Genomic DNA, 108,376 nt, shown 5'->3' with positions numbered 1-108,376 from the left:
CGAGGTCGAACAGGCCCGCCCGCAGGCCGTCGTCGAGGTCGTGGGAATCGTAGGCGATGTCGTCGGCCAGCGCGGCGGCCTGCGCCTCCGGCCCGGCGAAGCGGGCGAGGTCGAGGGGGTTAAGCGCGTCGTATTCGAGGATCGCGGCCGGGATGCCGGCGGCGCGGTAGCGGGGCGTCGGCCGCCCGTCCGCCGCGAGCAGCGGCCCGTTGTGCTTGACGAGGCCCTCCAGGGTCTCCCAGGCGAGGTTGAGGCCGTCGAAGCCGGCGTAGCGCCGCTCCAGCCGGGTGACGATGCGCAGGGCCTGCGCGTTGTGGTCGAAGCCGCCGAAGCCCGCCATGCAGGCGTCGAGGGCGTCCTCGCCGGTGTGGCCGAAGCAGGTGTGGCCGAGGTCGTGGGAGAGGGCCAGCGCCTCCGCGAGGTCCTCGTCGAGGCCGAGCGCCCGGGCGAGCGCCCGGGCGATCTGGCTCACCTCCAGGGTGTGGGTGAGCCGCGTGCGGTAATGGTCGCCCTCGTGGTGCACGAAGACCTGGGTCTTGTGCTTGAGGCGCCGGAAGGCGGTGGAGTGGATGATGCGGTCGCGGTCCCGCTGGAAGTCGCTGCGGGTCGGCGAGGCGGCCTCGGGGATCAGCCGGCCGCGGGTCGCGGCCGGGTCCGTCGCGTAGGGCGCGCGCCAGCGCTCACCGGTCTGCCGCACGCCGCGCTCCGCCTGAGGCCATGATGTCCCCGCTGTCCCGAACGCCCACGGCCCGGGAGTCCCCCCGCGCCGCGTTGCGGTGGCGGGCGTCTCTCCATATCTTGTGGGCCGGACGGCCGCTGGCAATCGCCCGCGCGACCGAACCCTGCGCTGCCCCCGGGTTTCGAGAGATGGCCGATATCACCCTGACGCCCCGCGCCGCCAAGCGCATCAACGAGATCACCGGCGCCGAGCCGCCCGGCACGTCGCTGCGCGTCAGCGTCAACGGCGGCGGCTGCTCGGGCTTCTCCTACGCCTTCGACATCGTCCGCTCGCGCGAGACGCACGACGTCGCGGTCGAGCGGGACGGCGCCACCGTCCTGATCGACCCCATCTCGCTGGAGTACATGGCGGGCTCGACCATCGACTTCGTCAACGACCTGATCGGGCAATCCTTCAAGATCGAGAACCCGCAGGCCACCGCCTCCTGCGGCTGCGGAACCTCCTTCTCGCTCTGAGGACCCGCGCCCGCCGGCTCCCCGCCGCCTCGGGACGGCGGGATGCGCCGGGGCCGATCGTTGCCGCCGCACGACAGCCGCGTGGCGACGCGTCGCGCGGGCGCGCGCCGCGATTGCCAGGGTCGGCGAAAACCGGCACGGATGCTGTGCCGCGTTCGAACACCGTTCCTGTCAGCCTCCCTGCCCGCCCCACCCACCTGCCAGCCCTGCGATCCGGACCCGACGATGACCCATCCTGAGGGCCACGCCCGCCGCGCCGCGGCGCTCGCCTCCGTCTGCGCGCTCGCCCTCCTGGCCGGCTCCGGCCTCGCACCGGGCTGGGGCCCCGGTTCGGCTCTGATTACGCCGGCGCGGGCCCAGGAGGCCGCCTTCGCGGTCCAGGACGTGACGCTCGCCGACGTCGCGCTGCCGCTGGGCGCCACGCTCCTGCGGGCGCCGCGCCTCACGGTGAGCGGCACGCGCCTCTCGAAGGACGACCTGCTGGCGATCCTGCGGCCGGACGCGCCCGAGCCCTGGGCGACCCGGCTCGCCCGCCTTGACGCCGCCAGCCTGACGATCCCGGAGCTGCGCTCCGAGCATGCCGGCGCCGGGCCCGCCCGGCAGGTGGTGGTCTACCGGGACGTCACCGCCCGCGACGTGCGGGCGGGCCGGATCGCGGAGCTTACCGCCAGCGGCGCCGCGATCACCGTGACGGGGGGCCGCGAGAACGGCTCGGGCACCTACGGGGCCGTCCACGCCACCGGCCTCGACCTGACGGCGCTCGCCCGCCTCTACGGCGTGGCGGGGGACGGCAAGGGCCCGGTGCAGCAGGTCTATTCGGGCGTCTCGGTCGCCGACGTGGTCTACACCGACGACGGCGGCACCACCGTGAAGCTCGCCCGGCTGGAGGGCCGCGACCTCGGCGGCCGCCAGGTCCCCGGCGGCTGGAGCGGCGCCCTCGAGGCCGCGACGCGGGGCGCCCCCGAGGACGCGGCGCCCGCCGAGCGCACGCGGGCGGCCGGTGCCGCCGCCGACCTGATCGAGGCCGCCGCGCTCGGCAGCCTGGAGGCGACCGGCCTCAGCGTCAGCGAGACCCGCGGCAAGGCGCCCGTGCTGTTCGAGGCGGCCCGCATGGCCTACGCGGGCGCCGGCCCCGAGGCGTCGGTCAGCCTCGACGGCCTCGCCTTCGCGCAGGGCGGCCTGCGCGTGCAGGCCGGCCGCGCCGCCCTCTCCGGCTTCTCCCTGGCCCCGACCGTGGCGACGCTCCGCCGCCTCGCCGCGCCGGACGCCAAGCCCGCCGAGGACGACCTCCGCCGCCTCGCCCCCGCGATGGGCACGCTGACCCTCAAGGACATCGGCATCGACCTGCCCCGCGAGGAGGCCGCGGCGCCCGGCCTCCCCCTCCGGGAGGCGCGGCCGGCACCGCGCGGCCGCGAGAGCGCCCGCGACCCCCTGTCGGCGGCGATCGCCGGCCCCCCGAAGGAGGCCGGCAGACCGGAGCCCGGCAAGCCTGATTCCGGCAAGGCTGATTCCGGCAAGCCCGACACCGGCAAGCCCGACACCGGCAAGGCCGAGGCGCCGAAGCCCGTGCATGTCGGCCTGCGCGAGGCGGCCTTCACCTTCGGGGCGCCGCAGGACGGGGTGCCGAGCGCCGGGCGCTTCGCCCTCACGGGCCTCAGCCTGCCGGCCGCGACGGTGGCTACCCTGCCGGGCCTCGGCGCCCTGTCGGCGTTCGGCTACCGCGACCTCGACCTCGACCTCGTGGCCGACACGGCCTGGGACGAGGCCCGCCGCGAGCTGAGCGTCCGCGAGATCTCGCTCGCCGGCCGCGACATGGGCACGGTGCGGCTCACCGGCACCCTCGGGGGCATCGGCCCGGAGCTGTTCGACCCGGACGGCGCCACCGCCGGCCTCGCCATGCTCTCGGCCACCGCCAAGGCCCTCGACCTGACCATCGAGAACAGCGGCCTGTTCGAGCGCTTCATCGACGCGCAGTCCAAGGTGCTCAGCTTGAAGCCCGACGAGCTGCGGCGGGAATACGTCACCGCGAGCGTGCTCGGCGTGCCGGTGATCCTCGGCAACTCCCCGGCCGCCCGGGCGATCGGCGCCGCGATGGGCAAGTTCGTGACGAAGCCCGGCCGCCTCACGGTCACCGCCAAGGCCAAGGATGCGGGCGGCTTCGGCTTCGCGGAGTTCGGCACCGCCGGCTCGCCGGCCGCCGTGCTCGACCGCCTCGACGTCGACGCCCGGGCGGAGTGACGGGGCTGCCGACCAGTACAACCAAGAGTTGAACACTGGCTTCGAGGCCCTTTGTCGGGCCGAGCAACCCCCGGCGATCGGTTTAACCTGACTTTGAGGGTTGCCGGATAGCTTTCGCGCAACTGCAGCGGGTCGAAGCCGGATGCCTGCCGCAGGGCGGGGGCCGGTGTGCGCGTTCGGGGATCAGGGTCAGGTCAGGGGCGGCGGGTCCTCTCCGCGTTCGCCCGCGCCGAGGGCGGGGCCGCCGCCGTCGAGTTCGCGCTGACGGCCGTCCCGTTCCTGGGCTTCGTCTTCGTGATCCTCCAGGTCGCCCTCTACCATTTCGCGCAGCAGGCCCTCGACCACGCCACCCGCAGCGCCTCCCGCCTCGTGATGACCGGCGCCGCGCAGGCGCAGGCGCTCAGCGCCGACCAGTTCCGCACCACCATGCTGTGCCCGAACCTCCGGATGCCGCTCGCCTGCAGCAGCATCACGGTGAGCGTCACCACGGTGGCGCGGGCGGGCGAGGGGCTCAGCGCCGCGAAGATCTACCCGTTCATCCAGCAGGGGGTGCCGGCCCTCGCGGCCGTCAACCTCGACCCCCAGAAGACCAGCTACTGCCTGGGCGGCCCCGGCGACATCCTGTTCATCGACGTCGCCTACAGCTTCATGAACGTCGGCGGCTTCCTCCAGCGGGCCCTCGGCGGGGCCGCGGCGGGCGCGATGGTCCTGCGCTCCACGAACCTCATCACCAACGAGCCGTTCTCGATCGCCACCGGCAGCGCGCAGGCGGGCTGCTGACCATGCGCCGGACGATCCAGGCGGACACTGCCGGACACTCTGCTGGACTCTCTGCCGGACGGCTCATCGGACGGGTCCGCCGCCTGGTGGCCTGCCGCGCCGGACTCTCGGGCGTCGAGTTCGCCATCCTGGCGCCGATCCTGGTCGTGATCCTGCTCGGCTCCGTCGATGCCAGCCGGGCCGTCACGGCGGCCAACCGGGCGAGCTTCGTCGCGGATTCGATCGCGGAGCTCGTCTCGCAGGCCCAGACCAAGGACGCGGTGCCGCTGACCGAGGCGGCAATCGACGGCTTCCTGCGCAGCGCGCCGCTGATCGACCCCGACATCCTGGCCTACGGGCGCCAGATCGGCAGCACCGACCTGCCGGCGCTCGCCAACGTCACGCTCTCCAGCGTCGCCTTCACCAGGACGCAGCCGACCTGCACCGTGAGCTGCACCTACGCGGCCGCCACGATCTTCAGCCGGGCGCTGTCGGGCAGTCTGCGCCCCTGCGGCGTGCTGCTGCCGGCGCCCGACGGCGCCGCCACCACGGCGCTGACCCTGCCGGCCTCGGCCTTCGGGCCGGTCTCCCTCGTCGTCGTCGACGTCGAGGTCTTCTTCAAGCCGCTCTTCCCCATCGCCTTCCCGTTCCCGAACCGGTTCCGCCGCTCCGCCTACTTCCGGCCGCGGCAGGTCACGCAGGTGAAGGCCCCCACCAACTGCCCCGGCTTCTAGAGCGAGGCGCCCCCGCGATGCCGACCCCCTCCTTCCTCCCCCTCAGAGCCGCGCGGGCCCGCGGCGGCAACGTCTCGCTGGTGTTCGCGGTGCTCGCGGTCCCGCTCCTCGGCGGCGTCGGGCTCGCGGTCGATTTCGGGACCCTGCTCAACGCCCGCACGGCCTGCCAGACGGCGGCGGACGCCGCCGCGCTCTACGCCAGCGGCGTCGCCAAGAACCTCGTGCAGCAGTCGGACGGCAGCGACGCGGCGGTGGCGGCGGCCTTCACGGAGGCGAAGAGCCGGGCCGAGGCCCTGTTCCGGGCCCACGTCGCGCGCACCGGCACCACGGCGGTGAGCGGCACCGTGACGCTCGCCAAGAGGGGCCAGACGATCCTCGCGGCCGCGGCCTTCGACGTCTCGACCCGGACCGCGATCGGCGGCCTGTTCGGGGTCTCGACCCTGCGCTCGATCGGCACCGCGAAGTCCTCGGCCTCGATGCCGCTCTACACCGACCTCTACATGGCCCTCGACGTATCGCAGTCGATGGGCCTCGCCTCCACGGATGCGGGCGCCAAGCAGCTCTTCGGCCGGATCCTCCAGATGGAGAAGGACGCGGGCAACAAGTCCGCCAAGGGCTGCGTGTTCGGCTGCCACGTGCCCCAGAACGGCAGCGCGCTCGCGCAGAGCTACCAGGCGGTCGCCAAGGCGGCCTCGATCCAGCTGCGCATCGACGTGCTGCAGAGCGCGGTGTCGAAGACGGTCACCACGGCCCAGGCCGACGCCGCCAACCTCGGCACCAGCAACTACCGCATCGGGCTCTACGCGATGGGGCTGGCCTCGGCGAACGCCACCACCTCCGGCCTCACGGAGCTCGCCGCGCTGACCTCGAACTGGGTCACCCTGCAGAACGCCGCGAGGGCCATCGACCTCGGCCCGAACAACGGCGGGGGCACCGGCGACAGCTTCTTCACGGAGCCGCTGAACGCCCTCAGGGGCAAGATCCCGGCGAGCGGCGACGGCAGCAGCCAGGCGGCCTCGAAGGCCTTCCTGTTCATCGTCACCGACGGCCTGCGCGACGTGAAGGGCGCCTGCACCTCGGGCCACTGCACGGCGGCCTTCGACCCCGGGGTGTGCGACGCCTACAAGCGGTCGAACATCACGGTCGGGGTGATCTACACCACCTTCCTGCCGATCCTCGCCAACCCCACCAACGGCTCGGCGGCGCTGGACGACAATTACAAGGCGCTCGTCCAGCCCTACGCCGCGCAGATCGCCCCGAACCTCCAGGCCTGCGCCTCGCCGGGCTGGTACGCGGAGGCCTCGGACGGGCCCGCCATCGACGCGGCGCTCGCCAAGATGTTCGCGCAGACGAGCCTCCAGGCGCAGCTCACGAACTGAGGCCGGCCCCGCGGGCTCCCTCAGTCGGCGATCACGCCCGGGTAGCGCGCGGCGAGGTCCCGGCGGGTCGCCTCCGCGAAGGCGCGGTCCCGCTCCGGCCGGGGCCGGGCGAGGCGCTCGGTGCCGATCAGGCGGGCGGGGCGGGGCGAGACCAGGAGCAGGCGGTCGGCGATCGCGAGGGCCTCGGCGATGTTGTGGGTGACCATCAGCACGCTCATGCCGAGGCGATCCACCGTATCGACCACGAGGCCGCGCAGCGAGGCGGCCGCCGCGTCGTCGAGGGACACGAAGGGCTCGTCGAGGACGAGGAGGCGCGGATCGAGGGCGAGCGCCCGGGCGAGCGCCACCCGGCGCTGCATGCCGAGGGACAGCGCCCCGGGGAAGCGCCCGCGCCAGGGCGCGAGGCCGAGATGCGCGAAGAGCGCGTCGAGGTCGCGCCCGCGCCGCCCGCGGGGGAGCGCGAGCCGCACGTTCTGCTCGACGCTGCGCCAGGGCAGCAGCCGCGGCTCCTGGAAGACCATGCCGAGCCGCGCATCCGCCGCGCCCGGATCCGGCTCGACCGTGCCGTCGTAGTCCCGGTCGAGGCCGAGCAGGATGCGCAGCGTCGTGGTCTTGCCCGCCCCGGAGGGGCCGATCAGGCAGACGATCTCGCCCTGCGGGATCGTGAAGGCGAGGTCGCGCACCGCCTCCACGGGCTCGCCGCCGCCGGTCCGGTAGACCTTGCGGCGGATCGCGGCGCTGAGCACCGGGGCGGCCGACGGGCCGCCGTCCCCCTCAGCGCCAGCGCCGGACATGCGCCTCGAGCCGCTGCAGGATGAGGATGTCGATGGCGATCATCACGCTCATGAAGACCACGCTGTAGCCGATGATGGCCGCCACGTTGGTGCTCTGGACGAAGTAGAAGTTGATCGCGAAGCCGACGCCGTTCGGGCGGCCGAGCAGCTCGATCACCAGCACGATCTTCCAGGCGAGCGAGAGCCCGGAGCGGGCGGCCGCCACCACGAAGGGCTGCAGCTGTGGCACCAGCACGTGGGCCACCCAGGTGCGCCGGTCGAACCGGTAGGTCCGGGCCATTTCCTCCAGGCCCGGATCGAGGCCGCGGGCGCCCTCGCGCACGATCACGGCGACGTTCGGCAGCTTGTTGAGGACGACCGCCAGCACCGCCGCCGCCTCGTTCAGCCCGACCCAGATGTAGGCCAGCACCGTGATGACGAGGGCCGGCGTGTTGAGGAGCACGAGGAGCGGCGTGTCGAGGGCGAGGTTCAGGGACTTCAGCCGCCCGAGCGCCACCCCGAGCAGCACGCCGAGGAGCATCGCGAGGACGAAGGAGACGGCCACCCGCAGCAGGGTGACGCCGACGTTGCGCCACAGCTCGCCCGTGGCCGATTCCCGCCAGATGAAGTCGGCCACCGCGAGGGGTGCCGGCAGCAGCCGGGCGTCGGCGAACTGGGCCGCCGCCTGCCAGGCCCCCAGCAGGACCAGCACCGAGACAAGACGGGTCAGCAGGCCCATCTAGCGGCGCCCGTCCCGGCGCTGGGTCGGCTCGGCCATGGACGCGTCAGCCGTTCTTCGCGCCGTCGAAGTAGAGGCCCGCCGGCAGGCCGGGGCCGGCGCCGACCAGGCGCTCGCCGCCGAGGCGGGAGAGCACGGCGTAGAGCCGCTCGCCGTCGCTGCGCTCCGTGGCGATGGACCGGCGCGGGATGCCGGCCAGGAACTCGCGCTTCAGCGCCTCGAAGGTCGGCTCGTCCTCGGCGGTCATCAGCGGGCGCACCACGTCCCAGGCCGTGGGGTCGCTCGCCAGCATGTCCTTGGCGGCCCGGGACGCGCGGACGAAGCCCGCCACCGCCTCCGGCTTCGCATCGACGGTGCGGCCCTCGAACAGGTAGCCGATCAGCGCCACCGAGCCCGTCGCCCCGAAGGCCCGCATGATGTCGTCGGCCCCGATGACCCGCCGGAAGCCCTTGGCCTCCAGGCGGGCGCAGTAGGTCCAGTAGAGGAGGGCGGCATCGAGCTCGCCCTGCTCCAGCTTCAGGGCCAGCAGGGGCGGCGCGCCGTAGGCGATCTCGGCCTTGGTCTCGAGGTCGACCCCCGCCGCGTCCCGGGCCTGGGTCTTGAGGAGCAGCCAGTTCTTGTCGAGGGGGCCGCCCGCCACGCCGATGCGCTTGCCGGCGAGGTCGGCGAGACCCTTCACGGGGCTCCCCCCCGGCACCATCAGGGCGCCCTCGGTGGTCGAGTAGGGGATGAAGCGCACCGCCCGGCCCTCGTTGCCGAGGCGCGCGGCCCAGAGCAGGTCGCCCACGATGGTGTCGACCTGGCCGCCCATGAAGGCGATGCGGGCGGCGTCGTTGCCCGCGAGCTTCACGACGTCGAGGGTGAAGCCGTTGGCGGCATCGAGCCCGCGGGCCTTGATGACGGCCGCCTCCCAGGCGGCGGTGCCGAAGGGCAGGCTGCCGAGGCGCACCGTCTCGCCCGCCGCGCGGGCCCGGCGCGGGCCGAGGGAGGCCGTGAGGGGCAGAAGCGCCGCCGTCGCGAGCAATCCGCGCCGTGACAGCATGGTGGCTCCTCCCTGTGCGTTCTCGGCCGGTCCCGGACGTGCGGGCGGCAGCGTTGCGGTTGTCCATAGGATGTCGCGCCGCGCCCGTCCATGGGCGCGAAGCTCATGCTTTATGCCGAGGGGCCGCCCTCCGGTTCCCGCCTGCGTCCCTTGGGCATACCGCCGCGCCGGCCCGTCCTCGCCCTGCCCTTGCTCCGCCCTTGCTCCGCCCTTGCACCCCGGCCCACGGCGTCGCAGTCTCCGGCCGGATCACGGCACCACGGGAGGACGCGATGGCCGAGCGGCGCGAAGGGGCACTGGACGACGAGACGATCGCGGCGCGGCTCGCCGCCGAGCTGCCCGGCTGGCGCTACGAGGACGGCTGGATCCGCCGCACCTACAAGACCGCGGGCTGGAAGAGCACGCTGATGGTGATCAACACCGTGGGCCACCTCGCCGAGGCCGCCTGGCACCACCCCGATCTCACGGCCTCCTACGCCTGGGTGGAGGTGCGCCTGATGAACCACGCCGCCAAGGGCATCACCGACAAGGACTTCGCCCTCGCCCGGAAGATCGAGGAGGTGGTCTCCTGGCAGCCCGGCCTGGAGGGGGCCGGCCTCGAGGGCACGCCGACCGATCCGCGCTTCGCCTACATCAAGTACGAGAAGTAGGCGGCCCGCGCCCGTCTCACTGCGGGTCCTTCACCCGCCTCATTGCGAGTCCTTGACCCGCCTCATTGCGGGTCCTTGACCCGCCTGCACTCCGTCTTGAGGTAGGTGGTCTTGCCCACCTCCTCGCGGAGGTCCGTGCGGGCGATGATCTCCTGCCAGCCGCTGGCGCAGCCGAGCTCGTTGGCGACCCGCACCTTGCGCACCTCGACGGCCTTGTCGTCGGTGCAGCCCTCCGTCGGAATGCCGTTCGCGCAGACCAGCACGACGGCGATGAAGTGGTTCATGAAGGTTCCTCCCGGTCGCGCGGCTCGTTCGATGTCCGCTCGATCGCTTTCGCGAGGCCGGACATCGGCTTCGCTCAAGCGCCCCGTCAGGGGCCGCCGAATGCGCCCCGGCGTCAAGCGGGCCGCCCCACCTCTACGACGAGACCGGCGTCGAAGTTTCGGCCCTCGACCGGGTTCGCCACCCAGCGGCATCGGCCGAGCGCGAGGTCGTGCCCGGCGTGGAAGTGGCCCGACACCCAGAGGTCCGGGCGCGCGGGGTCGGCGAGGTCCTCCAGCACCGTGCTGGCGTAGAAGGCCGGCACCCACCAGGGCACGCCGGGCGCCTCCCGGAAGGCGTCCGCCGCCTGCGGGCCCGCCGGATGGTGCGTCACCGCGACGGTCGGGCCGTCATGGGGGGCGGCCAGCGCCGCGAGGAGGAGCCGCCGCTCCTCCGCGTGGGCCGCCATCGCATCCGCCGGCTGCCAGGCCGTCCCGTCCCCCTTGCGGATCGAGCCCCGGTACTCGCGCGAGCCCGTCACCGGGTCGGTCATGCGCGCCGCCGCGTAGGCGACGGGGTCGTCCGGCCGGTCCGGCGTGCCGGGCCGCAGCCAACGGCCCGCGAGGGACCAGTCGCTCCACAGCGTCGTGCCGACGAAGCGCACGCCGTCGATGACCGTGGCGGCGCCCCGCTGCAGCAGGTGGATGCGCGGGCCCCCGCGGTTGACCGCCGCGACCTCGGCTTCCAGCGCCGCGAGCAGCTCCGGCGCAGTGCGGGGATCGCCGGTCGGCGCGTAGTGCTCGTGGTTGCCCGGCACCAGCACGACCGGGCGCCCGTCCGCCAGCGCGAGGAGGGCCGAGACGCCGAGGTCCGGCCGGCCCTCGTGCAGATCTCCGGCGCAGACCAGCACGTCGAAGGCTGCCACGGGCCGGGGGATCAGGTCGAGGCGGCGGCGCTCGAGGTGCAGGTCGGAGATCGGGAAGAGGCGCATCGGAACCTATCGGAACGGCGTTTCGGCGCCGGGGGCGTCCGCTTGCCTCGCTGCCTGGCTGGCCGCCCGCGCCGCCCGCCGCTCCGCCGCGGCGGCCCGCAGGATGTCCCCGGCCGAATCCGCGTTGAGGATCGCGATGCCGGCGGCGGCCGCGAGGTCCGGCCAGGGCGAGGGATGCAGCGCCGTGACGAGGCCCGCCGCGATGATCGCGAGGTTGGCGTAGGCGTCGTTGCGGGCGGAGAGGTAGGCCGCCCGCGTCAGGCTGCCGGCCCCGTGGCGGTGGCGCGCCAGCATCAGCGCGCAGGTGAGGTTGACGGCGAGCGCCCCGAGCCCGGTCAGCGTCAGAGGAAGCGGGGCCGGCGGCGTCAGGTCCGAGACCTTCTCGTAGGCCGCGTAGGCGGTGGCGAGCGCCGGCACCATCAGGATGCCGGCCATCAGGGTGCCGAGGCGGGCACGGTTCGCGAGGCTCCAGCCCAGGCCCGCGAAGATCAGCAGGTTGATCGCCGCGTCCTCTAGGAAGTCGAGGCTGTCGGCGATGAGCGCCACCGAGCCGATCGCCAGCGCCACCGCGATCTCGATGCCGAAATAGCCGAGGTTGAGCGCGGCCACGCGGGCGACGACGGGGCGCAGGCCGGGCCCGGGGGCGGGGCGCGAGAGGACAGGTCGGGAGGGGGCAGGATCGGTCACGCGTCCGTCACGCCGCGGCCAGAGGGGCGGGGGCCGCCTCATCGCCCAGGCTCATCGCCCAAGCTCATCGCCCAAGCGGGCGCCGCTGTCGAGCCCGCAGAAAATCACGGCCCGGTGCTCTGGATTTGGGCGCCCGCCTATGCGAGGCGGAGCAGGATGCGGGGTCAGGCCGCGCCATGACGAACCCAGCACGACAGGATCCCCGCACAAGGATTGCCGTACGTTCGCGGCGATCTGGTGCGGGAATGATTGAATTTTGAATACGGGGAGATCGCCGATGTTGCCCGAGCTGCGCGTCCTCTACTTCGAGGATCTTGAGGTCGGCCTGTCCGAGACCCTCACCAAGGTCATCGCCTCCTCGGACGTGGTAGGCTTCGCCGAGATCACCGGCGACCGCAACCCGATCCACCTGTCCGAGCACTTCGCGGCCCGTACCCCCTTCGGCACCCGCATCGCCCACGGCCTCTACACGGCCGGGCTGATCTCCGCGGTCCTCGGCACGCGCCTTCCCGGGCCGGGTGCGGTCTACATCAGCCAGACCCTGAACTTCCGCGCGCCGGTGCGGATCGGCGACACCGTCGACGTCACCGTCACGGTGGCCGAACTCGTGCCGGAGCGCCGCCGGGCCCGCCTCACCTGCACCTGCTCGGTGGCCGGCGAGGTGGTGCTCGACGGCGAGGCCCTCGTGAAGGTGCCCCGGAAGGAGGAGGCGGACCCCCTCGCCATGCGCATGGGCGGCCGCGCGGGGAGCTGAGGCTGGCCTCAGGGCTTCCGGGCGACCACCACCACGCCCGCGAAGTCCGGATCCGGCGCGGAGGGCAGCAGCGTGACGGAGGCGGCGCCCTGGCCGAACAGGCCGCCCGCGATCCGGTCGAGGGCGTAGAGGTTCATCTGCATGCCGCCGTCATGCAGCGGGCGCCCGCGGAGCGCGTTCCAGGCCGTCTGGACGTAGGGGACCCGGTCGCGGATCCGCCGGACGAGGCGCCAGGCCCGCGTCCGGCTGCAGGAGACGGGTACCTCCAGGGCGAGCACGCCGCCGGGAGCCAGCCGCTCGTAGATGCCCGCGATCGCCGCGAGGCCCCGCGCCACGGGCACGTGCTGGAGCACGATCAGGCTAAGGGCGAAGTCCAGGGTCGGGGGGACGCCTGCGAGGCTGTCCGCGGTCGCGACGTTGCCGCGGCCCGCCGCGTTCCGGGCGAGCTCGGCCAGCATCCCGGGCGAGACGTCGACGCAGGTGGTCCGCGCGAACCGGTCGGCGAGCGGCAGCGAGAGGCGGCCGACGCCTGCCCCGAAATCGAGGGCGTGGCCCCGGCGCACGGGCCCGACCGCGGCCTCGACCCGGGCCAGCACCGCGGCCACCTGCGCCTCGCCGGAGGCGAAGAAGGCCTCGCGGTTCTCCGCGATGCTGCCGCGGCGGTAGCGCTCCAGGGTCAGCACGCCGTAATAGGGGTCCTGTTCGCCGTAGCGCTGCCAGATCCTGTCCGACGACATCCCTTGAGCTCCCCCACACCCGTGCCGCCAGCGATACCAGCCGCTCCTCAACAAACCTTGAGCCCGCAACGATCGGGCTGAGGCGGATGCTCCACGCCCCCATCCCCATCGAGGATCCGGCCGACCCGCGGCTCGCCGCCTACGCGGCGATGCGGGAGCGCGACCTCGTCGGCCGGGCCGGCCGCTTCATCGTGGAGGGCGAGGTCACGCTCAGGACGATGCTCTCGGAGCGCGCCCGCTTCCGAACGGAATCGATCCTGCTGTCGCCCGGGCGCCTTGCGGCCCTGCAGCCTCTCCTCGACGCGTGTCCGAACCTGCCGCCCGTCTACTGCGCGGGCAAGCCGGTGATGAGCGCGGTGGCGGGCTTCCCGATCCACCGGGGCGTGCTGGCGGTCGGCCTGCGCGGCCCCGACCCGGAGGTCGCCGCCCTGCTGCCGCCCGCCCCCGCGCCAGCCCTGGTGGTCGGCCTCGCGGGGCTGACGAACCACGACAACGTCGGCGCGCTGTTTCGCAACGCCGCGGCCTTCGGGGCCGACGCGGTGCTGCTCGATGCCGCGACCTGCGACCCGCTCTACCGCAAGGCGATCCGCGTCTCGGCCGGGGCCGCGCTGATCACCCCGTTCGGGCGCCTGCCCAAGGGTCCGGCGGGGACGGATGCGGACTGGCTCGCGCTCGCCGCCGCCCACGACCTGACCCCGCTGGCGCTGAGCCCCCGCGGCGGGACCGACCTCGCCGACCTGCCGGTCCCGGACCGGGCGCTCCTCATCCTCGGCACGGAGGGGCCGGGGCTGCCGGAGGCCCTGATGGGGGGCGCCCGCACGGTGCGCATCCCGATGGCGCCGGGCTTCGATTCGCTCAACGTCGCCACGGCGGGCGCGCTCGCGCTGCACAGGCTCGCGCGCCTCGGGCGCGGGCCGGTCTGCACGGCGGAGACTGCGTAGCTCCGCGGCACCGCAACCCAAGCGCGACAATCGGTGGCAATTGCCCTGGGCGTCCCGCGGCCTAGCTTGACCGCAGGCCGCCGAACGGGTTCCCAATGCGGGTTCCCAGTGGCGGAAACGGGCGGCCCGCCCGCGCGGCCGGGACGGTATTCGGGAGTCGAGAGCGTTGCTTCAGTCGCGTGATGGCTTGAGGACCCTGTCCGGTCAACGGGTCGTCGTCGTCGGGGCCGGCCCCGGCGGGCTCGCGACCGCCCTCCTCCTGGCCCGGGCCGGCCTCCACGTCACGGTGTTCGAGAAGGACCAGAGCGTCGGCGGCCGCACCAAGACCGTGACGGCGCCGGGCGGCTACCGGTTCGACATCGGCCCGACCTTCTTCCTCTATCCGCAGATCCTGGCCGACATCTTCACGGCCTGCGGGGAGCGCCTGGAGGACCACGTCCGCCTGGAGCGCCTCGATCCGCAGTACCACCTCGTCTTCGAGGGCCGCGACGCCGCGGGGCGGGACGGCATCTCCGGCGAGATCCGCGCCACCGCCGACCTCGACCGCCTGGAGGCCGAGGTCGCCCGCATCGCGCCGGACGACGCCCGCAACGTCCGGCGCTTCTTCGCGGACAACCGGACCAAGCTGAAGTACTTCAAGCCGGTGCTGGAGCAGGCCTTCCACCGCTTCCGCAGCATGGCCTCCCCGGCGATGCTCACCGCCCTGCCCTACCTGCATCCCGGCCGCAGCGTGGACGGCGACCTCAAGCGCTACTTCGCCGACCCGCGGGTGCGCCTCGCCTTCGCGTTCCAGACCAAGTACCTCGGCATGTCGCCGTTCCGCTGCCCGAGCCTGTTCACGATCCTCTCGTTCCTCGAGTACGAGCACGGCGTCTACCACCCGGTCGGCGGCTGCGGCGCGGTCTCGGAGGCGATGGCGGGGCTCGCCCGCCGCATGGGCGTCGACATCCGGCTCGGCCAGTCCGTCGACGAGGTCACCTTCGCGGGCAAGCACGCGAACGGCGTGGTGGCGGGCGGCGAGCACCTCGCGGCGGACGCGGTCGTCATCAACGGCGACTTCGCCAAGGCGATCCAGGAGCTGGTGCCGGAGGCGCGGCGCCCGCGCTGGCGCGATGCCAAGATCGCCAAGGCCCGGCTCTCCTGCTCGACCTTCATGCTCTACCTCGGCATCGAGGGGGCGATGCCCCCGAGCCTCGGGCACCACACCATCCTGCTCGCCGAGAACTACGAGGAGAACATCCGCGAGATTACCGAGGGCACGCTGCCCATGCGGCCGTCCCTCTACGTGCAGCACGCGGGCTTCACCGACGGCGGCATGGCGCCCCCGGGGCACACGGCCCTCTACGTCCTCGTGCCGGTGCCGAACCTGAAGGCCGGGATCGACTGGGCGGCGACCCGGGCGAGCTACCGGGCTCTCGTCCTGGAGCGCCTGAAGCGCCTGGGGCTCGACGACATCGAGGGCCGCATCCGCTACGAGCGCATCGTCGATCCGAGCCAGTGGCGCGACGACTTCACGGTGCACGAGGGCGCGACCTTCAACCTCGCCCACGACCTGATGCAGATGCTCTGGTTCCGGCCCCACAACCGCTTCGGCCCCGGCCTCTACCTCGTCGGCGGGGGGACCCATCCGGGTTCCGGCCTGCCGGTGATCTACGAGGGCGCGCGCATCACCGCCCGGCTCGTCCTCGAGGAGCTCGCCGGGGTCCGGGTGCCGGCCGACGCCGCGGGCCTGCCCGAGACGGCGCCGCTGGCCGCCGGGGGCGAGGCCACTTGAGAACCGCCCGTATCGTGAGAGCCGCCCGCATCGGGGCCGTCCTCGCCCTGATCGCCGGGCCCGCGCGGGCCGCGACGCTGGAGGTGACGGTGGACGGCGCCGAGGCCGACGGCGGCCCCGTGCTGGTCGCCCTGTGCCAGGGCAGCCTCTCGGAGGCCGCCTGCCGGGACGGGCGGGACGCGCCGCCGGCGGGCGGGCGCCAGACCTTCGTGTTCCGGGGCGTGGCGCCGGGCACCTACGCGGTGGCGGCCTTCCAGGACCGGAACGGCAACGGCCGCCTCGACCGCACCGGCCTCGGCCTGCCGGTGGAGCCCTACGGGTTCTCGGGCGATGCCGGCCGTCAGGGACGCCCGGACTTCGCCCGCGCGGCCTTCACCCTCACCGAGCCGGGTGCCGCCATCCGCCTGCGCCTCGCCCGCGCCCTGCCGCGGCGCTGACCCCAGGATGGCCGGGGCCCCCGAACCGCACCTCGTCCGGGTCGAGGCGGCGGTCCTCGAGCTCGGCGGCCGCCGCATCCTCGACGGCGTCGACCTCGCGCTGCGCGCCGGCGAGACCCTGGCGCTCCTCGGCCCGAACGGGGCCGGCAAGACGTCGCTGATGCGCCTCGTCGCGGGCCGGCTCGCCCCGGGGGCGGGCCGCGTCCGCGTGGCGGGCGAGGATCCCCACCGGGTCCGCGCCGCCCGCCGCGCCATCGGCTGGGTGCCCCAGGAGATCGCGCTCTATCCCCGGCTCACGGTGGCGGAGAACCTCGGCGTCTTCGCCCAGCTCGCGGGGCTGCCGCGGCGGGCCCGGCGGGGCGCCGTCGCGGAGGCGATGGAGCGTGCCGGCGTCGCCGACGTCGCCGGCCGCGTGGTGGGCCAGCTCTCCGGCGGCTACCAGCGCCGGGCCAACATCGCCGCGAGCCTGATGGGCGCGCCGCGGCTCGTGCTCCTCGACGAGCCGACGCAGGGCGTCGATCTCGCGGCGCGCACCGCCATCCAGGCGGTGCTGGCGCGGCTGCACGCGGAGGGCACCGCGATCCTCATCGCCACCCACGATTTCGCCGAGGCGGAGCGCCTCGCCGACCGGGTCGTCGTCATGGCTCAGGGACGCATCGTGCTCGAAGGCTCCCTCGCCGCGCTCCTCGCCCGGATCCGGACCGGGCCGCCCGAGCACGAGGTGGCGCTGGGCCTCGCCCCCGACGCCGGCGGCGAGGCGGCGCTCCGCCGCATGGGCTTCTCGCCCGTCGACACCGGCCTGACCTGGCGGGCCGCCGAGCGCGGCGCCCAGGGGCTCGACGGCGCGGCGCTGCTCGGGGCCCTGCGGGCGCAGGGGGTGCCGGCCCGCGAGGTGCGGGTGCGGGCGCCGGGCCTCGAGGCGCTCTACCTCGACGCCCTCGCGCCCCGCCCGGTCGCCGCGCCGGCCCTGCGCACGGCGGGCGCCCGATGATCGGCGCGGCCTTCCGGGTAATGCTCCTCAGCCTCGTGCGCGACCGCGCGGCGCTGGTGATGGCCTTCGTGCTGCCGACCGTGATCTTCTCGATCTTCGCTGCGATCTTCTCGGGCGCCATCGGCGACCGCATCCGCATCCACCTCGGCCTCGCCGACCTCGCCCGGACGGCGAGCACGGAGCGCCTGATGCAGGCCCTCGAGACCGACCCGTCGCTGCGCGTCACGGTGCTGCGGGCGGAGAGGCTGCCGGACGTCGTGGCGGCCGTGCGCCGCGGCGAGGTCGACGTCGCCCTGGTGCTGCGGGGCGATCTCGCGGCGCCGCCCACCGGCGCGGCGGCCGGCCAGCCCGTGGCGCTGGTGGAGAGCCCCGCCAAGGCGCTCGCCAGCCCGATCGCTCTCGGCCAGCTGCAGCGGGTGCTCAACGAGGCCCTGCCCGACGTGGTGCTCTCCCGCATCGTCGCCGACGTGGAGCGCACGGGCAAGATCGGCGCGGACGAGCGCGCCTTCCTGGACGCGGCCTTCGCCGAGCAGCGGGCCAAGAAGGAGCCGTTCAGCTTCGCGGCCCTGGTGGAGCGCGTCAGCACCGCCGCGGGGGCGGCCAACGAGCGCGTCGCCTACTACGCGGGCGCGATCACCGCGGTGTTCCTGCTGTTCGCGGCCATGCAGGGGGCGCTCTCCCTCGTGGACGAGCGCCAGTCCGGCCTCGCCGACCGGCTGACGGCCGGGCCCGGCGGGCTTTCCGTGATCGTCCTCGGCAAGTTCGTGTTCCTGACCCTGCAGGGCTTCGTCCAGGCCGGCCTGATCTTCGGCGCCGCGGCCCTCCTCTACGGCGTCGCGATCGGCCCGCACTGGCTCGCCTGGGCGCTCACCTCCGGCCTCGTCGCCGCCATGGCGGCGGGCCTGGCGCTCGCCGCCTGCGCGGCCTCCGCGACCCGCCAGCAGGCCCACCTCGCCGCGACCTTCGGGGTGCTGCTCCTCTCGGCGGTGGGCGGCAGCATGGTGCCCCGCTTCCTGATGCCGCCCTGGCTGCAGCAGGCGGGCTGGCTCACCCCGAACGCCTGGGCGATCGAGGCCTACCAGGGCGCGCTCGGCGACGGCCTCGCCGCCGCCCTCCCGGCCTGGGGGGTGCTGGCCGCGACGGCCGGCGCGAGTCTCGCCCTGGCGCTGGCGCTCGTGGCGCGGCGGGCGACGTGAGGGCCCGTCTGGCCACATCGATCGACGGGGCTACCGCCCCCTGGATCCCCGGCGCGACCTTATCCTGAGGCGGCCGCACAGCGGCCCTCGAAGGAGCCCTCCAGTGCTCGCGCGACCCCTGGAGGGCTCCGTCGAGGCCCCTCTTCGGGGGCACCTCAGGATGAGGTCGCGGGCGGGATCGACCCATCGAACGGGCTCTGAAAGGGCAGAAGCGTCGAATTTCCGTTGATTTGTGCTCTCCACATCCTCATCATCGCGCCCGAAGCGGATCGGCGTGATGCTCTACAGGTTGGAAGTCGAGAATTTCTGGTCGATCCGCGACACGCAGGTCGTCGACCTGACCGTCCGCGCGGGAGCCGACGACCGGGATGGGCGGCTGGCGCCGATCTGGCGCGGCGCGGACGCGCGGGCCCCGAAGGTGACGGCCTTCTTCGGCGCCAATGCGTCCGGCAAGTCGAACCTCCTCAAGGCACCGGCCTTTCTCGCCTGGTTCCTGCAGCACAGCTTCACGAATCCGCGCGGCGCGCCGCTGCCGTTCGAGCGCTTCAACGAGGCCGAGGCGCTCCGGGCGCCGACGCGGATCGCCGCACATCTGGGCGGCATAGAGGATATCAGCCGGATTAACGATCCAACGGCACCATTTTGCGAGTACGTCTACGAAGTTTGGCTCGGTGGTGATCAGAGCGTGAGTGTACTGGGCGAGTCCCTGCATTACAGGCCCGCGGACTCGGTGCGGCAGGTCAAACTCTTCAAACGTCAGGCCGATGGGACTATTGAGGCAGGAAAAGCGTTCGGGCTGGCGGGGTATCGTCAGGCACTCAATAAAGTGCTTCGCCCGGACGCCAGCGCAATTGCGACTCTGGCGCAGCTTGATCACCCCTATGCAAAGCTGGCCGTTGAATGGGCTGCGCACACCATCGTGAATATCTTAACAGAGAAATCTGATTTGACTGATCGTGGAGCTTTGAAGTTATATACTGATTTCCCGTGGTTTGTCGATAATTTCAATAAAGACGCACAAAGGCTCGATTTTGGCGTAAATTCTATGAAAATATTATCGGGTCCAGATGGTCCATTTCCAATATATGAACATTCTGGTCTCCATAGACCGATGCTGCATCACCAAGAAAGTCATGGGACTCGTCAATTTATAAAATTGTATCCACTTTTACTAAGCGCGCTTACTAGGGGTGGGGTCGCCATATTCGACGAACTCGACGCCGCGATCCATCCGATGATCCTCCCCGAGATCGTCCGCTGGTTCCACGATCCCGAGCGCAATCCCCACGACGCGCAGCTCTGGATGACCTGCCACAACGCCTCGCTCCTCGAAGACCTGTCGAAGGACGAAGTCTTCTTCTGCGATAAGGACGCGCGGGGCCGCACGGCGGTCTACGGCCTGCGCGACGTGACCGGCATCAAGCGTCAGGACAACTTCTACAAGAAGTATCTCGGCGGCAGCTTCGGCGCCGTTCCGCAGATCGGCTGATGCCGCCGCGCGGCATCCCGCAGCGTCGGCGCATCTTTCTCGGCTGCGAGGGCGAGAGCGAGCGCAGCTACGGGGCGCTGCTCGGCCGGATCGTCGAGCTGCGCCACCGCCGCGTCCACATCGACGGCGTCGTGCTCCAGCCGGGCGCCGGCGATCCGCTGGCGCTAGTGGAGCGGGCCGTTGAGGCGATGCGCCACCGAGCGAATAGGAACGGAATCTATGCCTTCCGGGCATTAATTCTGGACAGCGACAAGTGCGGCCTGTCGCCTGACCGCGATGCCCGGATCGAGGGCCTCGCCCGACGTCACGATCTGCTCCTGATCTGGCAGGAGCCCTGCCACGAGGCCCTCCTGCTGCGCCACCTCGACGGATGCGCCGCCCTGCGGCCCGGCGACAGCCTGCGCGCCGCGGACGAACTGCGACGCCGCTGGCCGGACTACCGCAAGGGCCTGCCGGCCATGCAACTCGCGGCGCGCCTCGACGAGGCCTCCGTTCTGCGGGCCGCACATGGTAACCCGCCCTTGCGGACCCTGCTCGACGCCATCGAGTTCGGGCGTGACTGAAGTTATCCAATCCGGCTCGCGTCTCACACCGGGCGCGACCGGTTAGCGCGTTGACCCGATGCTCGGCCGGTCTAGCTTATTCGGTGTCGGCGGCTCGGGTCTCGCCGGGAGTGACGCGCTATGCAATCCGGTGGTTCTTCGGTCGCCGTCATCGGCTCCGGTCTGGGCGGCCTCGCCGCGGCCTGCGTGAGCGGGGCGCGGGGGCACCGCGTCACCCTCTACGACAAGAACGACTGGCTCGGCGGCAAGGCCGCGGTGCTGCACGAGGGCGGGTTCCGGTTCGACATGGGGCCGACCATCCTCACCGTGCCGCGCGTGCTGGAGCGCATCTTCGCCGAGGCCGGGCGCAACGTGCACGACTACCTCGACCTGCGCCGCCTCGACCCGCAATGGCGCTGCTTCTTCGACGACGGCACCCGCATCGACCTGATGCAGGAAGTGGCCACGATGGCCGCCGAGATGGACCGGTTCGCGCCGGGGGCAGGCGCCGGCGAGGGCTACAAGCGCTTCATCGCGGTCTCTGAGCACCTGCACGGCGTCTCGGAGCGGTTCTTCTTCTGGAAACCCGTCGAGGACCTGTTCGACACGATCAACATCCGCGCCAACATGAACCCCGGCACGCTCCGGGACGTGCTGTCCCTGCGCATGCACGCCTCCGTCGCCTCGACCATCCGGGGCAAGGTGAAGGACGCGCGCCTCGCGCAGATGCTCGACCACTTCGTGCAGTACGTCGGCTCCTCGCCCTACGGCGCGCCGGCCGTGCTCTGCGCCATCGCCCACATGCAGACGGCCGAGGGCGTCTGGTACCCCATGGGCGGCACCCGCGCGGTGGCGGAGGCGCTCGCCAGGCTCGCGGGCGAGCTCGGCGCGACGCTCCGGCCGGCGTCCGAGGTCACCGGCCTCGATGTCCGCGACGGCACGGTGCGGGGCGTGCGCACGGAGGCCGGCACCACGGCCTTCGACGCGGTGATCTCCAACATGGATTCGGTGCGCACCTACCGGGAGCTCGTCGGGGGCGACGTCGGCCGGACCTACGAGAAGAAGAGCTTCGAGCCGGCCTGCTCGGGCGTGGTGCTCTACCTCGGGCTGAACAAGCGCTACGAGCACCTGAACCACCACGACTTCGTCTTCTCCCGCGATCCCGAGGAGGAGTTCGACTACATCTACAACAAGGGCGAGCCCGCCCCGGACCCGACCGCCTACCTGGCGGCCCCCTCCTCTACCGACCCGTCCGTGGCCCCGGAGGGCGGCGAGGCGCTCTACGTCCTCGTGCACACGCCCTACCTGCGGCCCCACCACGACTGGTCGGCGATGTTCCCGGCCTATCGCCGGGTGATCCTGGAGAAGCTGAAGCGCACCGCCGGGATGCCGGACCTCGAGGACCGCATCGTGGTCGAGCGCCACCTCACGCCCCAGGACATCCACGACCGCTACCGGGTGCTGAACGGGGCGATCTACGGCCTCGCGAGCCACGGGAAGGTGCTCGGCGCCTTCAAGCCCGGCAACCGCTCGCGGGCCGTGCGGGGCCTCTACCTCGCGGGCGGCGCCGCCCATCCGGGCCCGGGCATGCCGATGGTGATGATGTCGGGCTGGATCGCCGCGGACGCGCACGACGCGGATGCCCGCGGCACGCTCCGCCGGACGGCGTGAGCCCGCCCGCCGCGGACGCGCCGGTGAACCGGCAGGCCCGCGCCGCGCCCGATCCGGCGGACGCCTCCGCCGGGCTGCGGCGGGGGTTGGCCCCGGGAGCGGGCGCCATGGGTGCCGCGACGTGAGCGTGTCCGATCCCGATGGCCGCGCCTTGCGGCGCGCGCCGGTCGAGCCCGAGCGCTCGCCCCTGGTCTGGCGCTTCATGCTGCCCTGGTTCGAACGGTTCGTGCGGCGCCACCTCAACGCCGTGCGGGTCGCCCGCTGGGGCGCGGCGCCGGCGGTCGAGCATCCGGGGCCCATCGTGGTCTACTGCAACCATCCGGCCTGGTGGGACGCGGTGGTGCTGATCGTGCTCGGCGGCCGCCTCTATCCCGACCGGGCCTGCTACGCGCCCTTCGATGCCGTGATGCTCGCGCGCTACGGCGTGTTCCGCCGCATCGGCGCCTTCCCGGTGGAGCTCGACAGCCCCCGCGGGGGGGCGCAGTTCCTCGCCGCGGCCCGGAGGATTCTCGCCCGCCCGGAGCGGATGCTGTGGGTCACCGCGCAGGGGCGCTTCGCCGACGTGCGCGCCCGTCCGCTGGGCTTGCGCCCCGGCGTCGCCCGCCTGCCCGAGATCGCGCCCGACGCGCTGTTCGTGCCCCTCGCCCTCGAATACGCCCACTGGGACGAGCGCGGGGCGGAGGCTTTCGCGGCCTTCGGGGCGCCCCTGCGGGGCCGCGACCTCGCCGCCCTGCCCCGCCCGGAGCGCCTCGCCCACCTCGAGGGCGCCCTGACCCGGACCCTCGACGCCCTCAGCGCCGACGTGATCAGCCGGGAGCCCGCTCGCTTCACGAGCCTCCTGGCGGGTGCCAAGGGCGTCGGCGGCGTCTACGATGCCTGGCGCCGGGTGCGGGCGGCCCTGTCCGGCCGCCGCTTCGACCCCGCCCACCGCACGGGGGCCGGAGCGAGCGAGGAGACGGCGCCATGATCTTCGGCCCAGCATTCCCCGGCCTGGAATCCCTCGGCCTCGAACCCCTCGATCTCGCGCTCCTCGGGCTCGCGCTCCTCGGCCTCGCCCTGGCGCTGCTGCCCGCCGCGCTGGCGGCCGCCAACCTCGCCATCCTGCGGCCCCCGGCGGGCGGCGCGGCGGAGGGCCTCGTCTCCATCCTGATCCCCGCCCGCAACGAAGCCGGCAACATCGCCGGGACGGTGCGGGCGGCGCTCGCCAGCACCGGCGTCGGGGTCGAGGTGCTGGTCGGCGACGACCATTCGACCGACGCGACGGCCGAGATCGTCCGCGCCATCGCGGCCGAGGATGCCCGCCTGCGCCTCGTGCCGGTGCCGGCCCTGCCCGAGGGCTGGACGGGCAAGAACCACGCCTGCGCCCACCTCGCCGGGGAGGCGGCGGGCGCGCGCCTGCTCTTCATCGATGCCGACGTGCGCCTCCGCCCCGGCGGGGCCGCCGGGCTCGCCGCCCATGCGCGGGCGAGCGGGGCCGCCCTCGTCAGCGGCGTGCCGCGCCAGATCATGGGGACGCTCGGCGAGCGCCTCACCGTGCCGATGATCAACTTCCTGCTGCTCGGCTTCCTGCCGATGGCGATGATGCGGGCCTCCGGCCGGCCGTCCCTCGGCGCGGCCTGCGGGCAGCTCGTCCTCGTCGAGGCCGACGCCTACCTGGCGACGGGCGGGCACGGCGCCGTGCGCACGACCCTCCACGACGGCGTGCGCCTGCCCCGCCTGTTCCGCGGCGCCGGCTACCGCACCGACCTCGTCGCCGGGGAGTCGCTGGCCGCCTGCCGGATGTATGCGGGCTTCGCGGATGCCTGGGCGGGGTTCTCGAAGAACGCCCACGAGGGCCTCGCGACGCCCCGCGCCCTGCCGGTCTGGACGCTGCTCCTGTTCGGCGGGCAGGTGCTGCCCCTCATCCTCCTCGGCCTCGCGCTGCTCGCCGGCGCGCCCGGCGTGGTCCTGGCGGCTGCGCTCGCCGGCAGCGCGGTCGCGCTGGCGACCCGCGCGGCCATCACCCTGGCGACCCGCGAGCCCCTCGCGACCATCTCGCTGCACCCGGCCTCGGTCCTGGTGGCCCTCGCTATCCAGTGGAACGTACTGCTCCGGGCCAAGCGCGCCGGCGCCGCCACCTGGAAGGGGCGCAGCTACCCGGTCGGCGGCGCCTGATCGCCGGTCTCCGCGAGGATCCAGGCCGCGGTGTCCGGGTCGGCCCCGGCGACGGCGAGGTGAAGCACGATCGGCGTCTCGTAGGGATGGCGCGCCTTCAGCGCCTCCGTGAGCCGGTCGGCCAGCGCCGCCCGGCTCTTGATCAGGGCGACGACCTCGGTGCCCCGCTCCACCGCCCCCTTCCAGGCATAGACCGAGAGCATGCCGGGGATCACGTTCACGCAGGCGGCGAGCCGGGCCCGCACCAGGGCCTCGCCGACCGCGAGCGCCGTCTCGGCGTCGGGGAAGGTCGTATAGACGAGGAGCGGACGCTCCATGCTATGGCTCTCCGGGCAGGGGTCGGGCGGCGCTGTCTGAGTTGCAGCGCGGCGACCCGACGTCAACGGGGCGGATCCCAGGACCAGCATGCCGCGGCGCTTCCACAAGATCGCCTTCCTGGCGAGCCCGACCGCGGATGCGCGCGAGGCCGCCGCCGCCCTGATGCGCCGCTACGACCACGTCGCGCCCGAGGAGGCCGACGTCATCGTGGCGATGGGCGGCGACGGCCTGATGCTGCAGGCCCTCCACCGCTTCATGGACGGCACCAAGCCCATCTACGGCATGAACCGCGGCACCGTCGGCTTCCTGATGAACGAGTTCCGGGAGGACGGCCTCCTGGAGCGGCTGGAGACCGCCCACCGCAGCGTCATCCACCCGCTCCTGATGGAGGCGGTGGACACCGAGGGGCGCCGGCACCGGTCGCGGGCGATCAATGAGGTCTACCTGCTGCGCCAGACCCACCAGACGGCGAAGCTGCGCATCGCCGTCGACGGGCACGTGCGCCTGCCCGAGCTGATCGCCGACGGGGTGCTGGCCGCGACGCCGGCGGGCTCCACCGCCTACAACCTCTCGGTCGGCGGCCCGATCCTGCCCCTGCACGCCCAGCTCCTGGCGCTGACGCCGATCTCGGCCTTCCGGCCGCGGCGCTGGAACGGGGCGCTCCTGCCGAACTACGCCCGCATCCACATCGAGGTGCTGGACGCCGCCCACCGCCCCGTCGCGGCGGTCGCCGACCACACCGAGTTCCGGCGGGTCTGCACCGTCGAGACCTGGCTCGACCAGGCCACCGACCTCGTGCTCCTGCACGACCCCGGCCACAGCCTCGACGAGCGCATCCTGCGCGAGCAGTTCGGCTGAGGCCGTCTCAGGGCCGCCGCGCCGCCGGCCTCACTCCTTGCCGACGGACATCAGCAGCCGCTCGGTGCGGGCATCCTCGATGCGGTTCACCATGCGCCGGCCCTCGTGCACGTCGCGCATCGTCTTGGTGACGGTGACGCAGGATTGCACGAGCATGATCACGCCCATGGCGAAGTAGCCCTTCATCCAGATGTCGATCGGCATGAACAGGATGCCGAGGACGACCATGGCGGCCGCGCCGATGAAGGAGGCGTAGGTGAAGGCGACCCAGGCGCCCGAATGCTGCGGGGTGTCGGCGTTCATGACGGAATCTCCAAGTCTCTCGTGATGGTTCTCGCAGGGGCTCCCGCGGGGGCTCCAGCCCCCGAGGGGTCAGGGGGCGGCGGGCGCGAGGCCGGCCCGGTCGCGCAGCCGCGCCAGCACGGCGCCGCCGGTCGGGCGGGTCGGGGGCCCGAAGCCCTCGCGCTCCAGGCGCTCGGCGAGGTCCGCCCCGGGATCGGCGTCGTCGAGGGCCGCATCCACGGCCTCGGCCTCGGCCTGGCGCTCGCGAAGGCGCGCGAGCGTCGCCTCTGCCTCCCGCAGGGTCGCGCCCTCGCGGGGGCCGGCCGCGGCGCCGAGGCGCCGGACCGCTTCCGCCGTCGCCGCGGCGCGGCGTCCCCGCTCCAGTTCGGCCTGGCGGCGGGCCGCGTCCGCGATCCGGCGGCGCAGGCGCGCGACCTCGGCGGCGAAGCGCGTCCGCGCCGCGCCGATCGCCGCCACGTCCGCCTCGATGCCGGCGATCGCCTCGGCGGCTTCGGCGGCGAGGTCGTCCCGGCCGCCGCGGAGCGCCGCCACGGCGCGCTCCTCGAGGTCGCGGGCGCGCTCGGAGGCCGCCTCGGCGCGCCGTGCCTCGGCGGCGTCCCCGGCCTCGGCGAGCGCCAGGGCCCGGCGGCTCCGCTCCAGGGCGGCCCGGGTCTCGCGGATCTGCTGATCGAGGATCAGCAACGCGTTCTGATCGTAGAGTTCCTCGGCCGCTCGGGCGGCTGCGCCGCGGGCGAGGATGTGAAACACCTTGAGCATGGGCTGCCTCCGGCTTGACGGACCGGCGCCTTCGTTCTTGAACGCCGTTCACGAGCCAGGAATCCCACGTCCATGAACAACGTTCAAGTGATTTTTTGCACATCGTGTAAAAAACGGCGACCGCGCCTGTGACGAGCCCCGCCGAGACCCGCCGCACGGCGCTCCGCACGCTGCTCGTGGACGCGGCCGAACGGGCCATCGCGGCGGAGGGGCTCGCGGCCCTGCGCGCGCGCGACCTCGCCCGGGCGGCGGGCTGCGCCGTGGGGGCGATCTACATCGCGTTCCCGGACCTCGACGCCCTCGCCTACGCGGTCAACCTGCGCACGCTCGCCCTGTTCGAGGCGGCGCTGGCGCGGGACGAGCCCGCGCCGGCCCGGCATCCTGCGGAGGCTGGGACGGAACTCGTCCGCCTCGGCCTCGCCTACCTGGATTTCGCGCGGGCCGAGCCCCTGCGCTGGCGCGCCCTGTTCCAGCACCGCGCGGCCGGGGGCGCCGCGCCGCCCGCCGCGTACGTGGCCGAGCAGGCGCGCCTGTTCCGCCGGATCGAGGCGCCCCTGCGGCTGCTGCGCCCGGACCTGCCCCCGGACGCGCTGAGCCTGCTCGCCCGCAGCCTGTTCTCGGCGACCCACGGCATCGTGTCGCTCGGCCTCGACGAGCGCCTGATGGCGCTGCCGCCGGAGGTGGTGCGCGGGCAGGTCGAGACCCTGGTGCGCGCGATGGCCGCCGGGCTCGCGAAGACCTGACATGCGCGGCGCGGGGGCGGGCTTACTTCATTCCGCCTAATTGCCGTGTTGGCTTGGCGCTTGCACAGCTTCTCCGTGTAGGCCCCAACCTGGTCCCCCGATGCCGCGTCCTGCCCTCGCCTGCCTGATCCTCGCCGGTCTCGCCCTCGCCGCGCCCGCCCGCGCGGCCGAGGCGCTCGCCGGACCCGCCACGGTGATCGACGGCGACACGATCGAGGTGCGCGGCACCCGCATCCGCCTCTACGGCATCGACGCGCCGGAGGCGGCCCAGACCTGCGAGAGCGCGTCCGGCCGGCGCTACCGCTGCGGCCGCCTCGCCGCCCACGCGCTGGCCGAGCACATCGGGGCCGCCCCCGTCACCTGCGAGGTGCAGGAGCCGGAGGCGCGCACGGACGCGAAGGGCGCGGGCAAGCCCCGCGCGGTGGCGATCTGCCGCCTCGGCACCGAGGACCTCGCCGCCTGGCTCGTCGGCCACGGCCACGCGCTCGCCAACCGGCGCACCACGCAGGCCTATGCCCGCCACGAGAGCAAGGCCTGGGCGACCCGGCGCGGGCTCTGGGCCGGCACCTTCGAGGAGCCGGCCGACTGGCGCCGCGCCCGCCAGCACGCCGAGGCGGAGGCGTCGCCGGGGGAGTGACGGGGCCGATCCTCCCGGAGGCGCCCCCGCGCCGGTGAACCCCGGGCCGTTTCCGCGCTTTAACGGCTCATAGGTCGCCCCGCAGCGAGGACCCCGCTTGAGCCTGCCCCGTCTCCGTCCCTCGCGCCGCCACGCCGATCTCGGGGGCGATTTCTTCGACGCGGTGGCCCCCGCCCGCTTCCCGAAGACCGTGCTGCGCTACCGCAACCAGCCCTGGGCGGAGCGCGTCGGCCTGGGGGACCTCACGGACGAGGCGTGGATCGCCCATCTCGGCCGCTTCGAGCCGCTGCCCGGCAGCCTCCCCGAGCCCCTGGCCCTGCGCTACCACGGCCACCAGTTCCGCTCGTACAATCCGGACCTCGGCGACGGCCGCGGCTTCCTCTACGCGCAGCTCCACGACCTCGCGGACGGGCGCCTCCTCGACCTCGGCACCAAGGGCAGCGGGCAGACGCCCTGGTCGCGGGGCGCGGACGGGCGCCTCACCCTGAAGGGCGGCGTGCGCGAGGTCCTCGCCACCGCGATGCTGGAGGCGCAGGGCGTCTACACTTCGAAGTCCTTCAGCCTGATCGAGACCGGCGAGGCGCTGGAGCGCGGCGACGAGCCCTCCCCCACCCGCTCCGCGGTGCTGGTGCGGCTCAGCCACGGCCACATCCGGATCGGCTCCTTCCAGCGCTTCCTGGCGCTGTCCGAGCCCCACAACATCGCCCGGCTCCTCGACCACGCCGTCACGACCCACATGCCGGAGCTGTGGCGCGACGACGTCGCCGACCGGGCGACCGCGTTCCTCGAAGGGGTCTGCGCCCGGGTCGCCCGCATGGGGGCGCAGTGGATGGCGGCGGGGTTCGTGCACGGCGTGCTCAACACCGACAACATCAACGTCACCGGCGAGAGCTTCGACTACGGCCCCTGGCGCTTCCTGCCGCATTTCGAGCCCGGCTTCACCGCCGCCTACTTCGACCAGACCGGCCTCTACGCCTTCGCGCGCCAGCCCGAGGCCCTGTTCTGGAACCTCGCGCGCCTCGCCGACTGCCTGGTGCCGCTGGCCGGGCAGGACCGCCTGGAGGCGGCGCTGGAGGGCTTCGGCCCGGCGCTCCAGGACGCCTTCGCTGAGACCCTGTTCGCCCGCCTCGGCCTGGCGCCGGAGGGCGAGGCGGAGACGAACCGCCTCGTCGCCGCCTTCTGGCGCTTCCTCGGCGAGAGCCGGGCGCCCTTCGAGCAGGTGTTCTTCGACTGGCGCGGCGGCCTCGCGAGCGCGGAGCGCGCCGCCGCCTCTCCCTCGGCCGCCTACTACGCGGGCGAGAGCTTCGCGCCGGTGCGCGCCGCCCTGGAACCCCTCGCCCCCGCCGAGAACGCCCGCCTCGACCACCCCTACTTCGCCGCGGAGCGCCCCTGCACGCTGCTCATCGATGAGGTCGAGGCCTTGTGGGCGCCCATCGCCGAGGGCGACGACTGGACGGCCTTCCGGGACAAGCTCGCCCATATCGGGCGCATGGCGGAGGCCTGCGGCACCGCGCCGGAGCCGCCGCCGGCATGAGCCGCGCCCGGCCTGAAGCGCCTCAGGGCTCCTCGGAGTCGCCGCGCCGCTCCGCCTCGGCCCGCCCGGCCGCGATGCCGTGGTCGAGGATGGCCCGGGTCAGGCGCAGGCCGAGCCAGAAGATGAGGGCGCAGGCGACGACGGCCGCGGCGATCTTCAGGGTCATCGGTCACCTCCGGCCGGGGGCGTGCCCCGGGCCGGCGCCGGACGCAACCCGCCCGGTGGCGGACGGCCCCCGATGCGGGCGGCCGCCAAAACCCCTATCTGCCCCGCGAGGGCCGATTCCCAGAGCCCGCCCGGACCCGTCGCGACCGTGAGCCAGCCCCGCGAGACCTTCCACATCGAGATGCTCGGCCCCGACGAGGGGCCGGATTCCGTGCAGGCCCGCGTCTCGGTGCGGGTGGAGGACGTGGAGGTCGCGCGGGAGCGGGCCCTGCGCCTGTTCGCCCGCGCCCGCGTGCCGCAGCGGTCGGGGCTCCCGGCCGAGGCGGTGCGGGTGATCGACGGGGCCGGGCGCGAGGTCTTCCGCTGGAGCCGGTTCGACGCAGGTGACTGAGCCTCGCGACTGAGCCGCGCGATCGCGCTTCGGGCGCCAATCCCCTTCGGCGGCGAGCGCCCTAGCTCCCGCTCCATGCGCGCGCTCCTCGCCCTCCTCGGCCTCGCCCTCCTGTTCTGCGCCCTGTTCGTGCGCAGCTACACGCTGCCGCCCGCCCCCGACCGGCGCGGCGGCACCACCGTCTCGCTCAGCCTGCCGAACCGGCCGCTCTTCGGCAGCCCGCGGGCCGACTGCCTCGGCGCCCCCGACACCGAGCCGGTGATCGCCTGCCTGATCGCCTCGGTGAACCGGGCCCGGCAGGACGGGGTGCTGCTCGCGCAGCTGCCGTTCTGCGCCACCTGCCATGACCTCTCCCAGCGCTGGGCGCTCCTCGGGCGCGACGGGGCGGCCGCCCAGGCGCGGCTCGCGCAGATCGCCCGGTTCGGCTGGTAGGGAACGCCGGCCCCGCCCCGCGCCTTCTCCCCGCAGACATCCCCCGCGGGAGAGCACCATGGTCCTTCGTTCCGAGACGCCCCCCACCCCGGCCGACCTCGAAGTCGCGAGCCCGCCCGAGACCGAGCGGCCGACGACCGCGCAGCTCAAGGCCGACATCGATTCCGGCCGCTCCGGCGACAAGGTGAAGCACTACGACCCCGGCCTGTCGCAGCTCGGCACCGACGACGAGGTCGCCGGCAACCCGGCGAGCCCGGAGCGCATCGCGATCGCCCGCCGCCAGGAGGCGGCGAGCCCGGGGGTGCGGGCGGCGGCCGACCCGCACGGGCGCCGCAGCTGGGTGATGCCGGCCTTCGTGGGCTTCGCCGTGGTCGCCGCCGCCGTGGTGATCCTCGGCCTCTGGCTGCTGCGCTGAGGTCTCCCGCGACAGCCATCGGCGTCGCTCAGGGGCCCCGGGCCGCCCGCCACCGGGCGAGGCGGTCCCGGGCGCCCTCGCCCGCGAGCGCTACCCGGAACAGCGGGTCGCCGCCCGCCGCCTCCAGGAGGACGTGGGCGACGGCGCGGCGCTCGGTCCAGAACATCTCGCCGAGGCGGTAGCCCGCCACCGAACAGGAATCGACGCGGGCGACAGCGGGATCCGCCAGCGCGCCGAGCGTCAGGCGGTGGACGAGCTGCACCCCCGGCGAGTGGGCGGCCTCGGCCTCGTCGTGGGCGATCTTCAGGCACCAGAGCGTGTCGCCGGAGACCGGCAGGATCGCCGAGGCCAGGGTGCGCCCGCCTCGGCGCAGGCGCTCGACGCGCAGGCCCCCGGCCGGGCCGAGCTCCGCCGCCATCGCCCGTAGGAAGGCGTGCTCGGCCGGCCGGTCCGCCACCGCCGTGCCGGCCCGGCCCTTCCAGCCCGCCGCCTCCAGGGCGACGTAGTCCTCGACGGCCTCCGCGAGCGCGGCGGGGTCGCGCAGGGTCTCGTGCGTCACGGGGCCTGCGGCCGCGAGGCGCTGCGCCCCCTGCCGCAGCTTGCGCCGGCGCGAGCCCGGCATGTGCGCGAGGTAGCCGGCCCGCTCCGCGCCCCCGCGCCCCGCGAGGTCGAGGAGCGCCCGCGCCTGGGGCCAGTACGCGGCGCGGCGCAGGGCGCGGGCGGCCGCGACGCCTGCGAGCCCGTCCGCGAACGGCCCCGCGGCGGGCAGGTTCGGCAGGTAGAGGCGCGGGGGCAGGCCGAGGGCGCGGGGCGCGGCGAGGAGGCCGGCAAGCGCCCGCTCGGGCTCGGCCCGGTCGAGCAGCGGGGCGCCGTACGGGCAGAAGCCGTGGGTCCAGCCCATCAGCACCGGCAGCGGCAGGCCCCAGCGCGCCGGCACCCGCCGGAACGGCCACAGGGCGAGGAGGCGCGTCCCCGGCGCCTCGGGCGGGCGGTCGGCCACGAGCAGGAGCCGGACGCCCGCCCCGAAGGCGCCGGCCGCCGGCAGCGCGTAGCCGGGGGCGTAGAAGGGGTTTGGGTCGAGGCTCGCCGCCGCGAGGGCCGCCCAGGCGCCGCGCCAGGGCGGGGCCGCCCCGAGGGGCCGCACGGCCGCAATCAGGCCGGCCTCGGGCCCGCTCCCGGCGAGGGTGGCGGTGTCCATCAGGCGGCGCGGCGGCGGCGCCAGCTCTCCGCGAGGCCGACGACGTTGAACTGCCAGGCCGCCGCCAGCGCGCCGGCGACGAGGAGGGCGAGGCGCGCGGCCTGGCCCAGGGGCGTTCCGCCCGCCTGCAGCAGTCCCAGCGCCGCCGCGAGGCCGCCCGTCACCGCGGCGATCGCGGCGATGCCGAGGATGTCGGCCACGGGCACCGGCATGCGCAGCCGGCCGCCGAACACGAAGGCGAGGCAGCCGAGCCCCTGGCCCACCGCGTAGGCGACCGCCGCCCCCGCGACGCCGTAGACCGGGATGAGCAGGAGCGAGAGGCCGCCGACGCCGACGAGCATCACCAGGGAGGCCGCGACGTCGAGCCGGCTGGTCCTCGTGAAGTAGATGATCTGCCCGAAGTAGTAGGCCCGGAACATCATCAGGATGCTCGCCACGATGAGCGTCGGCGCGAGCGCGATCGCCTCGGCCCGGTAGCCCGGCCCGAGCAGCACGGTGACGACGAGGTCGTCGAAGCTGAGGAAGAAGGCCGCCCCGAAGGCCGCCACCAGGGCCATGGCCCGCGCGGCGTCGGCCAGCACCCGCTCGGCCGCCGGCATGCCCCCGGCCCGCGCCTCGCGCTTGGCGATCGAGACGAGCGAGAGCGCGATGCTCTCCCCGAACACGACGAAGCTCTGGCGCAGGAAGTCGGCGATGGCCCCGTAGGCGCCGAGGTCCTGGGGGCCGACGGTGCGGCCGATGACGATGCGGTCGATGGTCTGGGCGAGCGCCGCGATCCCGAAGGAGATCACCAGCGGCCAGCCGTAGGCGAGGAGGCGCCGGGCCTCGCCGAGGCTCCCCGGCCCCGCCACCAGGGGCAGGATGGTGAGGCCCGCCGGCACCGAGGCGAGGACGTTGGCGGCCGCCACCGCGAGCACGAGATGCACGGGATCGCCCGAGAGGTGGAGCGCGAGGCTGCCCAGCGCGAGCACCAGCACGGCCCGCAGGACGACCGAGAGCGCCACGGCGCCGACGCTGAGGCGGGTGCGGGCGATCTCCGTGGTGCCCTCGTAGAGCGTCAGGCCGAGGGCGGCCGCCACGACGGCGCCCGCCATCTCCCCGCTCGCGAGGCCGAGGGCCACCGCGGCCGCCCCCGCGGCGCCGGCGAGGAGCAGGGTGAGCCCGAGGATGCGGACCACGGTGCCGACCTGCGCGGCCTCCCGGCCCTCGTCGTAGAGGGCGAAGAACGCGAATTTCGGCCACTGGCAGGTGGCCCCGTAGAGCACGAGGGCCCAGGACAGGATGTAGAGGTACTGCCCGTAGGCCTCCACGGGCGCGAGGCGCGTGAAGACCGCGACGGAGGCCATGTTGAGGGCCGCCGCGAAGGCCCGCGTGCCCACGTAGGTGACGGTGTGGCGCGCGATCATCCTCGGCCCCGGTCTCGCCGGGACGCGAACCTCCCCCGGCGCCGGCTTCTGTAGCACGGCGGAGCGGGGCCGGGGGATCGTTCCCGCGGCGGAACGCGAGGATCCCCCGGCGGGACGGGTTGGGGCGGCGGCGACCATCGTGGTGCGCCCCCTCGCAGGGCGCGTGCCGGCCCCGCGCGGCCCACCGCCCCCGCCGGATGCCCCCGCCCATGCCATTGACTTCGCAGTCGCGAAGACGCATATCGCGGATGCAGCGTCAGCGGCCGTCGAACGGGTCCGCTTGAGAGGGTTGCGTGACGAACCGTGAGGGCCGATGGCGCCCGACGGGTTCGACCCCTCTCTTCATACGTGCAATGCACCCCGGGCCCCCCATCACGCGGGCGCCCTCCTGCTCTACGGATCGAACCTCCGCGCGGCCGAGCCTCGGCACGCGCAGCGATCCCGCTGCCCTCCGAGACGCATTTGACCCAGTTTACCGATTTCGGCCTCGCGCAGCCCGTCCTGCGGGCGCTCGACGAGGCCGGCTACCAGAATCCCACGCCGATCCAGGCCCAGGCGATCCCGCCGGCCATGACCGGGCGCGACCTCTGCGGCATCGCCCAGACCGGCACCGGCAAGACCGCGGCCTTCGCGCTGCCGATCCTGCACCGGCTCTCCCTGTCCGACCGCCGCGCCCCGCGCCGCGGCTGCCGGGTGCTCGTGCTGTCGCCGACCCGCGAGCTCGCCAACCAGATCGCCGAGTCGTTCTCCGACTACGGCCGCCACCTGCCCTACACCAGCACCGTGGTGTTCGGCGGCGTCACCATCGGCCGCCAGGAGCGGGCGCTGGCGCCGGGCGTCGACATCCTCGTCGCCACGCCGGGCCGGCTCATCGACCTCGTCGACCGCCGCTCCCTCACCCTCGAGGGCGTCGAGATCCTCGTCCTCGACGAGGCCGATCAGATGCTCGACCTCGGCTTCATCCACGCCCTCAAGCGGATCGTGCGGATGCTGCCGGCCAAGCGTCAGTCGCTGTTCTTCTCGGCCACCATGCCGAAGAACATCGCGGGCCTCGCCGAGCAGTACCTGAGCGATCCCGTCCAGGTCGCGGTGACGCCCGTCGCCACCACGGCCGAGCGCGTGGAGCAGCAGGTCATCTTCGCCCACACGGGTGCCAAGCAGGCGCTCCTCGCCCACATCCTGCGCGACCCGAAGATCGAGCGCGTGCTCGTCTTCACCCGCACCAAGCACGGGGCGGACCGGGTGGTGCGCGGCCTCGAGAAGGTCGGCATCGCGGCGTCCGCCATCCACGGCAACAAGTCCCAGCCCCAGCGCGAGCGCGCGCTCGCGGCCTTCAAGGACGGCACCTGCCGGGTGCTCGTCGCCACCGACATCGCCGCCCGCGGCATCGACGTCGAGGCGGTGAGCCACGTGGTCAACTTCGACCTGCCGAACGTGCCGGAGAGCTACGTCCACCGCATCGGCCGCACCGCGCGCGCCGGGGCGAACGGGCTGGCGATCTCCTTCTGCAACGACGAGGAGCGCGCCTACCTGCGCGACATCGAGCGCCTGACCCGCCAGAAGGTGCCGGTCGCGGGCTTTCCCGAGGGCTTCGCGCCCCCGAGCCGCCAGGAGGCCGCCGACATCGCCGCCGCCGAGGAGCGCCGCCCGGCGCCTGGTCCCCGCGGCCAGCGTCCGGGCCAGCGGCAGGGCCAGCCCCGCCAGGGTCAGGGCCAGCACCGGAACGGCCAGGGTCAGGGCCGCGGCCCCGGCGGCCGTCCGTCCGAGGGCCGTCCACAGCAGGCCGGCCGCCCGCAGCAGGCGGGCCGGCCGCAGCAGGCCGGTCGCCCGCACGAGGGGCGCCCCGGCGAGGCCAGGGCCGAGCGCCGGGACGCACGCCCGAACCATCCCCGCACCGAGGGCCCGCGGCCCGAGCGCAGCGGCGAGGGGCGGCCCCCGCAGCGCCAGGGCCGCCGCCCGGCCCCCGAGGGCCGCGGCGAGGGTCGCGCCATCGGCTGGCTGGAGCGCGCCCCGCGCTCCTGAGCCGCCTTCCGCACCATCCACGAACGCGACGCCGCCCCGGGACCCCGGGGCGGCGTTTCGCTGTGGAGAGGCCCCGGCGTATTGCCGGGGCGCGAGCGCGCGCCATCTTGTTGCCGGCGTGCGCCATCCTCGGCGACGGACACGCAACGGGGATGGCGCCATGCGCTTCGAGCTCTACCGGGACGCGAGCGGCCACTGGCGCTGGCGCCTGCGCACGCAGAACGGCAACGTCGTGGCGGATTCGGGGGAGGGCTATGCCCGCCGCGAGGATTGCGAGCACGGCATCGAGATCGTGAAGGGTAGCGCCGCCGCGGCGACGGTCGACATGACCACGAAGATCGCCTGAAGGCCTTAACCCTGCCGGATCGACGTCGCCCCCGGGGTGAAACGGTCTGGCGCCCTCGTGCGTTCGTGTGATCCGGGCGCCACCGCCCGTTCCGTGGGCCCGTTCCGGCCCACCGCCTGGCCCGCATCCCTCAAGGAGTTCGACGTGTTGAGGAAATTCGTACTGGCAGCCCTCTTTGCCCTGGGCTTCGCCGTGGCCGTCCCGCACGGCGCCTCGGCGGCCCCGATGGGCCCCGCGGTCACCGCCCTGGCGACCGAGGCGGCTCCCGCCGTCGAGAAGGCGCAGTACTACTACCGCCGGCGCTTCTACGGCCCGCGCCGCTTCTATGGCCCGCGGCCCTACTATCGCCGGCCGTTCTACGGCCCGCGGCGCTTCTACGGCCCGCGGCCCTACTACCGCCGGCCCTTCTACGGCCCGCGCCGCTTCTACTACTGAGGCTCGGGCCCGGCCGGGCCCGAAACACCCGTCCATCGCCCGGCGGCGCCCCCGCGCGCCGCCGGGTTCGTTTTGCGCGCGGGCCGCGGGTGTGCGGCCGGCCGTTTTGCTGTAGGCTCACGGGTTCGGGACGGAGGGCGACAGACCGCTCCGCCCGGGAGGAAGCCACCATGAAGCACGTCGCGACCCGCGCCGGGGCCCGCGAGGCGGAGCCGCGCGAGCTCTGGCAGCACATCCCCCTCGAATGTTTCGTCTGCGTCGCCGCGATCCTCCTCGCCGGCGGTCTGCGGCTTGCCGGGCTGATGCCCTGATGCAACCCTGTCCGCCGCAGCAGGGAGGCGCGGGATTCCATGGCGGATTCGGTTGCGGCTGAGGATCAGCCGCGGGGAGACCTCACGGTGCGCACCATCGCGATGCCGGCCGACACCAACGCCAACGGCGACATCTTCGGCGGCTGGGTGCTGTCGCAGATGGATCAGGCCGGCGGCATCGCGGGCGTCGACCGGGCCAACGGCCGGGTGGTGACGGTGGCGCTCGACGCGATGACCTTCATCCGGCCCGTCAAGGTCGGGGACGTGCTCTGCGTCTACACCCGGGTCGGCCGGGTCGGCCGCACCTCGATGAAGATAGAGGTCGAGGCCTGGGCCCGCCGCTTCTGCACCCAGATCCGCGAGAAGGTGACCGAGGCGACCTTCACCTTCGTGGCGATCGACGATGCGGGCCGCCCCCGGCTGATCCCCGAGGCCTGAACCGGTCCGTTCGGATCCGGGCGGACCGCGCATGCGGCGGCAACGTCCGGAAACCACAGACCTCTCACGGGAACGTGAGAGGTGGTTTCGCTCGCCCGCCCGCTCGCCTACAAGGCGGCCCTTGCAGGGCGCGGCATGGGGCCGGGCCCGGATTCCCGGGAGGGACCGCGCCGGTGGCAGAGACGACGACCGACCCCGCAGCGAGGAACCTGACCTGGCAGACCCTGCAGCCGCGGGAGGCCCGCTGGCGCTGCCTCGGCCAGCGGCCGGCCATCGCCTGGTTCACCGGCCTGTCGGGCGCCGGCAAGTCGAGCATCGCCAACGCGGTCGACCGTACCCTGACCGAGCGGGGCCGCCACACGATGGTGCTCGACGGCGACAACCTGCGCCACGGGCTCAACCGCGACCTCGGCTTCAGCGCCCGCGACCGGGTGGAGAACATCCGCCGCGCCGCCGAGACCGCCCGGCTGATGGCGGAGGCCGGCCTCGTGGTGATCGTCTCCCTGATCTCGCCCTTCCGCGAGGAGCGGGCCGACGCCCGCCGGATCGCCGGCGACATCCCGTTCCGCGAGGTCTTCATCGACACCCCGCTCGCCGTCTGCGAGGCGCGCGACCCCAAGGGCCTCTACGACCGCGCCCGCTCGGGCAAGATCCCCGACTTCACCGGCATCTCGGCCCCCTACGAGGCGCCCCTCGACCCGGACCTGATCCTCACCACGCAGGGCCGCTCCGTCGAGGACTCGGCCGAGGCGCTGGTCGCCGAGCTCCTCCGGCTGAGCGCCGCCTGAGGGCGGCGCCGTCCGTTTCACTCCGCGGCGAACAGGCCCCAGCCGCCCTGCGGCGCCTCGCCGCCCGGTTCGCCCTGCTGCTCACCCTGCGGCGCCTCGGTCCGCTCCACGGCCTTCGGGTCCCCCGGCGCGGTCTCGCAGCCGAGGGCCGGGATCCCCACGATGCGGTTGCCGCGCACGTCGTTGCGGGTGACGATGGCGCCGCGGCTCTCGACGTAGCCGAGGAGGCGCCGCGCCCGCCCCGGCGAGCGGCTGCCGATGGCCTGCGCGAGGGCGGCGTCCCCCGGGCAGGGCGCGTCGGCGAGGGCCGCGCGGGCGAGCAGCAGGAACAGGCCCTGCACCTCCTCGGGCATCGCGGCGGCGGCGGATTGCGCCTGCGCCCAGCGCGCGTCGTCGCCCTCGGCGAGCGCCGCCTCGTCGATGCCGGCCCGGGCCACGCTGAGGCGGCGGCGGAAGGCCGGCAGCCCCATGCCCTCGCCGTCGAGGCCGCGCATCCGGCAGCGCACCAGGAAGTCCTGATACAAGACCGCCACGGCCTGCCCGGCCGTGTCGGGATCGCCCACGAGGCCGCGCAGGATCGCCTCGCAGCCGACCCGGTTCTCGGCCTCGCCCAAGGCCGGCGCGGCGGGTGCCGGCTCCGGCCGCTGGCTCAGCTCGCGCAGGAGGTCGGCGGGGCTGACGCGAGGCTGCGCCACGGGGCGCGCCGCCCGCGGCGGCAGCCCGGGCCCCTCCTCGGCCGGCGCCAGGATCAGGGCGCGCAGGTCGGCTTCCGCCGGAGCCGGCAGCGGGATCAGGGTCGGGGACGCGGAGCGCGCCGAGGTGGTGACGGGCCCGATCCGGAGGGCGAGGGGGCGCCGGCTGAGCGCCGGCCCGAGGGCCACGAACTCGCCGCGGGCGAGATCGCGGAAGCGCTCGGCTCCCCTCCTGTCGAGCCCGAGGAGATCGGCGGCGCGCGCCATGTCGATGTCGAGGAAGGTGCGGCCCATCAGGAAGTTCGTCGCCTCGGCGGCCACGTTCTTGGCGAGCTTGGCGAGGCGCTGCGTGGCGATGACGCCGGCAAGCCCCCGCTTGCGGCCGCGGCACATCAGGTTCGTCATGGCGCCGAGCGAGACCTTGCGGGCCTCGTCGGAGACGTCGCCCGCGGCGGCCGGCGCGAAGATCTGCGCCTCGTCGACCACGACGAGGGCCGGGAACCAGTGGGCGCGCTCGGCCTCGAACAGGCCGCCCAGGAAGGCGGCGGCCGCGCGCATCTGCGCCTCCATGTCGAGGCTCTCGAGATTGAGCACCACCGAGACCCGGTGGGCCCGCACCCGCGCCGCGATGGCCTGGAGATCCGCCTCCGAATGGGCCCCGTCGACCACCACGTGGCCGTAGGCCTCCCCGAGGGTCACGAAGTCGCCCTCTGGGTCGACCACCACCTGCTGCACCTGGCCCGCGCTCTGCTCGAGCAGGCGCCGCAGCAGGTGCGACTTGCCGGATCCCGAATTGCCCTGGACCAGGAGGCGGGTCGCCAGCAGCTCCTCGAGGTCCAGCAGGGCTGCCTCGCCCGCGCCCGCGAGGCCCGTGCCCATCTCGATGCCGAACGCCATTACCGCTCCGGTTGCACGCCGCGCGTCTCGACCCCTGCGGCGGCCGGACCCTAACACGGCCTGAGCCCCGCCGGTTCGCCGGGTCGGAGCGGCGTCCACAGGCGAGGCTCGCCGGTCCACCGGCAAGGCGGCCTCGCCCGGCCGGTCCGGGGCGCTGCCTTGCGCCCCCCTCCCCGCGTGTCATCCTGGCGGCCATGCACCGCAACCGCATCACGGACATCCCCGGACTGAGCGTCGGACACGCCTCGGACATGCGCGTGGCAAGCGGCGTCACCGCGCTCCTGTTCGACGCGCCAGCCACCGCGGCGGTCGACGTGCGCGGCGGCGGGCCGGGAACCCGCGAGACCGACCTCCTCGACCCGGAGCGGACGGTCCCGGGCATCGACGGCCTCATGCTCGCCGGCGGCTCCGTGTTCGGCCTCGACGCGGCGGCCGGCGTGGTGGCGCGCCTCGCCGAGACCGGGCGCGGGTTTCCGATGGGCCCCATGCGGATCCCGATCGTGCCGGGCGCGATCCTGTTCGACCTCATGAACGGCGGCGACAAGGCGTGGGGCCGCTACCCGCCCTACAGGGAGCTCGGCTACGCGGCAGCCTGCGCGGCCGCCGAGGACTTCGCGATCGGCTCCGTGGGGGCCGGCACCGGCGCCCGCACCGGAAACTTCAAGGGCGGCCTCGGCTCGGCCTCCGCCCGCGTCGCCGGCACGCCGGCGAGCATCGGCGCGCTCGTGGCCGTCAACGCCTTCGGGCGGGTGACGATCGGCGACGGGCCCCACTTCTGGGCGGCGCCCTTCGAGGTCGAGGCCGAGTTCGGGGGCCTCGGCTGGCCGCCGCGCCTGCCGGAGGCGGCGCTGGACTTCCCGGCCCGCGCGCTGCCCGGCGCCAGCACGACGCTCGCGATCGTCGCCACCGACGCGATCCTGACGAAGGCGCAGGCGAAGCGCCTCGCGGTGGCGGCGCAGGACGGCCTCGCCCGGGCGATCCACCCGGTCCACACCCCCCTCGACGGCGACGTGGTGTTCGCGGCCGCGACCGGCCGGGTGCCGCTCGCCGACCCGCTGACCGACCTCGCCCGCCTCGGGGCTGCCGCCGCCCAGGTGCTCGCCCGCGCGGTGGCGATCGGCGTCCACGCGGCGACGAGCCTGCCCGGGCTGCCGGTCACCGGGGCGGGCTCCTTCGCGGGGCTGCCGCCGGCTTGGCGGGACCGCTTCGGCGGCCCCTGAGCGCAGCGCCTCAGGAGGCCAGCGCCGCCGGAATGCCGGCCCGCCGGGCCTCGCCGCGGGCGAGCAGCGCCGCCGCGAGGCCGATCGCCGCCGCCACCGAGAGCCACAGGCCCGGCATCGCGACGTTGCCCGTCCACTCGATGAGCCCGGTGCAGACCGCCGGCGTGAAGCCGCCGAAGATCGCCGTGGCGAGGCTGTAGGCCAGCGAGAATCCGGCGCTGCGCACCTCGGCCGGCATGATCTCGGTGAGGTAGACCACCATGGCGCCGTTGTAGCTGCCGTAGATGAAGGACAGCCACAGCTCGACCGTGAGCAGCCGCTCGAAGGTGGGCGCATCGGCGAGCCAGGCCACCGCCGGATAGGCGGTGACGAGGGCGAGCGCCGTGAACAGGATGAGGAGGGGGCGCCGCCCGATCCGGTCGGAGAGCGCGCCCATCACGGGCAGCCAGAACAGGTTCGAGACGCCCACGCAGACGGTGACGATGAGCACCGAGACCGCGTCGAGCTTGAGCGCGTTGCGGCCGAAGGTCGGGGTGTAGACGGTGATCAGGTAGAACGACACCGTCGTCATCGTGACCATCATCATGCCGACGAGCACGATGCGCCAGTTCGCCAGCATGGTGATCCAGACCTGGCGGAGGGATGCGGGCGCCTTGCGGTGGGCGAACTCGGGCGTCTCCTGCAGGGAGCGGCGGATCACGAACAGGAACGGGATGATCAGGCAGCCGATCAGCAGCGGGATCCGCCAGCCGAAGGAATCCATCTGCGCCGGCGTGAGGCTCTGCTGCAGGAACAGGCCGAGGGCAGCCGCGAAGATCACCGCGACCTGCTGGCTGCCCGATTGCCAGGCCACGTAGAAGCCCTTGTTGCCGGGCGTCGCGATTTCGGACAGGTAGACCGAGACGCCGCCGAGCTCGGCGCCCGCCGAGAAGCCCTGCACGAGCCGCCCCAGCACCACGATGACCGGGGCCAGCACGCCGATCGTGCCGTAGCCGGGCGCGATGGCGATCGAGAGCGTGCCGATGGCCATCAGGCCGAGGGTGAGCAGGAGGCCGGCGCGACGGCCGTGGCGGTCGATGTAGGCGCCGAGCACGATGGCCCCGAGGGGGCGCATCAGGAAGGCCGCCCCGAACGTGCCGAGGGAGAACATCAGCGACGCGAAGTCGCTCTGGCTCGGGAAGAAGACGCGACCGATCGCTGCGGCGTAGTAGCCGAAGACGAAGAAGTCGTACATTTCCAGGAAGTTGCCGCCGGTGACGCGCAGCACCGTCGCGAGCCGGGACGCGCCGCCCTCTTCGCCGATCGTCGTTGCCACGCCTGCGCTCCGCCCCGGGGCTCGCCACGCCCGGGCCGCCCATTGTGCGCGACGTTAGACAGCAGGCCGCGCCGGTCCAGGCCGGCGCGGTTCACGTCTTCGTTACGGGCGTTCGGGTCCGCTCAGCGGATGCGGCCGGGGCGGGTCGGCTCGAAGACGATGCGGCGGTGATAGGCGCACCAGCTCTTGCCGTCGGCGACCGGCGCACCGCAGCAGACGGCCCGATCGTTCGGCTCGCCGATGATGTACTTGCAGACGAAGGCACCGGACTGCGCGAACGGCACGCGCAGATCGGCGGACGGCTCGTTGATGGTCTCGGCATCGCCGATCTGGGACATGCGGACGAGTTGGTTCATCTCGAACAGAAGCTCACGGGACTTCGGGGGGCAGCGGCCGCACCCGGTGGGATGGGGGAAGGCGAGCGCTTGGTCCGCCGCTTCCCATCCGTGCGGAGCACCGCGCTTTCGGGGAGGCCGACCAGTCCCGCGTCCGGCAAGCCGGACGCCTGACAGCGTCATGATGCTGTTATAAATGGAGTTCTCGCCTCGCGAAACAAGACCGCCATGCGTCCTCTGCAACCGCGCACAGCCTTTTGAATGGTGCTGGCGCGGGCGGATACGCTGACGCTACCGCTTGCGGCGCGGTCTCTGCTTTCGAACTCGGCCGAATTGCGCAACCTGCCGGCGCAGCGCCCGATGCTTCAGTTGCGCCCGCGACGACGGCCTTGAGGGCGCCGGCCCCGGCCTGATACCCGGTTGCCGACCCTCACCACGGATTCCCCCGATGCGCGTGCTCGTGACAGGCTCGGCCGGCTTCATCGGCTTCCATCTCTGCCGCCGGCTGCTCGCCGAGGGCCACGCCGTCACGGGGCTCGACGGCTTCTCCGACTACTACGACGTCGCCCTGAAGCGCGCCCGCCACGCGCTGCTCGCCGAGGATCCACGCTTCGAGCCCGTGGAGGGGCGGCTCGAGGCGCCCGGCCTCCTGCGCGACCTGATGGGCCGGATCGCCCCCGAAATCGTCGTCCACCTCGCCGCCCAGGCCGGGGTGCGCTACAGCCTGGAGAACCCCCAGGCCTACGCGGACGCCAACCTCATCGGCAGCTTCAACCTCTTGGAGGCGGTGCGGGCGCATCCGGTGCGCCACCTCCTCCTCGCCTCCACGAGTTCGGCCTACGGCGGCAACACCGCCCTGCCCTTCCGGGAGACCGACCGGGCGGTCCATCCGCTCACCCTCTACGCCGCCTCGAAGCTCGCCATGGAGGCGATGGCGCATTCCTACGCGCACCTCTTCGCCATCCCGACCACCGCCTTCCGGTTCTTCACCGTCTACGGGCCCTGGGGCCGCCCGGACATGGCCCTGTTCCTGTTCACCCGGAAGATCCTCGCGGGCGAGCCGATCGACGTCTTCGCGGGCGGCAACGCCGAGCGCGACTTCACCTACGTGGACGACCTCGTGGAGGCGATCCGCCGCCTCGCCGACGTGATCCCGCCCAGTCCCGGTGCGGGCGGCCCTGCAGGGCCGGCGGACACGCTCAGCCCTTCCGCGCCCTACCGCCTCGTCAACATCGGCGGCGGCCGGCCGGTACGGCTCGACGCGATGATCGACTGCCTCGAAGCGGCGCTCGGGCGCCCGGCCGAGCGCCGCCTCATGCCCCTGCCCCCGGGCGACGTGCCCCGCACCGAGGCCAGCACCGAGCTGCTGCGCGCGCTGATCGGCGCCGTGCCCGACACGCCGATCGGGGTCGGCATCCCGGCCTTCGTGGCGTGGTACCGCACCTATTACGGAGGCTGACCGGCCCTCCCGTGCATCGCCCGCCGCGCTATGTTTGAATGAACCCATCAGACAGGGACAGGGACAGCATGGCGGCCACCACGATCCTCGTCAGCCCGGAATGGCTTCACCAGCGCCTCGACGCCCCCGACCTCGTGGTGCTCGACGCCTCCTGGTACCTGCCCGCCGCCGGGCGCGACGCGGAGGCGGAGTACCGCGCCGCCCACATCCCGGGCGCCGTCCGCTTCGACATCGACGCGATGAGCGACCCCGATTCCAGCCTCCCCCACATGCTGCCGCGCCCCGAGCTGTTCGCCTCGCGGATGCGGGCCCTCGGCATCGGCGACGGCCAGCAGATCGTCGTCTACGACGGGCTCGGCCTGTTCTCCGCCCCCCGGGTCTGGTGGATGCTGCGCACCTTCGGGGTGCGGGACGCCCTCGTGCTCGACGGCGGCCTGCCGGCCTGGGTCGCGGCCGGCTACCCCACCGAGGACGGGGAGCCGGTGGCGCGCCAGCGGCGCCACTTCACCGCCCGGCTCGACAACGGCGCCGTGGCCGATGCCGGCGACGTCGCCCGGGCGCTGGCGGGCGGCGTGCAGGTGGTCGACGCCCGCTCGGGCACCCGGTTCCGCGGCGAGGAGGCGGAGCCCCGCGCCGGCGTGCGGCCCGGCCACATGCCGGGCGCCCGCAACCTGCACTACGCGGCCCTGCAGACGGACGGCCGCATGAAGGATCCCGACGCCATCCGGGCGGTGCTGGCGGAGCACGGCATCGACCCCGAGCGGCCCATCGTGACGACCTGCGGCTCGGGGGTCACCGCCGCCATCGTCTCCCTGGCTCTCGAGACCATCGGGCGGCCGGCCCGGGCCCTCTACGACGGCTCCTGGTCCGAATGGGGCGCCGATCCGGAGCGCCCCGTGGAGACGGGCCCCGCGCGCTGACGGGCGTCATCCGCCCGTCACGCGCCGCCGGCTTCCTGAAGCGCGGCAATTCTGCAACGGATTCCCGTCGGGCGTCCCGCGGCCGACCGGACCCGTTGTTCCATTTATAGCATTTGCTATACCGCCGCTGGGACGGGGGCGGAATCGGCATGGAGCGGCATCGGCAGGGCATCCGGCGCATCGGCGGGACCGCGCTCGCGTGGCTCGGCCTCGCGTCGGCGGGGCTCGCGGCCGACCCGGCCGGCCGCCTCGCGCCCGAGCGCGCCCCGCCCCGGCCCGCCCCGGACTTCGTCGACTGGTCCGGGCCCTACCTGGGCCTCGAGGGGAGCGCCGGCGCCTCGTTCGGCGCCTTCGGCTTCGGGCCGACCACGATCGGGTCCCGCGCGGTCCCGGCCTTCAAGACCGGCGACGCCACCGGGCGCTCGGACCGCGGCCGCGAGGCGACCACGGCCGTCGGCGGCGCCTTCGGGGGCTGGAATTGGCAGGCGGGGCCGTGGCTCTACGGCGTCGAGGCCGACCTCTACGGCGCCAACCTGAAGCGGCCCGTCCCGTCGAGCGTGCCCGGCTTCGGGACCGAGGCGGTCGATCCGCCCTTCAGCCTGATCCGCACCAAGACCGACCTCTACGGCACCCTGCGGGGCCGCTTCGGCTACAGCTTCGAGCGCTACCTCGTCTACGCCACCTTCGGCCTCGCGGGGGCCCGCACGCGCATCCTCGCCGATTACCCGGACGTCGCGGCGGGGACCGCCGTCTCGGCCCGGACGGCGCAGGACTATCTCGGCTTCACGCTCGGCGCCGGCGTCCAGTTCGCCATCACCGAGAACCTCGCCCTCGGCATCGACTACCGCTACATCGACCTCGGCCGCAGCGGCCGCTTCGGCCTCGGCACGGTGCCGGGCCCCGCCGGCGGGCCGGTGACGAGCCGGGCGAGCGAGACCGCCAACCAGATGATGGCGCGCCTCTCCTGGCACCCGAGCGGCTTCGCCCTGCCGCCGGAGCCAGACGCGGAGGGCGCCCACAACCCCGACAGCGGCGACACGGGGCGCTTCTCGCTGCACGGGCAGACCACCTTCTTCAACCAGGCGGTGGCGGGCTTCCGCGCGCCCTACGCGGGCGAGAACAGCCTGATCCCGCGCCAGGCCCAGGCCACCACGACGGCGACCGCCTTCCTGGGCTTCAAGCTCCTGGAGGGCACCGAACTCTACTACAACCCGGAGTTCAGCCAGGGCTTCGGCCTGAGCCGGACGCTCGGCGTCGCGGGCTTCGTCAACGGCGAGGCCCAGAAGGCCGGGGCACCCTTCCCGAAGCTGCGCTCGAACCGCTACTTCGTCCGCCAGACCTTCGGCCTCGGTGGCGAGACCGAGGACGTGCCGGACGGCCCGAACCAGGTGGCCACCCGCCGCGACATCGAGCGCATCACGGTGGTGGCCGGCAAGTTCGCGCTGGGCGATTTCTTCGACGGCAACGCCTACGCGCACGACCCCCGCGTCGACTTCGCGAACTGGTCCCTCTGGGCGGCCTCCGCCTGGGACTTCCCCGCGAACCTGCCCGGCTTCACCCAGGGCGTAATGGTCGAGTACAACCGTCCGGAATTCGCGATCCGGGCGGCCTACACGCAGGTCCCGAAGCAGCCGTCGAGCGACGTCCTCGACCCGCGGGTGTTCGACCGGGCCGGTGCCGTCATCGAGTTCGAGGAGCGCCACGTCCTGCCGGGGCTCGACCAGCCCGGCAAGCTGCGCCTCGGCGCCTTCACCAACGTCGGCAACAGCGCGAACTTCCGCGAGGTCGTGGCGCTGACGCAGGGCGGCATCTTCGCGGACATCAACGACGCGGCCGCCGCGACCCGCCGGCCGCGCCGCAAGAGCGGCCTCTACGTGAACCTGGAACAGGCGGTGACCGCCGACCTCGGCGTGTTCGCCCGGGCGAGCTTCAACGACGGGCGCAACGAGAGCCTGTCCTTCACCGACGTCGACAGCAGCGTCTCGGGGGGCATCGCGCTGAAGGGCACCGCCTGGGGCCGGCCGAACGACACGGTGGGCATCGGCGCGAGCCGCAACGGCATCTCGCCCGCCCACCGGGCCTTCTTCGCGAATGGCGGCCTCGGGCTGCTGATCGGCGACGGGCGCCTGAACTACGGAGCCGAGCAGGCGGTCGAGACCTATTACGCCCTCAACCTCACCCGCTTCGTCACCATGACGTTCGACTACCAGCACGTGACGAACCCGGCCTACAACCGGGACCGCGGCCCCGCCGACTTCTTCGGCACGCGCATCCACGTGGACTTCTGAGGCAGGATCCAGCGGCGCCAGAGCCGGCGGCCACCGCCGCCTCGAAGGGATCAGTCGCACGCTGCCGGAGGCTCGCTACGCCGCGTTCACTCTGTCGACGAGCGGACGGAGCGCGGAACGAATTCCTTCATCTGCCGGCCGGATCCTGGGCGCTCATCCCGGAGCGGCCAATGATGCGCTGGATTGCCTGTTTCCTTCCCCTCCTCCTCGCAGCGAGTCCTGCGGCCGGGCAGCCGGGTGCCGTGACGCAGGCCAATGTCCGCAACATCGTCTCGGTTATCCAGGCGCGGAACCCTTTCCTGACCCGCAGCCGGGAGCGCACCGTGAGGACCGGCCGAACCACCGTGACGGAGATCCTGGAGATCGGCCCCGATCCCGCGCCGCTGGCGATCCATCAGGCCGGCCTCGTCAACCGGGCGCGAGTCTACCAGCGCGGCACCAACCCGAATCTTGACCTCCGCCAAGTCGGCGCGCGCAACGGCGTGACGGTCCGGCAGGTCTCGATGCCCTGACGCGCCAGCTCAGCCGGCGCGATCGGCTGTGCGGACGTTGCGCGGGTCTGAGGCCTCCGGCTTCGGCGTCGCTGGGCGGTTGCCCGCCGCAGGCGAGCCTTTGTACGCGCCAGGGGCGACCGGCGCGGAGGGAGACGGTGCGACCGAGCCTGTCACGGTGACCTCCGGCGTCGGAAAGGCCGGGTTCGGCGGTCCAGCCGCTCGCGGAACCCGCGCGCCGGCCCCCGTCGCGGGCGACGCCGTCGGGACGGAGAGCCTCCCGGGAGGCGCCTGATCCGTGAGCGCCCTCCCGGCATTCGTGGCGAGACTGCCAGTCTCGTTGGCGTCCGGGTAGGGCGAGACCGCCCGGCGGGTCCAGATGCCCCCCTCGACTCCCTGGCGGATCAACTCGTAGACGCCGACCTCGATCGCCTCACGCACCGCGGTCTGCGTCGCCTCCTGGATGCCGAGCGAGCCCTGCGCGTCGAGGATGCGGCTGCCCACCACCCGGGTCGCGGTGCCGGAGACGCCGCCTGTGAGGATCGGACGGGAGGCGTTGACCGAGCGCAGCACCAGGCCGTCGCGCACCCGCACGAGGCGGATGTTGATGGTCACGAGGTCCCGGTGACCCGAGAGGCCGCCGCCGTAATTGCCGACCGAGACGGTGGCGGCGCCGCTTGCGATCGGCGAGTCGTAGGACACGACCCCGCCGGTGACGATATAGTCGGCGAACTTCAGCGGATCGATCAGCTTCTTCGGGTTCTTCTTCAGGAAGGCGTAGGTGTCCTGGATCAGCTTGCGCTCGCGCAACAGGCTGTCCAGGTAGCCGCGCTCCACCACGTTGAACCAGCAGCCGTTGCCGGCCGTCTTCAGCGCGTCGACCAGGATCGCCGAGGCGCCCTGGGTGATGGCGCGGGAGAACTCGGCGAAGCCGATGCCGAAGGACGACTTGTTCTGGCCGGTCAGATCCTGGAAGTCGTAGACTGCCACGTTGAGGCGGGTGACGGGTGGTGGCAACTGCGCCAGCGCGAGACCGGGCCGCGTCAGGATACCAGCGGTCGGCGGGATTCCGAGGGAGCCGGTATAATCGTAACGCGAGCATCCGCCGAAGCCTGCAACTAGAACTGCTATGCTGAGCAGTCGTGAGAGACGCATTCCGGCAGATCCTTCAGTCCAGCGCCCGTTGCGAGCCGTCGCGACAGGTGTGTTCATGAAGGATTAGGCTTAATGTCCGGTAAAGCAGGCCGTTTTATCAGTCCGGCCGGCACGGCTCTGCACACGGAAGCGTTCCGGGCTTGGCCGGCGCGGTCGGCATTCCGGAGGGACATGGCGTGGCGGATTTGGCCAAACGAGGATCGATCGGCGCGGCGCCCGACAGCTCGGGGCGGCGAGCCGGCTGCGCCCGCGCATTTCTCGTGCGCTTGGGGCTGACGCTCGTCGCGCTCGCGCCGTGGGGGGCCTCAGCCCAGGCGCCCGGTACGAACGAGATCGCCAGCTGCTCGCTGATCGCCGACCCGACGGCGCAGCGTCTCTGCTACGAGACCGCCCGCCAGGGGCGACCAGCCGCCACCTTCGATCCGACTGCGCAGAAGCTGCGCAGCGAGCGGCAGCCGCCGCTGCGCCGGGATGCCCTGAGCCGGCGCCGCCCCCGCGAGGCCGGGGACCGCGCGAGGGTGCGCCCATCCGAGGCTGCGCGAGAGGATGCCGGGCGCCGGACAGACTGGCGCCTGCAGATCCCCTGACGCGACGCTGCCGATCAGGGCAGGCGCGGGCGGGTGATGCTTCTGCCCGGGCCGTTGAACTGGCCCACGAAGGCCTGGTTGCTCGGGCCGGTCTGCGTCACGCTCGCCGACTTCGCGCCGCCGCCGGCCTGCACGATGCCGGCCACGTTCGCGCGGCCGGTCTGCGAGAGGGTGGTCGGCTGGACCTGTGGGCCGGCCTGGACGGTGCCGTAGACGTTGGCCCTCCGGGTCTGCACGACGTTGATGCCGGCCGACAGCGCCGGCGTGGCGAGGCTTGCCGCCACGAGTGGTCCGAAAATGATGAGGCGCTTCATGACGCGATCCCTCCGCAACGCAACTCCAGAAAGATCGGTGCGCCCGCTTCTCCGGGCGCACCGTCGTGATCACGGCATAAACTGGCCGACGAAGGCGCTGTTGTTGCGGCCGACCTGGCCGATCGCGCCGTCGTTGTTGCGGCCGATCTGGCCGATCAGGGCGTTGTTGTTGCGTCCGCGCTGAACGGTCGTGGCGGTATTGGTGCGGCCGGCCTGCAGAGTTACGGCGCCGTTGTTGCGCCCGGCCTGGACGATCGTCGCCGTGTTGGCCGCGAGGGCGGCCGACGACAGGACGAGCGAGGCGACGCCGACAGCAAAGAGGGTACGAATACGCATGATGCTGGTTCCCTTGACTGTAGAATTGAATTTTCTGATTGATATCTTTCGCTGCGTCTCCGCAACACGGGTTGAATTAATCGGAAATTAATCGGATCGCAAACGCCGATATAAGAAAATGCATACGTTAATAAGTAAATAATCCTTCATTTTCGAATAAGATTTCGGACAGGAACCGAAAGTGAACTGACACACGGTCGAGATTTCTGCCACCGAAACCCATTCCGTTCCGAAGTTCTAGGTCAGTCGACGCGGCGTGTCGGGTTTTCCAGGCGCCACGTTCGATCGGGAGGGTGTTTTAGAAGACTTCGCTGAGCCGGCGGCCGGGTGGAAGGAATCTCAAACTCCGGCGCGATCAACCTTGGCCGCAAACCTTCCACTGCGCCGGTTCCGTTCCCAAGCCGCACCCGTTCCATCGCAGTTGCGTATTCTACCTCTGGGAAGCGGCCTGAGCCTGCAGGGCAGACCGCAGCTTCGCGGCCGGGCCTATCGCCTACGCAGTTTGCCCAACCATGCAACCTCTGGGCGAAACTCTCCGGCGCTTCAAATTTTGTTAACGTCGTTTGCAGATTGTACGGGGCGCATTGATGCGCTCTCAGGTTGTTTGTGGGGGCGCCGTCGGGCGTGTGTCGCGGCTGAAGGCCCATGATGTCAGTTTGCTTTGCCCTCGGTCGGAATGGTGACGCGCAGGCGGTCCAGGGCCCGTGCCCGGCCCGCGGCGCGGCCCCGCCGCGAGCCGCGGCATTGCGCGGACCCGGGTTGTATCGGCTGATTCTCGCACTGGCCTGCAGTTACGCACTCTCAGGTTGTATGACCTCGCAGGCGCGCGTCCCCGTGAAGCGCGACGTGACCGCCACCGGCTCCATCGCCGAGACGATCCCGCCGGCGGTGCTGGCGGCCGCCGAGGACGAGGTCGGCCGCACCATGCGCCTCGGCCTCGCCAATTACCGGCTCAACGTCGGCGACAGCCTGGAGGTCTCCTTCCTGATCGACAGCCGGGCCGTGCAGCCCGCCTACCGGCTCGCCCCCTACGACGAGTTCGACGTCGATTTCCGCACCCACCCCGAATACAACCGGTCGGTCATCGTGCGGCCGGACGGGCGGATCTCGCTGCCGGGCAAGAACGGCATCCGCGTCGCCGGGCTCTCGCCCGAGCAGGCGGCGGCGCAGATCCGCCAGACCTACGACGACGTGCTGATCAGCCCCGTCGTGACGGTGATGCTGCGCAAGTTCCGCACGCCCACCGACGATTTCCGCGAGGCGACGACCCGGGCCGATCTCGGCCGGGTGAAGGTCCTGGCGATCGAGCCGGACGGCAAGATCAACCTGCCGATGGCGCCCCCAGTGCAGGCGGCGGGCCGCACCGTCCACGAGGTGCAGGGCGCCCTCAACGGCGCCTACCGGCACAGCCTCGCGAGCGTCGCCACGAGCGTGCGCCTCGCAAGCCTCGTGCCCTCGAACACCATGGTGTTCGGCGAGGTCAAGGTGCCGGGCCCCGTCACCCTCACGGGGGCCCGCACCCTCGCGCAGGTGCTCGGCAGCGCGGGCGGCACGCTGCCGACCGCGGCGGGCGAGCAGGTCCGCATCATCCGCTTCGACGCGGGCGGGCCGGGCGTGCAGGTGGTCGATATCGGCCGTCCGGGCCTCGCCGACAGCATCGTGGTGCCGCCGAACGCCACGGTCTACGTGCCGCCCTCGGGCCTCGCCCGCACGGCCCGCGCCATCGACCTCGTGGTGCGCCAGATCCTGCTGTTCAACGGCACGGGCTTCGGGATCAACTACATCACCGGGCCGGCCTCCGGCACCGGCTCCTCGAGGGCCACCCTGTGACGGCGCCCGAGACGCCGAGCCGGACGCCGAGCCGGACCCCTGCGGGGGCGGTCCCGGCGGGGCCGGACCTGCGCGACGTGATCGCCGCCCTGTTCCGGCACGGGCGCGCCCTCGCGCTGATCCTCGCCGCCGCCCTCGTCTCCGCCGGGATCTACCTCGCCCTCACGCCCACCGAGTGGACGGCGGAGGCCAAGCTGATCATCCGCCTCGGGCGCGAGAAGGCGGCCGCCCCGCTCACCCGCGACGGCAACCAGAGCTTCATGTTCGCCGAGCGCGCCCAGAACGTGAACAACGAGGTCGAGATCCTGCGCGACCCCAGCATCGTGCGCGGCGAGTTCGAGGCGCTGAAGGCGATCACCCCGATGGGCGACCTCGGGCCGCCTCCGGCCGAGTGGGGCGCCTGGCTCGTCTACCAGGGCCGCCAGGCGGTCCGGGGCCTCAAGGCGGTGAAGACCTGGCTCGTCGAGACGGCGCGGATGCCCTTCGAGGCCCTCGGCCTGATGCGCCACCTTACCCCCGACGAGAAGCTGTTCGAGGCCTACCGGGTCGCCTTCAAGGTGGTGTTCGTGAAGGAGACCGACGTCATCGTGACGGCCTTCAGCTGGTCCGACCCGACCTTCGCGGCCGAGGCCCTGAACCGGCTGCTCGACGCCTACAAGCGACGCCACGTCGAGGTCTACGCCGACGAGACCCCGGCCGTCTTCTACGCGGGCAAGCTGGAGCGGGCGCGCGCCGACCTCGCCGGGATCGACGCCGAGCTCGCCACCTACCTCAAGGGCGCCAACACCGCGAGCTTCGCGATCGAGCAGCAGAACGACCTCGGCACCCTCTCGGAACTCGCCCGCCAGAAATCCGCCGCCCAGATCGAGCGGGAGGGCGTCGAGACGCGCCTGAAGCGCACCCGCGCCTCGGGCGAGGGCGTCTGGCAGCCGACCCCGCCGGACGCCGACACCACCGTGACGGTCCTCGACCAGCGCTGGGCGGAGCTGCGCGCCCGCCGGGCGGAGCTCGCCACCCGCTTCAAGCCGGCCGCCCCCGAATTCGCGAGCCTCGACCGCGACATCGCGGAGCTGACGCGCCAGAAGTACCGGGCGCTGGTGGCGGCCGACACGGCCCGCCTCGCCGTGCTCGACGAGAAGATCGCGGCCATCACCGGCATCGAGACGGCCCGGCGCAGGGCCGCCATCGGCCAGAGCGACGCGGCCTTGGCCTACGAGCGGCTCTCCCAGCAGAAGCGGCTCCTGACCGACGAGATCACGCAGACCCAGCGCCGCATCGACGAGCTGAAGACCGGCAGCGGCCTCGATTCGCAGGCGGTGACCTCCTCGGCCCTCGTCGCCCGCGCGGTGCCGCCGCAGCTGCCGAGCGGCCCGAACCGACTGCTGATCCTCGGCCTCGCGGCGGCCCTCGGCCTCGTGGCGGGCCTCGCCTACGCGGCCCTCGCCGAGGCCCTGGCGCAGACCTACCGGACGAGCCGCGACGTCGTCCGCTCCCTGCGGGTGCCCGTCCTCGCCGCGGTTCCGCTGCGCGAGGCGGCGCCCGACCTCAGGAGGGCCGCGTGAAGCCCGCCGCCCTCATCGAGCCGGCCGCCCTCGACCCCGTCGTCGTCGGCCTCGACCGGCGCCCGGGGCCACCCGTCCGACGCGTCGGCGTCACTGCCGTGCAGGCGGGCGAGGGCGTCACCACCCTCAGCGGCCAGCTCGCCCGCACCTATGCGCGGCGCGGCTACGCGACCGTGCTGATCGAGGCGAACTGGCAGGCCCCCCGCCTCGCCGCCGAGCACGGCCTCGTCGGGCAGGCGGGCTTCGCCGACATCGTCGCCGGCGACGTCGCCCCGATGAAGGGGGTGCACGCCGTGGCCGACAACCTGGCGATCGTCCCCGCCGGCCGCTCCGAGGCGATCCGCCGGGTCGGCCTCGACGACCTGCGCGTCGTCGATTTCCTCGGCCTCGTGGACGCCCGCTACGACCTCGCCATCCTCGATTGCCCGCCGGTGAGCCAGATCGGCGACACCGCAGCCCTCGCGCCCGTCCTCGACGGCTTCATCGTGGTCGTCGGGGCCGAGCGCACCCGCCGGGTGGTCGCCGAGCGCGCGGTCTCGGACCTCGAGGCCGCGGGCGGCGAGGTGCTGGGCGTCGTGCTCAACCGCTGCCGCCGGCCGATCCCGCGGTGGATCTACCGGTGGCTGGGCTGAGCCGATGCGCGGCGTGAGCCTCCTGCGCACCCTGCCGCCCGTCGCCATCGGTGCGGCGGCGGCGGGCCTCGCGGTGGCGCTCGCGGCCGCGCCGCTGAAGTTCGCGGTCGTCGGCCTCGCCGCGGCCGTCGCGCTCCTCGGCGCGCTCGTCGTCGGGCAGCGCCACCGCCTCGTCCCGTTCCTCCTCGTCGGGCTGGCGGTGGGGCTCACGGTCAAGCTCGATGTCAGCTTCCTGCAGCACTACGAGGCGGTCGGCCAGTACCTGCCGAGCGTCGGCGGCGGGGCGGGCCTCACGGTCAGCCTGCCGATCCTGGCGAGCCTCGGGCTCCTGGCGATCCGCCTCACGGGCCTCACCGAGGGCGCGCCCGGCCCGGTCCGGCTCGATCCGCCGCTCGTCCTCGCGCAACTGGCGTTCCTCGGCGCCGGGGTGCTGTCCGTCGTGAACGCGGGGGACACCACCTACCTGTGGTTCGACGAGCTGCGCTTCCTCAATCTCCTGATCCTGTTCGTCGCGGTCTCGAACCTCGGCCCCGGCGACGTCCGCTTCCTGGCGCTCGCGATCTGCGCCCTCTGCCTCGTCCAGACCGCCGTGGCGGTGCTGCAGGTCGGCACCGGCTCGGAGCTCGGGCTCGGGGTGCTCGGCGAGGAGAGCATCGTTGAGGAATCCATCGACTTCTCGACCCGCAAGCGCGCCGCCGGCCTCAAGGTCCACCCGAACATCCTGGGCTACTACTACGAGATCGTCTGGCCGCTGGCCCTCGCGCTGGCCCTGTCGCGCGGTCCGCGCCTCCTGCGCCTCGTGGGTGCGGCCGGCGCGCTGGCGGCACTCGCGGGCGTCGTGCTCACCCTGTCGCGCGCCGCCTGGGGCACCTTCCCGCTCTCGGCCCTCCTCGTCGCCGTCCTGGTCTACCGCGACCGGCTCACCAGTCGGGCGAGCCTCCGGGTCATGGCCCTGCTGATCGTGGCCGGCGGCATCGCGGCGGTGTTCGTCGGGCCGACCATCTGGGAGCGGATCTTCGCCGACGACGGCGGCTCGGCCTCGCAGCGCGGCCCCCTGAACGCCGCGGCCCTCGCCCTCTTCCGGCAGTTCCCGGTCTTCGGGGTCGGCCTCAACAACTTCGGCAACATGTTCGCGACCCTCGACACCACGGGGGCCTCGCGCACGATCGGCCTGTTCGAGCGCTCGAACCACGTCGTGCACAACCTCCACCTCCTGGTGCTGACCGAGGTCGGGATCGTCGGTTACGCGGCCTTCGCGGCGGTCTTCGGCCTCGCGATCCTGCGCGGGCTCGCCTGCGCTTGGCGCGCCCCCGTCGGCGATCCGCTCGCGGCAGTGGCGGCGGCGGGCGGCATCGGCCTCCTCGCCCACCTGCTGCACGGCCTCGTCGATCCGGGCTTCCGCCTCAACCTCGGCATCGCCGAGCTGATCTACACCCTGATGGGCCTGATCGCTGCGGCCTCCTTCGCGCAAGGCCGTCCCATCTCCGCATCCGACCCGGCGACCCGCGACGGCGCGGGTGACCGCGGCCGTGCGGCGCACCGGCTGGAGGATCGCGCGGTGCCACGCCCCCGCCTTCGCGCCGGCCGATGATTCCGATGACCGCATCCCCGACGCCGCCGGCCCTCAGCGTGCTCATCGTGACCTACAATTCGGGTCCCGACATCGACACCTGCCTGACGCTGCTGGCCGAGAGCCGCCTCGACCGCGCGCACGAGGTGATCGTCGTCGACAACGCCTCGAGCGACGGCACGCCGGAGCGCCTCGCCCGGAACTGGCCGGGCGTGCGGCTGCTGCGTGAGCGCGACAACCACGGCTTCGCGGGCGGCAACGCCCTGGCCTCGGCGCGGGCCGGCGGCAGCTACCTGCTCCTGCTCAACCCGGACGCCTTCCTGCGCGACCCGGAGGCCGTCACGGCGCTCGCCCGCCACCTCGACGCCCATCCGGAGGTCGGCGCGGTGGCGCCACGCCTCACCTTCGGGGACGGGCGCCATCAGGTGGGCGATGCCGGCTACGAGCCGCGCCCGCTCTCGGTCCTCGTCCACGCGCTCGGCCTGTCCGGGCGCCTCGGCCTGCGCGGCGTCTACCTGTCCGGCGAGGAGGCCCGCGCGTCCGCGCCCCTGGCTGTCGACTGGCTCTGCGGCGCCTGCCTGATGGTGCGCCGCTCGGCGGTGGAGAGCATCGGCGGCCTGGCGAGCGCCCTGTTCCTGTACGGCGAGGATGTCGACTGGGGCTGCCGGATGCGGGATGCGGGCTGGCGGGTCGACTACCTGCCGGGGCCCGCCGTGGTCCACCTGCAGGGCGGCTCGGCCGGGCAGGCCTCACCCCGCTGGCTCGACGGGCTCGCGGGCGTCTACCGGCTCCGCAACGACCACCGGCGCCTCTCGGCGCCGGCCCTCTTCTTCGCGCCGATGTGGCTCGGCTTCCAGCTCCGGGCGCTGGCCTACGGGGCCCTCGGCCCCCTGCGGCGGCGCCCGGACCTCAGCGCGAAGGCCCGGGACATGCGCCGCTTCGCCGGCCACCTGCGAGGGCTCGCCGCGCGAGCCCGCCTCAGCGCTTCCGGATGAAGACCATGTGGAAGCCCTTCAGCGGCCGCGGGGTGAGCCGGAACAGCACCTCCCAGAACTTCCCCAGGAGGATGTTCTCGCCATGGTAGAACGGCTGTCCGTCGAACGCGTAGGTGAAGTGCTCGAAGCGGTCTGTTGGGAAAAGCCGCTTCCGCGTCGCCTCCGTGTTCATCGTGTAGAGCGGCACGAACGAGTCGATCTCGACCCGCCGCGGCTCCACGAGCCGCAGCACCTGCGCGTGCAGGCGCTTGGGGACGAGGCGGGCCCCGATGCCGACGTAGCCCCAGCGGTTGGGCGTCCAGGCGCAGAGCCAGCCCCCCGGCGCCAGGATGCGGCCGAGCTCGGCCGCGGTCCGCTCCGGGCTCTCGATGTGCTCGAGGACCGAGAAGGCGGAGATCAGGTCGAAGCTCCCGTCCGGGAAGGGCAGCAGCCCGTCGTGGCCGATCAGCCTGACCTCGTCGGCGGTCTCGTTCCCGAGCACCGCCTCGTCGACGTCGCAGGCCACCACCCGCGCGCAGCGGCCCCGGAAGTCGCCGAGGCTGCGCCGCAATGGCACCGGGTCCTCGGCCCACTTGCCCCGCCCCGCCCCGAACTCGAGCACCCGCATGTCGGGCCGGAGCAGCGCGTTGACGCGCACGATGTACTCCATCCGGTGGTCGCAGCGCGAATAGCCTCCGGCTCCCATCTCCCGGAACAGCCGCTCCTCGACGGTGATCATCCCGCTCTCTCCTCTCTTCATGATCCGGTGGTGGGCCCGCGCCGGGACGCGCCCGCGGTGGCGATCCTCGGCACCCGCGGGATCCCGGCCCGCTACGGCGGCTTCGAGACGCTCGCCGAGCGCCTCGCCCTCGCCCTCGTCGCCCGCGGCTGGCGGGTCGACGTCTACTGCCAGGTCTCCGAGCCGACGCCCCCCGTGGTCTGGCGCGGCATCAACCTGATTCCGGTCCGGGCGCGCGGCGACGGCGCGCTCTCGACCATCGTGTTCGATCTCAAGAGCACCCTGCACGCCCTGTTCCGGAGCCCCCTGCCCCTGGTGCTCGGCTACAACACGGCGGCCTTCTCGCTGCTCTACCGCCTCGCGGGGCGCCGCAGCGTGATGAACATGGACGGCATCGAGTGGCGGCGGGACCGCTGGTCGCGCCCCGCCAAGGCCTGGTTCTGGCTGAACGAGCAGTTCGGCTGCCTGTTCTCGACGCACCTCGTCGCCGACCACCCGGAGATCGCCCGTCACCTCGGCCGGCGGGCGGGCCGCATCGCCACCATCGCCTACGGGGCCGACCCCGTGGCCGAGGCGCCGGTCGCGCCCCTGCGGCGCTTCTCCGTGGAGCCGCGCCGCTACGGCCTGACCATCGCCCGGGTGGTGCCGGAGAACTGCGTCCTCCAGATCGTGCGCGCCTGGAGCGACGTGCGGCCGGGCCTGCCCCTCGTGGTGCTGGGCAGCCTGCGCGACGACGACCCCTACCACCGGGCGGTGCGGGCGGCGGCGGGCCCCGAGATCCTGTTCGCGGGTGCGATCTACGACGCCGCGGTGCTGGCCGCGCTCCGCCGCCACGCCCGCTTCCACATCCACGGCCACACGGTGGGGGGCACCAACCCGTCGCTCGTCGAGGCCCTGGGCGCCGGCTCGCCGGTGCTCGCCCACGACAACCCGTTCAACCGCTGGGTGGCGGGGCCGGAGGCCGTCTACTTCGGCGACGAGTCGGAGCTGCGGCACGGCATCGTTGGCCTCGCGCGCGCCACCGAGGCGCGGCTCGACGCCATGTCGGCCGCCTCCCGGGCCCGCCACGCCCGCGACTTCCAGTGGTCGGGCATCTTCGACGCCTACGAGCGCGTGCTGCGCGCCGAGCTGCGGCCCGAGCGCCGCTGGCAGGGCGCGGCGCAGGCCGCCGCGGCCCCCTGAGCCTTCCTCACCCACCTCACAGGAGACCGAACCATGCTGATGAAGCCGATGACCATGACCCTCGGGGGCTATAGCGGCCTCGTGCCGCCCGAGGCCGCGCGCGGGCAGCCGATGCGCGCCGACGTGACCACCGAGGACTACGCCGCGGCCCAGGACGGCTTCCAGGCCGCCAAGGCCCGGGCCTTCCTGCTGCCGATGATCCGGGAGGCCCCGGCCCGCACCCTCCTCGACGTCGGCTGCGGCATGGGCGGCATGGCGGTGGCGCTCGAGGCCGAGGGCTACGAGAGCTACGGCATCGACCTGCCCGGGCTGACGCCCCGCTGGACGGCCGCCGGCCGGCGCCGTGACCGCTTCTTCCTGGTGGACCCCGACGCCTTCGAGCTGCCCTTCGTGGACGGCGCCATCGACTTCGCCTTCACCTTCGGGGCGATCGAGCACGTCGGCACCACGGACGGCCACGCCGACCGCCGCCCGGACTGGCACGCGGTGCGCCGCCAGTGGCTGCGCGAGATCTACCGGGTGCTCGCCCCCGGCGGCCGCATGCTGATCGGCGGCCCGAACCGCGCCTTCCCGGTGGACGTCGCCCACGGCCCCGACAGCCGCGCGGCGGGCTGGGAGCGGGCGCTGGCCACCCGCCTCGGCATGACCGTGCACCGCCCCTGGGGCGACAACTTCCTGTGGTCCTACGCGGACGTTCATCGCTATCTCGACGGGTTGCCCTACGCCCTCGAGGGACGCCGGGTGACCGGCTTCCTCGACTTCTCGCGGGCCCCCGCCCCGGCCCGCGGGCTGGCGCGCGCCTACGTGGACCATCTGCCCCGGAGCCTGCTCGCCACCGGCTTCAACCCCTGGGTGATGGCTCTCGTGACGCGCACGCGCTGATCCCGCGCTCACGGCCCGCGCCCGGTGCGGGGCTTCGGGGCCCGCAGGGTGACGACGCCCTCGGGCACGTCCCGGCGGGTCGCCACCCCGATGCCGACCATGGCCCCGTCGCCCACCGTCACGGCGCCCTGCACCGCCGCGTGGGCGCCGACCACCACCGCGTCCCCGAGGCGCGGCGCGTCCGCCGGGAAGCCCTGGCCGGGCAGGACCGGCTCCGCCGGCCCGACGTAGGAGGCGGGGAACAGGACGAGGTCCCGCCCCGCCGTCCCGCAGAAGGCGACCCGCGCCGGGTGCGGCACCATCAGGCCGGGCCCGATCCGCGAGCCCGGGTGGATCACCGAGCCGGTCAGGACCGTGGAGAGCCGGGCGACGAGGGACGCCGCCCCCCGTTGGCCGCGCAGGTGGAGGGCGTGCGCCACCCGGTGCAGGATCGCGCACTGCATCGCCGGCAGGGCGAGGTGCATCAGGCGCCGCGCGCCGGACAGGGGCGCGTCCCCGTGCATCTGCCCGAGGGTGCGCGCGAGGTCGGCCGCGACGAGGCGCCGGACCGAGCCCCCCCGCGTATGATGATCGCGGCTGAGGTCGTCGACGGGCTGGCTCATGCGGCCTGCCCCCGGCCGGGCAGCACGCGCCAGGGCTGCGGCGCCACCGACGCGCCGGCCGGCACGTCCCCGACCACGATGCAGCGCGGGCCGATCCGCGCCCCGTCGCCCACCGCGACCGCCCCGAGCACCAGCGCCGCGGGCTCCAGCACGACGCCGTCCCCGAGGCGCGGCAGGCCGGGTCCGGCGCCGATGTCGGTGTCCGGGCCGCGGCAGAGGCCGCCGATCGAGGCCTGCACGCCGAACACCGCGTCGCAGCCGACCGTGCCGGCGATGAGCGTGCCGGAGGGGTAGGGCAGGAAAAGCCCCCCGCCGATGCGGCTCAGCGGGGGCAGGTCCGCCCCCGTCAGCCAGGTGTTGGCGAGCCAGGCGAGCCGGGCGGTGCGGCCCCGGCCGCGCTCGTGCAGGTAGCGCGAGACCCTGTGCAACCAGATCGCGAAGTAGCCGCGATGCAGGCGCGCCCGGCCGCCGCGCCGCCGCCAGTGCGCCCGGTCCGCCGCCAGGGCGGCGCGCGTCTCGGCCCAGCTGATCGGTTCGCCGGATGCCGGGAGGGGAACGAGGGGGATCGGTGTCTCGCGGACCATCGCCTGCCTATAAGTTGTACAGTACGTATAAGCTCAACCATAAAGCGATTTTGGGGCTGCACGCCAGCCGCGCCATGCTACATTGCATCCATAGGTTGTATCGCGAGTAGAGATATCACCGAATGATACGTACCGTGGTGAACGAAGACGGTAAGCACGCCACCCCGTCCGCCCCCCGCCGCTCGGGTGCCCGCTACGGCATCAACCTCGCCGGGCAGGCGGCGGGCCGCGCGATCTACCTGTTGGCAGGTTTCGCCGCCTTCGTGATGGTCGCGAAGTTCGCAGGCCCCGAGGCGCTCGGCCATTACGGCGTGGCCCTCGCGGTGATGGCGGTGGCGGTCACGGCGGCCGATTTCGGCACCACCCTGACCTTCGGCGCCCGCCTCGGCGGCTGCCGGGTGAGCGCGCGGCCCGGCGAGGTCGCCGCCATGCTGTCCGCCCGGCTGATCCTCGGGGCGGCAGTGGGCCTCGCCCTCCTCCTGGCGCTGCCCTGGCTGCCCGCGCCGACCCGCCCGGCGCTGGCGCTGGCGGCCGTCTTCATGCCGACCCTCGCGGCCCGCTTCCTCGATCCGCTGTTCCAGGTCTGCGGCCGCCCCGGCTGGTCGGCCTATCCGTCCCTCGCCAATGCCGCGATCCTCGTCGTCGGCACCGCCCTCGCCCTCCTGGCCGACGCCCCCGAATGGGCGCTGCCCCTCGTGGCGGTGGGCGGAGGCCTCGCCTACGGGGCCGTCGGCCTCGTCCTCGCGACGCGGCTCCTGCGCCTGCGCATCGCGCGCCCGCTGCGGGGCCTGCGCTACCTGCGCCGCGCCTTCGCGGTCGGGGTCTCGAACGCGCTGGGCAGCCTCAACGCCCGCATCGGCCTGATGCTGGTGGCGCTCGCGGCGGGCGCCGTCGAGGCCGGGCTGTTCACGGCGGGCTACCGCTTCTTCGAGCTCGGCGTGGCCGTGGTCATCACGGTGACGGGCCCTCTGATACCCGTGTTCGGCCGCGCCGCCACCCTCGGGCACGACCGCCTGCGCGACCAGGTCCGGCTCGCCATGAGCCTCGCCCTCGCCACCGCCGGCCCCGCCGCCATCGCGGCCTGGCCGCTCGCCGGCCCCGTGGTGGGCCTGCTCTACGGGCCGGACTACGCGGCGAGCGTGCCGGTGCTGCGGCTCGCCGCGATCATGAGCCTCGGGATGCTCGCGGCCACGATCCTGTTCGCCGGCCTCGTCGCCCTGCGCCGCACGGGCTTCGCGATCCCGTTCAGCCTGCTCGGCTGCGGGGCGAACCTCGTCCTCTGCCTCGTCCTCGTGCCGCTCACCCCGGTCTCGGGCGCGGCCCTCGCGGCCCTCGGGGCCGAACTCGCCATGCTCGCGGTCGTCGCGGCGGTGTTCTGGCGGGCGGTCGGCAGCCCCCTCGCGGCCGCGGACCTGCCGATGGTGCTCGCCCCGAACCTCGTGATGGCGCTGGCGGTGGCGACCTCGCCGCCGCTCCTCGCCCTGCCGGCGGGCCTCGCCGGCGCCGTCGCCTGCCTCGTGCTGCTGCGGCCCCGCTTCCTCCACCCCACCGTCTCGACCCCGTGAGCCGAGCCATGACCGAGCCTTCCTTCGACCTTTCCGTCATCATCCCGACCTACGAGCGCGCCGAGACCCTCGGCCTGACGCTCGCGGCCTTCGACCGCCAGGAGACCGACGCCCGCTTCGAGATCGTCGTCTGCGACGACGGCTCCCGCGACGCGACGCAGGCGACGCTCGCCCGCGCCATGGCCCGCGGGCGCCGGCCGGTGGTGAACCTCCACCAGCGGAACGCGGGCGCCAACGCCGCGCGCAACCGGGCGATCGCGGCGGCCCGCGGGCGGCGCCTCCTCATCGTCAACGACGACACCATCCCGAGCGTGCGCCTCGTGGAGCACCACATCGCGGCCCACGCCGCCCGCGGGGGCGGCCCCGAGACCGCGATCCTCGGCCGGATGACGATCGATCCAGCGCTGCCCTTCTCGCCTTTCTCGGCGCTGCACCACGACGCCTCCTACGATGCCCTGGAGGGCCGCAGCGAGGTCGGCTGGGACGCCTTCCTGACCTGCAACGTCAGCATCGACGCCGACTTCCTGCGCGCCGCCGGCGGCTTCGACGAGCGGTTGACCTGGCACGAGGACATCGAGCTCGGCGAGCGCCTGGCGCGGGCCGGCATGCGCCTGTTCTACGAGCCCGAGGCGCTGGGCTTCCACCACCACCTCCTCGACGAGAACGCCTACCTGCGCATCGCCGAGCGCGAGGGGGCGGCGCTGGTGACCTGGTACCGCAAGCGGCCGGACCTCGCCCCCGACCTCGCCCGGCTCGGCCTCGTCGGGCCCGCGCCGTTCCGGCCGGCCGGGCGCCACCGCCTCGCCGACCTCGCCATGCCCGTGATGGCGCTGCCCGGATGGATCGCTGCGGCCCGCGCCGTGACGCTCGTCAGCCCCAGCGTGGGCCGGAGCCTGTGGCGGCGCCTGTTCCAGCGCCGCAAGCGCCTCGCCATCGCCCGCGCCTTCGCGACCGCCCGATGAAACCGGAGATCCCCGTACCAGGATGCGTTCCCAACCGCTCACGTGCCGTCGCCGCGGCCTCGCCGTTCTCCTCGTCCCGCTCCTCCTCGCCCCCCTGTTCACGGTCGCCGGCTGCCAGCCCTCGACGGCGCAGCGCCGCATCCTGGTCGATCCCGCCGGGTCGAGCCTCCCGGGCTACGAGACCGTCGCCGACCTGTCGGCCGTCGCCTTCGCGGGGCTCGCGCCGGGCAGCGAGGTGCTGGTCAAGGGCGGCCGCTACGCCGGCCCGGTCGTCATCGGCGCGAAGGGCAGCGCCGAGGCCCCCGTCCGGGTCTCTGCGGTGCCCGGCACGGAGCCGGTGCTCGCCAACTCGGTGGTGTTCGAGGGGGCGGCCCACGTGGCCGTGCGGGGCCTCACGGTGCGCGGGGCGGAGCATTCCGGCTTCATCATCCGGCGGGGCAGCCGCCACGTCACCGTCGAGGGCTCGGCGGTGATCGAGTCCGGCCTCGGCATCTGGATCGGCGACGGCGCGGGGGCGGGCCACCGCCTCGCCGGCAACCGGCTGGAGCGCAACCGCACCCACGGGGTCGCGGTCGACGTCGTCAACGCGCCCCCGGAGGAGCCGACCCTGATCCTCGACAACACGGTGTCGGGCAACGGCATCCACGGCATGGAGATCAACGGATCGGGCTACGTGGTGGAGGGCAACCGGGTCAGCGACAACGGCACGCTGATGTCGGGCACCTCGGGCATCCACCTGTTCGCCCGCGACGCGGACCAGGATGCGGGGGACCGCAACACCATCCGCTACAACATCGTCACCGGACAGCGCGAGACCACCGGGCAGGACGGCAACGGCATCCAGGTCGACCAGTGGTGCGACGACAACGTCGTCGCCTTCAACGTCGCGGCCGACAACGACGGGGCCGGCATCAACCTGTTCGACGCCGGGCGCAATCTGGTGGCGAACAACACCCTCGTCGGCAACATGCGCGATTCCGGGGGGCGGCACGCCTACAAGGGCGAGCTGGTGCTCGCGAGCGACTTCACGAAGCGGGTGGGCCGCACCGTCGACAACCGGGTGCTGAACAACATCGCCGTGGCGACGCGGCCGGGCGTCGCGGCGCTCGTGGTCGAGGCGACCACCACCGACAAAGGCAACCGCATCGGGCCCAACATGCTGGCCCGCACCGGCCCCGGCGACCTCTACGTCTGGGGCACGCGCCGCCTGAAGGAGCCCGGCGGTCTCGCGCTGGGGGGCGCCGCGCCCGACCTCCTCGAGACCCCCGCCTTCGCGGACGCGCGAAAGCCCTTCGCGGAGGGCCTGCGCCTCACCCGCGCGCCGTCGCGGGCCGGCATCCCCCTCGGTGCGACCAGAGACCTCGCGGGGGCGCCCTACGCCCCCGGCGATGCGCCGGCCTTCGGCGCCTACAGGAGCCCCTGACCATGTCCGGATCCGCTCTCCCCGAACGGCGCGGTGCCGCGCCCCCGCGGGCCCGCGGGGGCCTGCGCATCGGCATCGACGCCCACGTCCTCACCGGCAAGCCCCAGGGCAGCCGCACCTGGATCATCAACGTGGTCTCCCGCGCCGCCGCCCGGCAGCCGGAGGCCACCTACCTCGTCTACTCGGACGACCCCGAGCGCGCCGCCAGGCTGATCGCCGGCCCGAACGTGGAGCACCGGCGCCTGCCGCGGCTCCCGGCGGCGCTGCGCATCCTGCTGGCCTGGTCCTGGCTCGCCCACCGCGACCGCCTCGACGTGCTGGTGACGCAGTACATCGCGCCGCCGCTCCTGCCCGGCAGCCGCCAGGCGGTGGTGGTGCACGACGTGCTGTTCGAGACCCATCCCGAGTTCTTTCCCTGGCGCATGCGCTGGCGCAACCGGCTGCTGACCCGGCTCTCCGCGCGGCGGGCGCGCCTCGTCATGACGGTCTCGCGCTACAGCCGCGACGCCATCGCGGCGCTCTACGGGGTCGATCCCGCCCGGATCGCCGAGGTGCGCAACGGGGTGGCGCCGCCCCGCGTCTCCGGCCCGCGGCCCGGCCCGCTTGCCGAGGCCGGCCCCTACCTGCTGATGGTCGGGCGCCTGGAGCCGCGCAAGAACCTGGGGCTGACCCTCGACGCCTTCGGCCGGCTCCCCGCCGGCTCCGCCCGCCTCGTGGTGGTGGGCAAGCCCGACGGCGAGCGCCCCGAGGTGCTGGCGCGCCTCGCCGCCGCCCCGGACGTGATCCACGTCGCCGGCATCGACGACCGGGGCCTCGCCGACCTCTACGCGCACGCCGCCGCCCTGGTCTTTCCGAGCCGCGGCGAGGGCTGGGGCATCCCGGTGCTGGAGAGCCTCGCCTGCGGGACGCCGGTGATCGCCTCCTCGGCGACCGCGATTCCCGAGGCCGGCGGCGATTCCGCGGCCTACTTCGATCCCGATGCGCCGGACGCGGCCGAGCGCCTGGCCGGGCTGATGGGCGCGGCGCTCGCCGGCCGCCTGCCCTTCGACGCGGCCCGCGCCCGCGCGCACGCCGCCCGCCACGACTGGGAACGCCCGGCCGCGGCCTTCGTGGACTCGCTGCGGCGCAGCTTCGCGCCCCGGGCCGCGGCCGCGCGGGCCTCGGCGCCGGAGCCGCTGGGGCACCCGGAGCGATCGTAGGGCGCGCCAAGCAAGGACCGTTGGCTCAGCCCTCGCCGCCGTGGTGGGACCAGCCGAACTGCCCGAGGAGCAGGCGCGCCGCCAGGGCGTCGTCGCGGAAGCGCAGGCGGCCGCGGCCCTCGGGGACCAGGGCCGCATCGCTCTCGGGGTCCACGGCCCGGCGCAGGAAGCCGAGGGGGCGTCCGCCGGCCCGCTCCAGCTCCAGCGCGAGGCTCGCGCGCGTGAAGGTCCCGTCCGGGCTGCGGGGCGCGCGCGCCGCCGCGAGCCGCAGGGCCGGGACGGGGGCCTCGCCGCCCGGTCCGGCCAGGGTCCGGGCGGCCGCCCGGAGCTGCGCGAGGCCGAGCAGCGTGACGCCCTCCGCGGAGGCCGCGCCGGCCGCGGCGGCGACGAGCGCGGCGGCGAGGCCCGGCAGGCCGCGCACGAGGGTGACGGCGGCCAGGCCCGCGAGCCTCGAGAGGCCGATGCCGCGATCGGCCGCGGCCCCCTCGACGACGCGCCGGATCTCGTCGTCGGCGAGGAGCGGAACGGGTATGATCCGCGCGCCGTCGCCCGCCGCGGCGCCGGCCTCGACCATCAGCCAGCCGATATCGGGCACGCTCGCCGCGAGGATGCGCACCGCCCGGCCGAAGCCCGGCTCGGCGACGCGGTCGATGTCCCGCACCACGACCAGGGCGGCGCCCGCCAGGTCCGCGGCCCCGAGGCGCCCGGCCAAGTCCTCGGCGAACCGCTCGAAGGTGAGGCCCGGCGTGCAGCGCACGGTGACGGTCCGCTTGCGCACCCGGGCGCCCTCGCCCGCCGCAGCGGCGATCGCCCCCGCGCCGCAGCCCGCCGGGCCGGACAGGACGAGCGGCGCCCCGCCCTCGGTGAGCGCCACGCGGACCCGCCAGACCAGGTCGTCGCGACCGACGAGGCCGAACCGCTCGGGGCGCGCCGCGCCGGGCACGAACGGGTCGGCGGCATCCGGCAACGCGCCCCGCAGGGCAAAGGCATGGCTCGACGTCGCGCTCATCGGGATCGGCTCCGCGGGCCCGGCAGGGGGGGCGGACCCACGGACCCGAGGGTGGGATGGGATGGTAAACGAGTGGTAAATTGACGATCCTAAGTTGCCAAAAACCGCAACCTTCGGCTGAAAATCGTTGATGGGTGGTCAGGTCGCCCGCTGCGGGGCCGGTTTGAGCCGCCCATCCAACCCACCCGAGAGGAGCCCGCGTGGGGACTTCCAGGGCCCGCGCGATCCCTGAAGCCCTCCTCCGATGCTGCGCTTCGCTCCGCACCTCAGGATGAGGTCGCGGGTGGGAGTGAGGAACGGTTTCTCCCATCCCCCACCTCATCCTGAGGTGCCCCCGCCAGGGGGCCTCGAAGGAGGCGTCCAGGGATCGCGCGGGGGTTGGAAGCCTCCATCGAGGGCGGCTGCGCGGCGACATCCGGATGACGCCGCGGGGATTAACGGTCCGGCAGCCCGTCGATCACCGGGTAGGCAGCGTCTCAGGGTGCGTAGGCCCGCGCGGCGGCGGGGACGCCGAGGGCGGTCGGGAGGCGCAGGGGTTGCAGGCTGAGCACGCCGCCGCCGCGCGTCGGGCCGTCGCCCTCGCGCGGCGCCACCCGCACCGCCACCGCGTCCCAGGGGCCGCCGATCTCGAAGAGCGGGCCCTGACGCCCGCCCTCGCCCCCGGCGCCGCGGGGCGCGAGCTCGGCCCTCGCCTCGAAGCGCTGGTCTGGCAGCGAGAGCCGGCCCCGCAGGCCGGCGTTGAGGGCGGGAGCCTTGAGGAAGCCCTCCGCGATCTCGCCGACCCCGTCGGCGAAGCGCAGGGAGACGGCGGCCCGCTCGAAGGGCGTGCGCCCGTTGCGCCGTGCGAGCGCGCCCGGCGCGACGCTGCCGTTGCGATGGATCACGTCGGCGAGGTCGAGGCCGGCGATGGCGCCCCCGTCGATCGCGAGGCCGGCGCGGCCGCCGATGCGGGCGACCAGCTCGGCGGTGTCCCGCCCGCTGCTCTCGAGCGCGAAATGCCCCTGCGAGGGGCCGAGCACCCAGCGGTACTGGCCGAGGTCGATCAGCAGGGCGCCGAGGTCGACCCGCTCGAACGCGCCCTGGGCCCGCACCTCGGTCTCCGCCGGGTCGGCGGCGGCCGCCGCCAGGGCGATGCGGCCCTTGAGGACGCCGCCCTGCAGGCTCGCGCGGTTGAGGGCGACCTCGACGCTCGGGCCGCGCACCAGCACGCTCGCGGCGAGATCGTCGAGGAGGACGGGGCCGATCCGGCCGGAGCCGGCGGAGAGGCGCAGGTCGAGGTCGCCCCCGGTGAGCGGCGCGAGGGCGATGGGGCGGGCGCCGCCCGCCCCGTGCCCGTCGAAGGTCCGCATCAGGCTCCCGAGGAGCGGGGCGAGGTTCAGGCTCTCGGCCGCGAGCGTCGCCTGAACGGCGGTGCGGCCCTCGCCGAAGCTCGCCGAGCCCGCGCCTTCGAGCACGTTGCTGCCGACGCCGACCCGCACGGCGGGCAGCATCAGGGCCCGCGGGCCGGCCTCGAAGCGGCCCTCGACGGAGAAGGTCTCGATGAAGGGCGCGAGCGCGACGCTGCCGTCGAGCCAGGCCAGGGTCTCGGCCAGGGAGCGGGTGGCGAGGCGCCCGGTCCCTTTGAGGCTCGCGCCGTCCTGTCCGCCGAGGCGGCCGCTGCCCTCCGCGGTCAGGCTGCCCGCCGGCCAGGCGGCGCTCGCCACGAAGGGGCTCTCGGCCCCCGCGATCAGCTCGGCCGGGCGCAGCGAGGCCAGGCTGAAGCGCGTCTGCGCTCCCCGCCAGGTCAGGCTGCCGCCGCATTCGAGGGCGGCGCTCCAGAGGGGCCAGGACAGCACGACGTCGACGTCGCGGGCCTGCTCGGCCCGGCCCGCAGAATCCTGCCCGGAGACGGTGGCGTGCGTCAGGGCGAGGCGCCGCGGGTGGCTCGCCGCATCCGTGCCGAGGCGGGCGGCGAGGCGGCGCAGGGGCTCGGCCCAGGGCCGGTCACCGGGGCTGCCGAGCCGCAGGTCGGCGCCGTCGAGGAGGAAGCCGCCGACCTCCGCCCGCCCGGCGAGGAGCGCCCAGGGGCTGAGCTCGATCGCCAGGCTGCCGCCCTCCGCGAGGACCGGCCCGTCGGCGCCCGCGCGGATCCGGGTCCGCGCGAAGCCGAGGCGGGGCAGCGGCAGCAGGGTCAGGGTGGTGGCCCCCTCGGCGCCGAGGGCCAGCCCGTAGGCGGACAGGCCGCGGTCGACGAAGCGGGCCGCCCGCGCCGTCTCGATCGACCAAGGCGTCGCGGCCGCGGCGATGAGCCCGGCCGTGAGCGCACCGAGGCCGAGGACGGGGATGAGGCGGCGCGGCGTCATTGCACTCCGGACGGACGGCCGCTCCCGGCCCCGCGGGGAGCCGGCCTGCGGCCATAAACATCGATCCGGTCGGTTTCAGGCCGCCCCCAGCCGTAACGCTCCGGTCCGTTGGGGTGATTCCCATAAACCCTTCGGCAGGGTTTGTCTGCCCGGCGCGCTTCCTGCTAGCGCAAAGCTGTGATCTGAGCGGCCGCGAACCGATTCGGCGGCGGCCAGGAGGCCCGTCCGGGCCGCGCCCCGGCCGGCGGGACGGGTCGGGCGACGGGTGGTCGAGAGGAAGGTTTCGATGAAGAAGGTCTACGCGGATCCGGCCTCGGCGCTCGCCGGGCTCCTCCACGACGACATGACGATCATGTGCGGCGGCTTCGGCCTGTGCGGGATCCCGGACGAGCTGATCGACGCCGTCCAGGCCTCGGGCGTGAAGGGCCTCACCATCATCTCGAACAACGCCGGCATCGACGGCGTGGGCCTCGGCAAGCTCCTCGAGACCCGGCAGGTGGCCAAGATGATCTCGTCCTACGTCGGCGAGAACCGGGAGTTCGCCCGCCAGTTCCTGGCCGACGAGCTCGCCATCGAGTTCAACCCGCAGGGGACGCTCGCCGAGCGCATCCGCGCGGGCGGGGCGGGCATCCCGGCCTTCTTCACCAAGACCGGCGTCGGCACCAAGGTCGCCGAGGGCAAGGAGGTGCGCGAGTTCGACGGCGAGCAGTACGTGATGGAGCGCGGCCTCTTCGCCGACCTCGCCCTCGTCCACGCCTACCGGGGGGACACCGAGGGCAATCTCGCCTACCGGCTCACCGCGCGCAACTTCAACCCGATGATGGCCACCGCCGCGACGATGACGGTCGCGCAGGTGGAGCACCTCGTGCAGCCGGGCGAGATCGACGCCGAGAACGTCCACACGCCGGGCATCTTCGTGAAGCGCATCATCCACGTGCCGGTGCGCGAGAAGCGCATCGAGCAGCGCACCACCCGCAAGCGCCCGGACGCGGCGGCGGCCGCTGCCGGCGGCGGCGCCATCTGAGCGATCCCCTCCGCCGGGAGGTAACACCCACCCGGCCAGGACCCCATCCGGCAAGCGCCGCGGCGCGCGCCAACAAGCCTCAGGAGACCACCATGGCCTGGACCCGCGACGAGATGGCGGCGCGCGCCGCGCGCGAGCTGGAGGACGGCTTCTACGTGAACCTCGGCATCGGCATTCCGACGCTCGTGTCGAACTACATCCCCGAGGGCATGTCGGTGCAGCTGCAATCCGAGAACGGCATGCTCGGCATGGGTCCCTTCCCCTACGAGGGCGAGGAGGACCCGGACCTGATCAACGCCGGCAAGCAGACCATCACGGCATTGCCGACCACGAGCTACTTCTCGTCGGCCGATTCGTTCGGGATGATCCGGGGCGGGCACATCAACCTGTCGATCCTCGGCGCCATGCAGGTGGCCGAGAACGGCGACCTCGCCAACTGGATGATCCCCGGCAAGATGGTGAAGGGCATGGGCGGCGCCATGGACCTCGTGGCGGGCGTCAAGCGCGTGGTGGTGGTGATGGAGCACGTCGCCCGGAACAAGGACGGCTCGGAGAGCCCGAAGCTCCTCAAGGCCTGCGACCTGCCGCTCACCGGCACGCACGTGGTCGACCTCGTGATCACCGACCTCGGTGTGTTCACGATCGACAAGCGGGGTGAGGGCGGCATGCGGCTCATCGAGCTCGCCTCCGGCGTCACCGAGGCGGAGATCCGCGCCAAGACCGAGGCCGCCTACACGGTGGCCCTCGCCTGAGCCGCGCTGAGCCGGGGCGCCTCGTTTCGGGACGCTCCGGCGCCGTCCGCCCCGCGCAGGGCTAAGCGCGCATTAAGCCGTTTCCCTCAATCCTCGCGATGTGCCGGCCCGGGGCCTCCCCGGCCGGCCCGCAGCAAGGCATGAGGGTGACGGGCGTATGGGTTGCGTACAGGTCGAGTCCCACAACGTTGTCCCGTTCCGGCGGATCGCGGCCCAGGGGAGCGCCTCCAAGGGCAGCGCCAGGGGCGCCGCGCCCGGCTCCCCCGAGGGGCTGGTCCAGCGGCGCAGCGAGCAGCGCGCCCTGATGGATGCGGTCTACGCCACCGGCACGCTGGCGGTGGCGGCGGGCGACCGCGAGACCAAGCTGACGGCCTCGCGACTCCAGGTCTACGGCTTCCTCAGCATCGAGGAGGTGGGCGAGGACGGCGCCGGCCGGCGCCTGCGCCCCTCCGAGGCGATCCGGGCGCGCACCGACCGCCCCTGGCGGCTCGCGCGGGCGAGCTACGGCGGCTTCGCGGTCTCGATCCCGGCGGCGGACGGCTTCCTGTTCGAAGCCTCCGGCCTGCCGGCCTGAGCGCGACGCCGTGGCGGGCCCCCGCGCGCCGGGCGCGCCGCCGGGCGACGCTCCGCCGAGCACGGCCCAGCTGTTCGGGGGCTTCCTCGTCCTCGGCCTGACCGGGTTCGGGGGCGTGCTGCCGCTGGCCCGCCGGATGCTCGTCGAGGACCGGCGCTGGCTCACGGAGGCCGAGTTCACCGACCTCCTCGGCCTCTGCCAGTTCCTGCCGGGGGGCAACATCATCAACCTCTCGGTCGCCACCGGCCTGCGGTTCCGCGGGCCGCTGGGCGCGCTCGCGGCCCTGACGGGCCTCATCGCGGCGCCCACCGCGATCGTGCTGGCGCTGGGCGTCGTCTACGACCGCCTGCACGACGATCCCCGCATCCGCCACCTCTTCGCCGGCCTCGCGGCCGCGGCGGCGGGCCTCCTCGTGGCGATGGCCCTGAAGGTCGCGCGGCCCCTGCGGCGCGACCGGTCCGGCCTCGTCCTGGCGGCCCTGTGCTGCGCGGCGGTGGCCTGGCTGCGGCTGCCCCTCGTGCCGGTGCTCCTCGTCCTCGCGCCGCTCAGCATCGCGGCGGCGGCCCGGCGGGCGCGCTGATGCCGGTGCTCCTCGCCCTCGGGCTGATGTTCGCCGAGCTCTCCCTCGTGGCCTTCGGGGGCGGCAACGCCATCCTGCCCGAGATGCAGCGCCGGGTGGTGGAGGTCCATGGCTGGATGTCGGCCGAGACCTTCGGGGCCCTGTTCGCCCTCGCCCAGGCGGCGCCCGGGCCGAACATGATGGTGGTGGCGCTCATCGGCTGGCACGTGGCCGGTCTGTCCGGGGCGCTCGTGGCGGCGCTCGCCACCTTCGGCCCGTCCTCGGTCCTCGCCGCCGGGATGGTGCACCTGTGGGACCGGTTCCGCGACCATCCCTGGCGCCGCGCCGCGCAGGCGGGCCTCGTGCCGATCACCGCGGGCCTCGTGGCCGCGAGCGCCGTGCTGATCACCGGCGCGGTGGCGCCGGACGCGATCCTGGCGACGATCGTCGCGCTCGCGGCGGTGGCGGCCCTGACCCGGCTGCACCCGCTGGCGATCCTCGCCGCGGGCGCCCTCCTCGGCCTCGCCTTCGGCCGCACCTGACGTGCCGGCCGGCCGGCTCCCGGAACTCCCGCTCCCGGAAATCCCGGATGACGACGGCCCCGCTCTCGGCTATCGATCCCGTGCGCCCCGCCGCGTCCGGGCCCGTAGCTCAATGGTTAGAGCCGGCCGCTCATAACGGTCTGGTTGCAGGTTCAAGTCCTGCCGGGCCCACCACCCTCCCACCATGTGCTCGCAGAGCAGCATCGACGCCGCCTTGCAGCATGTGGCGCCGGAATAGCGAAATTCGTTGCCGGTGAGCAGTATTCCAATAGATCGCCCCGCATTTAGAAATGCGCAAGGGACTTCGAATTAGGGTGGTACTTGGGGCTAAAAAGTTTTTTCCACCGGCGGCGCGTGGTCGGTGGCGCGAGGAAGCGGTCGGCCGTGATGATACCGCAGGCGCTGGCACGGCTCCGCGGGGACGAGCGAGGCGCCGTCCTGCTCATCTTCGTCTTCCTGACGCCCGTCCTGTTCGGCTCGACCGCGGCTGCCATCGAGTACGGCCACCTGCGCTACCGCCGCGCCCAGCTCCAGAGCGCTGCCGACATGGGCGTCCTGTCCGGCGGCAACATGCTCAAGCTGTCCAACTCGCAGGACGCGACGATCGCGAGCGTGACCGATCAGGCGATCCGGAGTGCCGCGCTCATCCCGGCCGATCGGAAGGCGGCCATCACGGTGGCCGTCACCGACCAGCGCACGAGCGTCGAGGCGGTGGTGGAGGAGACGCTGCCGACCATGATGGGCCGCATCCTCAGCTACCCGAGCATGACGCTGATCGTCAGGGCGAAGGCGAGGCTCGTCGGCACCATGCGGCTCTGCATGCTGGCGCTGGAGGGCGATGCCCGGGGCGCGTTCAGCCTGGAGAAGAAGGCGCAGGTGACCGCCACCAACTGCTCGCTCTACTCCAACTCCTCCGATCCCGGCGGCCTGACCGGCAAGGACGCCGCCACCGCCCAGGCGCTCACGATCTGCTCGGCCGGCGGCTTCGACGGCGCCAAGGCCTCCTTCACGCCGACGCCGCAGACGGGTTGCCCGGCCGTCAAGGACCCCCTGGCGGATCTCAAGCTGCCGACAACGCCGCCGGCCACCAGCTGCACGGTGCTGACCAAGCTCGTCAACCAGGTGAAGGGTGGCGAGACGGGCAACGTCGTCAGCACCAGCACCGACCTGGATCCCGGGACCTATTGCGGCGGTCTGCACATCACGAAGAACGCGCAGGTCAACCTCCGGCCGGGCGTCTACATCATGCGGGACGGCCCCCTGATCGTCGATCAGAGTGCCAGCATCACGGGCGTGGGCGTGGGCTTCTTCTTCTCGGGCAGCAAGGGCGGCATGCTGCTGGACAAGAAGACCACCATCTACCTGACCGCCGCTACGAGCGGGCCGATGGCGGGCCTGCTCATGGCCGAGGAGCGCACGGTGTCGAACCCGCTTCCGGTGCCGATCAACCTCCTGCTGACACCGCCACCGCCGCCGCCGCCGAAGCTCGGTGGCACGAAGCCCCTGCGCGAGTACCGCATCATCAGCGACAATGCCCGCACGATGCTCGGCACGATCTACCTGCCGGCCGGTCGCCTGATCATCGATTCCGACAAGCCGGTGGCCGACCAATCCGCCTACACGGTGATCGTGGCGCAGCAGATCAACCTGTACGAAGGTCCGAACCTCTACCTGAACGCGAACTATGCGGCCACGACCGTACCGGTCCCGAAGGGCGTCGGGCCCGATTCCGGCATGGTGTCGCTGACCCGATAGGGCCGGTGCGCGGCTGGATCCGGCGAGCGCCCTGCCCCAATCCCTTCGCGCGCTCTGTGTGCGTGAGAGACGAAGTGAAATCGGTGAAGGATTTCACGTCTGCCCCGCCACCCATCCCGCTCCGGCGGTCCGCGCCTTCAGAACGACAGCTTCAGGCCGCCCACGAAGGTCCGCGGCGCGCCCGCGAAGACGGAGCCCGTGGTGGCGGCGAGCACGCCCGCGCCGTTCTGCAGGCCGGTCGTGCCGCTGATCGAATTCGCCAGGTTCTGGGCCGAGGCCACGTAGGTCGTGTCGAACAGGTTGCGCACCTCGAGGTAGAGGTTGAGCCGCCGGGCATAGCCGTCCCGCAGGTCGGTCGCGTAGTGCAGGTTGGCGTTGACGATGGCGTAGCCGGGGGCCCGCAGGAGGTTCGCGTTGTCGAGGAAGAAGGCGTCCTGGTAGACCGTCTCGACGAAGGCTCCGAGGCCCGCGAGGGGGCCTGAGGGCACGTCGTAGCCGATCCGCGCGAGCAGCTGGTGGGCGGGCACGCCGGGGATGCGGTTGCCGGCCCGGTCGAACCGGGCCGTCAGCGCGCCGGCGCTCAGCTGCTCGACGTAGCGGGTGTAGATCTGGTCGTCGAACGTGTAGGCGAGGGTCCCCCGCCAGCCCGGCGCGAAGGCCCACTCCGCCCCCACCTCGACGCCGCGGTGCTCCGAGGCCGGCGCGTTGAAGGTGTAGGCCAGGAGCCCCGCCCCGGGGGATTGCGACACCAGCTCGTTGCGGAAGAACTCGTAGAAGCCCGTCACGCTGAGGCGCAGGGTCTCGGTCGGCGTCCAGTCCAGGCCGAGGTCGAAGCCGAGGTTCTCCTGGGTCTGGAGGCCGGTGTTGTTGCCGGGCAGGCCCGCCGGCGTGATGAACAGGTTGCTCGCCGCCGGCGTCGTGTACCCCGTGGCGACGCGGCCCCGCAGCGCCCAGGCGGCGTCGGGCCGGAACACCAGGGCGAACTCGGGCGCCACGTTGAGGAAGCTGCGGTTCGCGTCCGCGACGGTGCGGGTCGTGCCCGAGGCCGCGTAGGCGTAGGCGAGGTTGCGCCCCGTGATCCAGGTGTTCTCGGCGCTCACGCCGAGGACGCCGGTCCACCGGTCCGACAGGGCGACTTCGAGCCGGGCGCGCCCGCCGAGGTTCGACTGCACCGCCGCCTGGTCCCCGATGAGGGCGCCGAGCCGCGGGCCGCCATAGGGCGCCCGGTTGTAGGTCGAGATGCGGCTGTCGAGGGCGCTGTAGGCGAGGGCGACGTAGCCCACGGCCGGCAGGCCGAAGAGGTCCGTCCGGTGGGTCACGTCGCTCTGCACGTTGTAGGACGGGTACGAGCCGCGGGACGCGGTCGTGTAGAAGGGCTGGTTGAAGTTGCGCTCGTCGAAGCCGACCTGCGTGCGCCAAGTCGTGAAGGCGTCGATGTCGTGCTCCCAGCGCGCCGCCACGATGGTGCGCCGGTCCTTGCGCTCGAACCCGCCCTCCGCGGCGGTCACCGGCACCGTCGGCCCGAAGGCGCCGTTGAGGAAGAGCGGGAAGGTGGTGCAGCCGGGCGCGGCCGTGGCCGCGGCCGCGCAGCCGCGCTGGTAGGGGTTGATCCGGTACTGGTTCAGGGAGGCGCGCGCCGCGAGGTCCGCGTGCAGGTCGTTGTTGATCACCTTCAGGGTGAAGCGGTTGTCCGGCGTCGGCGTGTAGCTGGCCAGCAGGTTGATGGTCTGCGTGTCGTAGGCGCTGTGGTCCTGGTAGCCGTTGGCGCGCACGTCGCTCGCGAACAGGCTGATCTCCACGGGCCCGCTGGCCCCGCCCACCGTGAAGGAGTGGCTGAGGTAGCCGAAGCTGCCCGCGTCGATGCCGACCTCGTACCCGTCGATCTCCCGGCCCGTCCGCGTCCGGAAGGCGATGGCGCCGCCGGTGGCGTAGTTGCCGAACAGCGCCGATTGCGGGCCGCGGAAGACGTCGATGCGGCCGTAGGCGCGGGGATCGACGATGTCGAAGCGCGAGGCGCCGTCCGGCTGCGTGAGCACGAAGCCGTCCTCCAGCACGACCATGTTCTTGGTCACGCCCGTCGAGCGGGCGTTGTTGCCGCGGATCGAGACCACGACGTCGCGGGCGCCGTTGCCCTGCCGCACGCTCACCCCGGGACTGTTGAGCAGCACGGAGCCGATGCTGGTGGCGGGCCGGTTCGCGATGGTGTCCCGGCGGTCCAGCTGGCTGACGACCTGCCCGACCGGGTTCTCGATCACGCTCGGGGCCGATCCCTGGGGGGCGGCGACCCCGAAAGCGGGCCCGCGCGGAGCCGAATCGGTCGGGGCGCCCTCCCCCGTCACGGAGAGCTCGGAGAGCGTGACGCTGCCCTCCGGCTCGGCGCGGGCGGCGGCCGGCGCGAGGGCTGCGGCGAGGAGGCAGGCCGCGAGGCGGCGAGGGGCGACGCGGCGGGGGGCGGGAAGGCGTGGCATCGGGGAACGGCTCGTCTGATCGGGCAGGTCGGCTGCTGCGCGGCCGGGACTGGTCAGGTCCGGCGCGCAGCGGGGAACGGATCAGAGCGGGGCCGGCGGCCCGCGCGGCTCGGGGATGCGGCCGGGGCGGACGGGGGGGTGCGCCGGCGGCGGGACCGGCCAGGCCGCGAGGCGCCAGCGCAGGGGGTGCTGCCGGTCGGGGGCGGCGGGCGCGAGCGGGCTCGCCAGCCCCGCGGCGCAGACCGGGCAGGCGGGGCAGCCCGCATGGGCAGGACTGGGGACCTCGGCGGGGTCGGTGATCGGGCCCGGCGCTTCCGCGGACGCGACGTCCGGTGCGTGCCCGCAGATCACCGCGCCCGCCAGCGGATCCGCGGCGCGCGCGAGGGCGCGCACGGCGAGGCTCGGCGCGAGCGCCTGCACCCAGAGGGCGAGGAGCAGCGCGGCCAGGCCGAGTCGGCGCGGGGCTGGGAGCGGGGTCACGGGGCGTCGCCCGTCCGGCCCGGAGGCCCGTCGCGTCAGGCGGCCGCTCGCCGTCGCCGGGCGAGCGCCTGGCCGAGGAGGTCGAGGGCCAGCATGCAGAGGATCGCGAGGCCGGTGAGCGGGAACAGCGCGCCGAGGCCGGCGACGAGGAGCGTCACGGTCGCGACGACGCGGCGGTCCCGCGGCCAGGGCGGCACGCCGAGGCCGCCCGCGGGGCGGCGCTTCCACCACATCGCCGCGGCCGTCACGGCGAGCAGCAGGGTGGCGAGGCAGAAGGCCAGCATGACGAGCTGGTTGGCGCGCCCCCAATGCTCGCCCTTATGGATGCCGATGCCGTACTGGATCGCCCGCGCCACCGGGCCGAGATCCGCGAAGCGCACGTCGACGAGGGGCCGGCCGGTATACTGGTCGAGGGAGATCATGCGCTGCCGGGCGACGTCGCGCGGGTAGGCCGCCGCGGCGTAGACGCCGGTCTCGCCGGTCGGGAGCGCGAGCTCGAAGCCGCGGGGCATGCCGAGGTCCCGCAGGATCGCAACAGCCCGGCCCACGCCGATCGGCGCGGGCCTATTTTTCAAGTCCCCGCCAGCGCCGATCGGGCCCGTCGCTGGGGGCTCCGACAGGGGGACGGGGGCGTCCTGCATCGCCCAGCCGGCCGTCGTCAGCACCGCCCCCATCGGCACGGCGGAGACGGGCCGGCTCGCCCAGAGCGCCTGCAGCTGGCCGAGACCCGCTGCGTTGGACCAGGCCCGCACCTGCTGGCCCCACCAGATCGACCAGGGCAGCCCGCTGGCGGCGAGGAAGAGCAGGCCGGCCCCGCCCACGAGGCCCGTCACGGCGTGCAGGTCGCGCCACCAGACGCGCTGTCGCGGCCGGCCCCGCACCGTGACGACCCCGCCCCCCGCCCCGCGCGGCCACCAGAGATAGAGGCCCGTGACGACGAGGATGATCGCGAAGCCCGCCACGACCTCGACCACGCCGTTGGCGACCGGGCCGAAATAGGCGAGGCTGTGGAGGCGCCGCACGATCGTCATCAGGTCGCCCTCGCCGGCCAGCCGGTCGAGCACGTCGCCCGTGTGGGGATCGAGGTAGACGAGGGTCCGGCGTGCGCCCTGCGCCAGGGTGACGAGGGCGGAGGCGCCCGCCTCCGCCGGGTCCGTGTAGGCGATGGGTTGCGCCTCCGGCACCGCCTCGGTGGCGTTGAAGATCAGGCGGTCGGGGCTCAGCGGCGCGCCGGCCTGCACCGGGACGGTGAGCCGCCGGGCGAACAGCGTGCCGTTGATCTCGTCCTTGAACAGGTAGAGCGCGCCGGTCGTCGAGAGCAGGATCAGGACCGGCAGGCAGATCAGCCCGGCATAGAAGTGCCAGCGCCACACAGCGCGGTAGACGGCCTCGCGCGAGGCACGCGCGATCGGGGCCGCGCGGAAGGCCGCGGTGCTGCCCTGCAGGGACGGGAACATGATCGTGGTCCGGGTCTGAGTGATCGAACGGGCTGATCGCTCAGAGGATGGGCGGACCTCGGGGGGAAGCGCTCCGGTCGGGGGGCGCGCGGGCGCCGCGGGCGTCGGCCGAGCGCCAGGCCACGGCCGCGACGCGCGGTGCGGGCCAGGCCACCGGGGCGGATGCGGCGGGGAGCGGGTGGAGGAGCCCCGCGGCGGCGGCCGGCGTGCAGCAGGCGTGGTGCCCGCAGGCGAGACCCTGGTGCGCGGGCGGTGCCCCGCCGTCGTGCTCCGCGCAGATCACGGCTCCGGGCGCCGGGAGCACCGAGAGCGCGGCCAGCGGACCCTGCAGGAAGACCTGGAGCAGCAGCGCGTAGAGCGCGATCACCCCGGTGATCGCGCGCCCTCGAGCCGACACTGGCAGGAACCCGCGCATGCCTTCGGTCTTACGGGCAGCCGCGCGGCGGGGTCAACGGCCGTGCGCGCCGCGCCGGGATCGCGGGCGGCCTGAATCCGCGTCCTGTCCCGTCCGCGTCACAATCGCTTGAGCACAACCGTCTCGCGCGCGGCCGCCCGTTGACGGGGGCGGCCGACCGCACAGCTTCGTGACCGGCACGAGGACCCGCTCCCGCGGTCTGACGCCGGAGGAAACGGACCGATGACGAGGACGCTGACCCTGCGCACGCATGCGGCCCTCGCGGCCGCCCTCCTCGTTCTCGGCACCCTCGGCGCGACCGCGCAGGACGGCCACGGGGCCGCCGGCCTCGTGGTGGTGCCGGAGGGCGCGGCCGTGCGCTACCAGCCCGGGCCCCCGAACCTCCCGAAGGGCACGCAGATCGGCCTGGTCTCCGGCGACCCCGCCAAGCCCGGCCCGTTCGTGCTGCGGGTCAAGGTCCCGGCCGGCACCGTGATCGCGCCGCACATCCATGCCCAGGCCGAGACGCTGACGATCCTCGCCGGCTCGATCCACCATTCCCACGGGCCGACCCTCGACCGGGCGGCGGGCTCGGTCCTGAGGACGGGCGGCTTCGTGTTCCTGCCGCAGGACATGCCCCACGCTCTCTGGACCACGGACGAGCCGGTGGAGCTGCAGGTCAACGGCAGCGGACCGTTCGGGCTCAGCTACGTCAATCCCGAGGACGACCCGAGCCGGTCCGCCGGACGATAGGGACGGCTCAGGCGCCGGCCTCCCCGCTCGGCCACGGGAAGCGGATGGTGCGCTCGCGCAGGCCCGCGAGCACGACCTCGACGCCGCCCGACTTGACCATCCATTCGAGGCGGTGGTCGCGGTACTCCCGGCGCCGGCCGCCGGTGGTGTAGTGGTCGGCGGCCTCCGCCATCCGGGCGGCGGCCGCGTCGAACTCCGCGAAGGTCGCCGCCACGGAGGGGCGCGCCCGCACCCGGGCGTGCCAGCGGGCGAGCGGGCTGCCCTCCGGCGGCCCCAGGCCGTAATGCACCGAGCGGTTGACCATGGGCGCGACCGCCGCGTCCGCCCAGCCGAAGCCCGCGCCCCCGAACCACTCGGCCGCCCCGAGCCGCGCGGCGAGCCAGGCCTGCAGCTCGCCGGTCTGCCGGGCCGCCTGCGCCTTCAGGCTGTCGGCCAGCGCCCCGGTGGCGCGGCGGAACCACAGCACCTCGCCGTAGCCCCAGTTCACCGCCTCGTACTGGGTGTCGCAGACCTCCTCGGTGAGGCGCGCGAAGGCCCGGGCCGCGGGCTCCCGGGGGAGCAGCGGCGGCTCGGGCCAGCGCTCCTCGACGTATTCGAGGATCACGGTGGACTCGAAGATCCGGAGGTCGCCCTGGATCAGCACCGGCACCTCGGTGCGGGGGTTGGCGGCCGCGAACGGGCCGTCCGTGCGCCCGGTGCCGAAATCCGGCGGCAGCTCGGCGGTGAAGGGCACGCCCTTCTCGCGCAGGGCGATCTTGACCTTCTGCGCATAGGACGAGAGCGGATGCTCGTAGAGGAGCGGCGGGGCGGTGTCCAAGGGCGGCCTCGATGCGCGGTCGTGGCGGGATTGCCCCGCCAAGATCGCGCGCCGGGCGGGTTCGACCAGCCCGCGTCAGGCAATGCCCGCGATGCCGATGCCGAGCTGCTCGGGGCCCCGCAGGGAGGCGCCCGGCCGGTAGGGCGGCGGGTCCGCCAGGAGGCGCGGGGCGACGAGGCGCCGGCACAGGGCGACGAGGGCGATCTCGGCCTCGAGGCGGGCGAGGGGCGCCCCCACGCAGTAGTGCAGGCCGCCCCCGAAGCCGAAATGCTGGATGTCGTCGCGGTCGGGGTCGAACCGGTCGGGATCGGGGAAGCGCTCCGGGTCGCGGCTCCCCGCGGCGAAGAGCAGGACCACCGGGGCCCCGGCCGGGATCGTCACCCCGCCGGCCTCGATGGCGCCGAGCGCCTTGCGGGTGCGGAAGTGGACGGGCGGCTCGTAGCGCAGCAGCTCCTCGATCAGCCGCGGGGCCCGCTCCGGGTCGGCCCGCAGGCGCGCGAGCTCGGCGGGGTGGCGCAGCAGGGTCAGCATGCCGTTGGTGATGAGGTTCACGGTGGTCTCGTGCCCCGCCACCAGGAGCAGGATCGCGGTGGCGATCAGGTCGAAGTCGCCCATCCGCGCCGCGCCCCCCGGCCCCGGGGCGGCGAGCCCGGAGAGCATGTCGTCGGTCGGGCGCCGGCGCTTCTCGCGGATCAGGGCGCGCATGTAGGCCGAGATGGCATCGAAGGCCGCCACCGTCCGGTGCCGGCTCTCCGCGTCGTGGCGCGCGTCCGGCTCCAGCGCCGTGGCGAGCTGCGTCGCCCAGGCCTGGAACTGCGGCTCGTCCGCCTCCGGCACGCCGAGGAGGTCGCAGATCACCGCCACCGGCAGGGGATAGGACAGGTCCTCGACGAGGCAGACCTCGCCGCGCCCGCGGCAGGCGTCGATCAGGGCGTGGACTTCGCGGCCGATGCGGCCGTCGAGGGCCCGCACCCGGGCAATCGAGAACTCGCGCATCACGAAGGCCCGCAGGGTGTCGTGGTCCGGCGGGTCGCGGAAGATCAGCGGCCGGTGCGCGGTGGCGATGCGGTCCTTGATGGGGTTGAGGATCCAGTCCCGCAGCGGGTTGCCGGTGCGGGGCCGGTGCGAGGGCGGCAGGTCCTCCGAGCTGAGGCGGGGGTCGAAGAGCAGGCGCCGGATCGCCGCGTGGGTGCTCACCACGTAGGTGCCGTCCCGCTGGCGCGAGACCGGGCGCTCCCTCAGCCGCGCGTAGATCGGGTAGGGGTCCGGCCGGTTGGCCCGGTCCAGCACCTCGGAAAACAGCGTGTCATCCGGCATGGCGGGCCTCCGGCTGGTGGGCGCTCCCTTCCCGTCGATCCGCGGCGCGGGCCGCCGGGAAGCCGGGCGGGTGCGGCGCGACGGGCCCCTGGTCGGTCGCGCCGCGGATCGGCGGGAAGGGGGCGCCCGCCGCGATCGCCTCCGCGTAGGCTGGCAGCCAGCGGGCCTCGTCGAAGGAGACCGCCGCGATGCTGCGCCCGGCCCGCCCGTAGACGGCGAGGAAGCGGCGGGCCGCGAGGCTCCCCTGCACGACCGCCAGCGCGTCCGCCCCGGCGGCGAGGCCGACCGCCTTGATGTTGACCCCGAACTGGCTCGACCAGTAGGCCGGCAGGTGCGCGTAGGCGCGCTGATCCTCCGGGGACGCCAGCATGTTGCGGGCCGCGTGCTCGGCCTGGCTCACGGCGTTGCCCCAGTGCTCGATCGCGACGAGGCGGTCGCCGTAGAGCGGGATCGGCCAGCGGGCGACGTCACCCGCCGCGTAGATGTCGGGGTCCGGCGTGCCGTCCTGGGCGAGCGCCCGGCAGGCCCCGTCGCAGGTGAGGCCGCCGGCATCCGCCCGCAGCCCGGCCTGCGCGAGCCAGCCGGTGGCCCGGGTCGCGCCGAGGGCCACCACCACGAGGTCCGCCGGCAGGATTTCGCCGTCGGTGAGCCGGGCGCCGGTCACCCGCCCGGCGTCGTCCCCCGCGAAGGCCTCCACCTGCGCGCCGGGGCGGAACGCGGCGCCAGCCCGCTCCAGGCTCTGCGCGACGACCCCGCCGACGACGGTGCCGAGGGCGCGCGCCAGGGGCGTCGGGTTGGGGTCGATCACGGTCACGGAAAGGCCGAGATCCCGGCAGCAGGAGGCCGCCTCGCACCCGATCAGCCCGGCCCCCACCACCAGGACGCGCGCCGGCCCGCGCGCCAGGGCGGCGCGCAGGGCCGCGGCGTCGTCCCGCCCGCGCAGCGTGAAGACGCCCGAGAGGGCGCCCCCCCGCTCCGCCGGCCAGGGCCGCGCCTGGGCCCCGGTCGCCACGAGGAGCTTGTCGTAGGACAGGCACGCCCCGTCCGCGAGGGAGAGCGTGCGGGCCGCGCGGTCGAGGGCGACGGCCGCCCGGCCGAGGCGCCAGCGCGCCCGCAGCGCCGTGCGCTGCGGCAGGGCCGTCGCGTCCGGCGCCACGGTGCCGGCGAGGACGTGCTTGGAGAGCGGCGGCCGGTCGTAGGGCCGGTGCGGCTCGTCGCCGACGAGGGTGAGCGGGCCGTCGTAGCCGCCGCGGCGCAGGGCCTCGGCCCCGCGCAGGCCCGCGAGGGAAGCGCCGACGACCACGACCCCGGCGGGCTCCGGCGCGCTCACGGCGCCGCCTCCGCCGCGGTCCCGGGTGCTTCCAGTCCTGCGGCTTCCAGTCCTGCGGCTTCCAGGACGATCGCCCGGACCGGGCAGGCCTGCACGGCCCGCTCGATGGCGTTGCGCCGGGCTGCCGGCGGCGCCGGGTCGTAGAACAGGATCTCGTGGCCGTGCAGAACGAAGTGCTCCGGCGCCGCGTAGCAGCACTGGGCGTAGCCCTGGCAGCGGTTGAGGTCGACCACGACGCGCAGGGCGCCGGTGTCGGAAGGGCCATTCGGCGGTTCGGGCCGAGGTTCGGGCGAAGGGAGGCTCATGGGGGTGCTCCGCGTCCGTCAGAAGCCGAGACAGGGGCCGGCCTGCCCGTCGGGCTCCGGCATCAGATGCCGGGCCGAGTCCGGCGGCAGGCCGGTCGTCCAGGCCAGGACGTAGGTCGCCACCGCCCGGAGCACGCTCCGTGCCGCGTCGGCCGGGCCGGGGTGGGCGGGCCGCTGCGGCCCAGGCCCGAGGAGTTGGACGGCGAGGCGGGTCATGCCGAGTGCCTCCGGCAGGAGTCGTTGCGGTTGTCGGCACCCGGGTTCCCGCAGCCCCGGGCGGCGACCAGCGCGTCGAGGGCGCGCGGGATCTCGCGGCTCGCGTCGAGCCGGCCGAAGGCGTCGGCCAGCGCCCGGGCCCGCCCGCGATAGCGCGGCTCGGCGAGGACCGTGGCGACCGCCGCCTCCAGATCCGCGGGCGCGGGGGTGTTGGTGGCGAGGTCGAGGCCGGCGCCGGACCAGCCGATGCGGGCGCCGATTTCCGCCTTGTCCTCCGTGAGGCCCGCCGAGACGACCGGCACGCCCGCCGCCAGGGCCTGCGAGACGCTGCCGTAGCCGCCGTTCGTGACGAGGAGGCTCGTCCTCGGCAGGAGCGCCTCGAAGGGCAGGAAGGAGGCGACCCGGGCGTTGGCCGGCAGGGCACCCCCGGGGCCCCGCACCGCCTCGACGGGGCGCCCGCCGGTGGTGGCGACGACGAGGAGGTCGTCCCGCCCGGCGAGCGCCGCGAGGGTCGGCTCGACGAGCTCGCCGAAATCCCCGTTGGCGAGCGTGCCCTGCGTGACGAGGACGACCGGCCGGCCGCCGTCGAGCTCGGGCCACCAGTCCGGCAGCGGCGTCTCGGAGCGCGGCGGCGGCAGCAGGCCGACGAAGCGCAGGCCCGGCGGCAGGGTGCCGAACGCGTACTCGAACTCCGGCACGCTGGCCTGCAGGAAGGCGTCGGGCAGCGCCGCGATGGATTGCGTGAGCGAGGCCGGCAGCGGCGGCAGGCCGAGGCGGGCGAGGGTCATGTCCGCGTGCGCCCGCACGGGATCGACGAAGGCGGCGTCGTAGCCGGCGCCGAGGAGCGCATAGCGGGCCCGGGTGTCGTCATCCGCGGCGGGGGGCAGCCCGAGGCCGACCGGCGCCCGGTCGGGCCTGTCGAGGAACAGGAAGCTGACGTTGCAGGTGAGGATCGGCGGCCGCGGCTGCCGGTCGAGGAGGAGCGGCAGCACGCCGAGGACGAGGCTGCCAGCCACCACGGCGTCCGGCCGCTCCGCCGCGATCAGGGCCCGCAGCGCCTCGGCCTGGGCCGGCATCGGATCGATGAAGCGGGCGATGAACTCGCGGCGGTAGCGCTCGGGCCCGGCCGGCAGCGCGGTCTCGCGGTACCCGGCCGCCCCGCCATCCTCCAGGGGGGCGAAGTGCAGGCCCGCCGCCGCGACCCGGTGGCGGAAGCTCGCCGCGGTGGCGAACACCACCGTGTCGCCCCGCGCGGCCAGGATGCGCCCGACGGCAAGGAGCGGGTTGACGTGCCCGATGAGGGGGGTGGCGGCGATCAGCACCTTCATGGCGGGTCTCCTCGGTACGCGGTTGCGTTGCTGTCGACTCGCTCCGGCGGGGCCGGCGGTTACGTGAGCCCCTCCCCCCGGGTGCGCCGGCGCACCTCGTCCCTCCGTCTCGCGCGCGCCGGCTCCGCCATCAGGCCGGCTCCGCCCAGGGGGCGAGCCGGCCCGCGGCGAGGGCTTCCCGCGCGGCGGCGTGCCCGAGCCCGGCGATCGTCTCGAAGCTCGACCAGGCGCGCAGGTCGATGCCGGCGAGCGGCGGCCGCAGGATCGCGGCGGCGCTCGCCACCGCCATCGCGGTCTGGGCCGCTCCCGACACCGTCGCGGCGCGCAGGAGCAGCGGGGCGATGCCCGGCATGGCCTCCGGCGCGCCGAGCCAGCGCCGCACCAGGCGGCCGCGCCAGCTCCGCATCGGCATCGCCTGGAACGCCAGGTCGCCGCCGACATCGACCGCGAGCACCGGGCCGCGGTCGAGGGCCGCCATCACGTCGGCCGGCAGGTTGTTCATCATGCCGCCGTCCACCAGGATGCCCTCGTCCGTGCAGACCGGCGGCAGCAGGCCCGGGATCGCGATGCTCGCGCGCAGCGCCTCCGCCAGCGGGCCGCTCCGGTGGATCATCGCCGCCCCGGTGGTCAGGTTCGCCGAGACGCAGAAGAAGGGCAGCCACAGGTCCTCGATCCGCGCGGGGCCGAAGCACGCCGCGAGGCCCGCATCGACCTTCGCGCCGCGGGTCAGCGCATGGTAGGGCAGCGTGTAGTCGTTGAGCGGGTTGCGCCCGACGAACGCGCCCACCGTCTGGGCCTCGATCCGCGCTTGGTCCCAGCCCATGGCGACGCTCGCGGCCATCACCGCGCCCATGCTGGTGCCGCCGACGATGTCGACGGGGATCCCGGCCTCGTCGAGGGCGCGCAGCACGCCCAGATGGGCGAGGCCCCGCGCGCCGCCGCCGCCGAGGACGAGGCCGCGCGCCTTGCCGGCCGCGATGCGGGCGAGCCGGGCGAGGTCGCCCGCGTGCCCCGCCCGCACCTGCAGGCGCAGGGCGGCCGGCAGGGCCGCCGTCGCGGGGTGGAGGGGCCGCGGCAGGGCGGCGTCCGCCGCCTGGCAGACCGCGAGGTCCATGCGGATCCAGTCGGAGCGGATCGATCCGAGATAGTCGGCGGCGCCCGGCCGCGGGGCCTCGCCGGGCGCCGCCAGCAGGAGCACGTGGTCGGCGTGGCGCAGGCAGAGGCGGCACCAGGGGCAGTCGATGCGGTGGGCCACGAAGACGGTGCGGGCGTGCGCCGCCTCGTAGGCGTGGAACCAGGTCTCGTCGGCCTCGGGCGGCCAGTCCTCCAGGCAGCCGGTGGTGCCGGGCAGGATCCGGTCCAGGGTGGCGGCGAGCCGGCGGCCGAAGGCCCGGACGTCCGGCCCCTCCGTCGCGGCGAGCACGGTGAAGCTGCGCGGCGCGTGGCCGAGGGCGACGCCCGCATGCGCGCTGCTCAGGCGCCCGGCCAGCAGGCGCGCGAAGTAGAGGAGCGTCGCGGGATGCCGGGCGACGAGGTCCTCGAAGGCGTCGCGGGGTAGCCGCAGCAGGTGGGAGTCGCGCAGGGCCGTGGCGCTAATCGAGCGGGGCTGACCGAGGAGCAGGGCCATCTCGCCGATCGTCTCGGGCGGCGCGAGCCGCGCGATCCGGCGGATGCGCCCGTCGGGCCCCTCGCGGGTCGAGAGGCCGATGCTGCCCGAGACGAGGGTGTAGACCGCGTCGCCCGCCTCGCCCTGCTCGAAGAGCGGCCGGCCCCCCGCCACCGCGATCGAGGCCATGCGGGCGCGCACTGCCGCCGCGGCGGGGCCTCCGAGCCCCTCCAGGAAGGGGATCTCGGGCCCGCTCACGGGGCGCGGGGACGGGGTGCGCGCCGCCCCCCGTCGAGGAGGCGCCCGCCCGCCAGGGCGTTCAGGCCGATGACGAGGAGGATCGCCACGAGGTGGATCGCGAGGTCCGTCGCGGTGGCGTCGTGGGGGTGGATCGGCAGGAGGAGGAGGGCCGCCGCCGCCGACGCCGCGAGGCCCCCGAGCGCCGCCGTGAGGTTCGGGCGCAGCGGGCAGGCGCGGCGCAGCATCAGCACGAGGAGCAGCGAGAGCGGCAGCGAGACGCCGACCAGGAAGGCGAAGCAGCCGCGCATCTCCTCCGGCCCGGGGAGGTTCGAGGCCGGGGCGACCCAGGCGCGCAGGCAGCCGAGGCCGCTCGCGCCGAGCCAGAGAGCCAGGGGCGGCAGGGGCAGGAGTGCCCAGGCGGCCGTGCGGCCGGGCACGCTGGTCTGGAAGGCGGCGAAGGCGGCCGCCGCGGCGGTCAGCGCCGCCCCGAGTGCGGAGAGCCGCAGGTCCATCACGCCGAGGCGGGTCTCCAGCGCGGAGAGGTCGGCGAAGGGGACGAGGCCGAGGCCGAGGGCCAGCGCCGCGGCGCACCAGCCCAGCGCCCGGCGCCCCGGCCCGGCCAGCCGGCGCACGGGCGCGAGGGAGCCGGCCAGCTCCTCGACGAGGCTGTCGTGGCGGGCGGTCTCAGGCATCGCCGTCCTCTCTGCGGGGCGCCAGCATGGCGCGCAGGGCCTTGAGGGCCCGGTGGAAATTGACCTTCAGGGCCCCCGTGGTGCGCCCCGTCAGGGCCGACGCCTCGGCGAGGGACAGTTCCCGGAAGGCGAGGTGCTCGATCGCCTGGCGCTGGCCCTCCGGCAGGCGCGCCACCGCGGCGGCGAGGTGCGCCGCGCGCTCGTGCGCCTCGAGGCCCTGGTCGGCCGGGGCGCCCGGGTCGGGCTCCGCCGCGTAGGCGAGCGGGTCGTGGACCTCCGCCGTGCGGCGCCCGGCGCGCCGTAGCCCGTCGATGGCGCGGCGCTGGGCGATCGCCCGCAGCCAGGGCAGGAAGGGCCGCTCCGGGTCGTAGGTGGGGCGGGCCCGGTGGACGGTGAGCAGGGTCTCCTGCACCACGTCGTCGACGAGGGCGCCCCGCACCCCCTGCGCGCGGGCCATGGCGGCGATCACCGGCACGCAGGCGCCCAGGAGCGTCCTGTAGGCCTCCGCGTCGCCGTCCTGCGCCGCCCGCATGGCCGCGGAGAGGAAGGCCTCGCTGCTCGTCATGCCACGCGCCGACTCCGTCGGGACGGTGCGTCCGGCCGGCCCGGCGCGGGCCGGCAACCGGACCGGACGGCCGAGGGCGAGCGCCCGCGACATCCCCGGGAAGCCCGAACCTACTTCTTCGCGCCGTCCTTGGCCATGGAGTCCTTGGCCATCGGATCCTTGGCCATCGGATCCTTGGCCATCGAGGCCTTAGACATGTGGTCCTTGCCCATGGCGCCCTTCCCCGTGCCGTCCTTGGCCATGGAATCCTTGGCCATGGAGTCCTTCGCCATCGAGTCCTTGGCCATGGAATCCTTGGCCATGCTCCCGCCGGCTAGCATGGGGCTCGCCGCGAGGGCGGCGGCGAGCAGGGTGGCGGTGGTGACGCGAAACAGGATGCTCATGATGCGGTGTCCTCGGTCGGTCCGTGCCGTCCGCGATGGCGGCACTGCAGGTCATTCGGCCCGCATCGGCCCCGGGTTACGCCCGTCCGGCCCCGAATTCGGGCGGATCGGGCGGATCGGGCGGCAGGGCACACCTCGCTCGCGCCCCGCCGTCAGGACCCCGCCGTCAGGACCCTGGCGCCAGGCGCTCGGCGCCGAGGATGCGCCCGTCCGGCGCCTGCAGGATGACCGCGAGGTCCTCGCCCGCGGGCACGGGCTCGCTGAGGGCGAGCGCCGCCCCCGCCCAGGTGCCGAGGCTGCGCAGGGAGCGCACGACGTTGGCCTGGGCGATGGTGCGCCCGCCGTTCTCCCCGCGGGCCACGGCGGTCCGCACCGACCGGTCGAAGCCGACGAGGAGGATCTCGGCGGGGCCCCGGCCGGCGCCGATCCGGATGCCGACGCGGCCGTCCTGCCGCGTCAGCGCGACCGTGGCGGCCTCCGCCCGAGCCTCAGCCCGCGCCCTGGCCAGGGCGGCCTCCGCCTCGGCCCGCCGCGAGCCCACGAGGCTGTGGCGGCCGTCGACCACGAGCTGCGGGGTGAAGTTGCCGTCCCCCAGGCGGCGGGCGTAGGCGGCCTGCCGCTCCGTCGCCCCCTCGAAGGAGGCGGTGTCGCGCCAGCCGAGCCGGTTCCAGTAGGTGACGTGGAAGCCCAGCGGCAGGAGGTCGCTTCGGCCCGCCATCTCGCCGAGGAGCGCCTCGGCGGGCGGGCACGAGGAGCAGCCCTGGGAGGTGAACAGCTCCACCACGACGGGGCGGGCGGACGCGCCCGTGACGGGCAGCGCCGCGGGCAGCAGGGCGGCGAGGAGCGGCAGCAGGCGGGCGCGGCCGGACAATCGGGGAGACCTGGAAAGTGGGGGCATGGGCAGGATCCGGAGCCGGTGGGAACCGGATCCATTCGCCCGGATCACCGTAAGCGTTACCCCGGGCCTGCGACCTTCGTGCGCGCCGTGTCAGGTTTTTCCTGACATGGCCCTGCGGCGCACAGCGCGTAGCGTGGCCGTAGCCAGCCGCGGTCCGGCCGATGCCTCCGCTCCTGCCAGGGGCAGCGGGGCCCTGGACCGCCGGGGGGAGGCGCGTGCCGAGGTGGAGTGGACCGCGAGGCCGGGGGCGGATGCGCGCCGGGTGAGGTGTTGGCTTGGCTGTCATGGATGCTCGCCCCCGCAGGGGGCAAATGGGTGATCGCCCCCGCGGGGAGCCACGCGGCGTCCTGGCGGCGCTGCTCGTCGGCGCCCTGCTCGTCTCGGCGAGCCCTGCGGCGGCCGGCCCGGAACCGTCGCCGGTCGGGACCCCCGAGGGCACCACGGGGGCCATCCGGCCGGACGGGCCGCGACCCGAGGGCGACCCGCCGCAGCCGGTCTTCCGGTTCCAGCCGCCCGCCATCGAGCTGCCCGAGAGCCTGGGCGGCCCAAGTCAGGCAGTTCCAGGTCAGGCAGGTCCAGGTCAGGCAGGTTCGGGCCAGGCTGGAGCGCCTGCGGCGCCCCGCCCCGGCCCGGAGGCCGCCATCGACCCGCAGTGCCGCTGGCCCTGGGCGCTGCGCACGAACCCCGCGGTCCGGTGCCCGGACGACGCGGCCCCGTCCGGCCCCGGGGCCGCGGAGCTGCCGACGGATGCGGACGGGCTGCCGGTCATCGACGTCCGCGAGGCCTGCCGGCCGGCCGCCTCGGCGCCCGGCGCCGTCCCCGGCGACGAGGCCTTCCGGCTGGACTATTGCGGGCATGCCGAGCAGGCGGCCCGCAGCCACCTGAAGATCATCTGGGGCCAGATCCCGCAGGAGGCTCGCGACGCCTGCCTGCGCGGGCCGCGCAGCCAGACCCGCTCCTACGTGGACCTCGAGGCCTGCGCGACGGTCCGCCTCGACATCGAGCGCTACAGCACCATCCGCCGGCCCTGACGCGCCGCCCCCGGCGGGTCGGGCGCCGTGCGGGCGTGGCGGAGCACCTCGATCCTCAGACCCGCCGCACGGCCCCGCGCGCGGCGCTCGTGGTGAGCATCGCGTAGGCCTTGAGGGCGGTGGTGACCCGGCGCTTGCGCGGGGCGGACGGCTGCCAGCCGCGGGCCTCTTGCGCGGCGCGTCGCCGCTCCAGCTCGGCGGGCTCGACCGCGAGGTGGATGCGCCGGTTCGGGATGTCGATCTCGATCCGGTCGCCCTGCTCCACGAGCCCGATCAGGCCGCCCTCGGCGGCCTCCGGCGAGACGTGGCCGATCGACAGGCCCGAGGAGCCGCCCGAGAAGCGCCCGTCGGTCACGAGGGCGCAGGCCTTGCCCAGGCCCTTCGACTTCAGGTAGCTCGTCGGGTAGAGCATCTCCTGCATGCCGGGGCCGCCGCGGGGGCCCTCGTAGCGGATCAACACGACCTCGCCGGCCGTCACGCGCCCGTTGAGGATGCCGTCCACCGCCGCATCCTGGCTCTCGAAGACGTGGGCCGTGCCCGTGAAGGTGAGGATCGCGGCGTCGACGCCCGCCGTCTTCACGATGCAGCCCTCCTCGGCGAGGTTGCCGAACAGCACCGCGAGGCCCCCGTCCCGCGAGTAGGCGTGCGCGGCCTCGCGGATGACGCCGCCCTCCCGGTCGAGGTCGAGCGCGTCCCAGCGCGCCTCCTGGCTGAAGGCGACCTGGGTCGGCACGCCGCCCGGCGCCGCCCGGTAGAAGGTCTGCACGGCGGCGCTGTCGCTTCGCCGTACGTCCCAGCGGTCGAGGGCGGCGGCGAGCGTGCCGGCGCCGACGTTGCCGACCGACGTGTCGAGGAGGCCGGCCCGGTCGAGCTCGCCGAGGATGCCCATGATGCCGCCGGCCCGGTGGACGTCCTCCATGTGGACGTTCGCCACCGCGGGGGCGACCTTGCAGAGCACGGGCACCCGCCGCGACAGCCGGTCGATGTCGGCCATCGTGAAGGGCACCTCGCCCTCGTGGGCGGCGGCCAGGAGGTGGAGCACCGTGTTGGTCGAGCCGCCCATGGCGATGTCGAGGGTCATCGCGTTCTCGAAGGCCGAAAAGCTCGCGACGGCGCGGGGCAGCACGCTCGCGTCGTCCTGCTCGTAGTGGCGGCGGGCGAGATCGACGATGAGGTGGCCGGCCTCCACGAACAGGCGGCGGCGGTCGGCATGGGTCGCCAGCACCGAGCCGTTGCCGGGCAGCGCGAGGCCCAGCGCCTCCGTGAGGCAGTTCATCGAGTTGGCCGTGAACATGCCCGAGCAGGAGCCGCAGGTCGGGCAGGCCGAGCGCTCGATCACCGCCACGTCCGCGTCCGAGACGCGGTCGTCGGCGGCCGCCACCATGGCGTCCACGAGGTCGAACTTGCGGGTGATGCCCCCCATCACGACCTTGCCGGCCTCCATCGGGCCGCCCGAGACGAACACGACCGGGATGTTGAGGCGCAAGGCCGCCATCAGCATGCCGGGGGTGATCTTGTCGCAGTTCGAGATGCAGACCATGGCGTCGGCGCAGTGCGCGTTGACCATGTACTCGACCGAGTCGGCGATGAGCTCGCGGGAGGGCAGCGAGTAGAGCATCCCGTCGTGGCCCATGGCGATGCCGTCGTCGACCGCGATGGTGTTGAACTCCTTGGCGACGCCGCCGGCCTGCTCGATCTCGCGGGCCACGAGCTGCCCGAGGTCCTTCAGGTGGACGTGGCCGGGCACGAACTGCGTGAAGGAGTTCACGACCGCGATGATCGGCTTGCCGAAATCGGAATCCTTCATGCCGGTGGCGCGCCACAGGCCGCGGGCGCCGGCCATGTTGCGGCCGTGGGTGGTGGTGCGGGAGCGATAGGCGGGCATCGGACGTCTCTCGGGGATCGCCGCGCCTCTTGCGCCCCCGGGCGCCCCGCATCAAGCCCGCGCGCGCGGCGCTGCCATGCGGCGCGGCTCATGGCACGCCGTCAGGGACCATCCGATCCTAGACCTCATCCTGAGGCGGCCGCGCAGCGGCCCTCGAAGGAGGGCTCCAGGACGCGCGCGGCCGCTGGAGGGCTCCTTCGAGGCTTCGCTTCGCTGCGCGCCTCAGGATGAGGGGGACGGGTCGGACGGGCGGTACCGGCCGACCGGGGAGGAGTTCGTTCGTCGAGCCGCGCGTCAGGCCGCCGTCTGCAGGGCGGGCTCCTGCGCCTCGGGCGCCAGGGCCTTGGGGGCCTTGCCCTTCGCGTCGGCCTCCGCCGGTTCATCCAGGGTGGGCACCGCCTCGAGGGCGACGGTCTTCACGGCCCCGGCGTCCTCGCGGGCGGCCTCCTCGCGGCCGGCTTCTTCACGGATCGTCTCCTCCGCGACAGCTTCCTTGGCGCCGGCCGTCTCGGTCACCGGCTCGGGCTCGGTCACCGGCTCGGCCACCGCGGCGGTCACGGCGAGCGGCGCCGCGAGGCTGCCGATGAGGAGCCGCGGCGGCTCGGGCGCGGGCTCGGCGGGGAGTTGCAGGCTCTTCTGCTGCTCCTCGTGCAGGGTGATGAGCAGGCTCTCGGCCAGCTCCAGGCGCATCTCGGCGGTGTCGTCGCTCTCGGCCGCGGCCTCGACGCGCTGCGCCTCGCTGGTCCGGTCGGCCCGCTGCTTCAGGGTGACGGCCGCGAGCGCCAGGTACCCGGCCACGATCCCGAGCAGGCGGCCGGAGGGCGCCTGGGGCACCGAGAACACGATGTAGGTGGCGTTGGCCAGGAAGAACGCGCTCGCCAGGACGGCCGCGGGGTTGGAACCGCCGGAGGCGACGGTCCCGTAGAGGGCCACCACGGACAACAATCCGGACAAGACAAGCAGAGCGAGACGTAAACGGCTCATCAGATCACCCTCTGACGCAAGGTTATGGGTCGTGTGCTGATGCGAGCCCCATCGCACCTGCGAACAAAGCGATCTTAGGAACGTACCCCTCCGCCGTTTGGAGGAGTTGCCCCTGGAGCCTCCCCCGTCGGGCGGAGGCCCGGACCGATCGCCGCGCGGCGGAGGGTGGAGCGCCGCCCGGAGCGCGCGCCGCGGGCCGCCGCCCTCCGAAAGCGGTAGCCCGCCCGAAGGCCCCGGGGGGCCACGCCGGCTGTAGGATTGGATGCGGACACAACCACATCGGATTCGCGGTCGGGAGAAGCGCCATGTCGGGCGATGTCGAGGACGCGCGCGAGCGCGAGATCTTGACGCATGTCGTGGTCGGCGGTGCCGTCGTGACGGTCGCCTTCGTCCTCCTGCTCTGTCAGGTCACGCCGTAGCGACCAGCGCCCGGACGCTCCCGCGGGCGCCCTGCCCGGAACCGCCGCGGCGGTTCGCGGCATGATCCCGGCTGGGGCGCGCCGCGCGCCCGCCGACCCGGTGCCGCCGATGCCCCGCGCCTTCCCGCTCCTCGCCCTCGCCCTCTTGGCCGCCGTGGCCTGCGGGGCCCTCGCCCTCTGGTTCTCCGGGCTGACCGGCACCGCGCAGGACCAGGCCGGCGGCAAGCCCCCCGTGGCGGCCTGCGACCCGCCGGGGCAGCAGAAGCCCGGACCCCGCCCGCCGGAATGCCCCCAGGCGGCGCCCCCCAACGCCCGCTCGCCCTGAGCGCAACCCCGGGTGGCCGACCCCCAAACAGGCTCCGAACGCCCGATTTTCGACAAACCCGGCGACAAAGGAGTCACACGGCCGGCCCGATGTCGGCGGATCGCCTCCCGGCGTTCACCCGGCGTTGCGTTTCGCCGGCCGATAAGCGACGCCACTCCCGCGCCGATTCGGCGCCAACCGGCCGCATGGGTCCTCCCGACCCCGTCGGCCCGCCGAAATCGCGCCCATGCCCCTGCCGCCCGAACCCAGACCCGCACCGGAGGGCACCGTCCTCGCCGCTGCGCCGCCCGCGGCGTGGCTGCGCCGCGGCCTGCCCGCCCTCGGCGGGCTCTGCGCGATCGTCCTCGCCGTCGCGGTGATCGAGCGCACCCTCGGCAGTGTCACCCTCGCGGCCGTGGCGCGGGCCTACGACCAGATCCCCGACCCGCTGCTCGCCCTGGCGGTGCTGTTCACCGCCGTGAGCTTCGCGGCGGTCGGCGTCTACGACCTCGTCGCCGCCGAGACCGTGCTGCGCGGGCGCCTGCCGCGCCTGCAGGCCGCGGCGGTGGGCGCGGGCGGCTACGCGGTCTCGAACGCGCTGGGTTTCCCGCTCCTCACGCAGGGCGCCTACCGGTGGCGCGCCTACGGCGACCGCGCCCGGGGCCTCGCCGATGTCGGGCGGATCCTCGGCGCCTCCTGGTTCGCACTCCTCGTCTCGCTCGCCGCCATGGCGGCCCTCGCCCTGGTGCTCGGGCCCGACCGCTTCCCGGGCCTCGGCCGGCCCGGGGCGCTGGCGGCGGGCCTCGCCGTGCTCGGCCTCGTCGCCGGCCTGCTGCTCTGGCTCGGCCCGGCGGAGCGCAGCCTCACCCTGCGCGGCCTCGCCTTCCGCCTGCCGACCTCCCGGGCCGCGCTCCTGCAGGTGGCGGCCGGCATCGTCGACATCACGGCCGCGGCCGCCACGCTCTACGTGCTGCTCCCCGCCGACGTGGCGCCGGGCTTCGCGCCGTTCCTGCTCGCCTACGTGGCCGCCACCGTCGTCGGCCTGGCGAGCCACGCGCCGGGGGGGCTGTGCGCCTTCGAGGCGACGCTGATCGCGAGCCTCGGCCTCGGCGGCCGGGCCGACGTGCTCGGCGCGCTCGTGGCCTACCGGATCATCTACACCCTGCTGCCCTTCGGGCTCGCGATCCTCGGCCTCGGGGCCGTCGAGCTGCACCGCCGCCGGGCGGCCTTCGCGGGCCCGGCCCGGTTCCTCGAGCCGCTGGTGCCCCGCGCGGCCGCCGGCATCGCGCTCTCCGGCGGCCTGATGCTCCTCGCCTCGGGGGCGACGCGGGACCTCGCCGAGCGCGTCGACCTGCTCTCGCGGGTGGTGCCGGTGCCCTTCGTGGAGGCGTCGCACTTCGCCGCCTGCCTCGTCGGCATCGCGCTGCTCGTCATCGCCCGCGGCCTGTGGCGGCGCCTCGCCCGGGCCTGGAGCGCCGCGCTGATGCTCCTCGTCCTCGGCGCCGGCTTCTCCCTCGGCAAGGGGCTCGACTGGGAGGAGGCGACCCTGCTCGCCGGGCTCGCGGCCGGGCTGGCTGTGTTCCGGGGCTCGTTCTACCGCTGCCCCCGCGCCAACCCGTTCCGGGCGAGCCGCCCCTGGCTCGGCGGGGTCGCGGCGCTGACCGCCCTCTCGGCCGGCCTCGGCTTCCTGGCCTGGCGCCACGTCGCGGTGGCGGACGCCCTCTGGTGGGAAGTCTCGCCGGACGGCAGCGGCTCCGGCATGCTGCGGGTGTCCTTCGCCTTCCTGGCCGGGCTCGCGGCGATCGGCTTCGACGGGGCGGTGAACCGCCGCGGCGCCGGCCGGGCGGCCTCCGTCGCACCCGAGATCCCGGCCGCGGTCGCCGCCGCCGTGGCGGCCTCGCCCCAGGCCGCCCACGCCCTCGCGCTGCTCGGCGACAAGCGCTTCCTGATGGGTCCCGACGAGCGGGGCTTCGTGATGTACGCCCGCGCCGGCCACAGCCTCGTGGCCCTGGGCGAGCCCGTCGGGCCGGCCGCGGCCCGCGCCGACCTCGCCTGGGCGTTCCGCGAGCTCGCCGACCGCTCGGCCGCCCGGCCGGTCTTCTACGGCGTCGGCCCCGAGAACCTGCCGCTCTTCCTCGACATGGGCCTGTCCGCCCTCAAGCTCGGCGAGGTGGCGCGCGTGCCGCTCGCCGACTTCTCCCTGAAGGGCCCCGCCCGGCACGACCTGCGCTACGGCCAGCGCCGGGCCGAGAAGGAGGGCCTGACCTTCGCGATCCTGCCGCGGGCCGAGGTGCGGGCGGCGATGTTCGAGCTGCGCGCCGTCTCGGATGCCTGGCTCGCCGGCAAGCAGGGCGGCGAGAAGCGCTTCTCCATGGGCGCCTTCGACCCCGCCTACCTCGCCCGGTTCGACGTGGCGGTGATGCGCAAGGCGGGCCGCATCGTCGCCTTCGCGAACCTCTGGCGGGGCGCGGACCGCGAGGAGGTCGCCATCGACCTGATCCGCTACGCGCCGGACGCCTCGAAGGTGATCATGGACGCGCTGTTCGCCAACCTCCTCCTCGCCGCCAAGGCCGAGGGCTACCGCTGGTTCAACCTCGGGGCCGCCCCCCTCTCGGGCCTCGTCGACCGGCCCCTCGCCTCGCGCTGGAACCGCTTCGGCGCCTTCCTGTACCGGCGCGGGGCCGACCTCTACAGCTTCGACGGCCTGCGCAGCTTCAAGCAGAAGTTCGACCCGGTCTGGACGCCCTACTACCTGATCTGCCCCGGCGGCCTGCAGACCCCGAAGGCGCTCCTCGACGTCGCGCGGCTCGTCAGCGGCTCGCCCCTCGGACTGATCCGCCGGTGAGGCTCCGGCCCGCCGCCATCGCCCTCGGCCTCGCGGCCCTGGGCGCCCTGGCGCTCGCCGCCGGATACGGACTGGTGCCTGGCGGTGGGCCGGGCGGTCCCGTCCACGTCGCGTCCCCCCATTTCCGGGAGCTGCTGCTGGCGATGCCGGCGGGCGAGCCCCAGGGCCTCGTCCTGCTGGTCTCGGGGCGCGACGGCCCGGGCGAGCCCGAGCGGGCGATGGGCGAGCGGCTGCGGGCCCGCGGCCTGATGGTGCTCACCCTCGACCTGCCCCGCTGGCTCTCCGGCCTCGACGGCGATCCGGGCCCGTGCCTGCGGCCGATGTCGGACGTCGAGGACCTCTCGAAGAACGCCCAGAAGGCGCTCGGGGCCGGCCGCTACCTGCACCCCGTCCTGGTCGGCCTCGGGGCGGGCGGCGCCATGGTCGAGGCCCTGGTCGGGGCGACGCTCGCCTCCACGGTGGCGGGCGGCGTGGCGGTGGCGCCGACGCCGGGCTTCCGCACGCCGCGCCCCTTCTGCGACGCCCCGGCCGCCGCGGAGGCGCCCGGCGGCTACGCCTACCCGCGCCCCGCCCGCCTCCAGGCCCCCCTCGTCGTCCTGGCCGAGGCGGCCGAAGATGCGCCGCAGGCTGAGGCCGCGCCACGGGGGGCCGGCCCGCACGCCCCGGAGATCCGCATCCTCGCCGATCCGGAGGCCCGCGTCGCCGAGGCCGTGAGCGCCGCCGCGGCGCTGGCCGCGCAGGACCGGGCGGAGGGCGCCCTGCCGGTGGTCGACCTGCCGGCCCGCGGACCGGTGAAGGCGATCGCCCTGTTCATCTCAGGGGACGGCGGCTGGCGCGACATCGACAAGGTGATGGGCGACCAGCTCGCCCGCGACGGGGTCCACGTCCTCGGCCTCGACGCCCTGCGCTACTTCTGGACGGAGCGCGACCCCCGCACCCTCGCGGCGGACGCGGCCGCGATCCTGCGCCGGGCCGATCCCGGCCGGACGCTGCCGGTGCTGCTGCTCGGCTACTCCTACGGCGCCTCGATGATCCCCTTCGCGTGGCCGCACCTGCCGGAGGGCCTCACCGAGCGGGTCCGCCTGATCGCCCTGATGGGGCCGTCGCGCACGACGGGGTTCAGCGTGACGATCCAGGGCTGGCTCGGCTACGGCGGCGCGCACGCGGTGCTGCCCGAGATCCGGAAGCTGCCGGTCGCCCGCACGCTCTGCATCTACGGCGGCGACGACACCGACCCGGCCTGCCTGGACCCGAGCCTCGACGCCTTCCGCCGCCTGCGCCTGCCCGGCGGCCACCACTTCGACGGCGACTACCCGGCGGTGGCCCGGCGCGTCCTGGAGGCGGCCGGGCTGCCGGACTAGCCTCGCCTACCCGATCACCAGGCGGATCAGCAGCAGCGACACGGCGGCGCCCGCGATGGCGATGCCGGCGATGAGGACGCTGCTGGTCTGGTCCACGTCGTCGACGGTCTCGCCGCGGAAGTGGTGCGGGTCGTTGGCGGCCATGGTCATCTCCTCGTGCTGGACGACGGGTTCAACGCGCCAATCGCCGAAAGGCTCGCGCGATCCCGCGCCGGGCTCAGACGAAGTGGCGGAACAGGATCTCGCCGCGGGGCGCGATCTCCGCGGCGACGGCCGCGAGGTCGGAGGCGCCGCGGTAGGCCATCAGCACGCCGCCGAGGATCAGGACGAGGGAGAGGAGGAGCGGGTTCGCCAGGGGCGCGGCCACGAGGGCGGCGGCGAGGGCGAGGCAGAGGAGCCGGACCGGGAGAATGCTGTGCATCGGGGCCTCCATCGCGGGTGGCGACGGTGCCTCGATTAAGCGGCGCCGTTTGCCCGAATGTTTCGTAGGCCCGGCGAAACGATTGCGTGGTGCCGTGGCGCACACGCGGGCGCGGCCGTCCGCGAATCCCCGCGGCCGCCCCGGAACGAGGATGCTCCCCGGACCGCGACCTACCCCTGCGAGTCCGGCAGGGGCGCCTCGACGGTGACCACCACGCCGCGCGGCCGGTACTCGATCTCGGCCGAGCCGTTGATCTCGCCCGCGAGCGCCCGCTCGATCATCCGGGAGCCGAAGCCCTTGCGCTCCGGCGGCGTGACCGGCGGGCCGCCGAGCTCCTCCCAGCGCAGCCAGAGGCGGCCCGTCCCGGCCCCGTCGAGCACCTCCCAATTGAGGATGACCCGGCCCTCGTCCACCGAGAGGGCGCCGTACTTCACCGCGTTGGTGGCGAGCTCGTGCAGGGCCATCACGAAGGCGAGCGCGATGCGCGGCGTCAGCCGCACGTCGGGGCCGCCCACCTTGAAGCGGTGGCCGCGCGCGCTCCGGAACGGCCGCAGCGCCTCCCCGACGATCTCGCCGAGGGTCGCCCCCTCCCAGCTCTCGCGGGTGAGCACGTCGTGGGCCGCGGAGAGGGAGTGCAGGCGGGCGTCGAGGATCGTGCGCGCCTCCTCGAGGGTCTTGGCGTTGCGCAGCGTCTGGTGGGCGATCGACTGCATCGTCGCCATCGAGTTCTTGACCCGGTGGGTCAGCTCGGAGGCGAGCAGCCCTCGGTGCTCCTCGCTCCGCTTGCGCTCGGTGATGTCGAGGGAGACGCCCTGCATGCTCAGCGGCGAGCCGTCCGCGCGGTGGAAGGTCTGGCCGCGCAGGTGGACCCAGCGCACCTCGCCGTCCCCGGCGATGTTGCGGATCTCGATGTCGACGTCGCTGCGCCCGGAGAGCGAATCCTCCGTCGCCACCCGCAGCCGCTCGCGGTCGGCCGGGAAGACCGCGGCGAGGAGGTCGTCGTAGCTGAACGGCTCGGAGGGCGGCCGGGCGAAGGTCTGGCGGCAGACCTCGGAGGCGACGAAGCGGTTCTCCGTGGGGTCGAGGGACCAGGTGCCGAAGCCGCCCGCCTGCAGCATGAAGCGGAGCCGCGCCTCGCTGCGGGTGAGCTCCTCGGCCCGCCGCTGTGCCTCCGTCTCCAGGGCGTCGCGGTCGCGCTGCAGGCGCACGAGCCGGTCGCGCTCCAGCGTGACGTCGAACTGCGAGGCGAAGAAGTAGGTCAGCGCCCCGTCCCCGTCGAAGACCGGCGAGATCAGCAGGCGGTTCCAGAAGACGGTGCCGTCCTTGCGGTGGTTGAGGAGCTCCAGCTCGATCGGCGCCTGCCGCTCGACCGCGTCCCGGATGCGGGCGACGTCCGCCGGGTCGGTCTCCGGCCCCTGCAGGAAGCGGCAGTTGCGCCCGAGGATGTCCGGGCGCGCGTAGCCGGTGAGCTTCAGGAAGGCGTCGTTGACGAAGATGATCGGGTTGTCCGCCCGGTTCGGGTCGGTGATCAGCATCGGCATCCGGGTGGCCCGCACGGCCGCCGCGAAGGGGTCCGAGCCGGGCTGGGGCCGGGCGATTTCCGCAACGATGCGGTCATGCTCGCGGCGATCGCTCAAGGTCCGTTCCTTCCGTCGTCCGTTCCGGGCGCCCGCATGCCGGTTCGCTGCGCCGAACCGGTTCGAAGCGGGGCCGCCTCCTCATAGAACGGCGCGGCGTACGGCGCGACCCTCATCGCGCGCGCAAACACGCCGCAACCGGTTCCCCGGGACGCGCCGCATGGCTGCCTCCCGGCCCGCACGGGTTCACAGGCCCGCCGCATCCGTCATCTTGCACTGCACAAAGCCGAGACCGCTCAAGCCGCAGCCCCACCGAGGCCCGATGCTCCCCCTGCCGATCCTCGCCCTCGCCGTCGCCTCCTTCGGCATCGGCACGACCGAATTCGTCATCATGGGGCTCCTGCCCGAGGTGGCGCGGAGCTTCGGGGTCGGCATCCCGCAGGCCGGCCACCTCGTCTCGGGCTACGCCCTCGGCGTCGTCGTCGGCGCGCCCCTCGTCGCGATGGCGACGGCCCCCCTGCCCCGCAAGACGGCGCTCCTCGCGCTGATCGGCGTGTTCCTTGCGGGCAACCTCGGCTGCGCCCTCGCGCCGAGCTACGGCCTGCTGATGGCGGCCCGCATCCTCACCGCCTTCGCGCACGGCGCGTTCTTCGGCATCGGCGCCATCGTGGCGAGCAGCCTCGTGCCGCGGGAGCGCCGCACGCAGGCGGTGGCGCTGATGTTCACCGGGCTCACCCTCGCGAACGTCCTCGGCGTGCCCTTCGGCACGGCCCTCGGGCAGGCGGCGGGCTGGCGCGCCGCCTTCTGGGCGGTGGTCGGGATCGGGCTCGCGGCGGGCCTCGCGATCGCGCTGTTCGTGCCCGCGGGGCTGCCCGGCTCCCGCGGCGGGCTCGGGCGCGAGTTCCGCACCCTCGGGCGCTGGTCGGTGCTGCGGCCGATGCTGGTCTCGACGCTCTCCTCGGTGAGCCTGTTCTCGGTCTTCACCTACATCACGCCGTTCCTCACCGACGTCACCGGCCTGACGCCGCGGGGCGTCACGGGCGCACTGCTCCTCGCCGGCCTCGGCCTCACGGTTGGGAACCTGGCGGGCGGGCGCCTCGCCGACCGCAACCTCATGGCCACCGTCATCGGCAGCTTCCTGGGCGTCGCCGGAATCCTTCTGCTGCTCGCCCTCGTGGCGCATTCCCCGACGGGGGCGCTCGCCGCCCTGTTCGCCTGGGCCGCCCTCGCCTTCGCGCTGGTCTCGCCCCTGCAGATCTGGGTGGTGGAGGCGGCGACCGACGCGCCGAACCTCGCCTCCACCCTGAACCAGGGCGCGTTCAACCTCGGCAACGCGCTGGGGGCCTGGCTCGGCGGCCTCGCGCTGACGGCGGGCGCCTCCTACGGGCAGCTGCCGCTCCTCGGGGCGGCGGTGGCGCTGGCAGCACTCCTGCTGGCGCTGCCGGCAGCGGGCCCCGAGCCCGCGGCGGCGCCGGCGCGCCGTCCCTGATCCGGGCCGCCCTACTCGATCGGCGCCTGGGCGGGATCGGACGGCATCGGCTCGGCATCGGGCCGCGGCTCGGCCGAGCCGTAGCGGGTGCGCGGGGCGGACTTCGTGCCGACGCAGCCCTCGCAGATGCTGCGGGTGGCGCGCCGGACCCGCGCATCCATGTCCCGCGACATGCGATCCATCTTGGCCTCGCTCGCGCGGGCCGCCTGCTCGATCTCGGGCTTCAGGTAGAAGTCGCGCTTCGGGCCGTGCGAGCCCGTCACGGCCGTGTCCCGGGCGAGCTCGCGGGCCACGTCGGCGTCGGTCATCAGCGGCGGCGCGGTGGGCGGAGCGGGCGCCCGGGGGGCATGGGTCGGGGTATGGGCGGGGGCTTGGGGCTGCGCCTGGGTCGCGGGCCTGTCGGCGTTGAAGCTCTGCGCCGCGGCCGGGGCGGCGGCGAGGAGAGCGACGAGGCAGGCGAGGGCGCGGCGCATCTGTGACTTCCGGTTGAGAAGGACACAGGCGTTAAAGCGCGCAATCGCGGCCTCACGATGTCAGCCGGGCCGGAAACCCACCCGGCCGAGGTCCCGCGCCGATCGGGCGACCGGCGCGGGGGCGCCGCCTCACATCCGGTGGCGGCGGTGCATCTTCCGGCCGTGATGGCGCCGCTTCATCATCGGGCGCGCCGCGGCCGGGGCGCCGCCCATCGTCGGGGTGCCGCCGCTGGCGCCCATCTCGCGCGCCATGCCGCCGCGGGGCCCGCCGGCCTGCGGGCCGGAGCTGTTGTAGGGCGAGTTGCCCTGCGCGAGGGCCGCGCCGGAGACCAGGGCGAACGCCGCCGCCAGGATGAGGGTTCTCTTCACGGGACCGATCCTTCGTTTCGCGGCAGGCCACGAGCCTGCCGGCCGGCCGGAGCCGGTCAACCGAGGGAACGATGCGTCCCGGCCGAGGTTCCCGAAGCGGGAAGGCGAGGCGCGCACCCCGGCGCGGCCTCGGGGGAACGTCTGTCCGGCGCGTCGCTCACCGGACACCCGCTGGACACGCCTCGGGACGCGCGTTGGACAGTGTCATCCGCGGCAGAGATCTTCGCGCGACTGCGGTCTCCTAACGACCGGCGGCGCGGATACAGGATGCGAGGTTGAGGAGCAGAGTCCGGACATGGACCCGAAGATCGCGGATACGGATCTCGTCCGCATTCTCGGAGCGACGACTGTCGGCGGGTGCAGGGGCGAACATTTTGTCTGCCTCACGCCGCGTTTTGCGGCCGGATCGATTTGGGACATTTGTGGAAGCTCGGCAATAACCTGTTCAGGCTCCGGCGGGGATTTGGGTCGCGGTGTGGCGCTGCGACATCAGAGACGAAGCTCGGGGGTGGCCTCGCCCGTCGGCGACCCAATCTAACAACCCGCGGGCAACCAGCGGGCCCGCACCGCGCACGGTCGAAGAACCCCTGCGCGGCGACCCATCGGAGGTCCCGTGTCGTGGCGCAGCGCTTCTACTTCGACGTGGTGAGCGGCGGGAACGTCATTCGCGATCCGGACGGTGTCCTGGCCGCCGACCTGGACGAGGCCACGCATCAGGCCCAGGCCGTCCTGCGCGAGATGCGCGCCGCCGGCGAGCTGACCGGCGTGCTCGGCCCCTGGGAGCTGGTGATCCGGGGCGAGGACGGCATTCTCGTCCGGCGCATCGCGATCACCTGACGGAGGACGGCGCCCGCGGCCCAGCGCCGTGGGGAAGCCGATTCAGTGAATAAAGCTCGCGATGTCGTCAGGTAGCCGGCAGGCTTCCGCGAGATCCCGGCAAGAGGACAAATCGTAAGATCGTCCGCTGAGCTTATAGAGGTCCGATGAGCCTGCGATGCTCAGCCGGCTTTGACCTGCCTGTCGGCGAGCTTCTGAAGCAACGCGCGCAGATGCGAACGAATTTCGGCCTGCCTCTCGTCATCCTGCTTGGCATCGAGCAAGTAGCGAAAGTCGATCGCGGCGGACATGGATTGGTTCTCCCCTACCCTCACTGCGGCGCCATCAGTCCATCGGGCGTCCCCGAAACGACAGCATACCCCGTGCCAAGTCGAACTCAAGTCGCACGCGCGCGGCCTTTGCGGCCTCCCAGCAGTTTGACGGAGAGCGACGTGATCTTAATCCGCGCCCTCTGCCGCTCTTCGGCGGGGGCCCGATTCCGGGAGCGGTCCTGCGTGGGGAGGCGGGCGCCGTTGACGCGAGGTCGCCCAGCCCGGCGGGCGCGCCCTCCCCTCATGCCCGGATTCGGGAGCCCGCACGTCCCATTCCGGTGCTCGGTGTCCCACGCCGATCCGCCCGCGATCGGGCCAGCGGTGACCTCAGCGCACGTCGCGCCGGGGTGCCTCGCTCGGCAGGGCACCGGTCGTCCCCGGTGCCGCGCGTCCGCCCGCCAGTTGCGGTTGCGGCGTCTCCAGGAGATCCGCCGGATTGAGGTCCTTCCAGGCGAGGCGCGCGCGGATGGATTGCCGGAGGCTCTCGTCGGGCGTGACGGCGTCCGTGCGCCGCCGTGCGCGCGGGCCGAGGCTCTGGCCGGGCAGGACGGTCGGCGGCAGGGCGACCACCGGACCCGCCTCCACCGCGACGGGGGTCGCCGCGGCGTAGCGGGCCGGCACGTCCGCGAGATGCGAGCAGCCGACCGTCGGGAGCAGGGCGCCGAAGCCGAGCAGGAACCGCCAGTGCCTCATGATCCCGCACCTCCGCGATGGATCGGTCCGCGACGCGTTCGGGCCGGAAGCTTGGCCGTCAGCCCGAGATCAACCAGCGGTGGCGCGGTCCGGTTCCGGATTCAGCGCAGCAGGCCGTTCGCGCGCAGCGCCCGCTCCACCGCCTCGTAGACCGGTTGCATCACGTCGTCGTTCTGGGCCTGCGGCGGCCGCAGGGGCCGCATCGGCGGGAAGTCGTCGGCGCCGGGCGGCAGGGTGGCCACGGCAGCCCCGGGGCGCGCCTCGGTTGCTGCGAGGCGCTTCACGAGGCGTCCGGGCAGGGTGAGCTTGCCGAGCATCGGGACCTCCTCGCCGGGACCTTCTCGCCGGGACCTACTCGCTACGTCGAGACGGAAACGCCGGCGGCGCCCGTTCGTTCTCGGGCGCCCGCACCAGGCTGGACCGCCCGTTGCCGAAGGTCCACGAAAAAGCCGCCCGGCGGGTTGCCGGGCGGCTCGGTGACGCGGTGAGCGGGTCAGGCGGCGCGGATCAATACTTGCGCACCAGCGGCTCCGGCATCGGCGCCGGCGCCTCGCCGAAGGTGTAGCGGATGCCGCCGTAGATCGAGAGCGGCTGCGCCAGCGTGGTGGTGCGCACGTCGTTGACCGGGTAGCGGCCGGCGACGACCCCGGGCTCGAAGAAGGTCCCGAAGGTCGCGTAGCGGTTGTTCGTCAGGTTGGTGACGAAGCCGAACAGCTCGAGGCTCGGATTGACCCGGTAGCTCGTGTTCAGGTTCATCACGTAGTAGGACGGCAGCTTCCGGTTGAGGTTCGACTCGTCGCCCCGGTAGTAGGAGGACGAGTAGGCCTGCAGCGCCAGGCCGACGCGCCAGCGCGGCAGCACCTCGACGTCGAAGCCGACCTTGAACTGATGGTCGGGGATCAGCGGGACCTTGTTGCCGGGCGTCACGAAGATGGCGCCGCCGTCCGAGAGCGGGTTATTCGGCGAGGACAGGGTGCCGTTGAAGCGGAAGGTCGCGTCGATCAGGGCGTAGTTCGCGTAGACGGTCAGCCAGTCGGCGATGTACTCGACGCCGGCCTCGAAGCCCTGCCGGCGGGTGGCGGGCACGTTGACGAAGTAGCCGCGCGCCGAGTTGCCCGGGGTCGCGAGCTGCAGGATGTCGTTCGCCAGGTCGGTGCGGAAGGCACCGATCTTATAGTTGACGAGACCCCCGTCGTAGAAGTTCGGCAGCGCGCCGCGGAAGCCCACCTCGTAGGTCTGACCGGTGACCTGCTTGAGCGGCGGGTCCGCGACCAGGGAGTTCGGCAGCAGGCAGGGCCGCAGGGGGTTCGCGCAGGCGAGCTCCAGCGGCGTCGGCGCACGGTTCGACTCCGAGTAGCCGCCGTAGAGCGACAGCCCCGGGCTGAAGCGATAGGTCAGGCCCGCCACCGGGTTGATCTTGTTGAAGTAGTGCGTGCCGTTCACGTCCGGCGAGAAGCCGGTCTGGTCCGTGGTGGAGATGCGCGCGAAGTTGAGGCGGGCGCCGGCCGTGAGCGAGAGTGCGTCGGTCAGGTCGATCGTGTCGGTGGCGTAGAGACCCATGTAGAGGTTCGAGCCGATCACCGAACTCGGCGCGATGCCGAGCGCCGCGGCGGTGCGCAGGAAGTCACTGCCGAGCCCCGGGATGACGCCGTAGGTGGGGTTGTTGGGGTTCGTGGTCACCGACAGGTCGGGGTTGATCACCCCGAGGGTGCTCGACGATTTGTAGCTGTAATCCGCCACGTCGATCGAGCCGCCGACCACGAAGCTGTTGCCGAACCCGAACACGCGGTCGCGGTTGGCCGCCTGGAGCGAGCCGCCGTAGCCCGTGGCCTGCGTCTTGGTCACGTCGAGGGTGCCGTAGGGCACGCCGGCCGTGAACGGGATGCCGTTGGCGGCCGTGTTGCGGCCGAGGAGGAGGAACTGGTTGCGGAAGTCGAGCTGCGACTGACCTGCCCCCCGCGTGAACCCGTCATCCTCGAAGCAGATCCGGCCGCGGAAGCTCGACTGCGTGCTGCAGTTCTCGACGTCCGTATCGTTGCCGTCGACGTAGGTCTGGCTGAAGCGGCGGAAGTAGGCGTTGCCGGCGAGGTCCCAGGTCGGCGAGATGTCGACGCGGCCGGTCAGTTGCAGCGTGCCGAGCTCGGTGGTGGTGGTCTGCGGATAGGTGAAGATCGCCCGCGGGTCGCGGTGGGTGAAGTCCACCGGCGTCGCCGCCGCGGCGCCGAAATACGTGCGGGCCACCTGCCCGATCAGGTGGAACTCCGAGTCCAGGGTGCGGTAGCCGACATCCGAATAGATGCGGCCGATCGTGCTGGGGCTCTGGTAGCGCCAGCCGCGGTCGTTCAGGCCGTCGCCCGCGAAGTAGAAGCTCCAGGGGCCGATCATCTTGCCGTACTGGAGGGAGCCGGCGGTTCGCGCGTCCGAGCCGCCGAAGGCCGTGATCTCGGTGCCCTGCCAGGTGAAGCCGTTCTTCATCTGGATGTTGATGGCGCCGCCGAGCGCGTTCAGGCCGAAGACCGGGTTGCCGGTGACCACGTCGATGCGGTTGATCGCGACCTGCGGGATCAGGTCGAGGTTGACCGTGTCGCCGAACGCCTCGTTGATGCGCACGCCGTTCTGGTAGACCGCGAGGCCCTGGGGCACGCCCGTCACGGGCGAGGCCTGGAAGCCGCGATAGTTGATGTCGACGCGGTTGTTGTTGCCCTGAGAGTCCGAGAGGTTCAGGCCGGGCACCCGGCGGGCCAGCGTCTCGACGGCGTTGAAGGTCGCCCGGTCGAAGTTCAGGTCGGAGGCCGTCACCGACTCGACGGTGCTGGGGATCTTGTAGAGGGGCTGGGCGCCGCCGCGCAGGCGCTCCGTGGCCGGGGCCTGGATGGCGGGACCCGCCGGACCGTCGAGGACCGGAAGCGCCGGTGCGCCGCTGCCGGCCGAGGTGCCCACCGGCGTCGTCGCCACGACGCTGATCTCGCCGAGCGTGACGGCTTGCTGGGCCTGAGCCGCGAGCGGCACAAGAGCCACCGACGCGAACAGTCCAAATCGCAGCGAGCGCATAAGTCCCCCAACCCAACCGATGTCGTAGCCGCCCCTCACGGAGGCGTGTGCTGCCATCCATGCGGTGGGGCGCGCGGCGCGACAAGACGGCCAAGCTCGGATTCGCGGGTTTGATCGACCTCCGGTCCGACATTGCAAATCTGCGTGACGTCGGCGCCACATTCCACTTACGGTTCAGGCTCTTAGTTGAGCAAAGTGGCAAGCGGACCCGGGATAATCTGGCAATACCCGGAGGCGATCCCGGGCGCCCGAGCCGTGGCGCGGCAGTTCCGCGATTCGGGCTCGCCGAGCCTGCGGAATTGCCGGGCCGGCGCTCCGGGACATCACCGCCACGGGCCCGGGCGGAGAGGCTGCCGCGGGCGCGTTCGGAGGTGGGCTAGCTGCAGTTCACCCGCACCGTGAAGGTCTTGGCCTTCTCGGCGATGGTCGCGGCATCCATCGGCTCGGAGCCGCGCCCCGCGACGACGGCATCGATTCCGTTCGCCTCCAGGAAGTTGAGCGCCGTCGTCGTCTTGATGGCGAAGTTCACGTTCTGAGCGAGGTCCGAGGTGACGCTCGCGAGCCTCAGGGCGTTCAGCTTGGAGACGATGACGCCCACGACGTTGCCGTACTGGTCGACGAGCGGCCCCCCGGAATTGCCCGGCTGAACCGGAACCGAGACCTGGATCCTGCTCGTGTCGTCGGCCAGCCCCGCCGTCGCGGTGACGTTGCCCATCGTGAAGTTGCCGCTCGTCGCCAGGATGCCGTTCAGCGGGAAACCGTAGGCGAAGACGGCCTCGCCGACGCGCGCCCGGATGGCCAGGGGCGGAACGGCCGGCGGGCTCGCGTCCGTGCTCAGCACGGCGAGGTCGTTGGCCGCATCGCTCGCCACGAGCCGCGCCCTGATCGGGGGCGCCCCGACATGCGAGACGGTGATCGCGCCGCAGCCCTCGATGACGTGATGGTTCGTCATCACATGGCCGCGCTGCGAGACGTAGAAGCCGGTCCCCTGGCTACCCTTGCCTGCCCCTCCGGCCTCGTCCCGCGTGATCGCCGGACCGGCCGTCCTCGCGCTGGCGGCCGTCGCCTCCTTCTGGCAACCCAGGACCGCGTCGAAGGCCTCGGTCGAGCCCACCAGCGACAGGGTCGCGATCTGGCGTCCCCCGAACACGATACCGATCGCCCCCGCATTGGACA

At 73.9% G+C, this 108,376-nt stretch carries 112 protein-coding genes and 1 tRNA gene (2 of these 113 cut by a window edge); 61 read left to right on the top strand and 52 right to left on the bottom strand.

The annotated features are described in order from the left end of the window. Positions 1-697, bottom strand: the 5' portion of a protein-coding gene (locus ACLBXP_RS15370; protein WP_447668594.1) for a deoxyguanosinetriphosphate triphosphohydrolase. The gene continues 551 nt to the left of window position 1, outside the view; the window shows 697 of its 1,248 coding nt (coding positions 1-697); the start codon lies at positions 695-697; its stop codon lies beyond the left edge, outside the window. Between the two features lie 170 nt (positions 698-867). On the opposite strand from ACLBXP_RS15370, the gene ACLBXP_RS15365 reads away from it, so the two are divergent. The 5 genes from ACLBXP_RS15365 to ACLBXP_RS15345 all read left to right on the top strand — a co-directional run bounded on the left by ACLBXP_RS15365 (position 868) and on the right by ACLBXP_RS15345 (position 6,304). Then, the gene (locus ACLBXP_RS15365; RefSeq protein ID WP_447668593.1) at positions 868-1,194 is read left to right on the top strand and encodes a HesB/IscA family protein; all 327 of its coding nucleotides are present in this window, start codon (positions 868-870) and stop codon (positions 1,192-1,194) included. Between the two features lie 225 nt (positions 1,195-1,419). Further along, complete coding sequence (locus ACLBXP_RS15360; RefSeq protein WP_447668592.1) at positions 1,420-3,432, top strand: hypothetical protein; 2,013 nt, start codon at positions 1,420-1,422, stop codon at positions 3,430-3,432. Between the two features lie 168 nt (positions 3,433-3,600). Further along, on the top strand, positions 3,601-4,212 hold the full coding sequence (locus ACLBXP_RS15355) for a TadE/TadG family type IV pilus assembly protein (RefSeq protein WP_447668591.1): 612 nt from the start codon (positions 3,601-3,603) through the stop codon (positions 4,210-4,212). Between the two features lie 2 nt (positions 4,213-4,214). Further along, positions 4,215-4,925, top strand: coding sequence for a TadE/TadG family type IV pilus assembly protein (locus ACLBXP_RS15350; RefSeq protein WP_447668590.1), 711 nt, complete (start codon positions 4,215-4,217; stop codon positions 4,923-4,925). Positions 4,926-4,942: 17 nt separating this feature from the next. Further along, positions 4,943-6,304: a pilus assembly protein TadG-related protein gene (locus ACLBXP_RS15345; RefSeq protein WP_447668589.1), complete on the top strand. Its 1,362-nt coding sequence runs from the start codon at positions 4,943-4,945 to the stop codon at positions 6,302-6,304. Positions 6,305-6,324: 20 nt separating this feature from the next. Here ACLBXP_RS15345 and ACLBXP_RS15340 read toward each other — a convergent pair whose 3' ends face one another. The 3 genes from ACLBXP_RS15340 to ACLBXP_RS15330 are packed head-to-tail and all read right to left on the bottom strand — an operon-like array spanning position 6,325 to position 8,858. Further along, on the bottom strand, positions 6,325-7,098 hold the full coding sequence (locus ACLBXP_RS15340; protein ID WP_447668588.1) for an ABC transporter ATP-binding protein: 774 nt from the start codon (positions 7,096-7,098) through the stop codon (positions 6,325-6,327). Then, on the bottom strand, positions 7,079-7,816 hold the full coding sequence (locus tag ACLBXP_RS15335) for an ABC transporter permease (RefSeq protein ID WP_447668587.1): 738 nt from the start codon (positions 7,814-7,816) through the stop codon (positions 7,079-7,081). The genes ACLBXP_RS15340 and ACLBXP_RS15335 overlap by 20 nt, the downstream gene beginning before the upstream one ends. Positions 7,817-7,862: 46 nt before the next feature. Continuing rightward, the gene (locus tag ACLBXP_RS15330) at positions 7,863-8,858 is read right to left on the bottom strand and encodes an ABC transporter substrate-binding protein (RefSeq protein ID WP_447668586.1); all 996 of its coding nucleotides are present in this window, start codon (positions 8,856-8,858) and stop codon (positions 7,863-7,865) included. Positions 8,859-9,130: 272 nt separating this feature from the next. Between ACLBXP_RS15330 and ACLBXP_RS15325 the strand changes: the two genes are divergently transcribed. Next, positions 9,131-9,508, top strand: coding sequence for a 4a-hydroxytetrahydrobiopterin dehydratase (locus tag ACLBXP_RS15325; protein ID WP_447668585.1), 378 nt, complete (start codon positions 9,131-9,133; stop codon positions 9,506-9,508). A 62-nt stretch (positions 9,509-9,570) separates the two neighbouring features. Here ACLBXP_RS15325 and ACLBXP_RS15320 read toward each other — a convergent pair whose 3' ends face one another. From ACLBXP_RS15320 to ACLBXP_RS15310, 3 genes are all read right to left on the bottom strand, one after another. Further along, complete coding sequence (locus ACLBXP_RS15320; protein ID WP_447668584.1) at positions 9,571-9,792, bottom strand: hypothetical protein; 222 nt, start codon at positions 9,790-9,792, stop codon at positions 9,571-9,573. 113 nt (positions 9,793-9,905) lie between these two features. After that, a complete protein-coding gene (locus ACLBXP_RS15315; RefSeq protein ID WP_447668583.1) occupies positions 9,906-10,760 on the bottom strand; it encodes a metallophosphoesterase in 855 nt (284 codons plus the stop codon). A gap of 6 nt (positions 10,761-10,766) precedes the next feature. Beyond that, positions 10,767-11,447 (bottom strand): cation transporter, encoded by a 681-nt coding sequence (locus tag ACLBXP_RS15310; RefSeq protein WP_447668582.1) that lies wholly within the window; start codon positions 11,445-11,447, stop codon positions 10,767-10,769. A gap of 277 nt (positions 11,448-11,724) precedes the next feature. Between ACLBXP_RS15310 and croR the strand changes: the two genes are divergently transcribed. Continuing rightward, positions 11,725-12,201, top strand: coding sequence for a 3-hydroxybutyryl-CoA dehydratase (croR, locus tag ACLBXP_RS15305; RefSeq protein ID WP_447668581.1), 477 nt, complete (start codon positions 11,725-11,727; stop codon positions 12,199-12,201). An 8-nt stretch (positions 12,202-12,209) separates the two neighbouring features. On the opposite strand, the gene ACLBXP_RS15300 is transcribed toward croR, so the two are convergent. Next, positions 12,210-12,938 (bottom strand): class I SAM-dependent methyltransferase, encoded by a 729-nt coding sequence (locus tag ACLBXP_RS15300; protein ID WP_447668580.1) that lies wholly within the window; start codon positions 12,936-12,938, stop codon positions 12,210-12,212. Between the two features lie 86 nt (positions 12,939-13,024). Between ACLBXP_RS15300 and ACLBXP_RS15295 the strand changes: the two genes are divergently transcribed. The 10 genes from ACLBXP_RS15295 to ACLBXP_RS15250 all read left to right on the top strand — a co-directional run bounded on the left by ACLBXP_RS15295 (position 13,025) and on the right by ACLBXP_RS15250 (position 24,133). Continuing rightward, a complete protein-coding gene (locus ACLBXP_RS15295; protein WP_447668579.1) occupies positions 13,025-13,879 on the top strand; it encodes a TrmH family RNA methyltransferase in 855 nt (284 codons plus the stop codon). A 166-nt stretch (positions 13,880-14,045) separates the two neighbouring features. Next, positions 14,046-15,653 carry a phytoene desaturase family protein gene (crtI, locus tag ACLBXP_RS15290; RefSeq protein WP_447668578.1) on the top strand — a complete coding sequence of 536 codons (1,608 nt, stop codon included), beginning with the start codon at positions 14,046-14,048 and terminating at the stop codon, positions 15,651-15,653. Positions 15,654-15,667: 14 nt separating this feature from the next. Next, positions 15,668-16,090: a DUF2141 domain-containing protein gene (locus ACLBXP_RS15285; protein WP_447668577.1), complete on the top strand. Its 423-nt coding sequence runs from the start codon at positions 15,668-15,670 to the stop codon at positions 16,088-16,090. A gap of 7 nt (positions 16,091-16,097) precedes the next feature. Further along, entirely contained in the window at positions 16,098-17,081 is a 984-nt protein-coding gene (locus tag ACLBXP_RS15280) for an ABC transporter ATP-binding protein (RefSeq protein ID WP_447668576.1), read from the top strand. After that, positions 17,078-18,277, top strand: coding sequence for an ABC transporter permease (locus ACLBXP_RS15275; RefSeq protein ID WP_447668575.1), 1,200 nt, complete (start codon positions 17,078-17,080; stop codon positions 18,275-18,277). The genes ACLBXP_RS15280 and ACLBXP_RS15275 overlap by 4 nt, the downstream gene beginning before the upstream one ends. Positions 18,278-18,554: 277 nt before the next feature. Next, positions 18,555-19,766 (top strand): AAA family ATPase, encoded by a 1,212-nt coding sequence (locus ACLBXP_RS15270; protein WP_447668574.1) that lies wholly within the window; start codon positions 18,555-18,557, stop codon positions 19,764-19,766. Further along, a complete protein-coding gene (locus ACLBXP_RS15265; protein ID WP_447668573.1) occupies positions 19,766-20,329 on the top strand; it encodes an RloB domain-containing protein in 564 nt (187 codons plus the stop codon). Before ACLBXP_RS15270 ends, ACLBXP_RS15265 begins: the two co-directional genes overlap by 1 nt. Positions 20,330-20,449: 120 nt before the next feature. Next, positions 20,450-21,979, top strand: coding sequence for a phytoene desaturase family protein (locus ACLBXP_RS15260; RefSeq protein WP_447668572.1), 1,530 nt, complete (start codon positions 20,450-20,452; stop codon positions 21,977-21,979). 202 nt (positions 21,980-22,181) lie between these two features. Beyond that, positions 22,182-22,946 (top strand): lysophospholipid acyltransferase family protein, encoded by a 765-nt coding sequence (locus ACLBXP_RS15255; protein ID WP_447668641.1) that lies wholly within the window; start codon positions 22,182-22,184, stop codon positions 22,944-22,946. Further along, the gene (locus ACLBXP_RS15250; RefSeq protein WP_447668571.1) at positions 22,943-24,133 is read left to right on the top strand and encodes a glycosyltransferase family 2 protein; all 1,191 of its coding nucleotides are present in this window, start codon (positions 22,943-22,945) and stop codon (positions 24,131-24,133) included. The genes ACLBXP_RS15255 and ACLBXP_RS15250 overlap by 4 nt, the downstream gene beginning before the upstream one ends. On the opposite strand, the gene cutA is transcribed toward ACLBXP_RS15250, so the two are convergent. After that, complete coding sequence (cutA, locus tag ACLBXP_RS15245; protein ID WP_447668570.1) at positions 24,112-24,450, bottom strand: divalent-cation tolerance protein CutA; 339 nt, start codon at positions 24,448-24,450, stop codon at positions 24,112-24,114. The genes ACLBXP_RS15250 and cutA overlap by 22 nt on opposite strands. A gap of 88 nt (positions 24,451-24,538) precedes the next feature. Between cutA and ACLBXP_RS15240 the strand changes: the two genes are divergently transcribed. Next, positions 24,539-25,309, top strand: a complete 771-nt coding sequence (locus ACLBXP_RS15240) for an NAD kinase (RefSeq protein ID WP_447668569.1) — start codon at positions 24,539-24,541, stop codon at positions 25,307-25,309. 30 nt (positions 25,310-25,339) lie between these two features. On the opposite strand, the gene ACLBXP_RS15235 is transcribed toward ACLBXP_RS15240, so the two are convergent. Then, positions 25,340-25,612: a YiaA/YiaB family inner membrane protein gene (locus ACLBXP_RS15235; protein WP_447668568.1), complete on the bottom strand. Its 273-nt coding sequence runs from the start codon at positions 25,610-25,612 to the stop codon at positions 25,340-25,342. Positions 25,613-25,681: 69 nt separating this feature from the next. After that, a complete protein-coding gene (locus ACLBXP_RS15230) occupies positions 25,682-26,368 on the bottom strand; it encodes a PspA/IM30 family protein (protein WP_447668567.1) in 687 nt (228 codons plus the stop codon). A gap of 128 nt (positions 26,369-26,496) precedes the next feature. Between ACLBXP_RS15230 and ACLBXP_RS15225 the strand changes: the two genes are divergently transcribed. From ACLBXP_RS15225 to ACLBXP_RS15215, 3 genes are all read left to right on the top strand, one after another. Continuing rightward, positions 26,497-27,111, top strand: a complete 615-nt coding sequence (locus ACLBXP_RS15225; protein ID WP_447668566.1) for a TetR/AcrR family transcriptional regulator — start codon at positions 26,497-26,499, stop codon at positions 27,109-27,111. 100 nt (positions 27,112-27,211) lie between these two features. After that, entirely contained in the window at positions 27,212-27,748 is a 537-nt protein-coding gene (locus tag ACLBXP_RS15220) for a thermonuclease family protein (protein WP_447668565.1), read from the top strand. A 97-nt stretch (positions 27,749-27,845) separates the two neighbouring features. Continuing rightward, complete coding sequence (locus ACLBXP_RS15215; protein WP_447668564.1) at positions 27,846-29,282, top strand: protein adenylyltransferase SelO; 1,437 nt, start codon at positions 27,846-27,848, stop codon at positions 29,280-29,282. 22 nt (positions 29,283-29,304) lie between these two features. Here the strand turns inward: ACLBXP_RS15215 and ACLBXP_RS15210 are convergent, their stop codons facing one another. After that, positions 29,305-29,448, bottom strand: a complete 144-nt coding sequence (locus tag ACLBXP_RS15210) for a hypothetical protein (protein ID WP_447668563.1) — start codon at positions 29,446-29,448, stop codon at positions 29,305-29,307. A 180-nt stretch (positions 29,449-29,628) separates the two neighbouring features. Here ACLBXP_RS15210 and ACLBXP_RS15205 point away from each other — a divergent pair, with 180 nt between their 5' ends. From ACLBXP_RS15205 to ACLBXP_RS15195, 3 genes are all read left to right on the top strand, one after another. Beyond that, entirely contained in the window at positions 29,629-29,838 is a 210-nt protein-coding gene (locus ACLBXP_RS15205) for a hypothetical protein (protein ID WP_447668640.1), read from the top strand. A 75-nt stretch (positions 29,839-29,913) separates the two neighbouring features. Continuing rightward, positions 29,914-30,270 (top strand): hypothetical protein, encoded by a 357-nt coding sequence (locus ACLBXP_RS15200; RefSeq protein WP_447668562.1) that lies wholly within the window; start codon positions 29,914-29,916, stop codon positions 30,268-30,270. Positions 30,271-30,328: 58 nt separating this feature from the next. Beyond that, the gene (locus ACLBXP_RS15195) at positions 30,329-30,685 is read left to right on the top strand and encodes a hypothetical protein (RefSeq protein WP_447668561.1); all 357 of its coding nucleotides are present in this window, start codon (positions 30,329-30,331) and stop codon (positions 30,683-30,685) included. A gap of 28 nt (positions 30,686-30,713) precedes the next feature. Here the strand turns inward: ACLBXP_RS15195 and ACLBXP_RS15190 are convergent, their stop codons facing one another. Further along, positions 30,714-31,883: a GNAT family N-acetyltransferase gene (locus ACLBXP_RS15190; protein WP_447668560.1), complete on the bottom strand. Its 1,170-nt coding sequence runs from the start codon at positions 31,881-31,883 to the stop codon at positions 30,714-30,716. Further along, complete coding sequence (locus tag ACLBXP_RS15185; protein ID WP_447668559.1) at positions 31,883-33,289, bottom strand: lipopolysaccharide biosynthesis protein; 1,407 nt, start codon at positions 33,287-33,289, stop codon at positions 31,883-31,885. Before ACLBXP_RS15185 ends, ACLBXP_RS15190 begins: the two co-directional genes overlap by 1 nt. A gap of 462 nt (positions 33,290-33,751) precedes the next feature. Between ACLBXP_RS15185 and ACLBXP_RS15180 the strand changes: the two genes are divergently transcribed. From ACLBXP_RS15180 to cysC, 6 genes are all read left to right on the top strand, one after another. Further along, positions 33,752-35,311 (top strand): DEAD/DEAH box helicase, encoded by a 1,560-nt coding sequence (locus ACLBXP_RS15180; RefSeq protein WP_447668558.1) that lies wholly within the window; start codon positions 33,752-33,754, stop codon positions 35,309-35,311. A 160-nt stretch (positions 35,312-35,471) separates the two neighbouring features. Beyond that, positions 35,472-35,657, top strand: coding sequence for a YegP family protein (locus tag ACLBXP_RS15175; protein WP_447668557.1), 186 nt, complete (start codon positions 35,472-35,474; stop codon positions 35,655-35,657). A gap of 144 nt (positions 35,658-35,801) precedes the next feature. Beyond that, positions 35,802-36,092: a hypothetical protein gene (locus ACLBXP_RS15170; protein WP_447668556.1), complete on the top strand. Its 291-nt coding sequence runs from the start codon at positions 35,802-35,804 to the stop codon at positions 36,090-36,092. 170 nt (positions 36,093-36,262) lie between these two features. Beyond that, positions 36,263-36,403, top strand: a complete 141-nt coding sequence (locus ACLBXP_RS15165) for a hypothetical protein (RefSeq protein ID WP_447668555.1) — start codon at positions 36,263-36,265, stop codon at positions 36,401-36,403. A 39-nt stretch (positions 36,404-36,442) separates the two neighbouring features. After that, entirely contained in the window at positions 36,443-36,841 is a 399-nt protein-coding gene (locus tag ACLBXP_RS15160; RefSeq protein WP_447668554.1) for an acyl-CoA thioesterase, read from the top strand. A gap of 173 nt (positions 36,842-37,014) precedes the next feature. Next, positions 37,015-37,629 (top strand): adenylyl-sulfate kinase, encoded by a 615-nt coding sequence (cysC, locus tag ACLBXP_RS15155; RefSeq protein WP_447668553.1) that lies wholly within the window; start codon positions 37,015-37,017, stop codon positions 37,627-37,629. A gap of 17 nt (positions 37,630-37,646) precedes the next feature. Here cysC and ACLBXP_RS15150 read toward each other — a convergent pair whose 3' ends face one another. After that, positions 37,647-39,218 carry a helicase HerA domain-containing protein gene (locus ACLBXP_RS15150; RefSeq protein WP_447668552.1) on the bottom strand — a complete coding sequence of 524 codons (1,572 nt, stop codon included), beginning with the start codon at positions 39,216-39,218 and terminating at the stop codon, positions 37,647-37,649. Between the two features lie 194 nt (positions 39,219-39,412). On the opposite strand from ACLBXP_RS15150, the gene ACLBXP_RS15145 reads away from it, so the two are divergent. Then, positions 39,413-40,438 carry a P1 family peptidase gene (locus ACLBXP_RS15145; protein ID WP_447668551.1) on the top strand — a complete coding sequence of 342 codons (1,026 nt, stop codon included), beginning with the start codon at positions 39,413-39,415 and terminating at the stop codon, positions 40,436-40,438. Positions 40,439-40,448: 10 nt separating this feature from the next. Here the strand turns inward: ACLBXP_RS15145 and tcuC are convergent, their stop codons facing one another. Together tcuC and ACLBXP_RS15135 are read right to left on the bottom strand one after the other, a co-directional pair. Next, on the bottom strand, positions 40,449-41,753 hold the full coding sequence (gene tcuC, locus ACLBXP_RS15140; protein ID WP_447668550.1) for a tricarballylate/proton symporter TcuC: 1,305 nt from the start codon (positions 41,751-41,753) through the stop codon (positions 40,449-40,451). A gap of 122 nt (positions 41,754-41,875) precedes the next feature. Next, positions 41,876-42,109, bottom strand: a complete 234-nt coding sequence (locus tag ACLBXP_RS15135; RefSeq protein ID WP_447668549.1) for a hypothetical protein — start codon at positions 42,107-42,109, stop codon at positions 41,876-41,878. 427 nt (positions 42,110-42,536) lie between these two features. Between ACLBXP_RS15135 and ACLBXP_RS15130 the strand changes: the two genes are divergently transcribed. From ACLBXP_RS15130 to ACLBXP_RS15115, 4 genes are all read left to right on the top strand, one after another. Next, entirely contained in the window at positions 42,537-43,547 is a 1,011-nt protein-coding gene (locus ACLBXP_RS15130) for an NAD-dependent epimerase/dehydratase family protein (RefSeq protein WP_447668548.1), read from the top strand. A gap of 68 nt (positions 43,548-43,615) precedes the next feature. Then, positions 43,616-44,467: a 3-mercaptopyruvate sulfurtransferase gene (sseA, locus tag ACLBXP_RS15125; protein WP_447668547.1), complete on the top strand. Its 852-nt coding sequence runs from the start codon at positions 43,616-43,618 to the stop codon at positions 44,465-44,467. A 149-nt stretch (positions 44,468-44,616) separates the two neighbouring features. Continuing rightward, positions 44,617-46,755 carry a carbohydrate porin gene (locus tag ACLBXP_RS15120; RefSeq protein ID WP_447668546.1) on the top strand — a complete coding sequence of 713 codons (2,139 nt, stop codon included), beginning with the start codon at positions 44,617-44,619 and terminating at the stop codon, positions 46,753-46,755. Positions 46,756-47,078: 323 nt separating this feature from the next. Then, the gene (locus tag ACLBXP_RS15115) at positions 47,079-47,267 is read left to right on the top strand and encodes a hypothetical protein (RefSeq protein ID WP_447668545.1); all 189 of its coding nucleotides are present in this window, start codon (positions 47,079-47,081) and stop codon (positions 47,265-47,267) included. A gap of 9 nt (positions 47,268-47,276) precedes the next feature. Here the strand turns inward: ACLBXP_RS15115 and ACLBXP_RS15110 are convergent, their stop codons facing one another. After that, on the bottom strand, positions 47,277-48,263 hold the full coding sequence (locus ACLBXP_RS15110) for a CsgG/HfaB family protein (RefSeq protein ID WP_447668544.1): 987 nt from the start codon (positions 48,261-48,263) through the stop codon (positions 47,277-47,279). Positions 48,264-48,541: 278 nt separating this feature from the next. On the opposite strand from ACLBXP_RS15110, the gene ACLBXP_RS15105 reads away from it, so the two are divergent. After that, on the top strand, positions 48,542-48,988 hold the full coding sequence (locus ACLBXP_RS15105) for a hypothetical protein (RefSeq protein WP_447668543.1): 447 nt from the start codon (positions 48,542-48,544) through the stop codon (positions 48,986-48,988). Between the two features lie 14 nt (positions 48,989-49,002). Here ACLBXP_RS15105 and ACLBXP_RS15100 read toward each other — a convergent pair whose 3' ends face one another. Both ACLBXP_RS15100 and ACLBXP_RS15095 read right to left on the bottom strand, forming a co-directional pair. Beyond that, positions 49,003-49,302, bottom strand: coding sequence for a curlin repeat-containing protein (locus ACLBXP_RS15100; RefSeq protein ID WP_447668542.1), 300 nt, complete (start codon positions 49,300-49,302; stop codon positions 49,003-49,005). A 69-nt stretch (positions 49,303-49,371) separates the two neighbouring features. Further along, on the bottom strand, positions 49,372-49,638 hold the full coding sequence (locus ACLBXP_RS15095; protein ID WP_447668541.1) for a curlin repeat-containing protein: 267 nt from the start codon (positions 49,636-49,638) through the stop codon (positions 49,372-49,374). An 834-nt stretch (positions 49,639-50,472) separates the two neighbouring features. On the opposite strand from ACLBXP_RS15095, the gene ACLBXP_RS15090 reads away from it, so the two are divergent. Genes ACLBXP_RS15090 through ACLBXP_RS15070 form a run of 5 tightly spaced genes read left to right on the top strand, consistent with a single transcriptional unit; the run spans position 50,473 to position 56,227 of the window. Then, positions 50,473-51,468, top strand: coding sequence for a polysaccharide biosynthesis/export family protein (locus ACLBXP_RS15090; RefSeq protein ID WP_447668540.1), 996 nt, complete (start codon positions 50,473-50,475; stop codon positions 51,466-51,468). Then, positions 51,465-53,030 carry a GumC family protein gene (locus ACLBXP_RS15085; RefSeq protein WP_447668539.1) on the top strand — a complete coding sequence of 522 codons (1,566 nt, stop codon included), beginning with the start codon at positions 51,465-51,467 and terminating at the stop codon, positions 53,028-53,030. Before ACLBXP_RS15090 ends, ACLBXP_RS15085 begins: the two co-directional genes overlap by 4 nt. Further along, the gene (locus ACLBXP_RS15080; protein WP_447668538.1) at positions 53,027-53,662 is read left to right on the top strand and encodes a CpsD/CapB family tyrosine-protein kinase; all 636 of its coding nucleotides are present in this window, start codon (positions 53,027-53,029) and stop codon (positions 53,660-53,662) included. Before ACLBXP_RS15085 ends, ACLBXP_RS15080 begins: the two co-directional genes overlap by 4 nt. Positions 53,663-53,666: 4 nt before the next feature. After that, the gene (locus ACLBXP_RS15075; RefSeq protein ID WP_447668537.1) at positions 53,667-55,253 is read left to right on the top strand and encodes an O-antigen ligase family protein; all 1,587 of its coding nucleotides are present in this window, start codon (positions 53,667-53,669) and stop codon (positions 55,251-55,253) included. A gap of 5 nt (positions 55,254-55,258) precedes the next feature. Further along, positions 55,259-56,227 carry a glycosyltransferase family 2 protein gene (locus tag ACLBXP_RS15070; RefSeq protein WP_447668536.1) on the top strand — a complete coding sequence of 323 codons (969 nt, stop codon included), beginning with the start codon at positions 55,259-55,261 and terminating at the stop codon, positions 56,225-56,227. On the opposite strand, the gene ACLBXP_RS15065 is transcribed toward ACLBXP_RS15070, so the two are convergent. Next, on the bottom strand, positions 56,211-56,945 hold the full coding sequence (locus ACLBXP_RS15065) for a class I SAM-dependent methyltransferase (protein WP_447668535.1): 735 nt from the start codon (positions 56,943-56,945) through the stop codon (positions 56,211-56,213). The two genes, ACLBXP_RS15070 and ACLBXP_RS15065, sit on opposite strands and share 17 nt — an antisense overlap. A gap of 30 nt (positions 56,946-56,975) precedes the next feature. Between ACLBXP_RS15065 and ACLBXP_RS15060 the strand changes: the two genes are divergently transcribed. Further along, positions 56,976-58,127 carry a DUF1972 domain-containing protein gene (locus ACLBXP_RS15060; RefSeq protein ID WP_447668534.1) on the top strand — a complete coding sequence of 384 codons (1,152 nt, stop codon included), beginning with the start codon at positions 56,976-56,978 and terminating at the stop codon, positions 58,125-58,127. 33 nt (positions 58,128-58,160) lie between these two features. Then, entirely contained in the window at positions 58,161-59,009 is an 849-nt protein-coding gene (locus ACLBXP_RS15055) for a class I SAM-dependent methyltransferase (protein ID WP_447668533.1), read from the top strand. Between the two features lie 8 nt (positions 59,010-59,017). On the opposite strand, the gene ACLBXP_RS15050 is transcribed toward ACLBXP_RS15055, so the two are convergent. Further along, positions 59,018-59,611 (bottom strand): serine acetyltransferase, encoded by a 594-nt coding sequence (locus tag ACLBXP_RS15050; protein WP_447668532.1) that lies wholly within the window; start codon positions 59,609-59,611, stop codon positions 59,018-59,020. After that, positions 59,608-60,195 (bottom strand): serine O-acetyltransferase, encoded by a 588-nt coding sequence (locus ACLBXP_RS15045; protein ID WP_447668531.1) that lies wholly within the window; start codon positions 60,193-60,195, stop codon positions 59,608-59,610. The genes ACLBXP_RS15050 and ACLBXP_RS15045 overlap by 4 nt, the downstream gene beginning before the upstream one ends. A 137-nt stretch (positions 60,196-60,332) precedes the next feature. Between ACLBXP_RS15045 and ACLBXP_RS15040 the strand changes: the two genes are divergently transcribed. Genes ACLBXP_RS15040 through ACLBXP_RS15025 form a run of 4 tightly spaced genes read left to right on the top strand, consistent with a single transcriptional unit; the run spans position 60,333 to position 65,344 of the window. Continuing rightward, positions 60,333-61,760: a lipopolysaccharide biosynthesis protein gene (locus ACLBXP_RS15040; protein WP_447668530.1), complete on the top strand. Its 1,428-nt coding sequence runs from the start codon at positions 60,333-60,335 to the stop codon at positions 61,758-61,760. An 8-nt stretch (positions 61,761-61,768) separates the two neighbouring features. After that, a complete protein-coding gene (locus tag ACLBXP_RS15035; RefSeq protein WP_447668529.1) occupies positions 61,769-62,722 on the top strand; it encodes a glycosyltransferase family 2 protein in 954 nt (317 codons plus the stop codon). Between the two features lie 22 nt (positions 62,723-62,744). Next, positions 62,745-64,145 carry a right-handed parallel beta-helix repeat-containing protein gene (locus tag ACLBXP_RS15030; RefSeq protein WP_447668528.1) on the top strand — a complete coding sequence of 467 codons (1,401 nt, stop codon included), beginning with the start codon at positions 62,745-62,747 and terminating at the stop codon, positions 64,143-64,145. A 2-nt stretch (positions 64,146-64,147) separates the two neighbouring features. Continuing rightward, a complete protein-coding gene (locus ACLBXP_RS15025) occupies positions 64,148-65,344 on the top strand; it encodes a glycosyltransferase family 4 protein (protein WP_447668527.1) in 1,197 nt (398 codons plus the stop codon). Positions 65,345-65,369: 25 nt separating this feature from the next. Here the strand turns inward: ACLBXP_RS15025 and ACLBXP_RS15020 are convergent, their stop codons facing one another. Together ACLBXP_RS15020 and ACLBXP_RS15015 are read right to left on the bottom strand one after the other, a co-directional pair. Then, complete coding sequence (locus ACLBXP_RS15020; RefSeq protein WP_447668526.1) at positions 65,370-66,353, bottom strand: hypothetical protein; 984 nt, start codon at positions 66,351-66,353, stop codon at positions 65,370-65,372. 476 nt (positions 66,354-66,829) lie between these two features. Further along, complete coding sequence (locus ACLBXP_RS15015) at positions 66,830-68,695, bottom strand: AsmA family protein (protein WP_447668525.1); 1,866 nt, start codon at positions 68,693-68,695, stop codon at positions 66,830-66,832. A gap of 286 nt (positions 68,696-68,981) precedes the next feature. Between ACLBXP_RS15015 and ACLBXP_RS15010 the strand changes: the two genes are divergently transcribed. The 7 genes from ACLBXP_RS15010 to ACLBXP_RS14980 all read left to right on the top strand — a co-directional run bounded on the left by ACLBXP_RS15010 (position 68,982) and on the right by ACLBXP_RS14980 (position 73,901). Further along, positions 68,982-69,719, top strand: coding sequence for a CoA transferase subunit A (locus ACLBXP_RS15010; RefSeq protein ID WP_447668524.1), 738 nt, complete (start codon positions 68,982-68,984; stop codon positions 69,717-69,719). 92 nt (positions 69,720-69,811) lie between these two features. Continuing rightward, positions 69,812-70,471 (top strand): 3-oxoacid CoA-transferase subunit B, encoded by a 660-nt coding sequence (locus ACLBXP_RS15005; protein ID WP_447668523.1) that lies wholly within the window; start codon positions 69,812-69,814, stop codon positions 70,469-70,471. A 157-nt stretch (positions 70,472-70,628) separates the two neighbouring features. Further along, positions 70,629-71,045, top strand: a complete 417-nt coding sequence (locus ACLBXP_RS15000; RefSeq protein WP_447668522.1) for a hypothetical protein — start codon at positions 70,629-70,631, stop codon at positions 71,043-71,045. Between the two features lie 10 nt (positions 71,046-71,055). Then, positions 71,056-71,625, top strand: coding sequence for a chromate transporter (locus ACLBXP_RS14995; RefSeq protein WP_447668521.1), 570 nt, complete (start codon positions 71,056-71,058; stop codon positions 71,623-71,625). After that, positions 71,625-72,146: a chromate transporter gene (locus tag ACLBXP_RS14990; RefSeq protein WP_447668520.1), complete on the top strand. Its 522-nt coding sequence runs from the start codon at positions 71,625-71,627 to the stop codon at positions 72,144-72,146. The genes ACLBXP_RS14995 and ACLBXP_RS14990 overlap by 1 nt, the downstream gene beginning before the upstream one ends. A gap of 98 nt (positions 72,147-72,244) precedes the next feature. Further along, positions 72,245-72,320 (top strand) — tRNA-Ile (locus ACLBXP_RS14985). Between the two features lie 213 nt (positions 72,321-72,533). After that, positions 72,534-73,901: a TadE/TadG family type IV pilus assembly protein gene (locus ACLBXP_RS14980; RefSeq protein WP_447668639.1), complete on the top strand. Its 1,368-nt coding sequence runs from the start codon at positions 72,534-72,536 to the stop codon at positions 73,899-73,901. A 137-nt stretch (positions 73,902-74,038) separates the two neighbouring features. On the opposite strand, the gene ACLBXP_RS14975 is transcribed toward ACLBXP_RS14980, so the two are convergent. The 4 genes from ACLBXP_RS14975 to ACLBXP_RS14960 form a co-directional block, all read right to left on the bottom strand. Then, positions 74,039-76,369 (bottom strand): TonB-dependent receptor family protein, encoded by a 2,331-nt coding sequence (locus ACLBXP_RS14975; protein ID WP_447668519.1) that lies wholly within the window; start codon positions 76,367-76,369, stop codon positions 74,039-74,041. An 81-nt stretch (positions 76,370-76,450) separates the two neighbouring features. After that, positions 76,451-76,849 (bottom strand): DUF2946 family protein, encoded by a 399-nt coding sequence (locus tag ACLBXP_RS14970; RefSeq protein WP_447668518.1) that lies wholly within the window; start codon positions 76,847-76,849, stop codon positions 76,451-76,453. Between the two features lie 35 nt (positions 76,850-76,884). Then, a complete protein-coding gene (locus ACLBXP_RS14965) occupies positions 76,885-78,306 on the bottom strand; it encodes a PepSY-associated TM helix domain-containing protein (RefSeq protein ID WP_447668517.1) in 1,422 nt (473 codons plus the stop codon). A gap of 40 nt (positions 78,307-78,346) precedes the next feature. Further along, on the bottom strand, positions 78,347-78,673 hold the full coding sequence (locus tag ACLBXP_RS14960) for a hypothetical protein (protein ID WP_447668516.1): 327 nt from the start codon (positions 78,671-78,673) through the stop codon (positions 78,347-78,349). 270 nt (positions 78,674-78,943) lie between these two features. On the opposite strand from ACLBXP_RS14960, the gene ACLBXP_RS14955 reads away from it, so the two are divergent. After that, entirely contained in the window at positions 78,944-79,453 is a 510-nt protein-coding gene (locus ACLBXP_RS14955; RefSeq protein WP_447668515.1) for a cupin domain-containing protein, read from the top strand. A 7-nt stretch (positions 79,454-79,460) separates the two neighbouring features. Here ACLBXP_RS14955 and ACLBXP_RS14950 read toward each other — a convergent pair whose 3' ends face one another. The 11 genes from ACLBXP_RS14950 to ACLBXP_RS14900 all read right to left on the bottom strand — a co-directional run bounded on the left by ACLBXP_RS14950 (position 79,461) and on the right by ACLBXP_RS14900 (position 89,150). Further along, a complete protein-coding gene (locus ACLBXP_RS14950) occupies positions 79,461-80,270 on the bottom strand; it encodes a glutathione S-transferase family protein (protein WP_447668514.1) in 810 nt (269 codons plus the stop codon). A gap of 75 nt (positions 80,271-80,345) precedes the next feature. Next, complete coding sequence (locus ACLBXP_RS14945) at positions 80,346-81,587, bottom strand: cytochrome P450 (protein ID WP_447668513.1); 1,242 nt, start codon at positions 81,585-81,587, stop codon at positions 80,346-80,348. Beyond that, entirely contained in the window at positions 81,577-82,917 is a 1,341-nt protein-coding gene (locus ACLBXP_RS14940; protein ID WP_447668512.1) for an NAD(P)/FAD-dependent oxidoreductase, read from the bottom strand. The genes ACLBXP_RS14945 and ACLBXP_RS14940 overlap by 11 nt, the downstream gene beginning before the upstream one ends. Then, entirely contained in the window at positions 82,914-83,159 is a 246-nt protein-coding gene (locus tag ACLBXP_RS14935; RefSeq protein ID WP_447668638.1) for a ferredoxin, read from the bottom strand. The genes ACLBXP_RS14940 and ACLBXP_RS14935 overlap by 4 nt, the downstream gene beginning before the upstream one ends. An 81-nt stretch (positions 83,160-83,240) precedes the next feature. Beyond that, complete coding sequence (locus ACLBXP_RS14930; RefSeq protein ID WP_447668511.1) at positions 83,241-83,438, bottom strand: hypothetical protein; 198 nt, start codon at positions 83,436-83,438, stop codon at positions 83,241-83,243. Further along, on the bottom strand, positions 83,435-84,766 hold the full coding sequence (locus tag ACLBXP_RS14925; RefSeq protein ID WP_447668510.1) for a glycosyltransferase: 1,332 nt from the start codon (positions 84,764-84,766) through the stop codon (positions 83,435-83,437). The genes ACLBXP_RS14930 and ACLBXP_RS14925 overlap by 4 nt, the downstream gene beginning before the upstream one ends. A 130-nt stretch (positions 84,767-84,896) precedes the next feature. Further along, entirely contained in the window at positions 84,897-86,630 is a 1,734-nt protein-coding gene (locus ACLBXP_RS14920) for a patatin-like phospholipase family protein (RefSeq protein WP_447668509.1), read from the bottom strand. Continuing rightward, positions 86,627-87,304 (bottom strand): NrsF family protein, encoded by a 678-nt coding sequence (locus ACLBXP_RS14915; RefSeq protein ID WP_447668508.1) that lies wholly within the window; start codon positions 87,302-87,304, stop codon positions 86,627-86,629. Before ACLBXP_RS14915 ends, ACLBXP_RS14920 begins: the two co-directional genes overlap by 4 nt. Beyond that, a complete protein-coding gene (locus ACLBXP_RS14910) occupies positions 87,297-87,869 on the bottom strand; it encodes a sigma-70 family RNA polymerase sigma factor (RefSeq protein WP_447668507.1) in 573 nt (190 codons plus the stop codon). Before ACLBXP_RS14910 ends, ACLBXP_RS14915 begins: the two co-directional genes overlap by 8 nt. Positions 87,870-87,979: 110 nt before the next feature. After that, positions 87,980-88,252: a pentapeptide MXKDX repeat protein gene (locus ACLBXP_RS14905; RefSeq protein WP_447668506.1), complete on the bottom strand. Its 273-nt coding sequence runs from the start codon at positions 88,250-88,252 to the stop codon at positions 87,980-87,982. Between the two features lie 166 nt (positions 88,253-88,418). Next, on the bottom strand, positions 88,419-89,150 hold the full coding sequence (locus ACLBXP_RS14900) for a DUF1223 domain-containing protein (protein ID WP_447668505.1): 732 nt from the start codon (positions 89,148-89,150) through the stop codon (positions 88,419-88,421). A gap of 311 nt (positions 89,151-89,461) precedes the next feature. Here ACLBXP_RS14900 and ACLBXP_RS14895 point away from each other — a divergent pair, with 311 nt between their 5' ends. Next, positions 89,462-90,181: a hypothetical protein gene (locus tag ACLBXP_RS14895; protein ID WP_447668504.1), complete on the top strand. Its 720-nt coding sequence runs from the start codon at positions 89,462-89,464 to the stop codon at positions 90,179-90,181. Between the two features lie 55 nt (positions 90,182-90,236). On the opposite strand, the gene ilvD is transcribed toward ACLBXP_RS14895, so the two are convergent. Beyond that, the gene (gene ilvD / locus ACLBXP_RS14890; protein WP_447668503.1) at positions 90,237-92,066 is read right to left on the bottom strand and encodes a dihydroxy-acid dehydratase; all 1,830 of its coding nucleotides are present in this window, start codon (positions 92,064-92,066) and stop codon (positions 90,237-90,239) included. 294 nt (positions 92,067-92,360) lie between these two features. Beyond that, positions 92,361-93,002: a hypothetical protein gene (locus tag ACLBXP_RS14885; protein WP_447668502.1), complete on the bottom strand. Its 642-nt coding sequence runs from the start codon at positions 93,000-93,002 to the stop codon at positions 92,361-92,363. 528 nt (positions 93,003-93,530) lie between these two features. On the opposite strand from ACLBXP_RS14885, the gene ACLBXP_RS14880 reads away from it, so the two are divergent. From ACLBXP_RS14880 to ACLBXP_RS14870, 3 genes are all read left to right on the top strand, one after another. After that, positions 93,531-93,794 (top strand): molecular chaperone-like protein, encoded by a 264-nt coding sequence (locus ACLBXP_RS14880; RefSeq protein ID WP_447668501.1) that lies wholly within the window; start codon positions 93,531-93,533, stop codon positions 93,792-93,794. Between the two features lie 226 nt (positions 93,795-94,020). Continuing rightward, positions 94,021-96,618: a bifunctional lysylphosphatidylglycerol flippase/synthetase MprF gene (gene mprF, locus ACLBXP_RS14875; RefSeq protein WP_447668500.1), complete on the top strand. Its 2,598-nt coding sequence runs from the start codon at positions 94,021-94,023 to the stop codon at positions 96,616-96,618. Beyond that, positions 96,615-97,979, top strand: coding sequence for an AcvB/VirJ family lysyl-phosphatidylglycerol hydrolase (locus tag ACLBXP_RS14870; protein WP_447668499.1), 1,365 nt, complete (start codon positions 96,615-96,617; stop codon positions 97,977-97,979). Before mprF ends, ACLBXP_RS14870 begins: the two co-directional genes overlap by 4 nt. Before the next feature lie 6 nt (positions 97,980-97,985). On the opposite strand, the gene ACLBXP_RS14865 is transcribed toward ACLBXP_RS14870, so the two are convergent. The 3 genes from ACLBXP_RS14865 to ACLBXP_RS14855 form a co-directional block, all read right to left on the bottom strand. Beyond that, the gene (locus ACLBXP_RS14865) at positions 97,986-98,123 is read right to left on the bottom strand and encodes a hypothetical protein (protein ID WP_447668498.1); all 138 of its coding nucleotides are present in this window, start codon (positions 98,121-98,123) and stop codon (positions 97,986-97,988) included. A gap of 73 nt (positions 98,124-98,196) precedes the next feature. After that, on the bottom strand, positions 98,197-98,400 hold the full coding sequence (locus ACLBXP_RS14860; RefSeq protein ID WP_447668497.1) for a hypothetical protein: 204 nt from the start codon (positions 98,398-98,400) through the stop codon (positions 98,197-98,199). 170 nt (positions 98,401-98,570) lie between these two features. Further along, positions 98,571-100,037 (bottom strand): HWE histidine kinase domain-containing protein, encoded by a 1,467-nt coding sequence (locus ACLBXP_RS14855; RefSeq protein ID WP_447668496.1) that lies wholly within the window; start codon positions 100,035-100,037, stop codon positions 98,571-98,573. 262 nt (positions 100,038-100,299) lie between these two features. Between ACLBXP_RS14855 and ACLBXP_RS14850 the strand changes: the two genes are divergently transcribed. Next, positions 100,300-101,466 carry an MFS transporter gene (locus ACLBXP_RS14850; protein ID WP_447668495.1) on the top strand — a complete coding sequence of 389 codons (1,167 nt, stop codon included), beginning with the start codon at positions 100,300-100,302 and terminating at the stop codon, positions 101,464-101,466. An 11-nt stretch (positions 101,467-101,477) separates the two neighbouring features. Here the strand turns inward: ACLBXP_RS14850 and ACLBXP_RS14845 are convergent, their stop codons facing one another. Both ACLBXP_RS14845 and ACLBXP_RS14840 read right to left on the bottom strand, forming a co-directional pair. Beyond that, positions 101,478-101,939: a hypothetical protein gene (locus ACLBXP_RS14845; protein WP_447668494.1), complete on the bottom strand. Its 462-nt coding sequence runs from the start codon at positions 101,937-101,939 to the stop codon at positions 101,478-101,480. A 129-nt stretch (positions 101,940-102,068) separates the two neighbouring features. Next, the gene (locus tag ACLBXP_RS14840; protein ID WP_447668493.1) at positions 102,069-102,308 is read right to left on the bottom strand and encodes a hypothetical protein; all 240 of its coding nucleotides are present in this window, start codon (positions 102,306-102,308) and stop codon (positions 102,069-102,071) included. A gap of 618 nt (positions 102,309-102,926) precedes the next feature. Here ACLBXP_RS14840 and ACLBXP_RS14835 point away from each other — a divergent pair. Further along, positions 102,927-103,145, top strand: a complete 219-nt coding sequence (locus ACLBXP_RS14835) for a DUF6894 family protein (RefSeq protein ID WP_447668492.1) — start codon at positions 102,927-102,929, stop codon at positions 103,143-103,145. Between the two features lie 161 nt (positions 103,146-103,306). Here the strand turns inward: ACLBXP_RS14835 and ACLBXP_RS14830 are convergent, their stop codons facing one another. The 5 genes from ACLBXP_RS14830 to ACLBXP_RS14810 form a co-directional block, all read right to left on the bottom strand. Then, positions 103,307-103,435 carry a hypothetical protein gene (locus ACLBXP_RS14830; RefSeq protein WP_447668491.1) on the bottom strand — a complete coding sequence of 43 codons (129 nt, stop codon included), beginning with the start codon at positions 103,433-103,435 and terminating at the stop codon, positions 103,307-103,309. 348 nt (positions 103,436-103,783) lie between these two features. Then, on the bottom strand, positions 103,784-104,149 hold the full coding sequence (locus ACLBXP_RS14825; protein WP_447668490.1) for a hypothetical protein: 366 nt from the start codon (positions 104,147-104,149) through the stop codon (positions 103,784-103,786). Positions 104,150-104,250: 101 nt separating this feature from the next. Beyond that, positions 104,251-104,466 carry a hypothetical protein gene (locus tag ACLBXP_RS14820; protein ID WP_447668489.1) on the bottom strand — a complete coding sequence of 72 codons (216 nt, stop codon included), beginning with the start codon at positions 104,464-104,466 and terminating at the stop codon, positions 104,251-104,253. 190 nt (positions 104,467-104,656) lie between these two features. Further along, a complete protein-coding gene (locus ACLBXP_RS14815; RefSeq protein WP_447668488.1) occupies positions 104,657-107,200 on the bottom strand; it encodes a TonB-dependent receptor in 2,544 nt (847 codons plus the stop codon). 376 nt (positions 107,201-107,576) lie between these two features. Then, positions 107,577-108,376 carry the 3' portion of a S1C family serine protease gene (locus ACLBXP_RS14810; protein WP_447668487.1) on the bottom strand. Its footprint extends 412 nt past the window's final position, so 800 of the gene's 1,212 nt are visible here — the last part of the coding sequence; its start codon lies beyond the right edge, outside the window; the stop codon is at positions 107,577-107,579.

Source organism: Methylobacterium sp. A54F, assembly GCF_053346035.1.
This window is presented reverse-complemented; position numbering and strand designations above follow the sequence as displayed.

Bases quoted from the DNA above. Each gene is read 5' to 3' on its own strand.
- ACLBXP_RS15365 (WP_447668593.1), top strand. From the start codon at position 868: ATGGCCGATATCACCCTGACGCCCCGCGCCGCCAAGCGCATCAACGAG.
- ACLBXP_RS15145 (WP_447668551.1), top strand. From the start codon at position 39,413: ATGCACCGCAACCGCATCACGGACATCCCCGGACTGAGCGTCGGACAC.
- ACLBXP_RS15035 (WP_447668529.1), top strand. From the start codon at position 61,769: ATGACCGAGCCTTCCTTCGACCTTTCCGTCATCATCCCGACCTACGAG.
- ACLBXP_RS15240 (WP_447668569.1), top strand. From the start codon at position 24,539: ATGCCGCGGCGCTTCCACAAGATCGCCTTCCTGGCGAGCCCGACCGCG.
- ACLBXP_RS15000 (WP_447668522.1), top strand. From the start codon at position 70,629: ATGGGTTGCGTACAGGTCGAGTCCCACAACGTTGTCCCGTTCCGGCGG.
- ACLBXP_RS15235 (WP_447668568.1), bottom strand. From the start codon at position 25,612: ATGAACGCCGACACCCCGCAGCATTCGGGCGCCTGGGTCGCCTTCACC.
- ACLBXP_RS15150 (WP_447668552.1), bottom strand. From the start codon at position 39,218: ATGGCGTTCGGCATCGAGATGGGCACGGGCCTCGCGGGCGCGGGCGAG.
- ACLBXP_RS14895 (WP_447668504.1), top strand. From the start codon at position 89,462: ATGGGTGATCGCCCCCGCGGGGAGCCACGCGGCGTCCTGGCGGCGCTG.
- ACLBXP_RS14990 (WP_447668520.1), top strand. From the start codon at position 71,625: ATGCCGGTGCTCCTCGCCCTCGGGCTGATGTTCGCCGAGCTCTCCCTC.
- ACLBXP_RS14860 (WP_447668497.1), bottom strand. From the start codon at position 98,400: ATGCACAGCATTCTCCCGGTCCGGCTCCTCTGCCTCGCCCTCGCCGCC.
- ACLBXP_RS15050 (WP_447668532.1), bottom strand. From the start codon at position 59,611: ATGAGCCAGCCCGTCGACGACCTCAGCCGCGATCATCATACGCGGGGG.
- ACLBXP_RS15020 (WP_447668526.1), bottom strand. From the start codon at position 66,353: ATGAGCGCGACGTCGAGCCATGCCTTTGCCCTGCGGGGCGCGTTGCCG.
- ACLBXP_RS15175 (WP_447668557.1), top strand. From the start codon at position 35,472: ATGCGCTTCGAGCTCTACCGGGACGCGAGCGGCCACTGGCGCTGGCGC.
- ACLBXP_RS15330 (WP_447668586.1), bottom strand. From the start codon at position 8,858: ATGCTGTCACGGCGCGGATTGCTCGCGACGGCGGCGCTTCTGCCCCTC.
- ACLBXP_RS14980 (WP_447668639.1), top strand. From the start codon at position 72,534: ATGATACCGCAGGCGCTGGCACGGCTCCGCGGGGACGAGCGAGGCGCC.
- ACLBXP_RS15275 (WP_447668575.1), top strand. From the start codon at position 17,078: ATGATCGGCGCGGCCTTCCGGGTAATGCTCCTCAGCCTCGTGCGCGAC.
- ACLBXP_RS15075 (WP_447668537.1), top strand. From the start codon at position 53,667: ATGCGCGGCGTGAGCCTCCTGCGCACCCTGCCGCCCGTCGCCATCGGT.
- ACLBXP_RS15190 (WP_447668560.1), bottom strand. From the start codon at position 31,883: ATGGACACCGCCACCCTCGCCGGGAGCGGGCCCGAGGCCGGCCTGATT.
- ACLBXP_RS14910 (WP_447668507.1), bottom strand. From the start codon at position 87,869: ATGACGAGCAGCGAGGCCTTCCTCTCCGCGGCCATGCGGGCGGCGCAG.
- ACLBXP_RS14945 (WP_447668513.1), bottom strand. From the start codon at position 81,587: ATGCCGGATGACACGCTGTTTTCCGAGGTGCTGGACCGGGCCAACCGG.
- ACLBXP_RS15025 (WP_447668527.1), top strand. From the start codon at position 64,148: ATGTCCGGATCCGCTCTCCCCGAACGGCGCGGTGCCGCGCCCCCGCGG.
- ACLBXP_RS15270 (WP_447668574.1), top strand. From the start codon at position 18,555: ATGCTCTACAGGTTGGAAGTCGAGAATTTCTGGTCGATCCGCGACACG.
- ACLBXP_RS14845 (WP_447668494.1), bottom strand. From the start codon at position 101,939: ATGCGCCGCGCCCTCGCCTGCCTCGTCGCTCTCCTCGCCGCCGCCCCG.
- ACLBXP_RS14830 (WP_447668491.1), bottom strand. From the start codon at position 103,435: ATGTCCGCCGCGATCGACTTTCGCTACTTGCTCGATGCCAAGCAGGAT.
- ACLBXP_RS15010 (WP_447668524.1), top strand. From the start codon at position 68,982: ATGAAGAAGGTCTACGCGGATCCGGCCTCGGCGCTCGCCGGGCTCCTC.
- ACLBXP_RS15350 (WP_447668590.1), top strand. From the start codon at position 4,215: ATGCGCCGGACGATCCAGGCGGACACTGCCGGACACTCTGCTGGACTC.
- ACLBXP_RS15360 (WP_447668592.1), top strand. From the start codon at position 1,420: ATGACCCATCCTGAGGGCCACGCCCGCCGCGCCGCGGCGCTCGCCTCC.
- ACLBXP_RS15340 (WP_447668588.1), bottom strand. From the start codon at position 7,098: ATGTCCGGCGCTGGCGCTGAGGGGGACGGCGGCCCGTCGGCCGCCCCG.
- ACLBXP_RS15185 (WP_447668559.1), bottom strand. From the start codon at position 33,289: ATGATCGCGCGCCACACCGTCACCTACGTGGGCACGCGGGCCTTCGCG.
- ACLBXP_RS15210 (WP_447668563.1), bottom strand. From the start codon at position 29,448: ATGACCCTGAAGATCGCCGCGGCCGTCGTCGCCTGCGCCCTCATCTTC.
- ACLBXP_RS14965 (WP_447668517.1), bottom strand. From the start codon at position 78,306: ATGTTCCCGTCCCTGCAGGGCAGCACCGCGGCCTTCCGCGCGGCCCCG.
- ACLBXP_RS14975 (WP_447668519.1), bottom strand. From the start codon at position 76,369: ATGCCACGCCTTCCCGCCCCCCGCCGCGTCGCCCCTCGCCGCCTCGCG.
- ACLBXP_RS14930 (WP_447668511.1), bottom strand. From the start codon at position 83,438: ATGACCCGCCTCGCCGTCCAACTCCTCGGGCCTGGGCCGCAGCGGCCC.
- ACLBXP_RS14880 (WP_447668501.1), top strand. From the start codon at position 93,531: ATGATCCCGGCTGGGGCGCGCCGCGCGCCCGCCGACCCGGTGCCGCCG.
- ACLBXP_RS14915 (WP_447668508.1), bottom strand. From the start codon at position 87,304: ATGCCTGAGACCGCCCGCCACGACAGCCTCGTCGAGGAGCTGGCCGGC.
- ACLBXP_RS15045 (WP_447668531.1), bottom strand. From the start codon at position 60,195: ATGGTCCGCGAGACACCGATCCCCCTCGTTCCCCTCCCGGCATCCGGC.
- ACLBXP_RS15195 (WP_447668561.1), top strand. From the start codon at position 30,329: ATGGTCCTTCGTTCCGAGACGCCCCCCACCCCGGCCGACCTCGAAGTC.
- ACLBXP_RS15265 (WP_447668573.1), top strand. From the start codon at position 19,766: ATGCCGCCGCGCGGCATCCCGCAGCGTCGGCGCATCTTTCTCGGCTGC.
- ACLBXP_RS15300 (WP_447668580.1), bottom strand. From the start codon at position 12,938: ATGTCGTCGGACAGGATCTGGCAGCGCTACGGCGAACAGGACCCCTAT.
- ACLBXP_RS15030 (WP_447668528.1), top strand. From the start codon at position 62,745: ATGCGTTCCCAACCGCTCACGTGCCGTCGCCGCGGCCTCGCCGTTCTC.
- ACLBXP_RS15250 (WP_447668571.1), top strand. From the start codon at position 22,943: ATGATCTTCGGCCCAGCATTCCCCGGCCTGGAATCCCTCGGCCTCGAA.
- ACLBXP_RS15120 (WP_447668546.1), top strand. From the start codon at position 44,617: ATGGAGCGGCATCGGCAGGGCATCCGGCGCATCGGCGGGACCGCGCTC.
- ACLBXP_RS15015 (WP_447668525.1), bottom strand. From the start codon at position 68,695: ATGACGCCGCGCCGCCTCATCCCCGTCCTCGGCCTCGGTGCGCTCACG.
- ACLBXP_RS15255 (WP_447668641.1), top strand. From the start codon at position 22,182: ATGCTGCCCTGGTTCGAACGGTTCGTGCGGCGCCACCTCAACGCCGTG.
- ACLBXP_RS15230 (WP_447668567.1), bottom strand. From the start codon at position 26,368: ATGCTCAAGGTGTTTCACATCCTCGCCCGCGGCGCAGCCGCCCGAGCG.
- ACLBXP_RS15160 (WP_447668554.1), top strand. From the start codon at position 36,443: ATGGCGGATTCGGTTGCGGCTGAGGATCAGCCGCGGGGAGACCTCACG.
- ilvD (WP_447668503.1), bottom strand. From the start codon at position 92,066: ATGCCCGCCTATCGCTCCCGCACCACCACCCACGGCCGCAACATGGCC.
- ACLBXP_RS15320 (WP_447668584.1), bottom strand. From the start codon at position 9,792: ATGAACCACTTCATCGCCGTCGTGCTGGTCTGCGCGAACGGCATTCCG.
- ACLBXP_RS14925 (WP_447668510.1), bottom strand. From the start codon at position 84,766: ATGAAGGTGCTGATCGCCGCCACCCCCCTCATCGGGCACGTCAACCCG.
- ACLBXP_RS15100 (WP_447668542.1), bottom strand. From the start codon at position 49,302: ATGAAGCGCCTCATCATTTTCGGACCACTCGTGGCGGCAAGCCTCGCC.
- ACLBXP_RS14850 (WP_447668495.1), top strand. From the start codon at position 100,300: ATGCTCCCCCTGCCGATCCTCGCCCTCGCCGTCGCCTCCTTCGGCATC.
- ACLBXP_RS15295 (WP_447668579.1), top strand. From the start codon at position 13,025: ATGCTCCACGCCCCCATCCCCATCGAGGATCCGGCCGACCCGCGGCTC.
- ACLBXP_RS15280 (WP_447668576.1), top strand. From the start codon at position 16,098: ATGGCCGGGGCCCCCGAACCGCACCTCGTCCGGGTCGAGGCGGCGGTC.
- ACLBXP_RS15165 (WP_447668555.1), top strand. From the start codon at position 36,263: ATGAAGCACGTCGCGACCCGCGCCGGGGCCCGCGAGGCGGAGCCGCGC.
- ACLBXP_RS15315 (WP_447668583.1), bottom strand. From the start codon at position 10,760: ATGCGCCTCTTCCCGATCTCCGACCTGCACCTCGAGCGCCGCCGCCTC.
- ACLBXP_RS15130 (WP_447668548.1), top strand. From the start codon at position 42,537: ATGCGCGTGCTCGTGACAGGCTCGGCCGGCTTCATCGGCTTCCATCTC.
- cutA (WP_447668570.1), bottom strand. From the start codon at position 24,450: ATGGAGCGTCCGCTCCTCGTCTATACGACCTTCCCCGACGCCGAGACG.
- ACLBXP_RS15325 (WP_447668585.1), top strand. From the start codon at position 9,131: ATGGCCGAGCGGCGCGAAGGGGCACTGGACGACGAGACGATCGCGGCG.
- ACLBXP_RS14900 (WP_447668505.1), bottom strand. From the start codon at position 89,150: ATGCCCCCACTTTCCAGGTCTCCCCGATTGTCCGGCCGCGCCCGCCTG.
- ACLBXP_RS14905 (WP_447668506.1), bottom strand. From the start codon at position 88,252: ATGAGCATCCTGTTTCGCGTCACCACCGCCACCCTGCTCGCCGCCGCC.
- ACLBXP_RS14815 (WP_447668488.1), bottom strand. From the start codon at position 107,200: ATGCGCTCGCTGCGATTTGGACTGTTCGCGTCGGTGGCTCTTGTGCCG.
- mprF (WP_447668500.1), top strand. From the start codon at position 94,021: ATGCCCCTGCCGCCCGAACCCAGACCCGCACCGGAGGGCACCGTCCTC.
- ACLBXP_RS15205 (WP_447668640.1), top strand. From the start codon at position 29,629: ATGCTCGGCCCCGACGAGGGGCCGGATTCCGTGCAGGCCCGCGTCTCG.
- ACLBXP_RS15345 (WP_447668589.1), top strand. From the start codon at position 4,943: ATGCCGACCCCCTCCTTCCTCCCCCTCAGAGCCGCGCGGGCCCGCGGC.
- sseA (WP_447668547.1), top strand. From the start codon at position 43,616: ATGGCGGCCACCACGATCCTCGTCAGCCCGGAATGGCTTCACCAGCGC.
- ACLBXP_RS15335 (WP_447668587.1), bottom strand. From the start codon at position 7,816: ATGGGCCTGCTGACCCGTCTTGTCTCGGTGCTGGTCCTGCTGGGGGCC.
- ACLBXP_RS15095 (WP_447668541.1), bottom strand. From the start codon at position 49,638: ATGCGTATTCGTACCCTCTTTGCTGTCGGCGTCGCCTCGCTCGTCCTG.
- ACLBXP_RS14825 (WP_447668490.1), bottom strand. From the start codon at position 104,149: ATGAGGCACTGGCGGTTCCTGCTCGGCTTCGGCGCCCTGCTCCCGACG.
- ACLBXP_RS15200 (WP_447668562.1), top strand. From the start codon at position 29,914: ATGCGCGCGCTCCTCGCCCTCCTCGGCCTCGCCCTCCTGTTCTGCGCC.
- ACLBXP_RS15070 (WP_447668536.1), top strand. From the start codon at position 55,259: ATGACCGCATCCCCGACGCCGCCGGCCCTCAGCGTGCTCATCGTGACC.
- croR (WP_447668581.1), top strand. From the start codon at position 11,725: ATGTTGCCCGAGCTGCGCGTCCTCTACTTCGAGGATCTTGAGGTCGGC.
- ACLBXP_RS14820 (WP_447668489.1), bottom strand. From the start codon at position 104,466: ATGCTCGGCAAGCTCACCCTGCCCGGACGCCTCGTGAAGCGCCTCGCA.
- ACLBXP_RS15220 (WP_447668565.1), top strand. From the start codon at position 27,212: ATGCCGCGTCCTGCCCTCGCCTGCCTGATCCTCGCCGGTCTCGCCCTC.
- ACLBXP_RS15135 (WP_447668549.1), bottom strand. From the start codon at position 42,109: ATGAACCAACTCGTCCGCATGTCCCAGATCGGCGATGCCGAGACCATC.
- ACLBXP_RS15055 (WP_447668533.1), top strand. From the start codon at position 58,161: ATGCTGATGAAGCCGATGACCATGACCCTCGGGGGCTATAGCGGCCTC.
- ACLBXP_RS15005 (WP_447668523.1), top strand. From the start codon at position 69,812: ATGGCCTGGACCCGCGACGAGATGGCGGCGCGCGCCGCGCGCGAGCTG.
- ACLBXP_RS14955 (WP_447668515.1), top strand. From the start codon at position 78,944: ATGACGAGGACGCTGACCCTGCGCACGCATGCGGCCCTCGCGGCCGCC.
- ACLBXP_RS15260 (WP_447668572.1), top strand. From the start codon at position 20,450: ATGCAATCCGGTGGTTCTTCGGTCGCCGTCATCGGCTCCGGTCTGGGC.
- ACLBXP_RS15065 (WP_447668535.1), bottom strand. From the start codon at position 56,945: ATGATCACCGTCGAGGAGCGGCTGTTCCGGGAGATGGGAGCCGGAGGC.
- ACLBXP_RS14865 (WP_447668498.1), bottom strand. From the start codon at position 98,123: ATGGCCGCCAACGACCCGCACCACTTCCGCGGCGAGACCGTCGACGAC.